At 32.3% G+C, this 115,343-nt stretch carries 110 protein-coding genes and 1 tRNA gene (2 of these 111 cut by a window edge); 58 read left to right on the top strand and 53 right to left on the bottom strand.

Annotated elements, in window-relative coordinates:
* From AC1EU5_RS14210 to AC1EU5_RS14155, 12 genes are all read right to left on the bottom strand, one after another.
* Positions 1 to 838 carry the 5' portion of a glycosyltransferase family 2 protein gene (locus tag AC1EU5_RS14210; protein WP_480193073.1) on the bottom strand. Its footprint begins 158 nt before the window's first position, so only the first 838 of its 996 coding nucleotides appear in the window; its start codon is at positions 836 to 838; its stop codon lies off the left edge, out of view.
* Positions 839 to 910: 72 nt separating this feature from the next.
* Complete coding sequence (locus AC1EU5_RS14205) at positions 911 to 2,071, bottom strand: T9SS type A sorting domain-containing protein (RefSeq protein WP_480193072.1); 1,161 nt, start codon at positions 2,069 to 2,071, stop codon at positions 911 to 913.
* Between the two features lie 155 nt (positions 2,072 to 2,226).
* Positions 2,227 to 3,039, bottom strand: a complete 813-nt coding sequence (locus AC1EU5_RS14200) for an enoyl-ACP reductase FabI (RefSeq protein WP_480193071.1) — start codon at positions 3,037 to 3,039, stop codon at positions 2,227 to 2,229.
* 9 nt (positions 3,040 to 3,048) lie between these two features.
* Entirely contained in the window at positions 3,049 to 3,567 is a 519-nt protein-coding gene (locus AC1EU5_RS14195) for a hypothetical protein (RefSeq protein ID WP_480193070.1), read from the bottom strand.
* A gap of 6 nt (positions 3,568 to 3,573) precedes the next feature.
* Positions 3,574 to 5,226, bottom strand: coding sequence for a DNA repair protein RecN (gene recN / locus AC1EU5_RS14190; protein WP_480193069.1), 1,653 nt, complete (start codon positions 5,224 to 5,226; stop codon positions 3,574 to 3,576).
* Between the two features lie 75 nt (positions 5,227 to 5,301).
* Entirely contained in the window at positions 5,302 to 6,213 is a 912-nt protein-coding gene (gene porD, locus AC1EU5_RS14185) for a type IX secretion system protein PorD (RefSeq protein WP_480193068.1), read from the bottom strand.
* Complete coding sequence (coaBC, locus tag AC1EU5_RS14180; protein ID WP_480193067.1) at positions 6,185 to 7,396, bottom strand: bifunctional phosphopantothenoylcysteine decarboxylase/phosphopantothenate--cysteine ligase CoaBC; 1,212 nt, start codon at positions 7,394 to 7,396, stop codon at positions 6,185 to 6,187. Before coaBC ends, porD begins: the two co-directional genes overlap by 29 nt.
* Positions 7,397 to 7,732, bottom strand: a complete 336-nt coding sequence (locus tag AC1EU5_RS14175) for a DNA-directed RNA polymerase subunit omega (protein WP_480193066.1) — start codon at positions 7,730 to 7,732, stop codon at positions 7,397 to 7,399.
* Positions 7,722 to 8,570: an outer membrane protein assembly factor BamD gene (locus AC1EU5_RS14170; RefSeq protein WP_480193065.1), complete on the bottom strand. Its 849-nt coding sequence runs from the start codon at positions 8,568 to 8,570 to the stop codon at positions 7,722 to 7,724. The genes AC1EU5_RS14175 and AC1EU5_RS14170 overlap by 11 nt, the downstream gene beginning before the upstream one ends.
* 113 nt (positions 8,571 to 8,683) lie before the next feature.
* Positions 8,684 to 9,202: a ferritin gene (locus AC1EU5_RS14165; protein ID WP_480193064.1), complete on the bottom strand. Its 519-nt coding sequence runs from the start codon at positions 9,200 to 9,202 to the stop codon at positions 8,684 to 8,686.
* Between the two features lie 17 nt (positions 9,203 to 9,219).
* Entirely contained in the window at positions 9,220 to 10,095 is an 876-nt protein-coding gene (gene dapA, locus AC1EU5_RS14160; protein WP_480193063.1) for a 4-hydroxy-tetrahydrodipicolinate synthase, read from the bottom strand.
* On the bottom strand, positions 10,095 to 10,622 hold the full coding sequence (locus AC1EU5_RS14155) for a DUF6913 domain-containing protein (protein WP_480193062.1): 528 nt from the start codon (positions 10,620 to 10,622) through the stop codon (positions 10,095 to 10,097). The genes dapA and AC1EU5_RS14155 overlap by 1 nt, the downstream gene beginning before the upstream one ends.
* 151 nt (positions 10,623 to 10,773) lie before the next feature.
* On the opposite strand from AC1EU5_RS14155, the gene AC1EU5_RS14150 reads away from it, so the two are divergent.
* Together AC1EU5_RS14150 and AC1EU5_RS14145 are read left to right on the top strand one after the other, a co-directional pair.
* On the top strand, positions 10,774 to 11,238 hold the full coding sequence (locus AC1EU5_RS14150) for a GNAT family N-acetyltransferase (protein WP_480193061.1): 465 nt from the start codon (positions 10,774 to 10,776) through the stop codon (positions 11,236 to 11,238).
* Positions 11,239 to 11,781 (top strand): GNAT family N-acetyltransferase, encoded by a 543-nt coding sequence (locus tag AC1EU5_RS14145; RefSeq protein WP_480193060.1) that lies wholly within the window; start codon positions 11,239 to 11,241, stop codon positions 11,779 to 11,781. It abuts the gene before it with no gap.
* Here AC1EU5_RS14145 and prfA read toward each other — a convergent pair.
* Positions 11,776 to 12,852 carry a peptide chain release factor 1 gene (gene prfA / locus AC1EU5_RS14140; RefSeq protein WP_480193059.1) on the bottom strand — a complete coding sequence of 359 codons (1,077 nt, stop codon included), beginning with the start codon at positions 12,850 to 12,852 and terminating at the stop codon, positions 11,776 to 11,778. The genes AC1EU5_RS14145 and prfA overlap by 6 nt on opposite strands.
* Before the next feature lie 643 nt (positions 12,853 to 13,495).
* On the opposite strand from prfA, the gene azu reads away from it, so the two are divergent.
* On the top strand, positions 13,496 to 14,011 hold the full coding sequence (gene azu, locus AC1EU5_RS14135; RefSeq protein ID WP_480193058.1) for an azurin: 516 nt from the start codon (positions 13,496 to 13,498) through the stop codon (positions 14,009 to 14,011).
* A gap of 46 nt (positions 14,012 to 14,057) precedes the next feature.
* Here azu and AC1EU5_RS14130 read toward each other — a convergent pair whose 3' ends face one another.
* Genes AC1EU5_RS14130 through AC1EU5_RS14120 form a run of 3 tightly spaced genes read right to left on the bottom strand, consistent with a single transcriptional unit; the run spans position 14,058 to position 15,518 of the window.
* Entirely contained in the window at positions 14,058 to 14,555 is a 498-nt protein-coding gene (locus AC1EU5_RS14130; protein WP_480193057.1) for a hypothetical protein, read from the bottom strand.
* Positions 14,552 to 14,944 carry a DUF6768 family protein gene (locus tag AC1EU5_RS14125; RefSeq protein ID WP_480193056.1) on the bottom strand — a complete coding sequence of 131 codons (393 nt, stop codon included), beginning with the start codon at positions 14,942 to 14,944 and terminating at the stop codon, positions 14,552 to 14,554. Before AC1EU5_RS14125 ends, AC1EU5_RS14130 begins: the two co-directional genes overlap by 4 nt.
* Entirely contained in the window at positions 14,931 to 15,518 is a 588-nt protein-coding gene (locus AC1EU5_RS14120) for an RNA polymerase sigma factor (RefSeq protein WP_480193055.1), read from the bottom strand. The genes AC1EU5_RS14125 and AC1EU5_RS14120 overlap by 14 nt, the downstream gene beginning before the upstream one ends.
* A gap of 114 nt (positions 15,519 to 15,632) precedes the next feature.
* On the opposite strand from AC1EU5_RS14120, the gene rlmD reads away from it, so the two are divergent.
* From rlmD to larC, 12 genes are all read left to right on the top strand, one after another.
* Positions 15,633 to 17,042 carry a 23S rRNA (uracil(1939)-C(5))-methyltransferase RlmD gene (gene rlmD / locus AC1EU5_RS14115; protein WP_480193054.1) on the top strand — a complete coding sequence of 470 codons (1,410 nt, stop codon included), beginning with the start codon at positions 15,633 to 15,635 and terminating at the stop codon, positions 17,040 to 17,042.
* 40 nt (positions 17,043 to 17,082) lie between these two features.
* Complete coding sequence (locus AC1EU5_RS14110; protein WP_480193053.1) at positions 17,083 to 17,442, top strand: four helix bundle protein; 360 nt, start codon at positions 17,083 to 17,085, stop codon at positions 17,440 to 17,442.
* Positions 17,442 to 17,954, top strand: a complete 513-nt coding sequence (locus tag AC1EU5_RS14105; RefSeq protein ID WP_480193052.1) for a DUF6452 family protein — start codon at positions 17,442 to 17,444, stop codon at positions 17,952 to 17,954. Before AC1EU5_RS14110 ends, AC1EU5_RS14105 begins: the two co-directional genes overlap by 1 nt.
* Complete coding sequence (locus AC1EU5_RS14100; protein ID WP_480193051.1) at positions 17,926 to 18,621, top strand: DUF6048 family protein; 696 nt, start codon at positions 17,926 to 17,928, stop codon at positions 18,619 to 18,621. The genes AC1EU5_RS14105 and AC1EU5_RS14100 overlap by 29 nt, the downstream gene beginning before the upstream one ends.
* Positions 18,622 to 18,665: 44 nt before the next feature.
* Positions 18,666 to 19,616, top strand: a complete 951-nt coding sequence (locus AC1EU5_RS14095; RefSeq protein ID WP_480193050.1) for an isopenicillin N synthase family dioxygenase — start codon at positions 18,666 to 18,668, stop codon at positions 19,614 to 19,616.
* Complete coding sequence (locus AC1EU5_RS14090; protein WP_480193049.1) at positions 19,617 to 19,943, top strand: translation initiation factor; 327 nt, start codon at positions 19,617 to 19,619, stop codon at positions 19,941 to 19,943.
* A gap of 3 nt (positions 19,944 to 19,946) precedes the next feature.
* A complete protein-coding gene (locus tag AC1EU5_RS14085) occupies positions 19,947 to 20,819 on the top strand; it encodes a nucleoside phosphorylase (RefSeq protein WP_480193048.1) in 873 nt (290 codons plus the stop codon).
* 1 nt (position 20,820) lies between these two features.
* Complete coding sequence (locus AC1EU5_RS14080; RefSeq protein ID WP_480193047.1) at positions 20,821 to 21,687, top strand: substrate-binding domain-containing protein; 867 nt, start codon at positions 20,821 to 20,823, stop codon at positions 21,685 to 21,687.
* 21 nt (positions 21,688 to 21,708) lie between these two features.
* Positions 21,709 to 21,861, top strand: a complete 153-nt coding sequence (locus AC1EU5_RS14075; RefSeq protein ID WP_480193046.1) for a hypothetical protein — start codon at positions 21,709 to 21,711, stop codon at positions 21,859 to 21,861.
* Between the two features lie 129 nt (positions 21,862 to 21,990).
* Positions 21,991 to 22,791 (top strand): ATP-dependent sacrificial sulfur transferase LarE, encoded by an 801-nt coding sequence (larE, locus tag AC1EU5_RS14070; protein ID WP_480193045.1) that lies wholly within the window; start codon positions 21,991 to 21,993, stop codon positions 22,789 to 22,791.
* Positions 22,784 to 23,440: a nickel pincer cofactor biosynthesis protein LarB gene (gene larB / locus AC1EU5_RS14065; protein ID WP_480193044.1), complete on the top strand. Its 657-nt coding sequence runs from the start codon at positions 22,784 to 22,786 to the stop codon at positions 23,438 to 23,440. The genes larE and larB overlap by 8 nt, the downstream gene beginning before the upstream one ends.
* A complete protein-coding gene (larC, locus tag AC1EU5_RS14060; protein ID WP_480193043.1) occupies positions 23,437 to 24,672 on the top strand; it encodes a nickel pincer cofactor biosynthesis protein LarC in 1,236 nt (411 codons plus the stop codon). Before larB ends, larC begins: the two co-directional genes overlap by 4 nt.
* 219 nt (positions 24,673 to 24,891) lie before the next feature.
* Here larC and AC1EU5_RS14055 read toward each other — a convergent pair whose 3' ends face one another.
* Positions 24,892 to 25,557 carry a uracil-DNA glycosylase gene (locus tag AC1EU5_RS14055; RefSeq protein ID WP_480193042.1) on the bottom strand — a complete coding sequence of 222 codons (666 nt, stop codon included), beginning with the start codon at positions 25,555 to 25,557 and terminating at the stop codon, positions 24,892 to 24,894.
* Between the two features lie 48 nt (positions 25,558 to 25,605).
* Here AC1EU5_RS14055 and AC1EU5_RS14050 point away from each other — a divergent pair, with 48 nt between their 5' ends.
* From AC1EU5_RS14050 to AC1EU5_RS14040, 3 genes are all read left to right on the top strand, one after another.
* Positions 25,606 to 27,807: an endonuclease MutS2 gene (locus tag AC1EU5_RS14050; protein WP_480193041.1), complete on the top strand. Its 2,202-nt coding sequence runs from the start codon at positions 25,606 to 25,608 to the stop codon at positions 27,805 to 27,807.
* 153 nt (positions 27,808 to 27,960) lie between these two features.
* Positions 27,961 to 28,923: an OmpA family protein gene (locus tag AC1EU5_RS14045; RefSeq protein ID WP_480193040.1), complete on the top strand. Its 963-nt coding sequence runs from the start codon at positions 27,961 to 27,963 to the stop codon at positions 28,921 to 28,923.
* A gap of 5 nt (positions 28,924 to 28,928) precedes the next feature.
* Positions 28,929 to 29,441, top strand: coding sequence for a hypothetical protein (locus tag AC1EU5_RS14040; protein ID WP_480193039.1), 513 nt, complete (start codon positions 28,929 to 28,931; stop codon positions 29,439 to 29,441).
* A 12-nt stretch (positions 29,442 to 29,453) separates the two neighbouring features.
* On the opposite strand, the gene AC1EU5_RS14035 is transcribed toward AC1EU5_RS14040, so the two are convergent.
* Genes AC1EU5_RS14035 through AC1EU5_RS14010 form a run of 6 tightly spaced genes read right to left on the bottom strand, consistent with a single transcriptional unit; the run spans position 29,454 to position 35,412 of the window.
* Positions 29,454 to 29,681 (bottom strand): hypothetical protein, encoded by a 228-nt coding sequence (locus AC1EU5_RS14035; RefSeq protein WP_480193089.1) that lies wholly within the window; start codon positions 29,679 to 29,681, stop codon positions 29,454 to 29,456.
* 31 nt (positions 29,682 to 29,712) lie between these two features.
* Positions 29,713 to 30,975: a glycosyltransferase family 4 protein gene (locus tag AC1EU5_RS14030; protein ID WP_480193038.1), complete on the bottom strand. Its 1,263-nt coding sequence runs from the start codon at positions 30,973 to 30,975 to the stop codon at positions 29,713 to 29,715.
* 6 nt (positions 30,976 to 30,981) lie between these two features.
* The gene (locus tag AC1EU5_RS14025; RefSeq protein ID WP_480193037.1) at positions 30,982 to 32,193 is read right to left on the bottom strand and encodes a glycosyltransferase family 4 protein; all 1,212 of its coding nucleotides are present in this window, start codon (positions 32,191 to 32,193) and stop codon (positions 30,982 to 30,984) included.
* Positions 32,193 to 32,714, bottom strand: a complete 522-nt coding sequence (locus tag AC1EU5_RS14020) for a class I SAM-dependent methyltransferase (protein WP_480193036.1) — start codon at positions 32,712 to 32,714, stop codon at positions 32,193 to 32,195. Before AC1EU5_RS14020 ends, AC1EU5_RS14025 begins: the two co-directional genes overlap by 1 nt.
* Entirely contained in the window at positions 32,704 to 35,136 is a 2,433-nt protein-coding gene (locus AC1EU5_RS14015) for a YfhO family protein (RefSeq protein WP_480193035.1), read from the bottom strand. The genes AC1EU5_RS14020 and AC1EU5_RS14015 overlap by 11 nt, the downstream gene beginning before the upstream one ends.
* 3 nt (positions 35,137 to 35,139) lie before the next feature.
* Positions 35,140 to 35,412, bottom strand: a complete 273-nt coding sequence (locus AC1EU5_RS14010; RefSeq protein WP_480193034.1) for a DUF4834 family protein — start codon at positions 35,410 to 35,412, stop codon at positions 35,140 to 35,142.
* 93 nt (positions 35,413 to 35,505) lie between these two features.
* Here AC1EU5_RS14010 and AC1EU5_RS14005 point away from each other — a divergent pair, with 93 nt between their 5' ends.
* From AC1EU5_RS14005 to AC1EU5_RS13995, 3 genes are read left to right on the top strand one after another with little or no spacing between them, the layout of a single operon-like run.
* Positions 35,506 to 36,684 carry a transporter gene (locus AC1EU5_RS14005; RefSeq protein WP_480193033.1) on the top strand — a complete coding sequence of 393 codons (1,179 nt, stop codon included), beginning with the start codon at positions 35,506 to 35,508 and terminating at the stop codon, positions 36,682 to 36,684.
* Positions 36,681 to 37,799, top strand: a complete 1,119-nt coding sequence (locus AC1EU5_RS14000; protein ID WP_480193032.1) for a GTP cyclohydrolase — start codon at positions 36,681 to 36,683, stop codon at positions 37,797 to 37,799. The genes AC1EU5_RS14005 and AC1EU5_RS14000 overlap by 4 nt, the downstream gene beginning before the upstream one ends.
* Positions 37,799 to 38,512, top strand: coding sequence for a 16S rRNA (uracil(1498)-N(3))-methyltransferase (locus AC1EU5_RS13995; protein WP_480193031.1), 714 nt, complete (start codon positions 37,799 to 37,801; stop codon positions 38,510 to 38,512). The genes AC1EU5_RS14000 and AC1EU5_RS13995 overlap by 1 nt, the downstream gene beginning before the upstream one ends.
* 50 nt (positions 38,513 to 38,562) lie before the next feature.
* On the opposite strand, the gene AC1EU5_RS13990 is transcribed toward AC1EU5_RS13995, so the two are convergent.
* Positions 38,563 to 39,228 (bottom strand): YceI family protein, encoded by a 666-nt coding sequence (locus AC1EU5_RS13990; RefSeq protein ID WP_480193030.1) that lies wholly within the window; start codon positions 39,226 to 39,228, stop codon positions 38,563 to 38,565.
* Positions 39,229 to 39,392: 164 nt separating this feature from the next.
* Here AC1EU5_RS13990 and AC1EU5_RS13985 point away from each other — a divergent pair, with 164 nt between their 5' ends.
* Genes AC1EU5_RS13985 through AC1EU5_RS13975 form a run of 3 tightly spaced genes read left to right on the top strand, consistent with a single transcriptional unit; the run spans position 39,393 to position 41,981 of the window.
* Positions 39,393 to 40,025 carry a DUF4159 domain-containing protein gene (locus AC1EU5_RS13985; RefSeq protein ID WP_480193029.1) on the top strand — a complete coding sequence of 211 codons (633 nt, stop codon included), beginning with the start codon at positions 39,393 to 39,395 and terminating at the stop codon, positions 40,023 to 40,025.
* On the top strand, positions 40,009 to 40,938 hold the full coding sequence (locus AC1EU5_RS13980) for a bile acid:sodium symporter family protein (RefSeq protein ID WP_480193028.1): 930 nt from the start codon (positions 40,009 to 40,011) through the stop codon (positions 40,936 to 40,938). The genes AC1EU5_RS13985 and AC1EU5_RS13980 overlap by 17 nt, the downstream gene beginning before the upstream one ends.
* On the top strand, positions 40,938 to 41,981 hold the full coding sequence (locus tag AC1EU5_RS13975) for a lysophospholipid acyltransferase family protein (RefSeq protein WP_480193027.1): 1,044 nt from the start codon (positions 40,938 to 40,940) through the stop codon (positions 41,979 to 41,981). The genes AC1EU5_RS13980 and AC1EU5_RS13975 overlap by 1 nt, the downstream gene beginning before the upstream one ends.
* On the opposite strand, the gene AC1EU5_RS13970 is transcribed toward AC1EU5_RS13975, so the two are convergent.
* Genes AC1EU5_RS13970 through AC1EU5_RS13960 form a run of 3 tightly spaced genes read right to left on the bottom strand, consistent with a single transcriptional unit; the run spans position 41,930 to position 46,284 of the window.
* Positions 41,930 to 44,899, bottom strand: a complete 2,970-nt coding sequence (locus tag AC1EU5_RS13970; RefSeq protein ID WP_480193026.1) for a serine hydrolase domain-containing protein — start codon at positions 44,897 to 44,899, stop codon at positions 41,930 to 41,932. The two genes, AC1EU5_RS13975 and AC1EU5_RS13970, sit on opposite strands and share 52 nt — an antisense overlap.
* A 32-nt stretch (positions 44,900 to 44,931) precedes the next feature.
* A complete protein-coding gene (locus AC1EU5_RS13965) occupies positions 44,932 to 45,417 on the bottom strand; it encodes an ABC transporter ATPase (RefSeq protein WP_480193025.1) in 486 nt (161 codons plus the stop codon).
* Positions 45,418 to 45,453: 36 nt separating this feature from the next.
* On the bottom strand, positions 45,454 to 46,284 hold the full coding sequence (locus tag AC1EU5_RS13960; protein ID WP_480193024.1) for an exonuclease domain-containing protein: 831 nt from the start codon (positions 46,282 to 46,284) through the stop codon (positions 45,454 to 45,456).
* A gap of 221 nt (positions 46,285 to 46,505) precedes the next feature.
* Here AC1EU5_RS13960 and AC1EU5_RS13955 point away from each other — a divergent pair, with 221 nt between their 5' ends.
* Positions 46,506 to 47,069: a Crp/Fnr family transcriptional regulator gene (locus AC1EU5_RS13955; protein WP_480193023.1), complete on the top strand. Its 564-nt coding sequence runs from the start codon at positions 46,506 to 46,508 to the stop codon at positions 47,067 to 47,069.
* A 313-nt stretch (positions 47,070 to 47,382) separates the two neighbouring features.
* Complete coding sequence (locus tag AC1EU5_RS13950; RefSeq protein WP_480193022.1) at positions 47,383 to 48,297, top strand: DUF3179 domain-containing (seleno)protein; 915 nt, start codon at positions 47,383 to 47,385, stop codon at positions 48,295 to 48,297.
* 184 nt (positions 48,298 to 48,481) lie between these two features.
* On the opposite strand, the gene AC1EU5_RS13945 is transcribed toward AC1EU5_RS13950, so the two are convergent.
* The 5 genes from AC1EU5_RS13945 to AC1EU5_RS13925 form a co-directional block, all read right to left on the bottom strand.
* Positions 48,482 to 49,471, bottom strand: coding sequence for a hypothetical protein (locus AC1EU5_RS13945; RefSeq protein WP_480193021.1), 990 nt, complete (start codon positions 49,469 to 49,471; stop codon positions 48,482 to 48,484).
* A 66-nt stretch (positions 49,472 to 49,537) separates the two neighbouring features.
* The gene (locus AC1EU5_RS13940; protein WP_480193020.1) at positions 49,538 to 51,703 is read right to left on the bottom strand and encodes a DUF5916 domain-containing protein; all 2,166 of its coding nucleotides are present in this window, start codon (positions 51,701 to 51,703) and stop codon (positions 49,538 to 49,540) included.
* Positions 51,704 to 51,708: 5 nt separating this feature from the next.
* Positions 51,709 to 53,337 (bottom strand): nuclear transport factor 2 family protein, encoded by a 1,629-nt coding sequence (locus AC1EU5_RS13935; protein ID WP_480193019.1) that lies wholly within the window; start codon positions 53,335 to 53,337, stop codon positions 51,709 to 51,711.
* Between the two features lie 103 nt (positions 53,338 to 53,440).
* Complete coding sequence (locus AC1EU5_RS13930; protein WP_480193018.1) at positions 53,441 to 54,412, bottom strand: AraC family transcriptional regulator; 972 nt, start codon at positions 54,410 to 54,412, stop codon at positions 53,441 to 53,443.
* 157 nt (positions 54,413 to 54,569) lie between these two features.
* Entirely contained in the window at positions 54,570 to 55,880 is a 1,311-nt protein-coding gene (locus AC1EU5_RS13925) for a dihydrolipoamide acetyltransferase family protein (RefSeq protein WP_480193017.1), read from the bottom strand.
* A 291-nt stretch (positions 55,881 to 56,171) separates the two neighbouring features.
* Between AC1EU5_RS13925 and AC1EU5_RS13920 the strand changes: the two genes are divergently transcribed.
* The 4 genes from AC1EU5_RS13920 to AC1EU5_RS13905 all read left to right on the top strand — a co-directional run bounded on the left by AC1EU5_RS13920 (position 56,172) and on the right by AC1EU5_RS13905 (position 63,805).
* Positions 56,172 to 58,778, top strand: coding sequence for a zinc-dependent metalloprotease (locus AC1EU5_RS13920; RefSeq protein ID WP_480193016.1), 2,607 nt, complete (start codon positions 56,172 to 56,174; stop codon positions 58,776 to 58,778).
* 102 nt (positions 58,779 to 58,880) lie between these two features.
* Positions 58,881 to 62,168, top strand: coding sequence for an amidohydrolase family protein (locus tag AC1EU5_RS13915; protein ID WP_480193015.1), 3,288 nt, complete (start codon positions 58,881 to 58,883; stop codon positions 62,166 to 62,168).
* A gap of 75 nt (positions 62,169 to 62,243) precedes the next feature.
* Positions 62,244 to 63,263, top strand: a complete 1,020-nt coding sequence (locus tag AC1EU5_RS13910) for a hypothetical protein (RefSeq protein ID WP_480193014.1) — start codon at positions 62,244 to 62,246, stop codon at positions 63,261 to 63,263.
* The gene (locus tag AC1EU5_RS13905; RefSeq protein WP_480193013.1) at positions 63,263 to 63,805 is read left to right on the top strand and encodes a DUF5655 domain-containing protein; all 543 of its coding nucleotides are present in this window, start codon (positions 63,263 to 63,265) and stop codon (positions 63,803 to 63,805) included. Before AC1EU5_RS13910 ends, AC1EU5_RS13905 begins: the two co-directional genes overlap by 1 nt.
* Here the strand turns inward: AC1EU5_RS13905 and AC1EU5_RS13900 are convergent.
* The 3 genes from AC1EU5_RS13900 to AC1EU5_RS13890 form a co-directional block, all read right to left on the bottom strand.
* Entirely contained in the window at positions 63,797 to 65,026 is a 1,230-nt protein-coding gene (locus tag AC1EU5_RS13900; protein ID WP_480193012.1) for an RNA polymerase sigma factor, read from the bottom strand. The genes AC1EU5_RS13905 and AC1EU5_RS13900 overlap by 9 nt on opposite strands.
* Positions 65,016 to 65,372: a YciI family protein gene (locus AC1EU5_RS13895; RefSeq protein ID WP_480193011.1), complete on the bottom strand. Its 357-nt coding sequence runs from the start codon at positions 65,370 to 65,372 to the stop codon at positions 65,016 to 65,018. The genes AC1EU5_RS13900 and AC1EU5_RS13895 overlap by 11 nt, the downstream gene beginning before the upstream one ends.
* 63 nt (positions 65,373 to 65,435) lie before the next feature.
* The gene (locus tag AC1EU5_RS13890) at positions 65,436 to 66,017 is read right to left on the bottom strand and encodes a hypothetical protein (RefSeq protein WP_480193010.1); all 582 of its coding nucleotides are present in this window, start codon (positions 66,015 to 66,017) and stop codon (positions 65,436 to 65,438) included.
* Positions 66,018 to 66,064: 47 nt separating this feature from the next.
* On the opposite strand from AC1EU5_RS13890, the gene AC1EU5_RS13885 reads away from it, so the two are divergent.
* The 6 genes from AC1EU5_RS13885 (at position 66,065) to AC1EU5_RS13860 (ending at position 72,307) form a co-directional block, all read left to right on the top strand.
* A complete protein-coding gene (locus tag AC1EU5_RS13885) occupies positions 66,065 to 66,652 on the top strand; it encodes a YdeI/OmpD-associated family protein (protein ID WP_480193009.1) in 588 nt (195 codons plus the stop codon).
* A gap of 110 nt (positions 66,653 to 66,762) precedes the next feature.
* Positions 66,763 to 68,253, top strand: coding sequence for a S10 family peptidase (locus AC1EU5_RS13880; RefSeq protein WP_480193008.1), 1,491 nt, complete (start codon positions 66,763 to 66,765; stop codon positions 68,251 to 68,253).
* Between the two features lie 9 nt (positions 68,254 to 68,262).
* Positions 68,263 to 69,162: a hypothetical protein gene (locus AC1EU5_RS13875; protein ID WP_480193007.1), complete on the top strand. Its 900-nt coding sequence runs from the start codon at positions 68,263 to 68,265 to the stop codon at positions 69,160 to 69,162.
* Between the two features lie 73 nt (positions 69,163 to 69,235).
* Positions 69,236 to 69,784: a peptidylprolyl isomerase gene (locus AC1EU5_RS13870; protein WP_480193006.1), complete on the top strand. Its 549-nt coding sequence runs from the start codon at positions 69,236 to 69,238 to the stop codon at positions 69,782 to 69,784.
* 197 nt (positions 69,785 to 69,981) lie between these two features.
* Positions 69,982 to 71,571, top strand: a complete 1,590-nt coding sequence (locus AC1EU5_RS13865) for an amidase (protein ID WP_480193005.1) — start codon at positions 69,982 to 69,984, stop codon at positions 71,569 to 71,571.
* Positions 71,572 to 71,590: 19 nt separating this feature from the next.
* Entirely contained in the window at positions 71,591 to 72,307 is a 717-nt protein-coding gene (locus AC1EU5_RS13860) for a DUF4197 domain-containing protein (protein ID WP_480193004.1), read from the top strand.
* A gap of 51 nt (positions 72,308 to 72,358) precedes the next feature.
* Here the strand turns inward: AC1EU5_RS13860 and odhB are convergent, their stop codons facing one another.
* On the bottom strand, positions 72,359 to 73,570 hold the full coding sequence (gene odhB, locus AC1EU5_RS13855; RefSeq protein ID WP_480193003.1) for a 2-oxoglutarate dehydrogenase complex dihydrolipoyllysine-residue succinyltransferase: 1,212 nt from the start codon (positions 73,568 to 73,570) through the stop codon (positions 72,359 to 72,361).
* A 68-nt stretch (positions 73,571 to 73,638) separates the two neighbouring features.
* On the bottom strand, positions 73,639 to 76,368 hold the full coding sequence (locus AC1EU5_RS13850; protein WP_480193002.1) for a 2-oxoglutarate dehydrogenase E1 component: 2,730 nt from the start codon (positions 76,366 to 76,368) through the stop codon (positions 73,639 to 73,641).
* 252 nt (positions 76,369 to 76,620) lie between these two features.
* Between AC1EU5_RS13850 and AC1EU5_RS13845 the strand changes: the two genes are divergently transcribed.
* Together AC1EU5_RS13845 and AC1EU5_RS13840 are read left to right on the top strand one after the other, a co-directional pair.
* The gene (locus AC1EU5_RS13845; RefSeq protein ID WP_480193001.1) at positions 76,621 to 76,905 is read left to right on the top strand and encodes a GIY-YIG nuclease family protein; all 285 of its coding nucleotides are present in this window, start codon (positions 76,621 to 76,623) and stop codon (positions 76,903 to 76,905) included.
* A gap of 6 nt (positions 76,906 to 76,911) precedes the next feature.
* Positions 76,912 to 76,985 (top strand) — tRNA-Asn (locus AC1EU5_RS13840).
* Between the two features lie 288 nt (positions 76,986 to 77,273).
* On the opposite strand, the gene AC1EU5_RS13835 is transcribed toward AC1EU5_RS13840, so the two are convergent.
* From AC1EU5_RS13835 to AC1EU5_RS13825, 3 genes are read right to left on the bottom strand one after another with little or no spacing between them, the layout of a single operon-like run.
* Positions 77,274 to 77,816, bottom strand: coding sequence for an RloB family protein (locus AC1EU5_RS13835; RefSeq protein ID WP_480193000.1), 543 nt, complete (start codon positions 77,814 to 77,816; stop codon positions 77,274 to 77,276).
* A gap of 29 nt (positions 77,817 to 77,845) precedes the next feature.
* A complete protein-coding gene (locus tag AC1EU5_RS13830; protein ID WP_480192999.1) occupies positions 77,846 to 78,547 on the bottom strand; it encodes a LytR/AlgR family response regulator transcription factor in 702 nt (233 codons plus the stop codon).
* A 4-nt stretch (positions 78,548 to 78,551) separates the two neighbouring features.
* Complete coding sequence (locus tag AC1EU5_RS13825) at positions 78,552 to 79,538, bottom strand: sensor histidine kinase (RefSeq protein ID WP_480192998.1); 987 nt, start codon at positions 79,536 to 79,538, stop codon at positions 78,552 to 78,554.
* A 252-nt stretch (positions 79,539 to 79,790) separates the two neighbouring features.
* Between AC1EU5_RS13825 and AC1EU5_RS13820 the strand changes: the two genes are divergently transcribed.
* The 13 genes from AC1EU5_RS13820 (at position 79,791) to AC1EU5_RS13760 (ending at position 92,590) form a co-directional block, all read left to right on the top strand.
* A complete protein-coding gene (locus AC1EU5_RS13820; protein ID WP_480192997.1) occupies positions 79,791 to 80,804 on the top strand; it encodes an SMP-30/gluconolactonase/LRE family protein in 1,014 nt (337 codons plus the stop codon).
* Positions 80,797 to 81,192, top strand: a complete 396-nt coding sequence (locus AC1EU5_RS13815) for a DoxX family protein (protein WP_480192996.1) — start codon at positions 80,797 to 80,799, stop codon at positions 81,190 to 81,192. Before AC1EU5_RS13820 ends, AC1EU5_RS13815 begins: the two co-directional genes overlap by 8 nt.
* Positions 81,193 to 81,197: 5 nt before the next feature.
* On the top strand, positions 81,198 to 82,592 hold the full coding sequence (locus AC1EU5_RS13810; protein WP_480192995.1) for a TolB family protein: 1,395 nt from the start codon (positions 81,198 to 81,200) through the stop codon (positions 82,590 to 82,592).
* 29 nt (positions 82,593 to 82,621) lie between these two features.
* Positions 82,622 to 83,137: a hypothetical protein gene (locus tag AC1EU5_RS13805; protein WP_480192994.1), complete on the top strand. Its 516-nt coding sequence runs from the start codon at positions 82,622 to 82,624 to the stop codon at positions 83,135 to 83,137.
* Between the two features lie 59 nt (positions 83,138 to 83,196).
* Positions 83,197 to 83,994, top strand: coding sequence for a nucleotidyltransferase family protein (locus tag AC1EU5_RS13800; protein WP_480192993.1), 798 nt, complete (start codon positions 83,197 to 83,199; stop codon positions 83,992 to 83,994).
* Between the two features lie 143 nt (positions 83,995 to 84,137).
* Positions 84,138 to 84,842, top strand: coding sequence for a hypothetical protein (locus AC1EU5_RS13795; protein WP_480192992.1), 705 nt, complete (start codon positions 84,138 to 84,140; stop codon positions 84,840 to 84,842).
* Between the two features lie 12 nt (positions 84,843 to 84,854).
* Positions 84,855 to 86,831 carry an amidohydrolase family protein gene (locus AC1EU5_RS13790; protein ID WP_480192991.1) on the top strand — a complete coding sequence of 659 codons (1,977 nt, stop codon included), beginning with the start codon at positions 84,855 to 84,857 and terminating at the stop codon, positions 86,829 to 86,831.
* Positions 86,832 to 87,028: 197 nt separating this feature from the next.
* A complete protein-coding gene (locus tag AC1EU5_RS13785; RefSeq protein ID WP_480192990.1) occupies positions 87,029 to 87,445 on the top strand; it encodes an SRPBCC family protein in 417 nt (138 codons plus the stop codon).
* A gap of 41 nt (positions 87,446 to 87,486) precedes the next feature.
* The gene (locus tag AC1EU5_RS13780) at positions 87,487 to 87,918 is read left to right on the top strand and encodes an SRPBCC family protein (RefSeq protein WP_480192989.1); all 432 of its coding nucleotides are present in this window, start codon (positions 87,487 to 87,489) and stop codon (positions 87,916 to 87,918) included.
* A gap of 133 nt (positions 87,919 to 88,051) precedes the next feature.
* The gene (locus AC1EU5_RS13775) at positions 88,052 to 88,777 is read left to right on the top strand and encodes a tetratricopeptide repeat protein (RefSeq protein WP_480192988.1); all 726 of its coding nucleotides are present in this window, start codon (positions 88,052 to 88,054) and stop codon (positions 88,775 to 88,777) included.
* 9 nt (positions 88,778 to 88,786) lie between these two features.
* Positions 88,787 to 90,883, top strand: coding sequence for a TonB-dependent receptor (locus AC1EU5_RS13770; RefSeq protein WP_480192987.1), 2,097 nt, complete (start codon positions 88,787 to 88,789; stop codon positions 90,881 to 90,883).
* Positions 90,880 to 91,902 (top strand): sensor histidine kinase, encoded by a 1,023-nt coding sequence (locus AC1EU5_RS13765; protein ID WP_480192986.1) that lies wholly within the window; start codon positions 90,880 to 90,882, stop codon positions 91,900 to 91,902. The genes AC1EU5_RS13770 and AC1EU5_RS13765 overlap by 4 nt, the downstream gene beginning before the upstream one ends.
* Entirely contained in the window at positions 91,892 to 92,590 is a 699-nt protein-coding gene (locus tag AC1EU5_RS13760; RefSeq protein ID WP_480192985.1) for a LytR/AlgR family response regulator transcription factor, read from the top strand. The genes AC1EU5_RS13765 and AC1EU5_RS13760 overlap by 11 nt, the downstream gene beginning before the upstream one ends.
* A gap of 10 nt (positions 92,591 to 92,600) precedes the next feature.
* On the opposite strand, the gene AC1EU5_RS13755 is transcribed toward AC1EU5_RS13760, so the two are convergent.
* Positions 92,601 to 93,137 carry a hypothetical protein gene (locus AC1EU5_RS13755; RefSeq protein WP_480192984.1) on the bottom strand — a complete coding sequence of 179 codons (537 nt, stop codon included), beginning with the start codon at positions 93,135 to 93,137 and terminating at the stop codon, positions 92,601 to 92,603.
* Between the two features lie 172 nt (positions 93,138 to 93,309).
* Between AC1EU5_RS13755 and AC1EU5_RS13750 the strand changes: the two genes are divergently transcribed.
* The 5 genes from AC1EU5_RS13750 to AC1EU5_RS13730 all read left to right on the top strand — a co-directional run bounded on the left by AC1EU5_RS13750 (position 93,310) and on the right by AC1EU5_RS13730 (position 98,556).
* Positions 93,310 to 94,404 carry a helix-turn-helix domain-containing protein gene (locus tag AC1EU5_RS13750; RefSeq protein WP_480192983.1) on the top strand — a complete coding sequence of 365 codons (1,095 nt, stop codon included), beginning with the start codon at positions 93,310 to 93,312 and terminating at the stop codon, positions 94,402 to 94,404.
* Positions 94,405 to 94,491: 87 nt separating this feature from the next.
* Positions 94,492 to 95,055, top strand: a complete 564-nt coding sequence (locus AC1EU5_RS13745; protein WP_480192982.1) for a hypothetical protein — start codon at positions 94,492 to 94,494, stop codon at positions 95,053 to 95,055.
* A 171-nt stretch (positions 95,056 to 95,226) separates the two neighbouring features.
* Positions 95,227 to 96,669, top strand: a complete 1,443-nt coding sequence (locus tag AC1EU5_RS13740) for an ankyrin repeat domain-containing protein (protein WP_480192981.1) — start codon at positions 95,227 to 95,229, stop codon at positions 96,667 to 96,669.
* Between the two features lie 35 nt (positions 96,670 to 96,704).
* Positions 96,705 to 97,829, top strand: a complete 1,125-nt coding sequence (locus AC1EU5_RS13735) for a glycoside hydrolase family 26 protein (RefSeq protein ID WP_480192980.1) — start codon at positions 96,705 to 96,707, stop codon at positions 97,827 to 97,829.
* Positions 97,830 to 98,175: 346 nt separating this feature from the next.
* A complete protein-coding gene (locus tag AC1EU5_RS13730; RefSeq protein ID WP_480192979.1) occupies positions 98,176 to 98,556 on the top strand; it encodes a nuclear transport factor 2-like protein in 381 nt (126 codons plus the stop codon).
* A gap of 132 nt (positions 98,557 to 98,688) precedes the next feature.
* Here AC1EU5_RS13730 and AC1EU5_RS13725 read toward each other — a convergent pair whose 3' ends face one another.
* From AC1EU5_RS13725 to AC1EU5_RS13695, 7 genes are all read right to left on the bottom strand, one after another.
* Positions 98,689 to 100,875 carry a DUF5916 domain-containing protein gene (locus tag AC1EU5_RS13725; RefSeq protein ID WP_480192978.1) on the bottom strand — a complete coding sequence of 729 codons (2,187 nt, stop codon included), beginning with the start codon at positions 100,873 to 100,875 and terminating at the stop codon, positions 98,689 to 98,691.
* 227 nt (positions 100,876 to 101,102) lie between these two features.
* Positions 101,103 to 101,525, bottom strand: coding sequence for a lipocalin family protein (locus AC1EU5_RS13720; protein WP_480192977.1), 423 nt, complete (start codon positions 101,523 to 101,525; stop codon positions 101,103 to 101,105).
* A 134-nt stretch (positions 101,526 to 101,659) separates the two neighbouring features.
* Entirely contained in the window at positions 101,660 to 102,049 is a 390-nt protein-coding gene (locus AC1EU5_RS13715) for a hypothetical protein (protein WP_480192976.1), read from the bottom strand.
* A complete protein-coding gene (locus tag AC1EU5_RS13710; protein ID WP_480192975.1) occupies positions 102,033 to 102,740 on the bottom strand; it encodes a hypothetical protein in 708 nt (235 codons plus the stop codon). The genes AC1EU5_RS13715 and AC1EU5_RS13710 overlap by 17 nt, the downstream gene beginning before the upstream one ends.
* A 69-nt stretch (positions 102,741 to 102,809) precedes the next feature.
* Positions 102,810 to 104,219, bottom strand: coding sequence for a RagB/SusD family nutrient uptake outer membrane protein (locus tag AC1EU5_RS13705; RefSeq protein ID WP_480192974.1), 1,410 nt, complete (start codon positions 104,217 to 104,219; stop codon positions 102,810 to 102,812).
* 24 nt (positions 104,220 to 104,243) lie between these two features.
* Positions 104,244 to 107,240, bottom strand: coding sequence for a SusC/RagA family TonB-linked outer membrane protein (locus AC1EU5_RS13700; RefSeq protein WP_480192973.1), 2,997 nt, complete (start codon positions 107,238 to 107,240; stop codon positions 104,244 to 104,246).
* A 237-nt stretch (positions 107,241 to 107,477) separates the two neighbouring features.
* Positions 107,478 to 108,800, bottom strand: coding sequence for a helix-turn-helix domain-containing protein (locus tag AC1EU5_RS13695; RefSeq protein WP_480192972.1), 1,323 nt, complete (start codon positions 108,798 to 108,800; stop codon positions 107,478 to 107,480).
* A 661-nt stretch (positions 108,801 to 109,461) separates the two neighbouring features.
* Between AC1EU5_RS13695 and AC1EU5_RS13690 the strand changes: the two genes are divergently transcribed.
* Both AC1EU5_RS13690 and AC1EU5_RS13685 read left to right on the top strand, forming a co-directional pair.
* Entirely contained in the window at positions 109,462 to 110,238 is a 777-nt protein-coding gene (locus AC1EU5_RS13690; RefSeq protein WP_480192971.1) for a sensor histidine kinase, read from the top strand.
* A complete protein-coding gene (locus AC1EU5_RS13685) occupies positions 110,228 to 110,938 on the top strand; it encodes a LytR/AlgR family response regulator transcription factor (RefSeq protein WP_480192970.1) in 711 nt (236 codons plus the stop codon). The genes AC1EU5_RS13690 and AC1EU5_RS13685 overlap by 11 nt, the downstream gene beginning before the upstream one ends.
* Positions 110,939 to 110,987: 49 nt before the next feature.
* Here AC1EU5_RS13685 and AC1EU5_RS13680 read toward each other — a convergent pair whose 3' ends face one another.
* The 5 genes from AC1EU5_RS13680 to AC1EU5_RS13660 all read right to left on the bottom strand — a co-directional run.
* A complete protein-coding gene (locus tag AC1EU5_RS13680) occupies positions 110,988 to 111,557 on the bottom strand; it encodes a hypothetical protein (RefSeq protein ID WP_480192969.1) in 570 nt (189 codons plus the stop codon).
* 341 nt (positions 111,558 to 111,898) lie between these two features.
* Positions 111,899 to 112,474 carry a hypothetical protein gene (locus tag AC1EU5_RS13675; protein WP_480192968.1) on the bottom strand — a complete coding sequence of 192 codons (576 nt, stop codon included), beginning with the start codon at positions 112,472 to 112,474 and terminating at the stop codon, positions 111,899 to 111,901.
* Between the two features lie 86 nt (positions 112,475 to 112,560).
* The gene (locus tag AC1EU5_RS13670; protein WP_480192967.1) at positions 112,561 to 113,013 is read right to left on the bottom strand and encodes a hypothetical protein; all 453 of its coding nucleotides are present in this window, start codon (positions 113,011 to 113,013) and stop codon (positions 112,561 to 112,563) included.
* A gap of 116 nt (positions 113,014 to 113,129) precedes the next feature.
* On the bottom strand, positions 113,130 to 113,858 hold the full coding sequence (locus AC1EU5_RS13665; protein WP_480192966.1) for a hypothetical protein: 729 nt from the start codon (positions 113,856 to 113,858) through the stop codon (positions 113,130 to 113,132).
* A 316-nt stretch (positions 113,859 to 114,174) separates the two neighbouring features.
* A protein-coding gene (locus tag AC1EU5_RS13660) for a site-specific integrase (protein WP_480192965.1) crosses the window boundary here: on the bottom strand, positions 114,175 to 115,343 show its 3' portion. It continues 49 nt past the right edge of the window; 1,169 of the gene's 1,218 nt are visible here — the last part of the coding sequence; its start codon lies off the right edge, out of view — the gene reads right to left on this strand; the stop codon is at positions 114,175 to 114,177.

The following is a 115,343-nucleotide window of genomic DNA, read 5'->3' as shown; positions in this document are numbered from 1 at the left end:
TATCTAAAAAAATGAGTATAAAATAAAACCCATAGAGAATTAATAACCATTTAGAATCTAAGACAAAGGTTAAAGCTGATAACAGAAAAACTAAGATAAATAAGCTAGGAAACCAATAGGTCATTTTTGCAGTATTAGGGTGTTGTTTATTTAAAATGGGGCGTGTAGCACCAAAATTAAAGGTCTGCATAAAGAAACTTCGTAATGTGTTTCTGCGTTTGTGATATACATATGCATTTTCAATAAACTGTGATTCAAATCCGTTTTCCCAAAGCCTAAACGTTAAGTCAATGTCTTCACCAAAACGTTGAGCTCCAAATCCATCAGTTTTTTCAAATGCCTTCTTTGATAGCCCCATATTAAAGCTACGAGGTTGAAATTTTTCTAAATTTTTATTTCCTCTAATACCTCCTGTAGTTAACACCGAAGTCATTGAGTAATTAATAGCTTTTTGTAGAATAGTAAAAGATGTGTGCGCAGCATCTGCTCCACCAAACGCATCTGTAAACTTTCCTTGTAAAGCTTTATCTACTTCAATAAGATAACTGTCAGGTAATAGCACATCAGAATCTAAAATGATAAAGTAATTACCCGAGGCTCGTTGCATTCCATAATTTCTACTCTGTCCTGGACCACTATTTGTTTTAAAAAAGTATTTTATATCCAAAGAACCTGAATAAGAATCAAGCACTTTTTTAGAAGTAATTTCAGAACCATCCTCTACAATAATGATTTCAAAACTATTCTGAAAAGTTTGTTTAGCTAAACTACCTAGTAACTCCTCAACCTCTTGAGGGCGATTAAAAACAGGAACAATAATGGAGAAATTAAAATTCAAGACGCGTGTAAAAACCTTTCAAAAATAAAAAAAGCCCTCTTAATGAGAGCTTTTCATATTTTTTAAAATACTTTATTCTTTAATTACTTTAAACATACCCACTCCATCGCCCACGTAGGCGCGTATAAAATATGCTCCTGTAGCGAAGCCTGACAAATCTAACTCTGTCTCTAGTTTAGATGGTGCCATTAATCTTAACTGTTGGCCAAACTGATTGTAAACAGCCAAAAACCTAATCTCTTCTTTTGCTTTTACTTGTAGGTTTTGCCCTCTTCTTAATGGGTTAGGGTAATATTCAAATCCTTTTTCTAACAATTCATCTATAGATAAAGGGTCTGAAGTAATATTTAATGTAAATGCACCTTCAGGCAAATCAGCTGTTGCATTAGCATTCCCTACATTTAAATAATAGGTTTCTCCAATTGACGAAGTAAAAGTAACAGCTTCTGCATTACCCACAGTTCCATTATTAGCTCCCTGAACACAAGTAAAAGCTCCACATGAACCAGTGTAAACACCTATTTGAGCATCCCATCCAGTAGGAAAAACATTAATTGTTAGATTCGTTCCATCACCAGTAAATGTGTACCAAACTCCATCATTCATTCCACTTACACATCCTGCAACATCTATAAACCCAGCATTATTAGTTGCAGAGGTTGCATCTTCAGACGAAGAAAAAGGGAAGTTATTGACTTCAGTAGCATCATCACAAGCATCATTATCTGGCGCTGCTGGTTGCGAACCTACACAAACATCAAATGTTGTATCATGTGAACCTGTACTACTGGTGAACACTCGAATATAGTAAGTATTACCAATAACTAAACTTGTTAGGGTATTTTCATTAAAATCGCTACAAAAGATAACGTCAGTAGTTATTAACCCAGTACAATCACCCGAATCATCTCCAGCATTAAAAACTGAAAAATATAAATCAGTCTCTGAGCCTGAAATATTTAGTAATTCTATTTTATGCGATGTATTAGTAGCAACAAACTTAAACCAAACATCGTCTGTTGCATTTGTTGAAGATCCTGGACAAACATTCACATTGCTAGAAGCAGTGGCTCCTGCCACAGTGCCTTGTGAAACATTTGAACATAAAAAGTTATTATTTACAGTTAATTCTGTAGCGCCTGTACAATCATCATTAGCTGGCTGTGCTAATACAATTTGACTACAAAATAAAAAAGTAAATAATAAAAATACGTTAGTAGCTTTTTCCCTCATTCGCTATATTTTTAAATTATCCAGTTTATTTAAAGGGGTTTTAAACCCAAAAATAACTATACCTAATAAAATAAACGTTTATTTTACTAAAAAATTTTACACGAATTTAACTATTTAAATAAGTGGAAGACTATAGTATAAACCGAGTTATCCTATTACTTATCAACAAAATAATCCATTACTGACTGGCTGACTCCCATGTTTGAGAAACCGCCATCATGAAATAAGTTCTGTAAAGTTACCTTCTTAGTTAGGTCTGAAAATAAAGAAATTGTGTAATCTGCACAATCCTGAGCAGATGCATTACCTAGAGGAGACATTTTCTCAGCATATGAAATAAATCCATCAAACCCCTTTACTCCCTGCCCTGCAGTAGTAGGAGTAGGTGATTGTGATATTGTATTTACTCTTACTTTTTTATCTGTACCAAAGAAATAGCCAAAACTTCGTGCAATAGATTCTAAATACGCTTTGTTATCAGCCATATCATTGTAATCTGGAAAAACTCGTTGTGCTGCCATATAAGTTAAAGCCACTATTGACCCCCATTCATTCATTGCATCCTGGTGGTATAATACGTGCATTACTTTATGAAAAGAAACAGCAGAAACATCCCAACCTTTAGTGGTAAAATCATAATTCTGGTCTGTATAATGTTTACCCTTTCGTACATTAACTGACATGCCTATTGAATGCAATACAAAATCTAATTTGCCACCCAAAATCTCAATTGATTTCTCTACAAGATTGTTCAAATCATCCAAATTTGTGGCATCAGCTGGTACTATTTCAGAATTAGTTTTTTCAGCCAATTCTTTTATGGCACCCATTCGCATAGCAATAGGCGCATTGGTCAATACAAATTTAGCACCTTCTTCATGCGCTCTTTCAGCTGTTTTCCATGCAATTGAATTTTCATCTAGCGCCCCAAAAATGATTCCCTTTTTTCCTTTAAGTAAGTTGTGCATATACTAGTTTTAGTTAGTTAATATTTTAATACGTTGCAAAATTGTCATTTTATTTTTAACCCTATTAATAGAGGCATATAATCCTTCTAATGCTTTATTACTCAGCGTTTCTTTAACCGCTAATTTGTAGTGTTTATAGGCTTGCATTATATCTCCTGCTCGCTCAAAAGCCTGCCCCATAGTATTATAAATTGTTGATTTATCAGCTACCTTGTTGTCTATAACTTTATTACCAAATTTAATCATTTCATTATAATCATTCATATCTAGTAATAAATAAGCATAGTTTGCATAACCAGCATGATAGTCAGGAGCATATTTAATAGCTAACTCTAAATGTCTCTTAGCTTTCTTATAATCAGAAAATTTTATCTGATACATCCAACCTAAATGATTATGAGCTCTACCGTAGTCAGGAAATTCACTCAACAATTCTAATAAAAGCTCTTTAGCTTCAACAATTTTATTTTCATCTATGAGCTTATCAGCTTCATAAAAAAGGTTTTCTGCCTTGTTTTCTGTCTCCATAGTTAATTAATTCAATAATTCTTTAGCATGCGTAATTGCAGATTGTACCTTTTCTTTACCACTCAGCATTTCAGCCAGCTCCTCAACGCGGTCATTAGCATTTAAAAGTTTCATATTTGTTGTTGTGATTCCATTTTTTTCTTCTTTATAAACCTTAAAGTGACTATGACCCTTTGCTGCTATTTGAGGCAAATGTGTTATAGAAATTACTTGCATGTAATTACTCATGTCTAACATAATTGCCGCCATTTTATTAGACACCTCACCGGAAACACCAGTATCTATTTCATCAAAAATAATAGTTGGTAAATTTAAATATTGCGATAACAGAGATTTCACGGATAACATTATTCTTGATAATTCACCTCCAGAGGCTGTTTTTTTAACTGATTTAAAGGAACTACCTTTATTAGTAGATAATAAAAATTGCAATTCATCTTTACCATTTTTAAAATATGTATCCTGTGCGTTGATCTCAATTTTGAATCGGGTATCAGACATTGCTAGATCTTCCAATAATTTTTCTAGCGACTTTTTTAGCTTTGGAATAGCATCTATCCTATTATTATGAATTGTAACTGCAAACGCATCAAGTTTAACTTGTATAGCTTCAATCTCTCTCTTTTTAGCTACAATTATTTCAGATGCATTCTCTACTGTTTCTATTTTTTGAGAAAGTGATTCTTGTATCTGAATTAGTTCTTCAATAGACGTCACCTGATGTTTTTTCTTGAGATCATAAATAAGCTGTAGTCGGTTATTTAAACGTTCAATTTCACTTGGATTGTAAACTACTTCTTCACTTGTATTTTCAATGGCATCAGCTATATCATTGAACTCTATTTCTAAGCTCTCTATTCTTGAAGCAAGTTCTTGATAGTCTTTACTATAAGATGCTAGTTTATTTAGATTCTGCCTGATAGAATGTAAACCAGATTTTAAACCAAGTTGCTCTTCATTTGCTTTATTGACTATTTCTAAAAGTAATTGCTTAATAACTTCACTATTGTTAAGTTTATCAAGTGCCTCCTCTAAAGCTACTGCTTCTCCTACCCTTAGTTCTGATGAATTCAGCTCTTTCAAAAGAAAAAGGTCATAATCATATTGCTGTTTAGCAGCTTCACCTGCTTTTCTTATCTCCTCTAATGCCCTTCTAAGCCTTTTAAATTCAGATAATTTATCTTCATAAGATTTAAGCAAATTCTCATTCTTTGCTAGGGCATCAAGAATTTTGAACTGAAAGTCTGTATCTGTAAGTTGTAGCGTTTGATGCTGCGAATGAACATCAACTAATTTTTCTCCTAACTGCTGCAGCACATCAAGAAGCACAGGTGTATCATTAATAAATGCTCTTGACTTACCCGATGGTAAAATCTCTCTTCTTAAAATAGAAGGTTCTTCAAAATCCAAATCATTTTCTTCAAAAAAATGATTCAAATCGTACTTCTTTAATGAAAAATCTCCTTCAACTATACATTTAGTAGTTTCATCTTTTAAGGATGATAAGTCTGCTCGTTTCCCTAAAATAAGAGATAAAGCCCCAAGAAGTATTGATTTACCCGCACCCGTTTCTCCTGTAATAACACTAAAACCCTCATTGAAATGAATTTCAAGCTTATCTATTAATGCAAAATTCTTAACTGAAAGTCGTTGAAGCATTTTAAAGTTCTATAATTAAAAAATGAGTGCAAAACACTCATCAAACTTAAAATAAATTGTGCTAAATTTTAAGTGTTATATTTTAATTTTTTCCCACTTATAACTGTATGCAGGGTAAATACGCTGTAGCACTTCTTTTAAGTTTCCTGAATTTATTCTAGGACCTCCCGAAAAAATATCTACCAACTCATCAGACTTAGTATCCATAAAAACACGCAATAAATAAGAATTTGCCCTTCTATTGAACATATTTTGCATTTTCAGTACAGCATCTGCAATAACTTGTTTCGATTCTTTCTTATTATCAGACATCACGTCTAACCCATTAAGGTGATATTCGTACATAGCTTCCCTATAGTCTTTATACAATGGTGCTAGTAAATTCTCATTAAGTTGATAACGTGTTGTATTTCCATCATTACGATTCCATCCTGCAAAGCCCCCTTGTTGGGCTATATTAACAACTTTTTCAGCCTCTTCATAATACTCTTGCCCGCCATTTAGTGCAAAAGTATCTGCATCAATCCCCAGAATAGTATAAGCATAAAACGTTAGGATGGACATCAAATTAGAATCAAATGCATTTTGATTATAGATCAATGGTTGAAACTCATTATAAGTAAAGCTTAAGTTATCATCTTGATAATTAAAAATAGGTGTTTGGTAGGTAGAATTAAATACGGGACGTGTAACTTGTACCTGAAGACTTCCTCTAAACTCATTAGATGATGGTTGTTCTGAAATAAGCAAGGTAATAGCACATTGAATTTTTTCCTGATTCTTATAATTCCTATTTGTCCATTTGGTATTATTAAAATATTCACTAATACCTCTTTGAAGTGTATTATAAACCTGCGTATTTGAATTTTGAATTTGATCTGCATTTACTATAACAGTGCATTCTAACTCTTGAGCAATTAGGTTTGCTGAAAAAAGAAAAACTAATATGCAGAAAAACTTACGCATGTATTCTTTGTAATATTTCATTAAAAATATCTGCTGCCACTTCTTTTTTAGTTTTTACGGGATAAGCATTCTCTTGTTCGTTACGATCAATGATTGTAACCTTATTGGTCTGCTTTTTAAATCCGGCATCTTTATCTTGTAACGAATTTAATATAATTAAGTCTAAATTCTTCTTTCTTAATTTCTCTTTCGCATTTGCCAATTCGTTATTAGTCTCTAATGCAAACCCAACTAAAAATTGATCTTTCTTGTCTTTACCCATAGAGGCTAAAATATCTTGCGTTTTTACAAGATCAATAGACATGGCATTACTTTTCTTTTTTAGTTTCTTATCAGCTATAGAAGCAGGTTTGTAATCTGCTACGGCCGCGGAAGCTATAACTATATTAACTTCTTTGTAGTACTTATGAGCAGCATCATACATACTTTGAGCACTTACCACATCTATCCTTTTAATTAAACTATGAGCTACCTTTTCATGAGATGGGCCAGATACTAAAATAACTTCAGCGCCGAGATTAGCTGCACATTTGGCCAGTTCAAATCCCATTTTACCAGAAGAATGATTACCAATAAATCTAACGGGGTCAATAGCTTCATATGTAGGACCTGCAGTTATCAATACTTTTTTTCCATTTAATGGAAGGCTAGATAGCATTTCCTGCTCAATAAAGGTCACAATATTATCTGGTTCCGCCATTCTGCCCTCTCCTACTAACCCACTAGCAAGTTCACCACTTTCAGCAGGAATCATAACATTACCAAAACTTTGTAGTTTATCTAATGTTTCTTTTGTAGATGGATGTTTATACATATCTAAATCCATCGCTGGAGCAAAATACACCTTACTTTTAGCTGATAGGTACGTAGCCAGCAAAAGATTGTCGCAAGTACCATGCGCCATTTTTGACAAAGTATTTGCCGTAGCAGGTGCGATCACCATAAGGTCAGCCCAAAGACCTAGTTCAACATGATTATTCCATAATTCATTCTCTTCTTCTTTATCATAAAAAGTAGAATGAACGGGATTCTTAGAAAGTGTTGAAAGTGTAAGTGGCGTTACAAAATCTTTAGAAGCAGGAGTCATAATTACTTGAACATTCGCTCCTGACTTTATAAAAAGTCTTACCAAATGTGCTGTTTTATAAGCAGCAATTCCTGCTGTAACGCCCAGCAGCACGTTCTTACCACTTAAAACAGACATTTATTCCTGATTATCTGTATCTTCTGTTGGGTTTCTGAAGTAAATCTTATCTTCTAACCACTCTTGAACTGCAATGGCTGTAGGCTTAGGTAGCTTTTCATAAAAACGAGAAACTTCAATTTGCTCCTTATTTTCAAAAACCTCCTCTAAACTATCATTATGAGTAGCAAACTCTTCTAACTTATCAATAAGCTCATGCTTAAGATCATCGTTAATTTGAGTGGCTCTTTTAGCCATAATAGCAATTGACTCATAAATATTCTCTGTTGGAGCTTCAATCTTTTCCTTATCATAAGTAACCGTAGTTACTGCAGCTTCTGTGTTCTTATAATCCATTATTGCTTGTATTAATATTTTTAAAATTTTCTAACTGTTTCTTTGTTCGTTCTATTTCCTTACTTAAACTATTTTGCATCTTGTCAAGCTCAGCTATTTTATTAGATTCAGGATAATTTTTCTTAAACTTATTATAAACTACTATGGCATCTTGTAGCCGTTTTTCCTTTTTATAGAGTACGCTGTTGATGGCTAAATCATTTGATGCTTTAAACTTATAATACAACGCATCCTCTTTTAAGTCAGAGCCGAAATTATCCTGCAAAAAATTCTCAAATGCCATAATAGCAGCATTGTAATCTTCTATGTGATAGTATTGCTTGGCGATCTCAAATTCTTTCTTCTCTAAACGATAGCTTAATTCATTAAAATACTTATTTGCTTCCTCTATTCTTGAACTACTTGGATACTTATCTATGAAACTTTGAAATGCTTCTATAGCTTTTCTAGTATCCTGCTGGTCTCTACTATATTTAGGTGCTGCCAAATAATGACTATGTGCTGCTAAATAAGTAGCTTCCTCAATTCTTGAACTTTTAGGATAATTAGCAATAAACCGATTAAAATAATAGGATGCTAAGTCATAATTACCCGTTTTATAATTTGCCTGAGCAACCATAAATTGGATACGCTGCATCTGAGGTTTGCGTTCGTAACGCGGAATCACCTTCTCAAATAATGTTATTGCTTTATTGTACTTACCTTCCTCAAATAATTTAGTGGCAAACTTGTACTGATCTTCAGCTTTTCCCTTATTTAAAACCTTCTGATATTCACCACAAGATGAAAGCGAAGCAGTTACTAATAAAGCAACAAAAATTTTCTCAATTTTAAGCATTTTGCAAAATTACTTATTTCTAATGGATTTACGAAACTATTTTTCTATAGTTCGTGACAAAAATAATGGTGTTTTATTACCCTACTAAGAGATCAGTGCTAAAAGTTTGTTAATTACACTTCAGGACTAGCAGCAGAAGAAACCACAGTAAGCTGCTTTACATCACTATCAAAGAGATATAAACCACCTTTATCATCACCAATAAGATTAATCTTATCTAAGATATTTCTTGCTAATGCCTCCTCTTCTATTTGTTCTGCCACATACCATTGTAGAAAATTATGTGTGGCATAATCTTTTTCTTCTAAAGTAATATGCACTAAGTCATTTATACTTTGAGATACCATTACTTCATGATCAAATAAATCTTGAAACATTTCTTTAAAAGATCCAAAGGAAACCGGGGGTGCTTTCAATGTAGAAATTTTAGCATGTCCTCCTCGTTCATTAATAAACTTTACTAGTTTTAACATATGCATACGCTCTTCATCAGAATGGGCATACATAAACTGAGCAACACCTTCAAAACCTTGAACTTCTGCCCATGAGGCCATTGCTAAATATACTTGAGAAGATTCTGCCTCTATAGTGATTTGATCATTTAATGCTTTTTCTACTGTTTTACTAAGCATGAGTGCTGTTTTTGATTTTAATATAATTGTGTAAAATTACGAATTTTTTCCCGTAGAGATGATGTAGCTTCTACTAAAGGAAGGCGCACATAATTTTGGCAAATACCTAGTTCTTGCAAAAGCGTCTTTATTCCAGCTGGATTATTTTCTTCAAAGATAAGGTTAATAATATCCATTAAACCAAAATGCAATGCGTAGGATTCTTTTGCCTTTCCCTGCAGTCCTAAACGCACCATTTCAGAAAACTCTTTTGGGTATCCTTGCCCAATTACAGAGATCACTCCTGCACCGCCAGCCAGAACCATACCTAAAGCCAAGTCATCATCACCTGATATTACCAAAAATTCATCAGGCTTATTTTTTAATATTTCTAAATACTGATGCACATTGTTACCAGCCTCTTTTACCGCAACGATATTATTGAAATCAGAAGCTAAACGAATCGTAGTTTGTGGCTCCATATTCTTTGCAGTTCTACCAGGCACATTATACATGATGATAGGTTTATCGGTAGCTTCCGCAATGGCCTTGTAATGTTGATAAAAGCCTTCTTGAGTGGGCTTATTGTAATAAGGTGCTACTGACAAAATAGCGTCAATTGAAGATAAATCTGTTTGATTAATTTCTTCTATAACAGCTTGCGTATTATTACCTCCAATACCTAAAACTACAGGAAGCCTCCCATTATTCACTTCAACTACCTTCTTTGTTACTTCTACTTTTTCCTCTTTTGTAAGTGTTGTAGATTCTCCTGTTGTACCCAGTACAACTAAATATTCAATGCCATTATCAATTTGAAAATTAACCAACTTTTCTAATGCAGAAAAATCAATTTCTCGTTGATCATTAAATGGAGTTGCCAAAGCAACACCAGTACCCATAAATGCTTCCATTAAACTAAGTTCATTATTTGAAGATACTTACCTAGCTCTTCATTAAAAATATCAATTTTATTCGGCTCTACAGCGACTGTGAAATCATACAAATCAGTAAATGTTTCATTCGCAAAACTCACTTTAAGTTTAGCATTAGAACGTACTGTAACCAGATTGGCATATACGCTATCATGATTGCAGTAATTGATAAGTATGTCATAATCAGAATCAACAAAATCACGTAAATTAGGAGCCTTTATCTTACCATACATTCCAAAATCTTTTTCTGAAAAAGTATTGTAGTGCTGAGATACAAATTCATCTTTTAGATTTTCAAAAATGATAATTTCAAACATTTTATGAGGTAGATTTAATTTCTGACTCAAACTTCTTGAAATATCATAGCTACCAAACAAACGTGAATCTGCTAAAACACCAATAGAACCAACCTTATTCGGTACTTTTTTAGCACTTTTCTTCAGCTTCTTAAATTCTTTGTCAAAGTAACGCTGCGCAGTATTTTTCTTTAGTCCAGTAAAATTCATGTATGATTTACAATTGAGGTTAAAATTAACTAAAATGGATGGATTCGATCCTTAAGAATTCAAAAAATAAACGAAATATAGAACTAGGTTAGTATTTAAACAGGAGTATAAATTTTGTTTTAACTTAAGTTTATAAATTAGCTAAACTTTTATGAAGACAGAAATTAGAAAAGCTATATTATCAGATGTTCCTGTTTTAGAGGATTTCTTACAGCGGTTAATTGCTGTTGAACGACCAATGGATATATCTTTAGAGCAAGAGGAACATATTAAATACTACGACATATCAGAATTTATTAAATCTGAAGATGCAGAGCTATTTGTTGCTGCGGTAAATGGTGAAGTTGTAGGTTCAGGCTATGGCCTGATTAAACAAAATAAATCACATTTTTCTCATAAACATCATGGCTATGTTGGCTTCATGTTTGTAAAAGAAGAATACAGAGGGAAAGGAATAAGTAAATTAATTCTAGATGCTATTTTTAATTGGTTTAAATCTAGAGGTATTAAAGAAACGCGTTTGCAAGTTTATCAGGAAAATCCAAGTGCAATCAAAGCTTATGAAAAAGCAGGATTTAAAAAAAATCTTATTGAAATGTTGCATTATTTAGATTGAATGAAAAATTATATCATTAAAACCGAGAGACTTGGTCTCAGAAATTGGAAAGATAGTGACCTTGAACCATTTGCAGCAATGTGTGCTGATGAACATGTAATGGAGTTCTTTCCGAATACATTATCAAAGGAACAAACCAAAGAGTTAATAGCAAGGATGCAAAATCATTTTAAAAAATATGGTTATTGCTATTTTGCTGTTGACAGATTAGATACACAAGAGTTTATTGGTTTTATAGGATTGCTAAATCAAACTTACGAAAGTCATTTTACACCTTGTGTAGATATAGGCTGGCGGCTTTCTTTAGAATCATGGGGAAATGGTTTTGCCACAGAAGGTGCTGAAGCATGTTTAGATTTTGCTTTCAATGAATTAAACTTAGATGAAGTTTTTTCTGTAGCACCTATACTTAATAAAAAATCTCAAAACGTTATGAAAAAAATTGGCATGCAGTATCATTCAGAATTTATACATCCTAAAATTGATAAAAACAATCCTTTAAGTAAATGTACTGTATATAAAATTTTAAAAGAAGAGTTATAAAACTTCTCCTGATTCTTTTAATTTTTCAGCATTTTCAGCGAGCTTCAATTCTTCTATGATTTTATGAATATCACCATTCATAACATTTCCTAAATCATATAAGGTAAGGCCTATTCTATGCTCAGTAACTCGTCCTTGCGGATAGTTATAAGTTCTAATTTTAGCAGACCTATCGCCACTGGAAACCATACTTTTTCTTCTGGCAGCATCTTCTGCTTGCTTTTTAGCTAGTTCAGCTTCATATAAACGAGAACGCAATACCTTGATTGCTTTTTCTAAGTTCTTATGTTGAGATTTTTCATCCTGACATTTAGCCTCAATACCTGTTGGAATATGTTTTAATTGAATAGCAGAATATGTAGTGTTTACACTTTGCCCTCCTGGCCCTGTAGAAGTCGTTCTGATGATCTTCACGTCTTTCATGTCCAATTCAACATCAAACTCTTCTGCCTCAGGCAATACCATGACTGTTGCCGCAGATGTATGTACACGTCCTTGAGTTTCTGTTTGTGGCACACGTTGTACCCGATGTACACCAGCTTCAAACTTTAAATCACCATACACGTCCTCACCAGAGACACTAAATATTATTTCTTTAAATCCACCAGAAGTTCCATCATTTAGGTCAACCACTTCGGTCTTCCACCCTTTATCAGAGCAGAATTTGGTATACATTCTATAGAGATCACCTGCAAAAATACTTGCCTCGTCGCCACCAGTTCCTGCACGTATTTCCATCATCACATTTTTAGCATCTTCAGGATCCTTAGGTATCAACATATACTTAATATCTTCCTCAAGCTTTGGTATTTTTTCATTAGCCTCATCAAGCTCAAGTTGTGCCATCTCAACCATCTCTGCATCAGAACCATCATCAATGATTTCTTTCGCTTCATTGATATTGTTAAGCAAAGTCTCATAAACACTTCCTTTATCAACCAGCGCTTTTAAATCTTTATATTCTTTATTTAGTTTCACATACCGCTTTTGGTCTGAAATCACATCTGGTTGAATGATCAGATCAGATACCTCATCAAAACGTTGTTTCACTATGCGCAGTCTTTCTAACATAAGTACTTTTTAAGGTTTGCAAATTTAATCATTTTTTAATCTTACTTCATATTATGATCTTCAAACTGATATATCATATGAAAATATAAGAATATCAATAATTTTGTTAGCACACTAACTTAAAAGCATCTAATCATGAAAAAAATATTAGTACTTATAGTATTTTTCGCGCTTACTTTTTTAAGTTGTGGTGAAAAAAGAAATAGTATATAAAAGATACGGAAGTAACTGCTGAAAAAATTGCCTTAGGTCAAAAATTATTTTCAGAAAGAACATGCTCGAATTGTCACGCCATATTAACGGATAGTAATTGGGCCGTCAATAACTGCAATATTGCAATCTTTTAATGATCAAAATAAAAACATTTATTGATTTCTTAAAGGGTTAAGAAAGCCATGCAATTGGTATAAAAGATTCTAGCTACTTGGCAGTAATGAATGCCAATGTTCAAGAGTTTATTAAAAATCTTAAGAGAGAAGAACTTGAAGCTATTGTGGCATATATGGCAAGTACAAGTGAATAATGATTGATAGTTCTTATTGAAAGTCAATTTTATCAAAAATGATTATTTAACATTGAATTATGATTTCTATAATCATAACAATTTGTATATTTGTTTAAACTTTAACACAAAAATTTAAACATGAAGAAAATAATCTTATTTGCTACTGTCATCTCATTAATATTTGTTAGCTGCGGTGATAAGAAAAAAGAAGAAACAAAGCAGGTAGAAACTACTACAGAAGAGGTAAAAAAACCTGAAGTTAAAAAAGAAGAACCTGCAAATAATGATGTAGTCATTGAAGGTGATGATAATATGCGTTTTAGCAAAAAACGAATCATTGTGAATGGTGGACAAAAAGTAAAAATTACTTTAAAGCATGTTGGTAAAATGACTAAGGATTTAATGGGACATAATTTAGTAATTCTTAAAAAAGGAACTAATTTAAATGAATTTGGGCAAAAAGCCAATGCAGCAAAGGATACTGATTATATTCCAGTTGAGATGAAAGACGCCATTATTGCTCATACCAAAATGATCGGTGGCGGAGAAGAAACTATAATTGAGTTTGATGCTCCTGAAGCTGGTGAATATGACTTCTTATGCTCATTCCCTGCACATTACGCTATTATGAAAGGAAAATTTGTAGTTCAATAACCCTTTCAAATATAAACTAAGAAGCATCCTAAAAAGGATGCTTTTTTTATCTAATTTTCTTTCTAGGTTTAAGGACTCTTCTTAAGAATCTGACCCAAATACTCCATTGCGTTTTTTTCTTTTTTGTTAAAAAATGATTTTCAACTCTATCAAAGGCATCTTCTATATAAGCATCATGTAAACATCTTATAGCGAATGGCCAAGTAAAAATTGCTTGCCCCTTTATAGTCATTCTAATACTGTGTTTTAATTCCGTTTTATCTTTTTCGAGCTCTTTAATCTCAAATTCATGAGTACCATAAAATCCTTTAGGTTTTGAAAACTTAAATTGAATAAATTTTCCATGCGCATATTCTTGAACTGAATAACGTATGATACCATGTCCTCCTTTTGAACCTACTTGTAATCCTTTATCCAGTTTCATAGCTGGCCATTTATCTGTCGCCAACATTTGATCATCTTTTGTTGCAAGCGTCTCAAATAATTTGGAAATTTTATTTACAGGTTGATTAATAACTCTAGTATGCACATTTATGACCTTCATTTCTGTTCTGATATTTTTCCCGTTAAGGCTGCAATTTGCAATTCAATCCTCTTCAACTCACGCAAAACATCATTTTTATGCATTAATTGCCAAACATATACCTTTATCATGCTTATGAACAGTGCACTAAAAAGTCCTCCAGTGGCCCATAAAATAAGTTCTTGTGTTACTTCAGTTTTAAAGAATTCTACTATACAGTAAATAAATAATACCAAGAAAGCAATAGTAATTACATTCATAATGACCAAGAGCCAACCATTTTTTCCTTTAAAAACTCCTCCTATTTTATTAAAAACATTTAGTTCATCTAATTCATCATAGAACTTAGCTTCTTCTTTTGTTAATGTTTCCTTAATAATCTGATCTATTTCTTCGTTATGATTTTTCATCTTTATATTTTTTTAAAATTGATTTTAATTTTTCTCTGGCATAAAAAAGCCTTGACTTGACGGTACCTTTAGGTATGTTCAATATGTCACCTATTTCTGAAACCGAGTATTCTTCAACATAAAATAAACGTAAAATTGCCTGTTGATTCTCAGGTAACTCTTTAATCGCACTTATAACAATCTCAGAATTATGAGAATTAGTACTAGCACTATCATTAGTAACAATTTTATCAGTTTCATAAGCTTGTTTTGTTTTTAAGTTTTGGTAGTACATTCTTAACTTTTCATCTGTTCTTGATGCTTTTCTTAAAGCATCAATAGCTTTTCTATTTACAATACTTAAAGCCCAACTACCAAAACTATTAGGGTCATTTAATGCATGTATTTTTCTGAAAATGGTAGTCCAACTATCTTGAGCTATATCTTTTGAAAGATCAATGTCGTTAGTATACCAATAAGCTTGTTTACAAAGTTTTTGATGCCAACGTTTTACTAATAATGAATAAGCTTTTTTATCTCCGCTTCTGCATCGTAGCACTAACAATCCGTCAAAAATTTTTTCGGTTGATCTCATCTTTCCAATACTAGACGAACATATTTTAAACTGGTTCAATTCTGTCTTAAAATTAACGAAACATTATTAGCTATAATGACCTTTTATATATTATGCTATTAGTATTTTTGCTGCATGGCTAGAAAAAATAGAAAACAATTTTTTGAGCAATTAGAGGTTATAGATGCCGGTGCTAAAGGCAAAACGGTTGCAAAAGCTCCTGATGGAAAAATCATTTTTTTATCAAATGCTGTGCCTGGTGATTTAGTAGACGTACAAACCTTCAAAAAGAGAAAAGCATACTATGAAGGAAAAGCTATGGCCTTTCATACCCTTTCTGATAAAAGAGTACAACCTGAATGTAAGCATTTTGGTGTTTGTGGTGGATGTAAATGGCAGCATATGGGTTATGCACATCAGCTATTTTACAAACAAAAGGAAGTCACAAATAATCTAACCCGAATTGGGCATATTGACCTACCAGAGGTAACACCTATTTTAGGTTCAGAAAAACAATATTTCTATCGTAATAAAATGGAATTTTCATTTAGCGATAGTCGCTGGCTCACTCAAGAAGAAATAGCTTCTAATAAAGACCTAGGAGATAAAAATGCATTAGGCTTTCATATTCCGGGTATGTGGGATAAAATTCTTGATATTGAAAAATGTCACTTACAAGCCGATCCTAGTAATGCTATTCGATTGGCTATTAAAAATTTTGCAATTAAAAACGAGTTGGAGTTCTTTAGCACGAGAAACCAAACTGGTTTTTTGCGTACATTAATGATACGCACTTCAACCACTGGTGAACTTATGGTCTTGATTCAATTCTTTAAAGAAGATTTAGAGAAGCGCGGAAAGCTATTAGATTTTTTAAAAGTTGAATTTCCTAACATTACCTCTTTGCTTTATGTCATTAATCCAAAAGGAAATGACACCATTTATGACCAAGAAGTTATCTGTTATCATGGTAGAGATCACATTTTTGAAGAGATGGAAGGTTTGCAATTTAAAATCAATGCTAAATCATTCTACCAGACGAATTCTGAGCAGGCCTATGAGTTGTACAAAATAACACGTGATTTTGCTTCTCTTATGGGAAACGAAATAGTGTATGACCTTTATACCGGAACGGGAACCATTGCTCAATTTGTGGCTAAAAAAGCTAAAAAAGTAATTGGTATAGAATCAGTTCCAGATGCTATTAAAGCGGCCAAGGAAAATGCCAAGCGCAACAAGATTGATAACACCGAATTTTATGTGGGTGATATGGCCAAAGTATTTGATGAAGAATTTATTGTAAAACATGGGAAACCAGATGTTGTAATTACGGATCCACCGCGTGACGGAATGCATAAAAAGGTAGTGGAGCAACTATTGAATTTGGCGTCACCTAAAATTGTATATGTAAGTTGCAATTCAGCTACACAAGCTAGAGATTTGGCCATTTTAGATGCAAAATATAAAGTGGTTAAAAGTCAAGCAGTAGATATGTTTCCTCAAACGCATCATGTAGAAAACGTTGTTTTGTTAGAATTGCGTTAAGTTGTTTATCTGTTTTTTGTTAAATCGTTGAATTGTAAACATGTATATTTTTTCTTTTGAAAAGCTAACTGTCTGGAAAGATTCAATAAATATAGTAAAGGAAGTCTATAACATTACCAAAAAGTTTCCAGAAAGTGAAAAATTTGGATTGACAAGTCAAATAAAAAGAGCTACTATTTCAATATCTTCAAATTTAGCAGAGGGATTAACTAGAGATACAGTCAAAGATAAAAAACGATTTATTACAATTGCTTATGGATCCACCATGGAAGTTATAAATCAGTTAATCATTTCTAAAGAATTAGGGTATATATCTGAAGAAAGCTATATTGCAATCCGAAGTGAGTTAGAGAAAATTTCAAATAAATTAAATGCTCTAAAAAAATCATTAAAAGATTAATGCGATTTAACGATTCAACAAATAAACGATTCACCTTTATTTTAGTAATTTTCGCCATCATTGCTGTTATTGCAGGGTGTGAGCGCGATGATATCTGTATAGATCCTACTACCCCTAAATTTACCATTCGCTTTTTCGATTTTGAAGATCAATCTGAGTTCAAAAATGTTCAGAACATTCAGGTTGAAATAATAGGAATTGAAGGTGAGTATACCGATGATAATCAAACGATAACAGGATCAACGGACTCAATAGCACTTCCAGTTAAAGTTACTGAAATGATGACTCAGTATATTTTAACTTCTAATAGTACAGATGATACTTTAACAAGCATTGATACTGTTACTATAAATTATGATGTTCAAGAGGTTTTTGTTGGACGTTCATGCGGGTTTAAAGCCAATTTTAATAATGTTAATTATCAAACTACTTCAAACTGGATTCAATCTTTAGAAGTAGTTACTGATACTATTGCCAACGAAAATGCAGCACACCTTAAAATCTTCTTTTAACATATTTTTTGTTCTTATTTCAGGATTTCTTTTTGCCCAGCAAACAGAGCAAGATAGTATTGTGTATAAAGAAAGTTACGGGTTACGTGTTGGTATAGATCTTTATAACCCAACCACCACAATTATTAATGATGATAGAAAAGGATTAGAATTGGTTGCTGATTATAGATTATCTAAAAATCTATATATAGCTACTGAATTAGGTTTTACAGAAAAAAATCGTGATGAAGACTTTTTTAGTTTCACCACAAAAGGACAATACATAAAAGCTGGTGTAGATTATAACGTTTATGAAAACTGGTTGGGTATGGAGAACCTTATTTATTTTGGAATCCGGTATGGATTTAGCACATTTGAACAAACATTAAATAGCGGAATTATTAATAGTGATCCTTTTGTAACTGATCAGTCTCTAGAAGCACCTGTAACTTTTGATGGATTGAATGCACATTGGGGGGAGCTAGTGGTTGGTATGAAAGCTGAACTTTTTAATAATTTGTATTTAGGTGTAAGTTTTAGTGGTAAACGAATGATCACGACTAAAGAACCTGAGAATTTCAAAAACTTGTTTGTACCTGGGTTTAATCGTGTTTTTCTAAACGATACCGGATTCGGACTAAACTATACGTTATCCTATTTGATACCACTTTACAAGAAGACTAAATAAGATTTTTTCCGTAAATTTATCTTTGCTAACTTAATGAAACAATCATGAAAAATATACCTAGTGTTGATTTGTCCGACTTTTTATCAGATGACCCACAACATAAACAAAAATTTGTGAATGAAATTGGAAAGGCTTATGAAGATATAGGTTTTGTAGCTTTAAAGGGACATTTTTTAAGTGATGATCTAGTTGATAATCTGTATGGGGAAATTAAAAAATTCTTTGCACTACCTGTTGAAACAAAACGCAAGTATGAAATTGAAGGCATTGGTGGTCAACGAGGTTATGTATCTTTTGGTAAAGAGAGTGCTAAAGGTAAAAAAGAAGGTGATCTAAAAGAATTTTGGCATTTTGGACAATACGTAGAAAACAATCCAAAACTTGAGGCTGAGTACCCTGCAAATGTTACTGTAAATGAATTACCTGAATTTAATGATGTGGGAAAAGAAACCTATAAAATGCTTGAAAAAACAGGTGTGTATGTATTACGTGCTTTGGCCTTATTCTTAGGATTAGATGAGTACTATTTTGACAATTACATCAAAAATGGAAACTCCATTCTTCGTCCTATCCACTACCCTCCTATTACTGAAGAACCTAAAAACGCAGTACGTGCGGCTGCGCATGGTGATATAAACCTTATTACTTTATTAATGGGAGCACATGGTAAAGGTCTACAGGTACAGAACCATAAGGGTGAATGGCTGGATGCTATTGCTGAACCTGAAGAATTAGTAATTAATGTAGGAGATATGTTGTCACGGCATTCTAATAATCAATTAAAATCTACTATTCATAGAGTAGTGAATCCACCAAAGGAATTGTGGGGAACTTCGCGCTATTCCATTCCATTTTTTATGCATCCTATTAGTGAAATGCCATTGAACTGCCTTGAAAACTGTATTGATGATGAGCATCCTAAACTATATGATGATATTACTGCAGGTGACTTTCTAAATGAGCGCCTGGTAGAGCTCGGTTTAATTAAGAAGTAAATGGATTTACAAGATCAGTTAAAAAATCTTTTTCCGGATCACATTCCTGAAAAAGAAGATAAGCCTATTCAAAAATCAGACATCTGGATGCAGGATGACCCTATTATTTGCAAATATGAGAAACGGAAAGGTAAACCTATTACTATTTTAGAAGGGTACACCGGAGCAGATGCTGATTTCAAAAAATTAGCTAAAGAACTAAAAACCAAATTAAGTGTAGGTGGTTCTTTTAAGGATGATAAGATTATAATTCAAGGAGATTATCGTGATAAGATCATGCAAATTTTAAAAGAAAAAGGGTTTAATGTTAAACGTGTAGGAGGTTAAATTATGAATAGAATAGCTGAATCTGAATTGATCTTAAATCCTGATGGGAGTATTTATCATCTTAACCTAAAACCCGAGCATATTGCAGATACCATAATTACCGTTGGTGATCAAAATAGGGTATCTCTAGTTTCCAAACACTTTGATAATATAGAGTTTTCAATACAAAAGCGAGAATTTAAAACAGAAACCGGCACGTATAAAGGTAAACGTTTTACTGTTATTTCAACGGGTATTGGTCCAGACAATATAGATATTGTTTTTAATGAGTTAGATGCTTTGGTAAATATTGATCTCAAAAACCGAAAAGTAAAAGAAAGATTAACTTCTCTTGATATTATTAGAATTGGTACCTCTGGGTCTATACAGGAGGATATTCCTATAGATAGTTTTGTCATCTCAAAATTTGGCTTGGGTTTAGATGGCATGATTCATTCTTATGATTGTGAGCATATCTTGCAAAAAGAGGTAGAAGAAGCTTTTATAGCTCATACAAAATGGAATTCCAGAAAAGCCAGACCCTATGTGGTAATGGATAGTAATTTATTAGAAAATAAGTTAAAAAGTAATCAAACGTTTTTAGGGTTTACAGCTACTGCGGTTGGCTTTTATGGCCCTCAAGGAAGAGTTTTACGAATTCCTATCAAAAATAAAGATCTAAATACAAGAATGGATTCCTTCAATTTTCATGGCACTCGTATTACAAATTTTGAAATGGAAACCGCAGCAATGTATGCCATGGGTAAATTATTAGGGCATCATGTGTTATCTATGAATGCTATTATCGCCAACAGAGCTAATGGTACTTTTAGCAATCAGCCTAAAGAAACCATAGAAAAATTGATTGTATATACGCTTGATAAATTAGTTGCATAAATTGAAAACGATTAAAATAGGAGGTGTTCCTGAACACTTTAATTTACCATGGCATTTAGCCATTGAACAAGGCAAATTTTCAAAAAAAGGTATTGATCTACAATGGCAGGAATTCTCTGGTGGCACCGGTGCTATGTGTAAGGCTTTACGTGAAGGTAGTATTGATATGGCTATTTTACTTACTGAAGGCATCATAAAAGATATTATCAATGGTAATCCCAGTAAAATAATAAAGGTATATGTTGAATCGCCATTATTATGGGGCATTCATGTAGGCTCACAATCTAAATTTCAGAAAGTAGAAGATCTTAAAGATGCAACAATCGCTATTAGCCGTTATGGTTCTGGCTCACAATTGATGGCCATTGTAAATGCCTATAATCAAGGTTTTGACATTGATAAGTTAAAGTATGAAGTGGTTAAAAACCTAGATGGTGGTGTAGAAGCACTTACCAACGGTACTTCAGACTATTTTATGTGGGAACATTTTACTACCAAACCTTTGGTTGATAAAGGTATTTTTAGAAGGATTGACAACGTAAGAACACCTTGGTCCTGTTTTGTAATTGCCGTGAGAGATGAAGTTTTAGAGAATGATGTAGAATCAATTAAGACAATTATAAAAGTTATTAATAAGCAATTAAAGAAGTTTGAAAACCCACTTGAAATTAAAGGTCTAGATTTAATGTTTGCAAAGCGCTATGAGCAGCAATTAGAAGATATTAGAGATTGGTTAAAGATTACCAAATGGAACCGAAAAAAAGGCGTCAAAAAAAAATTAATTAATAGCATTCAAAATAAATTGGTACAATTTAACGTTATTGAAAGCGAAGTAGACGCAAAATTGCTGTTGGAAAAGATGGAGTAACTATCAAAAAACTAACAGTTTATGAAAAGATGGATATCATTTTTAATTTTTGCACTTGCTTTTGCATTGTTAATTTCATGCAAATCAACACATAGTTGTGTAGATTTATATGAACAATACCAATTAAACCCAACCATAACCGAAGCTACTTTTTACCAAACCGAAGTAGCTTAATTATTATCAACAAGCCAACCAAAAAACCGTTTTATTTTTAAATAGGACGGTTTTTTTATATTGCTTACTTTTGCAGGTAACAGACGAAAAAACTTCCTAAAAAGTATTATATATTGTAATTAACGACATATGAGCGCCAAATTAACCTTACTTAAAAATTGGTTTAGAGAACATGATTCAACAATTACTGCTTTTTCTGGTGGAGTAGACTCTTCTGTAGTTCTATATGTATCAAAACTAGTGCTTAAGGAAAAGGCTATTGGGCTAATTTCTAATTCTGAAAGTCTTAAATCAAAAGATTTTAAAATCGCTACATCATTCTGCAAAAAACATAATATTGTATTAGAAGTTATTAGAACCAATGAATTAAATGATCCCAATTATAATTTAAATCCTAGTAACAGATGCTTTTTTTGCAAAAATCATTTGTATGAAAGTATGGCAAAATTGATAAAACAGAAATATCCAAAACATACAATTATCAATGGTACTAATTTTGATGACTTAGGTGATTATAGACCGGGGTTAGAGGCCGCTAAAATTTATCAAATTAGGTCTCCATTGGCTGAGCTTAGAATCAACAAAAAAGAAATCATAGAATTAGCTAATTTAATGAGTTTAGAAACGGCTAATAAGCCTCCAAGCCCATGTTTAAGTTCTAGAATACCTTATGGAATTGGTGTAACTAAAGAGCGTCTTAAAAAAATTGAAAATGCTGAAAATTTTTTGAATAATTTTGGTTTCCACCAAGTCCGTGTTAGATATCTTAAAAATGTGGCTTCAATTGAGGTCCCAAAGGGTAGAATTGGGGAATTAGAAAAACATTTTGCAGAAATATCTAAGGGCATGTTGATATTCGGATTTAGCGATGTAACAATTGATTATGAAGGACTTGTATCTGGAAAACTAAATCGTGTACTACATGACTAAGCATTTTAATATTGACCACTTAAGAAAACAACGCTTAGGGTTTGAAGAAGTAGTCTTTGGTGCTTCAAAGAGCATTTCTTTACTGAAAGAACTACTAGTTGAATATGAAAAAAGAGAAGAAAATGCCTTGATAACCAAGCTTCAAAATGAAAAAGCAGACATTCTACTAGATATATTTAAGGATGCTTTTTATGATAAAGATTCACAGATTTTCATGCTTAAACATATTAATTCGAACTTCAATCAATTTAAAGTTGGCGTCATATCCGCTGGTAGTTCTGATATTTCTGTAGCCAAAGAAGCCTATTATACACTTTCATATTTTGGCGTAGGTTCTAAAATTGTACATGATATTGGAGTGGCCGGTCTTCATCGTTTACTCGATAGAATTGATGAATTAAAAGAATATCAAGTTTTAATTGTAGTAGCAGGTTTTGAAGGTGCCCTACCGACAGTAATTGGTGGATTGTTACCTCAACCAATAATTGCAGTTCCCACATCAGTAGGTTACGGAAGTGCAAAGAATGGTGAAACAGCATTACACGCCATGCTAAGTAGTTGTGCAAATGGTATTTCTGTAATGAATATTGATAACGGTTATGGCGCAGCTATGAGTGCATATAGAATTTTAAATTTCAGAAATCTGTGAACACAATTTATATTGAGGCTTTCTCTGGACTATCAGGAAATATGTTTTTAAGTGCGTTTTGTGAATTACTCAATGACTATAATGTACTTCTTAACTTACCAGAACAACTCCACTTAACTGACGCAAAAGTTTCTATTAAAAAGGTTGATAAAAATGGTATTAGTTGTAACTATATTGAAATAATAGATATAAACGAAAAAAGGGATACTGACAATAATAAAGATAATACACTCAAGCATAAAAAACATCATCATCCACATACTCATGGCGGCTACAATAATCATCGACATTTAAAAGACATTCAAAAAATTATTGAAAACGCCCACATAAGCAAAAAGGCAAAAAAAATAGCAAATGAAATTTTTTTGATAATTGGTAAAGCTGAGTCTAAAATACATAATTTACCTTTAGATACGATTCATTTTCATGAAATCAGTGGCGTAGACTCTATATTAGATATTGTAGGGTGTGCTATTTTGATCGATAAATTAAATATTAATAAAGTCATATCTACATCTATTTGTACTGGTTATGGTATGGTAAAAACTCAACATGGTATGCTACCTATTCCTGCTCCCGCTACAGCAGAAATATTAGAAAATATACCTATTTATCGAGGTGAAGAACAAGGAGAAAAAGTTACACCAACTGGAGCTGCTATTTTAAAATATCTTAATCCAGAATTTATTGACTCAACAGTTTATAGGGTCAAAAAGGTTGCTTATGGTCCTGGAAAAATGGATTTTAAGTATCCAAATGTTTTAAGAATCTCTTTGTTGGAAAATGAACGGTTAGAGAAATCTAAGGCATACATTCAAATAGAAACTTCTATTGATGATATGTCCCCTGAATATTTAGCTCTAGACTTTCAAGAAGGATTGCTCAAAGCTGGGGCTATAGACTTTAGTATTTCAAATGAAATAATGAAAAAAGGTAGATTAGGTTTCGTGCTCAAAGTTATATTAAAGAAAAATGCTCTTAATGAAGTGTCATCTTATTTATTCGATAATACTAGCACTATAGGTCTGAGATTTTTTAAGGTTGAAAGAATTGAACTACCCAGAGAATCAATTAAAAAGAATACTAACTTTGGAAACGTAATTATTAAGGAGTCAAAAACTCCAACAGGTTTTAAAAAAACAAAACCAGAATTTGACGATCTAAAAGAACTTAGTAAAAAATCAAATCAATCTCCATACCAACTAAAAAACAAACTTCGATTTAAAAAATAATTTATTATGAAAAAAATAGCAATTACTTCTGTGTTCATTTCAGTAATCAACATTGCGAATGCTCATCCAACAAGGAATACTCATTCTCATGATTTTATGTCCTATGAATTTAGTTGGGTATTAATTCTTGGTTTCGTATCAACTCTTATCGTTTGGTATTTAACAAAAAAAATATCTAAGGGCAAAAAAGGTAATTAGCACAGTGAAATAAGAATTTGTTTACCACTGAATTTTTTCCACTCCCTTACTTTCTAAAAAAGTATTGGTCTTTGAAAAATGTTGATTACCAAACCATAAGCCTCTATTAGCACTTAAAGGTGAGGGATGCCCCGAAGTCAACACATGATGTTTGGCTGCATCTATTCTTGAACCTTTTCGTTTAGCATAACCACCCCACAACAAGAAAACTACATCTTGTTTTTGCTCAGAGATTTTAGTAATAACGACGTCCGTAAACTCTTCCCATCCTTTATTTTGGTGCGAGCCTGCTTGATGTGCCCTAACGGTTAAGGTAGCATTTAGTAATAAGACACCTTGTTTAGCCCACCGTTCTAAATTTCCACTTGATGGAACAGGTATACTCAGATCTGTTTTTAATTCTTTAAAGATATTAATCAATGATGGCGGATGTAGTATACCGTCATTTACTGAAAAACAAAGTCCATGAGCTTGCCTCACTCCATGATATGGGTCTTGGCCTATAATCACCACTTTTAATTCATCAAAAGAGCAAAAATCAAAAGCAGCAAAAATTTGACTTCCTTTAGGATAACAAGTATAATTTTTATATTCGTTTTTCACAAAATAAACAAGCCTCTCAAAATAGGGTTTTCTAAATTCATCTTCTAAAATAACTTTCCAACTTTCGGCAATTTGTACATTCATAGTCTTGGTAAAATAGTTACTTTGCAGTGCGTTTGTAAAAGTACAATTTTGAGCAGCAAAATCACACAAAAAACATTAAACGACCTTGAGTTCATTACTGTTATCAATAGCATAAGTGAATACTGCATTTCTGATTTAGGTAAAAAAGCCGTTCTACAAATAAAACCTATTTCAGCTAAACTTAAATTATTTGAGCAACTACATCTGGTAAATGAATATTTAAGCTCATTTGAAAATGAAAACAAAATACCAAATCATCATTTTGAAGAAATTACCAAGGAAATCCATTTATTAGGTATAGAAAATAGTTTTTTAGAAGCTGTAGGTTTTTTAAAAATAGCAGCTATTTCTGAAACTGCTAATATTCAACTAAAGTTCTTTAAAAAATTTCAAGAATACTACCCTACACTCTTTAGGATGTCCTATGAAGTAGAGTTCACCAAAGAATTGATTGAAAATATCCGAAAAGTGATCAATACGTTTGGAGAAGTAGATAATAAAGCCTCAGAAACGTTAAAAGGTATTCGAAATGATATGAATATGGTAAGGGCTAAGATTAGTACAAGTTTTTCAAGTGCTTTAAATAAATATGCCGGTTCCGGTTATCTGGATGATATTCGTGAGTCTGTTATAGAAAATCAAAGAGTGCTAGCTGTGCAAGCTATGCACAGACGTAAGGTAAAAGGTTCCATTTTAGGAACTTCTAAAACTGGTAGTATCATCTTCATTGTACCCGAATCTACAAATAAACTGAACAGGGAGTTGCAAGAACTGTTGCATGAAGAACAGGAAGAAATTGTTAAAGTACTCAAAAAACTTACTAACGATATACGTCCATTTATTGACTTGTTAAATGTATATCAGGAATTTTTAACTCATTTAGATCTAGTAGCTTCAAAAGCCAAATATGCTCATACTATTGGTGGAATTCTACCTAGTATTTCAAAAACTAAAAAAATACTTTTAAAAGATGCATTCCATCCTATTTTATTGGAGAGCAATCGTAAGCAAGGATTAGAAACAGTTCCGCAAACATTAGAATTAAATGATCAGCAACAGATTATAGTTATTTCGGGGCCTAATGCGGGTGGTAAAAGTATTACCTTAAAAACTATTGGATTACTACAAGTTATGATTCAAAGTGGTATTTTGATTCCGGTTCATGAGCGTAGCGAGGTCTATTTTTTTGATACAATACTCTCTGATATTGGAGATAACCAATCAATTGAAAATCAGCTAAGTACTTATAGTTACAGATTAAAAAACATGCGTAATTTCTTACGTAAATGTAATGCCAATACTTTGTTTTTAATTGATGAATTTGGCACCGGTAGTGATCCTGAATTGGGGGGTGCTTTAGCAGAAATCTTTTTAGAAGAATTTTATAAAAAAGGAGCATATGGTATCATCACAACACACTATGCTAATTTAAAAGTTCTAGCCAATGAGCTAGAAAATGTATCCAATGCCAATATGCAGTTTGATGCAAAAACCTTAGAACCCACTTTTAAACTATATATTGGTCAAGCTGGGAGTTCATTTACATTTGAAGTAGCTCAAAAAAATGGAATACCTTTTAGTTTGATCAATCGAGCCAAGAAAAAAGTAGAACGAGAAAAGATTAGACTTGATAAAACCATTTCTAAACTTCAGCAAGAGCGGAATAAACTTCAAAAAACTTCTCAGGCATTAGAAAAAGCCCAAGATGAGGCTGAAGAACATAAAGAGAGTCTTTCTGATAAAGAAAGAAAAATTCAGGTGAAGCTAGAAAGTTTTCAGGAACTTTATGACAATAACCAAAGAATACTTTCTATTGGACGAAAGTTCAATGAACTGATCAATAAGTATTTTCAAACAAATAATAAAAAACAGTTTTTAGCTGATTTAATGAAATGGGTAACGATTGAAAAATCTAAACGCAATAAAGATAAAAAGCCTAAAACTAAAGTTGAAAAGAAAAAAGAAAAAATAGCAATTCAACAAAAAGAGAAAAAATTAGAGACCGTTAAAAAAGAAGTACTCGAAAAAGTCAAAAAGGTACGAAAAGAAAAAGTTGCTGAAGCCAAAAAAGTGGCAAAACAAAAAGCAAATTATATTTATAAGCCTAACGATAGAGTGCGACTTATAGATAGTAACTCTGTGGGTACTATAGAAAAAATAGAAAAGAATAAAGCCATTATTAACTATGGTCTTTTTACCACTACTACTTCAATAGATAAGCTAGAGCTTGTTACTGCCGCCAAAAAATAAAATTCAGGAATTTAACTATTAGAATTGTTTTAATGATGAACTCAATAAATAAACTTTGTTGAAAATTCTATCTATTTAATAAACAGATAGATACGCGTTGTGAAAAAATCTTTTAGTACATTTGAAGACCCAATTAACTAAACTTACTTTAAAATGACCAAGATCTGGTCTGCATTTCTTGCATTTTTAGTGTGGTCTACTTTTGCCATTCTTATACATGAATTTTTGAATAATCACCTAATGGGTGATTGTGCAATTCCGCATGTGTTTTCTGAATCAACAACCTTAAATTCTAACGCCAAAGATTTGGCTGCAGAAGGTAAAACTACCAAAGTAAAAAGCTTGTTTTCTAATCAAAATTCTAATAACTCTCTTAGCCTTAGCCCTGATAAATTTACCATCTCAGCTTATGGAAAACCTATTTTTACTTTCAATAAAGGCTTTAGTATAAGTACTAATGATGGAAGCATTAAAATACCAAAGGAATTAAATGGTTTTAAAGACTCTATATATAGTTATCTCAATAGCCATCAAGATAAAGAGCTGGTCATAACTGCTAAATACTTAGCATCTGAAGTAGATATAAAGAAAGGCATTCATCTTGGAAATGCCAGAATAGAACATTTAAAAAATAGTTTATCACAGACAGGAATTAATCCTGATAAGATAATATCTGCATCTGTTGAAGCAATATATTCATATGATGATAAAGGTACCTATAATGATGGGATTACCATACAATTTAGAGATATAAGTACAAAACGCATAGCTAAAGTTGAAGAGGGTATAGCCAATAAAACTATGTATTCAAACTTTGCAGTTCGTGAATTTCTACCGGATAGGACATTGCAAGCTTATACTTTAGAATTAATTATTTATTTAAAAAAATACACTAATAAGAAGATTTATTTGGAAGGGCATACTGACAACGTTGGCGAAAACAATTACCAGTTTGGTCTTGACAGGGCCAACCTTGTAAAAGATTATCTTATCTTGCAAGGCCTTCCAAGTGCCATTATCTTAGTTTCTTCAAAGGGAGAAACTGAGCCTATTGCCTCAAATAGAACAGAAAGTGGTAGAGCTAAAAACAGACGCGTAGAAATAACAATAAAATAACAAATATGTTATCAGTATCTATATTTACAAATCAAAATACATGGCATCTTATTGAGCTTTTTTTATGGATGCTGGGTGCTTTTTTAATAGGTTGGTTTTTTTGGCGTAAGTGGTATCAGGATAAATACAAAAAGGAGATCTACAAGTGGAAATCAAAATATGATGAGATGGAACATGAACTGAATACCACTATAAAAGCTAAAAAAGTGGCAGCTCCGGGAGTTTCTGTGCTCTCAGATTCTAACTTTGTTGATGGTGTAGCAAAAATAGATGACTCCATAAAAGATGACCTTACCATAATAGAAGGCATTGGACCCAAAATAAAAACGTTATTAAACAATGATGGTATTTGGAGTTTTTTACAATTAGCTGAGGCCACAAAAGATAGATTAAAAAACATTCTTGATAAAGCAGGTCCAAGATATAGGGTTCATAAGCCAGCATCATGGCCTAGACAAGCAAAATTAGCCTACGAAAATAAATGGGATGAACTGAAGGAACTTCAAGATCAATTATAACGAAAATAAATCTTAAACTTCATAGCGTTCCATTTCTCGATCATAAAAAGCGGATGCCTCTGTAATTAAATTATTCATTTCAGAAGTCAAGTCTTCTTCTTTCTCACCACTAACATCATCAAGCCATTCAACTTCATCATTCTCTAAATTGATAATAACTTGTGGGAATTCTGTATGAATAATAAAAATATCATCAGGAAAATCTGTATTATCACCTAATAAAAACTTGGGTAGCTTCATCTTTTTATTTTCTATCATTTTCTTAATACAATTAATTTTTTAACAATTGTGCTAATTTAGCCGTTAATTCTTTTCTATGATATTGTCCAACATTTTTTGAATCTACTTTTAAACTGTCAAATTTATAATTCTTATATAAATCTAAAATTACTTCTTTCAATCCTTTTTTATCATTAAAGTCAATTACATAACCTGAATTTGTTTTTTCAATAATATCAGACAAATCGCCATCAACAGGTGCAAGGGCAAGAATAGGCCTTTTAGCTTGTAGATATTCAAATATCTTTCCGGTAATAATTCCCTTAGCACTAGGTACGTTATTTACAGGTAATAGTAAGACCTGCGCTGATTTTTGATATTGTAATACCTCTTGATGAGGAAGATAGTCTATAAATTTTGCATAAGATTTAAGCCCACATGCATCAATAGAAGTAGTTATATCATCTGCAAGTCTTCCTACAAATTTAAGTTGTAAATCATTAGCAAACTGATCATTTTGAGCACATAATTCTTTCAGTACTTCCCATAAAATTACATGATTTCTATCAGCATTCATCAAGCCAATATGCACTAATGAAAATTTTTGATCTAAAGTAATTTCTTCATCGCTCATTATAGTATCAAATCCATTCGTAAGAACTTTTACTTGACTATTATATGCAGCATAATTCTCTTTCATCGTTTTTCCAACAACAGTTACTATATCTGCTTTCTTAAGCACCTCTTTTTCCAGATCATTATGTCTCTTTTTTGATTTTTCAGATAATGGTAAATGATGAAAATAGTCTATATCTGTCCATGGGTCTCTAAAATCTGCCAACCACTTTATATTTAGCTTTTCTTTTAATCCTAAACCTATTAAATGCATGCTATGTGGTGGCCCAGTAGTTATAATAGCATCTACAGGATGGGTCTTTAAATATGAATTTAAAAAAGATACAGAAGGTTTTATCCAAAACTTTCTAGCATCTGGTATAAAGTAATTAGCCCTAATATATTGTGGAATTTTACCAAAAAAAGAGGGTTTTGGATCTAAAAACCCTGCACTAGTTTTTTTCTTTTTTGAGCTAAACAAGGAAAATAACTGATTAGGTTCTTTAATTGGATTTTTAATTACCTCTAATCCTTCAGGAATATCTTTCTCTAGTGAATCATCAAGAATAGCATATTGAGCATCTTGAACCGTATAAACTATGGGTTCTATATCAAAATCTCTAAGATATTTTACAAATTTCAGCCAACGTTGTACTCCTGATCCTCCGGCCGGTGGCCAATAATATGTTATGATTAACACCTTCAATTAGCTATATAATTGAATTAACTTTACACTCTCTTCTTCCCAATTTTCTTCTTTGTTCATAACGGCATCAAGAGCATTTTCACACTTTACTTGTAAAGCTTCAAAATTGTCATGAGCATATATCACTTTTTCAGCAAAATCAACAGGGTCATTAGCCTTAAATACCAAGCCTGCATCATACTTCTCTACAATACGCTTTAATGGTTTACATGAACTCACTAACAATAAGCTTTTACTCATCATAATTTGAAATAGCTTATGCGGGATGGTATTATCAGTATGCTCATTAGATTTATGCGGAATGATATTAATATTAGATGTCCGCATAATACTTGCTACTTCATCAAATGGTCTATAACCAACAAACTCAACAATATCTTCAACTTTATTTTCTTTTGCCAAACTTTTTAAATATTGTTCTACGTCAACACTACCCTTGCCTACTAAAAATAGCTTTACATTTTTAATTTGGTTTTTAATTTTTGACATCGCTTCAATAGCAGTGTCTATACCTCTATGAGGGCCAAAACCACCTACGTAAGTAATAGAAAAGATGGTATCATCTATAACTGATTGCAATACTTCTCTTTTAAAATTAGAAGCAAATGTTTTCTTTTCATGATTTGATATAACGATCAATTTATAAGGCTGAATACCAAAATTACGTATTAGCTTTTGCTTCATCTCATTGACAACGCAGATTATCTTATCATATTTTTGACAATAGTATCTTTCCTTTTTTGACCAGTTTTTTGGATTCATAAAAACACGATTCTTCAAACGAATAAATGTGCTTTTTCTCCATTCAAACCAAGTTCTCAATGCTTCAGGATAATTTTCATGTAAGTCAAGAATAAGTTGTTTTTTAACTTTTGATTTAAATTGATATCCAGTACCTGCCAATGGAAGATCATGTACATGCAGATAGTCAATCTCATATTTCCCAAAAACTTCTTTTAAGCCACTTCGAAAAAAGGGATTTATATTAATTACACTAGAAATAATGTCACAAATACCTTTCTTGGTAAAACTATAGTGATTCCCAATGCGATACACTTCTACATCATTGATAGTCTCATGCTTTGGTTTACCTTTAACCTTTGGGCAAACTACAAGCACTTTCTTACCATTCTCAGTTAAGACTTCAGCTTCCTTTCGAACACGAATGTCATTTGGGTATAAACCATCAAATAGCATACAGATGTAGCCCATCACTTTACTTTTTCTGCATAAACTGCATAATACCTTGGGGTAAACCTTCTCAAAATAGGGCGAAATCCAATTTGATTTATTGGGCTAGTCCATTTCTCTGTAGTCTTGATCTCCCAACCCGTTTTTTCTAATAACCAATCAAATTGCCAGTCTTCAAATTCATGATAATGCCTATCCCACATATCAGTTTTACTTCTATAAGCCTTTGCAAACCACAAATTTAAAGGAATAGTAGCTACCAATTTAGTTGCTTTTATCTCTTTAAGGACATTAAAAGGTGCCAATAAATGTTCAAAAATCTCAAAAGCGGTAACAATTTCAGCGTCATACTGATGTACGATATGGGGTTTAATATCTAGGTCTTCTCCTTTAGTATTATAAACAGTATAACCATGCTCTTCCATTATCTTACTAAACGGATTTCGAACTCCCAAATCTAAAATGCTTGTAGGTTCTGGAATAACTTTCTTTAAAAAATTAAGAGTATGTTCGTATCTCTTTTCGGGAAGTTTATTGTACATTTTTTTCTTTCCTTTTATCTAGAAAAAACCATCCTAAAGGCACGATCAACAGCAAGGCATAGGAAATAAGCGTTATAGTATTCCCTTTTTGTATAACGGTAGGTTCAAACTTGAAGACAATTTTATGTCTACCCTTAGGTACTACCATAGCTCTTAACACATAATTTACTCTGAAATGAGGTGTTAACTTACCATCAACATAGGCATTCCAACCATTTTTATAATACATGTCAGAAAAGACTGCCAGTTGATCAGAATTTGCTTCTGATTCATATATCAATTCATTTGCCTTGTATTTTATTAAATCAATCGTTGCTGTAGAATCTTTTTGAAAATTAAAATCGGTCAAACTTTTCTTGAAATCTTCATGAATAACGGCTTTATCTTTGGTTTTTAAACTATCTAAAGCTTTTATCTCTGCATCAGCAGAATTTACATATTCAATTTCGCTAACAAACCAAGCATTGCCATTAGCTTCATCATTTAGTTGCACACGCCCATTTCCTTGCTCATCAGGAAACATAATGTATTTAGTATTGAGCATGTTCAATACCTCAAAATTATTTTTGGTTATTTGATATTCAAATAACTCTTCGTAGCGTCTAGGTTTGGCAGCATGATAGCCTCCAATAGAGTTGTGAAAATAGGAAGTACTACCGTCATTCAATGGATTAACCATAAAATTAGCCACACGATAATAGCTTGTATCCTTATTAATTTCTATATCTGCTGTAGAAGCTTTGAATGGAACATCTTGCTGCCTCTTAGCAACAAAATTATCTGAATTCAAGTAACGTCTATCAACTCCAACCAGATCAAATAAGATTAATATGGTAAAAACACCCAAAACAATGTTTTTATTTACTTTATCCTTCAAATAAAGCAAAAGCACACCTCCAGACAACAAAACTAGTATTAAAGAACGGATACTGTCCCTAAGGAAAATAGATTTTCTATCAGCTATTAAAACTTCAGAAATTCCAGGAAGTTGCTGCTCTAAACCACTATCTCTAAAACTTTCAAAATCAAACAAGCTTGTACCCATTAAAGTGAATAACAACATAACACCACCAACCCCATAAAGTGAAAATTTCAAAAACTTTAACTTCTCATCTTTATCTTTATTTTCCTCTAAAAACTTATGAAGTGCTAAGATCCCTAGAACAGGAATTGCTAGTTGAGCTATTACTTGAATAGAAGTAACTGCTCTAAACTTATTATACAAGGGAATATAATCTATAAAGAAATCTGTCAAAATGGAGAAGTTATGCCCCCAACTCAATAGAATTGAAAAAATAACTGTACCCAATAGCCATTTTTTCAATGTTCCTGTTATATAAAAAAGTCCTAAAACAAACAAAAAGATAATGACAGCACCAATATAAAAAGGTGCTTCGACTATTGGTTGTTTTCCCCAATACATAGGTGCATTTTCTGTAAAATCTTTAGCTCCCGTTCTACCAATTTTACTTTTTAAAAAATCATATAAATCAGAATCTTTACCAATATTTTCTGTATTACCACCTCCTGTAAATCCTGGAATTAATAAATTGAATGTCTCAAAAATACCATAACTGTATTGCGTAATATAATCTCTTGATAATCCTGAAGTGACATTTTCTTTGGGGTCACCGTCTGGTTTAATTGTTAATTCACTCTTACTACGAGTACTTTCATTTGCATACTCTTTAGTGGCCAGTAAACTCGTAGAATTAACTCCAACACCTAACAATACAGCCAAAAATAACATACCAACTTTTTTGAAGAAGCTTGGTAGTTCTTTTTCCTTGATAGCATCCGAGAGATAAAAAACACCCAAAATTAACACCATGAACATCAAATAATACGTCATCTGAGGGTGATTGGCATTTACCTCAAAAGCCATACCTAAAGCAGTTAATAAAAACCCTGTGAGATAATTCTTTCTAAAAACAGAAATGATTCCAGCTAAAATTACCGGCATAAAGGCTACAGCATGTGCCTTTGCATTATGACCAGGCACAAAAATACTAATGAGGTATGTAGAAAAACCAAAGGCTAGTGCTCCTATAATGGCTAGTCGCCAATCTACTTTTAATACCATCATTAATATGAAAAAACCAAGAAAATATAGAAAAAGATAATCTGCAGGTCTTGGTAAAAATCGTAATAAATTGTCTATTTTCTTTATGTAGTTATGAGGATAATAAGTACTGACTTGGTAGGCTGGCATACCTCCAAAAACCCTGTTTGTCCAATAAGGTTCTTCTCCAAACTTTTCTCTATGCTCTACTATTTCCTTTGAAACACCTTTAAACTGGGTAATATCACTTTGTTGTAATTGTTTACCTTCTAAAACTGGTGAGAAATATGCCAATGAAACAATTACAAAAGTTACAATAGCAATTATGTAAGGTAGAATTTTCTTAAAAATATCTGTCATTTGTTATTCAATCTCTTCGTAGTCAACATATTCACCTACTGAATTGTCTGCTTTCTGTTGTTGAGTAGGCTGTTTATCAATAATGGTTTCACCAACTTTAGTTTTTTGTTGGTTATTTTGATATTGTTGTTGTTGTCTAAATTTTCGCTCTACCTTTCCTGCAAAACTCTTCATTAAATATGGAAAAGCTAATCGTAATACGAATTTCAATCCATAATAGATCAGCAAAATAATGAGAAGTGTTCTTAAGAGTCCCACAAAATCAGCGTGTTGCATAAATTGAAAATATTAACCCAAAAGTAACAATTTGCAGGCAACAAAAACGTTTCATATAAATAAAATCTTTAATTTGTATATTCGACACCGTTTATGAAGAATTTTTTTGCGCTGCTGCTGGTAATAACAATTTATCAGATCTCCTACGCCCAATATACCGAAGTTATTAATTCCAGACGCCCCGGTTTTTCTGATAGCCCTTATAGCGTTGGAACAGATGTCCTTCAATTTGAACATGGACTTTTTTACAATAATATTAGCGATAAAAATGCGGATATCAATTCCTTTGGAACTGATTTAATGGTGCGTTATGGAAAATTCTTTGAACGTTTAGAAATAAACTTAAATGCAACTTTTCAGCAGGATGATATTGATGTAAAAGATCCGCTTGAAGAAGATATTTCTAGATTTGGTTTTGGTAGATTAACAATTGGTGCTAAATACCTTGTATATATGCCAAAATACAAGGATAAGTCAAAAGAGATTAGAAGTTGGAAAGCAAAACAACGCTATGACTGGAAAAGACTTATCCCTGCCGTAGCAGTTTATGCTGGTGCTAACATTCCTATTTCAAAAACATATATTAGAGGTAACGTAAATCCTGTTAGTGGCAACTCTCCAGGATTAATTGATGATAAGTTCAGCCCAAGGTTAGCTATTTATACGCAAAATGACTTTACAGATAAGTTTATCTTCCTTATGAATCTGGTAATGGATAAAATTGGGGATAGCAGGCTTAAGGAAAATTCGTACATTTTAACAGGCACTTACTCAGTAACTGACAGATTTTCAGCCTTTGTAGAGCATCAAGGTATCTTTAAAGGAGAAGATATACCTAATGATTTTCAATTTGGTTTAGGCGGTGCATATTTACTAGATAAAACAAAACAGGTTGATATAGCTGTTAGAAGAATTAGTGACAGAGATGGTTCTGCATTTTTTGTAGGTGGAGGGTTTACCTGGAGAATAGACAAGCATCAAGATAAGTTCAAACTTATAGGTTCTGATGGTAAGGCTATTGAGAAGACCAAAAAGGAAGGTAATTTCTTTAGTAGATTATTTAAGAAAAAGTCAAAACAAAGAAAGGTTAAAGGCGTAAAGGCTAAAAAACGTAAGATTAAAAAGCTAGAACCTAAAAAGAAGACTAAAGCACAAAAGCGCAGGGAAAAAGAGGCATTGAAGAAAATGAAAAAAGAACGCAAAGAAGAAAAGAAAAAGGCAAAGAATAGTAAACGTAATTATGAACCGCCAAAAGACGATTCAAACTCATGATCACCGTTAAGGAAGTTACGTCAAAAAAAGACTTAAAAGCTTTTGTGAAATTTCCATTTAAACTTTTTAAAAACAATCCATATTGGGTTCCACCTCTTATTTCAGAAGAGCTAACGACTTTTAATAAAGACAAAAATCCTGCTTTTCATACCGCTGATGCAAAATTTTTTGTGGCAGTAAGGAACAATGAAATAGTAGGTAGAGTAGCGGCAATAATGAATCATACTGAAATTAACCAACAAGGCATAAAAAAAATGCGTTTTGGTTGGTTTGATTTTATAGATGATAAAAATATAAGTGAAGTGTTGCTTAAAAAGGTTGAAGAAATAGGTATTAAAAACAATCTTAACTATATGGAAGGACCAGTGGGGTTTTCTAATTTAGATAAGGTTGGCGTATTAACAGAAGGATATGATCAATTAAGCTCTATGATTACTTGGTACAATCATCCTTATTATATCGACCATTTTGAGCATCATGGCTTTGTTAAAGAAAAAGAATATATAGAAGCCCAATTTTCTTTTAAAGATGTACACCCAGAGAATTTCAAACGCTTAAGACCAATTATTGAAAGGAGATATAAGCTGAAATTATTGAACTTTAACTCTACAAAAGAGATTATGCCTTATGTAGATGATATGTTTGATCTTTTTAATTCTGCCTATGCCAAATTAGCCTCTTTTGTGCCAATATCTGAAGCACAAAAAAAATACTTTAAAGAAAAATATATCAGTTTTATAAACCCTGAGTATATTTCTTTCGTTACTGATGATAATGAAAAGTTAGTTGGATTCGCCATAGTAATGCCATCTTTTTCTAGAGCATTGCAAAAAGCAAATGGTAAATTGTTTCCTTTCGGATTTTATCACTTATTACAAGCACGAAAACATAGCAAAGAAGTATTGTTTTACCTTATTGGGATATTGCCAGAATATCAAAATAAAGGTGTACATGCCTTGATTTTTGATCATTATTACGATGTATTTACTAAGAACGGTATTCAAAGTTGTGTTCGAACGCCTGAACTTGAAGAAAATACTGCTATACATCAAATTTGGAAGCACTTCAATTCTAAGATTAATAAACGGAGAAGAACTTATCGTAAAGAATTATAATGCAACTTTTTTATAGTTCAGAACTTTCTATAACAGATCAGAATTTTACCTTCAATAAAGAGGAAAGCAGGCATATTGTTCGTGTTTTGAGAAAAAAAACTGGAGATATACTATATATCACAAATGGCAAAGGGTTGCTATACACATCAGAAATTATTGAAGCTAATGACAAAAAGTGTGCTGTAAACATCTTAAGATTTGCGAAACAACCAAAGCCATGGAATTATCACTTACATATTGCCATAGCACCTACAAAAAATAATGACCGCTTTGAGTGGTTTTTAGAAAAGAGTACAGAAATAGGTGTTGATGAAATCACTCCAATTATTTGTGATAGATCAGAACGTAAAGTTATTAAAAGGCATAGAATGCAAAAGATTGTAGAAACTGCAGCTAAACAATCTTTAAAATACTACTTTCCAAAACTAAATCAGTTAACTTCTTTTAAAAATTTTATTCAGAATGATAATTCTTCAGAAAGATTCGTAGCACATTGTGAAGATATGCCTAAGGAACTATTAATTCATCAAAATCTAAAAGACAGAAACATTACTATCTTAATAGGCCCTGAAGGTGATTTTTCACCTGAAGAAATTAAAGCAACAGCTGAAAAATCTTTTAAACCAATTAGTTTAGGAGAAAGTAGGCTTAGGACAGAAACTGCTGGAATTGTCGCCACTCATACAGTTTCAGTTAAAAACTATGTAAATTAAAAAAACCACCCATTAGGTGGCTTTTTTAATTTACCCCTTGCTTCAAACAATTATATAGAAGCGTCTTCTTTCTTAGCTTTTACAGTAAATGTAAACTCTATATTATCATTAATTATTTTATCTTTTAATGTTTCTGTTAGCTTACCAGAACTATACATTACACCCCACTCAGTTCTGTCTATATTAAAAGGCTCACTTGTAAAAGAAACCTCATCACCATTGACTAAAACAGTAGCAGGAAACTCAATATTCTTTTTAATACCTTTAATGGTAAGGTTACCTTTTACCACAGTCTTACCATCTTTATCTTCTACCCCAGTTATAGCAAATACAGAAAATGGATGTTTTTCTACATCAAAGAAATCCTCATTTTTTAAGTGATTTACTAGCTTCGTATTATACTCTTCATTCTCAATATCACTATTCTTAATTGAATTCATGTCTAAGATAAAATTACCTCCGGTAAGTTTATCACCTTCTAAAGCCACATACCCTTCAGAAATACTTACCGTACCATCATGTGATTCTGCTGGTTTAAAGCCTTTCCAAGTAACAGTACTTGCATCAGCATCGGCTACATATCTTACAGCTTCAGCTGCTATTTGAGAAACTTCTTCTGCTTTCTTTGCCTCAGTTTCATTCTTTGCTTTTTTACATGACACTACGGCTAAACTTAGAAAAAAGATAGCAGCAACTTTAATTACATTATTTTTCATTTTTTAATAGTATTTAATTTATTCTAAAAATTATAAGCGGCAAATTTAAAAACAAAAACTCAACAAAATCTAAAGTTACTATTCAAAGGTCAATTAAATAATTGTTAATTATTTACCTTCATAGAATAATTTTATATTTGATTTTCATAAGTTTTACCTCAAATATGTACAGATATTTAGTCTTATTACTATTTACATTTTCAATACATGCACAAGAAGTAGCTGTACTGAAATATGGCGGAGGCGGTGATTGGTACGCAAATCCAACTGCACTAAAAAATCTGATTACTTTTTGCAATACCAATATAAACACATCAATAAATACCAATTTTGAAACAGTAGAAGCGGGAAGTGTAGATATTTTCAATTACCCAATTATATTTATGACTGGTCACGGTAATGTTTTCTTTTCTGAAAATGATGTGGAGAATTTACGGAATTACCTTATTTCAGGAGGGTTTTTACATATTTCTGATAATTATGGAATTGATGAATACTTAAGACGTGAGATGAAAAAAGTGTTTCCCGATCTCGAATTTCATGAAATACCTTATAACCACCCCATTTATCATCAATCATTTGATTTTGAATCGTTACCTAAAATACATGAGCATGATGGTAAAGCTCCGCAGGGATTTGGAATTTTCTATGAAGGTAAATTGGTTTGTTTTTATGATTATGAAAGTGATTTGAGTGATGGTTGGGAAGATCAAGAAGTTCATAACAATCCACAAGAGTTAAGGGAAAAAGCATTGAAAATGGGTTCAAATATTATAGAATATGTTTTTAAAAACTGATCCTAGTCAGGTTTTAGACAACATAAAAATAAACTTCAACAATGAAGAGTTATGGGCTGTAAACATTATTCTGGCACTCATTATGTTTGGTGTTGCTTTGGGAATTACGGTTGATGATTTTAAACGCCTTTTCAAAAGCCCTAAAATTGTTATTACTGGTATTATATCCCAATTTTTACTATTCCCTTTAATTACTTATATCTTGGTAAATGTTATAAATCCGTATCCAAGTATAGCATTGGGTATGATTATGGTAGCAGCATGTCCTGGTGGAAATATTTCAAACTTTGCCACTTATCTTGCAGGTGGTAATGCAGCTCTTTCAGTTAGTTTAACTGCCTTTGCCACATTAGCAGCTATTATTATGACTCCATTAAATCTGGCATTCTGGGGGAATTTATATGAACCAACAGCACATATTTTGCGGGAAGTAAGTTTGGAACCCTTAGTACTGATTCGCCTGGTAAGTTTAATACTAGGAATCCCGTTGATTTTAGGAATGCTGCTCAGAAGATATAAACCGAATATAGCTATGAATTTATCGAAGGTATTAAAACCTCTTTCTATTTTTATCTTATTGGTATTCATAGGCGGAGCCTTTTATGAGAACCGATATATTTTTGTTGATCATATTCATTATGTGCTTTTTGTGGTGTTGGCATTGAATGTTTCTGGATATGTTTCTGGTTTTTACTTCTCTAAACTAATGGGCTTGTCGTATGAAAATCAAAAGACCTTATCTATTGAAACAGGTATTCAAAATTCGGGTTTAGGTTTATTACTTTGCTTTGCCTTTTTTGAAGGTCTTGGTGGAATGGCTTTGTGTTTAGCTTTTTGGAGCGTGTGGGATATTGCTTCTGGTTTAGGGCTCGCCTATTATTGGTCTAGAAAATCACCTCAAGCTATTGCCTAATGTTACAACAACTCTGGTACCAAATCATTAAAGTATATACCACTGTTAGCTTGAATTTCTATTTCAAGAGGATAAAATCAGTAGGTAAGGAAAATATTCCAAAAAAAGGTGCTTTACTCTTTGTAGCCAATCATAAAAATGCTCTGATTGATCCTATTTTAATAGCAACCTCCACCACAAGAAATCTTTACTTTCTTACGCGTGCCAGTGCTTTTAAATTAAAATTGGTTAGGTGGCTACTTTCAACGATCAACATGTTACCTATTTATCGTTTACGTGATGGAAAAGCAACACTGGCAAAAAATGAAGAAGTTTTTAAGAAGTGTTATAGTATACTTAATAAGCAAAAATCCCTTTTAATTTTTCCAGAAGGTACACATGATATACGAAGATGGGTTCGCCCTTTAAGTAAAGGGTTTACCCGAATTACATTTGGTGCTTTAGAGCAAAATTCTGAGTTAAATTTAACCATAATCCCGGTTGGGTTAAATTACAGTAGAGCTGAAGAATTTGGGGAGTCAGTTTCTATATACTATGGCAAACCCATTGAAGTAAATCCTTTTTATGATGCTGAGAATCTTCAACTATCATCACAAAAACTGAAAGAAGTAGTAAGTTCAAAAATGAAAACCTTAACCACGCATATTGAAGATATTGAGAATTATGATAACATTATTGAACAACTTGGAACTGTAGATTATTTGAATCCAGAAGAAGTTAACTTACAACTAAAAAATCAAAGTAACCAGCAAATTTCTACTTCAAAACCGGAAGAAAGAAAATCAAATATCTTATGGAAGTTGCTGTACAATTTAGTAAAAATAAATAGCTTTTTTTCCTATATAATTTGGAAAACCATCCAGCCTAAAATTCAAGAAGTTGAGTTTGATTCAACTACAAGATTTGCTATAGGAATTAGTGCATTTCCATTATTTTATTTATTGCAGACAACACTAATAATTTACTTTTTTGGAAGCGCTGTTGGGCTAACTTATTTATTTATAAGTGTATTATCTGTTTTTTTATTAGCCAAAACTAAATGATCATCAATGATAGCTTCCTGAATAAGGCGTTGTACTTCTGTTCTTATGTTTTGCTTTACCAGTTTTGTGTTTGCTGAGTTTGGATATACTCTATTAGATAAGAAAACATATACTAACTCTGTTTCAGGATCAGCCCATGTATATGTACCCGTATAGCCACTATGACCGAAACTAGCTGGAGATACACAACCACAAGTTGCTTTCACATCAGGATCTAACTGTGGTTTATCAAAACCCAAACCTCGTCGAACGCCTTCATCCTCAAAATGGCGCGTATTGAATTTTTTCACAGTTTCCTCATTAAAGTACTGCTTTCCACCATAAGTACCTCCTTGCAAATACATTTGCATCATCTTGGCAATATCATTTGCGTTACCAAAAAGTCCAGCATTGCCATTCACACCTCCTAACATGGCCGCCCCCTGGTCATGTACATAACCATGCAGTAGCTGCCTACGGTAGTAAACATCTACTTCTGTAGGAACTATTTTGTTTTTAGAAAATTTTTCAAGTGGCTTATAGGTCAAGCTTGTGGCTCCAAGTGGATGATAAAAATGAATATCATTAAAGACATTCAAAGGTTTTTTATATTCTTTTTCAAGGTAATCCTTAAACAGATAAAAGATCAGTCCACTATATTTATAACCTTCTTTTTCGCGTAAGGGTGACTCTGCAATCATTTTATATATTGAATCTTGGAAACTGGTTTTTAAAAATACATTTCTTGCAATCTGAATACCATACTCTTTGGTACGACGTACATTGTAAAAATCTTTTGAAGGCTTCTTTGTAATTGAATCAAAAGTGTATAAGTAATAAGGAATCCAAGCTTTCAATCTGCCATTGTGAGCCAAAGCCTGTTTAACAGAAATGCTATCTTTATCTGTATCTTTTAAAACAGGCATAATAGTGCCCAGATTTGTACTTAAATCAAATTTATCATCCTCATATGCCTTCATAATAGAAGGTACACCGCCCAGAATTTTAGTTAAAGAGGCAAGATCGTATAGATCTGTCTTCTTCACAGGCTTTTCATGTGCCGCTGTGTGATATCCAAAACTTTTATAATACACTACATCTCCATTTTTGGCAACCAGTACCTGCATACCAGGAGCCATACGTTCTTTAAGTATCTCTTGTGCAATAGAATCAACGCGTAATAATTTTTCACTACTCATACCTACATTCTCTGGAATATTATAACCTAAGCGGTCTAGGTTTTCAGACACCAAACAATGACCTGCTTTAAAGTTTTCATTGATAGAAACGGGCAAATTCCCTTTTGCTTGACGTGCACCAAAAATGATCTGAGCAGAAATGTCTTGAGCCAATTTACTGTTCTGATAGGAAACCAATACAGCATCAATATTAGTAAAGGACTTCACATCTTGTAAACTATATGGACTTGCAAATACTTCAAGAATGACCTTCTTTTTTCTTGCAATTTCCTGCAACCACACTAACTCTTTATTCTTAAACTTAAAACCTTTCCAGGGGTTCTTATTTGACTTATGATAGCCAACGATTACCAAAGAATAAGGTTTCAACTTATTGATAATAACATCTAATGTTTTACCCGTAATAACATCAACATTGGCATAATCTTTTAATCTATTGACAAAAGTTTCATTTTCAGCATCACCTAATTTTACATAGGCAATAGTATTCTTAACTAAATCTTTAATAGGAAGCAGGTCGTCTGTATTCTTTACAAGTGTCAATGAGTTTTCAACCAACTTGTGATGAAGTGCTTCGTTATGAGATGTATTTAAATCACTCGACAAGCTATCTATAACAATTGGTGTATATTGATGTAAACCTGACCAGAATTTTGCCTTTAAAATCCGCTTAACTGAATGATTTAATCTGGCCATAGTAATCACAGAATCTTTCACAGCTTTTTGAAGCCTTGCATAAGAGGCTGGAATATCTTGCGGAATTAATAACATATCATTTCCGGCTTTAATAGCTGCTAAATTTATTTCAGCTGACGACGAAAAATCTGTTGCGCCTTTCATAGCTAAGCCATCAGTAAACGTCAATCCCTGAAAACCCATTTCTTCTTGTAGTAATTCCGTAACAGTGCTATACGAAAGCGAAGTGGGCAAACTTGCATTCATCTCAACACTTGGTACGCTTAGATGCGCTGTCATAACACTTGCTAAACCAGCATCGAATAACTTTTTGTACGGATATAACTCAATAGAATCTAGGCGTTCTTTGGTAAATGGAATGGATGGCAAGGTATGATGAGAGTCAACATCTGTATCACCATGACCCGGAAAATGTTTTCCTGAAGCCAAAACTTGTTGGCTTTGCATTCCCTTTGTGAAAGCAATTGCTTTTTCAGTTACATTTTCTCTGTCTTCACCAAAAGAACGGTTACCTATTATAGGGTTTTTAGGATTGATATTGATGTCTAAAACCGGAGCAAAATTGATATGGATGCCTAATCTTTTACAATGTTCACCTAATTGTTTGCCAAATTCCTCAATTAGTGTATTATCTTCTATAGCACCAAGGGTCATATTCCATGGGAATCTATAGGCATTTTTCAAGCGCATATCCAAGCCCCACTCACCATCAAAGCCTATCAGTAATGGTGTTTTTGAAATTTCCTGATATCTATTCGTTAATTTGGCTTGCTTTTCAGGTGTTCCTTGCATAAAAATAAGACCCCCAATATGATATTTATCGATGTAATTTTCAATTTCAGCCTGATGTTTCAAATCTTTATTTGAATATGCCTGAATCATGAAAAGTTGGCCTATTTTTTCATCAACTGACATTGCACTTAAAATGCTATCTACCCAAACTTCTTGTTGTTTTCTATCTTTTGCCAATAAAGGATCCACATACTGAGCAACAGCATAATGCGTAAAAAAAAGTAATAGGGTTGAAACAAGTATCTTTTTCATATTAATATAAGATCATTACACTCATTAAGTGTTTAATTTAAAAGCCTTGCATGCCAGCTGTGCTGAGCTTCTATTTCCCACTTAGTTTCTAACTCACCTTTGGTAGCAATCATATTATTAAAAACTAATGTATTTGCTCTTATCTTATCTTGCTTTGCAAACGCTTTAAATTGCTGCATAGAAACTGTATTGATATTCACACCATCTTTAAAACTAACATTCATTTTATTCATCAAGTCAACACCTAATTCTTTTTCTAGGTTTTGAATTGTGTGAACCGAAGCATCAATAGAACAACCTGAAACATCATTAAAGCTTTCATCAACAGCCAACACGATAAATTGATTATACTTTATCTGAAAAGAAGCTTTTAAATCATCTCCATGGCGTTTCCAATTGGAAACAAAGACTTTTAGCTTCTCAGAAATACTTTTAATTTCTCTTTCTTTAAGTTCTCTATTTGATTGATATACCCAAACTCTAGAACTACTCGGTAAGTCTTTAAAATCAACAAACATAAGCTAACAAATCCTTATTATAAAGTTACTTAATTTCTATTTATGGGCATTGAATTTATCCTGAAGTGCTTTTAATTTTTCATCTTCCGTCATTGAATTATCAGGCTTTAACATGCGCTCTTTAATTTCTTTTAATACCTTCTTGGTATAGTGTGGAAAATCAGCATTTTGAATCCACGAAAAATAGCCCTTATCCTTTTCCAATACCTCTTCCACTTTCTTATTTCTGTATTTACCAAAGGTAAAAATCTCTTCATCTTTTTCATTATACATAATGAATCCAGCAAAGTCAGCTCGCTTCTTATGAGAAGAGTACGTATTTAAAAATTGAATATCATTTTCAAGGTCATCATATTTATCTAACTGTGCTTTTAATATTTCGTAGGTAGCATTGGTATCAGCTTCTGCTGAATGCGCATTTTCCAGGTCTTTATCACAATAAAACTTATACGCGGCACCCAAAGTGCGTTGTTCTTTTTTATGATAGATTACCTGAACATCTACAGCTACCCTATCTTTCATATCAAAATCTATGCCTGCTCTTAGCATCTCTTCTGCCAAAAGCGGGATATCAAACCTATTAGAATTAAACCCTGCCAAATCACAACCCGCTATCATTTCGCTCACTTTAGCTGCTAATTCTTTAAAAGTAGGTTCTGTAACAACTTGTTCATTGGTAATGCCATGAATAGCAGAAACTTCTTTTGGAATTTCAATTTCAGGATTTACCAACCAGGTATTACTTTCTTTATTACCATTTGGGTGCACTTTTAAGATGGAAATTTCTACAATTCTGTCTTTAGCAATATTCACCCCGGTAGTTTCAAGGTCAAAAAAAACAATAGGTTTTTTGAGGTTTAGCTCCATAAAAAAATTATATGTCTCAAAGATACAATTTGAAGAAAACTATTGAAGCTATTTAACATTTAGTTTAGTGGAACTTTTTAACGGATTTTGAACAAGTACTAATAATATAGTTACTCATTAATTTAGTTTGCTTCTTAATTTATTTTCATCGAACTTCGCTTATCAGTCGCTAAACGGAATTAAAACTCCGCCAAGCTAAACGTTATGTACAATAATTAAAGATGGAAAAATTTCTCTTACAAGTCGAAACTTTCACTAATCTCAGCAAGCAAGAATCACTTGAATTGATTAAGTTGACTAAGATAAAGTCATATCGCAAAGGGGAAACCATATTAAGAGTAAGTCAATCCAACAAAAATTTATATTTTATTAATGAGGGGTATTTGAAAATATCATTCTTCAACGAAGGTAAAGAGTTTGTTATGAAGTTTTTCTGTCCACATGAATTTTGTGCTGTACTAGACACTCTTAACTCAGACCAAACATCTGACTATGCAATAATTGCATTGACTGATGTAAATTTAATAGAAATTGACTTCATAGGACTAAATCAACTAGCAACCCAACTTCATTCTATAGAAAAATTGATTTCGAATATTTCCTCTATGGCAACAAAAAAAATGATGAGTCGAATAAAAGAATTACTAGAAACAGAGGCCAAAGAAAGGTATATGAATTTCTTAAAACACAATAGAACATTAATGAATATCGTGAGTTTGAAAGATTTGTCTGCCTACCTTGGCATTTCACAAGTATCTCTTAGTCGAATTAGAGCTAGCATCTAGCTTATTTAACATATGTAAAAGGAATTGATTTAAATCAACTGTAGTTTTACCATAAATTTAACGACATGATTGAAATAACACTGTTTTATATATTAGCCATTTTGGCAATAGTAATAGGCATAGCTATTGTTCCAATAACATTCTTAGCGAAAACTCCAATCAAAGTGTTTTACTATCACTATTTAGCTCGTAAGCCAATAAACTGGGCGATACTTATTTCGCTAATTACCTGGACATTATTATATCTGAACAGCAAGGGGGATTTCCTATTTGGACAATAGCACCTATCGTATTGGTAATTATTGCCTTGTTTTTGGTTTACAAACTGCATCCTGAAAGTGCATTTAAAGCTATTGATTATCCTGAATTTTCAAATGACATCTCGAGTTTACCCATTGATGATGACAAAGAAATTGCGGTTATTGAATTTGAAGGAATTACCAAATGTTATCCACTAGACTTTGTCATTCATCATCATATAGTCAATGATAAATTTGATTCAAAAATCATATCCCTAACCTATTGTGCCATGTGCAGAAGTGTCATTCCATTTGATGTGACAGAAATAGGACCATTGTCAGTTTCGGCATTGAAAAATGGCAATATGGTCGTTGCAGACCGAAAGACAAAAACATTCTTTCAGCAATCCACTTTTAAGTCTCTCATTGGAAAACTGCATCCTAAAGAATTAATCATGATTCCTTTTCAAGTCCTATCATGGACAGACGTTAAACAATCAATTTCCTCTCCCCATGTTGTAAATGTAACTAAAAATGATTTTAGAGAATTTGAATTACCTATTCCTGGGGTTTGGAAAAAGATTGTTTCTTCGGAAACTGTTCCTGGTGTTTCAACCAAAGGTCATGACAAAACTTTTCCTGCGCGAACAAGAGTAATTGGAATAACAGATAGGTCTATAAAGGAAAAAGCAGTATATCTGAGAAAAGAAGTTCTTGAAAAAAAGCTTGTAATTAACGAAGAACATGACTTTTTCCTTTTTGGGAATACGACTGTAAAAGCATTTAGAAACACATTAAATAATTCGAAACTCAATATATTGGTTGAAGAAAACGAAATCATAGATTTAAATAGTGCAACCCACTGGGACATAAGAGGAAAATACATTTCAGGTACATTAAATAAAAACCTTGTCCCCATAACTATCTCTGACGAATACTGGTTCTCTTGGATAAAGTTCAATAAAGATTCCAAATTGATAAGGATTTAGCTAGGAAAAAAGCACATAACAAAATAAGTAATAGCTCCTTTCTGCTATCCAAAAAGTCATTGTATTTTAGTATCTTTCGAGTAAACAGACACTATGGTGAGTTATACGCTACTCCTCATACATAGAATGATAAGCGAAACCATAAAAAAGACCCTAAAAAGGACCTTTTTTTATATGAGCGTTATTAAATGGTTCCTCTAATTTTTAGTTTTACATAATCATACAACTCATTGGAGTCATGTCCTTTATTTTTTGCCCGTTTAATAAAATTAGCCGTTACATTATGAATTCTGGCTTTTTTAAGTGTGTTTGCATTCGGTTTGTTAATCTTAGTGGCTAACAATGATTCTATATAATCAGGGCTAATATTATGTATTGCAAATTTCTTAAGCATATCAGCATCTAAATTACCATACCCCGCTTTTGAAAGTTCATCAATATAATTTATGGTAATATTATGAATAGCAAACTTCTTTACCATATTGGCATCCATGTTTCCATAACCGGCCTTAGCTAGTTGGTCAATATAATGTAAAGACACCCCATGAATGGCCCATTTGATCATCATATCTACATCAAGATCACTATAGTTGGTTTTTCTCACTTCGGAAATATAGTCCAGATCAACATTGTGTATTCCTAGTTTTCCTAATTGACGTATGGTAGGTTGATAGCCCATTTGCTGAATGCCATTTACATACGACCTGGTAATATCTCCTAAAAACAGTTTGAAAAAATAATAGTCTTTATCACCATCAATGCTAGATAATACTTTTCCTTTTAAAAAACTTTCAAAATCAGCTTTTCGGGTAAAGGTAAATTTACCTGTTTCTTCATCAGCTGGAAATTTACCTTGAAACTTCATAAGGCCCGCTTCCCTATCTAATTCAAAACCTTCATTGGTTCTTTTTAATTCACTTTCATCTACCGAAAAATTGATATGAAATGAGCCTTGGTTTCTACCTCCAGAGTTCATTAGCCCTAAATAAATTGTATTTCCCTCTTTAGTAGCCGTCCAAAACCCCTTATCTAATTTGGGGGAATTCGAAAAATTATTGAATGAGATGTTTGTTACTCGTGTTTCTTTTTTGTCTTTTCTCTTTTGGGCGCAAGAAGTGGTACTTATAAAAATAGCCAATACGCATATGAGAATTAGTTTACATGATACTTTCATTGTGTATAGAATTAAATTGGTTCTATACAGGTAAACTCAGGTAATTTAAAAACGTTACAAAGCATTTTAAAAGTCAAGTCGATAATTCATTTTAAAAGCAATACCCCAATTCTTACGACGAATATTTTTGTCAAAATTATCTGTTATTACTAAATACACATAACTCAAAGGTTTGTATTCCCATTGTAACCTGCTATTAATATTAAAATTATCTCTTTGCGTATTGTATTGTATATAAGTTGTCCAATTTAATCGATTATTAAAAAAAACTTCACCTGTAAAACGTGTAAGGTGAAAGGTTTCTTCTCCTAATTCATTTAAATCTAATTTATTTATTTCATATGAAAGATCAATATTAGCATACGGTAATAATCTATATGATGCCGTCAGAAATCCAGCAGAGCGTTTACCATTATAAAATTGACCATGATGCAAATAGGTTCTAAAAACAAACTTTTTATTACTTACTGAGTTATACCCTACTCTACCTCTAAAATAACGGTATTGGCCAGGCAGCAGTACATTTTCATTGCCTAAAGGATCAAAGGCATATTTTAAATCTACATAATCATGATAAAAATTGACATAAACTGCAGACAGGTCTTTAAAGAATAATGCTGTATTGTAAAAGGAAGAAACTTGTGTTACATTTCCATTTTCATCAAAATAGGTGTTATTTCTTCCAAAAAAATAGCGGTATTCATTTAATTTCTTAGACTTGGGTAAAAATTTTGTCAAGAATAAATACCCTGAAGCTTCAGTATAACCTTCACGAATTACTTCATCGCTTAAAGCATCATAGTTAAACAGACGGGGTGCAAAACCTACATCGGTAATATAATTTTTACCTAAACTCTTAAGAGATAAATTCCATTCCATTCCACGTTTATTATACCAAATTCCCACATTATAAAAATTGTTATCACCTGAAAGATCATCATTAAAGCTTTTTGCAAAATTGACTAAACCTGTCCAACGATTGTTAGTTGACTTGTAATTTAGATTCATACCGACAACACGATTATAATCATCAAGAAACTCAAATTTATCAGTCTGTTGGCGATTGATTAAAAACGCTGTTGTTGTAAAACTTTTGGACAACTGTTGTTCAGCAACCAACGCTGTGAAATTTTGAGAATTTACATCATCATCGATTTCAGTTTGGGTATTTAAAAACCCTATTCTAGTTTTAGGTGTTAGATTTCCTGATAGTTTTAATCCAAATTGGATGTCACTATTAGCACCAACGCGTCTTGAATAGAAAGGGTTCACATCATCAGTTCCTAAATTAGAAAAGAGATCGGCATTCTCTAAGAAGAAATTTCGTCGTTCCGGAAAAAAGACTGAAAAGCGCGTTAAATTTGTTACTTGTTGGTCTACATCAATTTGTGAAAAATCAGGGTTAACAGTAGCATCAAGCTTCACTGATGAAGTAAGGTTATATTGTATATCTAAGCTAGGTTTAAATGTTACCTTGTCTTTATCATCTTCTACATCGTTTTGATAATTAGATGTAATTGATGGTGTTATTGCAAATCTAGAAGTTGATCTGTCCGGTAAATTTTCTACTGAAAAAGGTTCCGTAAATCGTAAATCGAAAAGGCGATAGTTTCTTTTTACATTTTTAAATATGGTCCATGCATTTTTTTTGATATCTCTTACATAAAACTGAATTCCAAAAACCGCATTTTCAGGGTTAAAATTAAGAGCTTTTAATGGAATTGCCATTTCATAAATTTTATTATTTTCTTGTGTAGTTACTTTAGCTTCCCAGATGGTATTCCAACTTGTAGAAAAGTCAAACCCACTATCAATGCGTTCTACCAATCCATCAATTAAAACACCGTACGCATTTGCCGAAAAATAATAAGCATTCTGTTGTTGATTTTGTGCGTCTAAAATCATTACAAATCCATCACTCAATCCAATGGGCACATCTCGTTTTAGAGAACTGACTTGGTTTCTGGGTGTACTATCTTTATATACCGCACTTACATATAGATGCGTTCCGTTATGAAATAGTTTTACTGAAGTTTGATTCGCTGCCAATCCTTCGTCAGTAGGTAAATAATTATAAAAATTAGTGTATTCAGGAAGTTGTTGCCAAACGGATTCACTCAATGCTCCATCAATTTCAATATCAGTATTAATATATTTAATTATAGGTTTATGTTGCGAATACAGTAACAGGCCATTGAACAATAGCACAATTAATATAAGTTTGATTTTCATCTATTCTATTTGCTAGATTCAATCAATTCAATGATTTTTAGAGATACTGGTTTTGATGATTGGTAATTTTGCCCGGTTACTAAACGTCCATCAGTCTCTACTGTAAATTTTCCTCTTTCTGAAAATATAAATTCTCCTCCTCGCTCCTTAATTGTTTTTTTAATCAGAAAAGGAAACGTTTTAAAATAGGGCTTGTTGGGATTTTCATAGTCATCAGGGTAGCCGCTTACACGTTTACCTTCTACCAAATACTTACCATCACTAGTTTTTAGATTTACAATTCCTGCAGTACCATGACAAACTGATGAAATAATACCATTATGTTTCTCATAAACATCCATTGCTATTTTTTGAATCTCTTGGTTTTCAGGTACTCCAAACATAGCAGCCCCACCACCTATATATTGTACCGCTTTATATTTGGAAGCATCAATTTCTGAAGGTGATTTTGTGTTTTTCAACATATTCATAAAATGAGTATTGTATAAATACTTTTTACTCATCTCGTCAGAAGTATTGATATATGACAAAGGAACAGCACCGCCTTTAGGGCTTACAAAATCTACTGTATAACCTGCATTTTTAAAGACATCATACGCATTTACAATTTCTGAAAAACTATTTCCGGTATTCAGGTTGGTGTTTCCGTAAAAATGAGCATTTGACACAATAAACAAAACCGATTTCTTCTCCGGATCATCTACGCGAGTTGCTGTTTTACTAATAATTTTCCATTCATCCTCGAGCTTTTTCAATAAAAACAAATCGATATATACCCATTTTCGATCTGGACCTGCAATTTCTACTTTTGCCATTGCAATATCTTTAAATAGTTCAATGTCTAAAATTCTTCCCTGCCTTCCATTGAATTTTCCAACTTCCCCGTTTTTGAAAAAATTGGCATATTCTTCCGGAGTGTATCTTTTAAAATTACCTTCTCTATTTGTAAGGTAAAGCGTTGCATCATTGGTAAAAGCATTTTTAACCTTGTCTAAAGTATTATATGAGCTTCCATCAATATAATCCAGAAGTGTTTTTTCTATTGCAAAATTTACTTCAGAACCATATGCATCGAATGAGCTACTCCACACTGTGTGAAAGCTTTCTGTTACTTTCGACTTTAATTTTCCGTTAGCATCTCGACTTATAAAAAAAGAACCTCCCCAAAGTTGATTTGGGTATTTTAATATTTGTTCAGTCATTTCACCTAATGATGGAATGGTTTCCTTTAGTTTTTTTATTGCTTCTTCTTTAGGAAACCATTCAAAATAATAGCCTTTAACACCTTGTTTTATTTCCCCATCAACATATTTGGCAGTATACATTAGTCTTGTGTCTGCTGAATTTTTAAAATCATATTTATAAGAAAATAATCCGCTAAGACTAGGCTTTGTAATCTTAAATCCAAAGGTATTTGTAAGACTATCTATAACTTCATTAAAACTTTGTCTTTCTGTATGAAATGTTGCAATAGTCACCCAACCAATTGGTGATTTTTTCATTAAAATTTCACCTTTATCATTAAGAACAGTTAATCTAACTACTGATTTATTAGGTTGTTGTTGATTAGAAGATTGCCCCAATAACGTATTAGAAGTAAGTATTATAAAAAATAACACAAGCACTTTTTTCATTTTTAAATATTTTAAAGTTTATTCAAACTTCTAAAAATGAAATTACGGCAAGGTTGTAAGCTATAATTTAGGTGTCCAACATTATAATTTCAGACGCTAAAGGCTATAAAAACTGCTTTTGAAATTCAGCTGGGGTTTGCTCAACTACTTTTTTAAATGTAGCATAGAAGTTTGATTTAGAAGAGAATCCTGACTCAAAACCAATAGCTTCTAAAGTAAGATTTTGTTTTTCTTGTAATAATCTCTTTGCCTCTTCAATACGATAATCATTTACATAGGCATTGAAACTTTTTCCAATATTATCGTTCACTAATTGTGACAATTTATGTGGTGAAATATGAATTTTGTTGGCAACACTATGAAGCTTTACATTTGAATTCTTATAAAGTTCTTCCTTCAACATTAAATCATTTAATTGTTTTAATAAAAAACTTGCTTCACTTTCATCAATCTTCTTGGTACCATATTTCTCAGGAATGTCTTGAAAAATAGTTTCTCTATTGTTCTTGGAAAGAAAGAATATTACCAAACCATAAAAGACCACCGAAAATGTAATTGTCCCAACCAAATACAAAAAGAATAGCCCTATTAAATAAGCTACAAAAATTAAAACATTTGCACTAAAAACTGCAATTAACCATATTTCTGCTGTGGTACATTTTTCATTTTTATTGTACAGTTTTTTGAAAATACTCTTCAAAGTAAATCCAGAAACTAACAAATATATTCCCCAAACTACATAAATAAAATATGCAAAAAAGTTATTCCAGAAATGACTATAATATTTGTAAGGTTTTATGATTCCAACTGTAACAATAAATAGAACAAGAATAGCAAAATGTATTTTCCATGATTTGGGTATTGACTTTCTATTTTCAATTGATGATTTTAGGTAATAAAAAAGCGCAAACCCTATTAAAAAACATGCTGATAGACCTATTTGTAAAATCAATAAATTTAGCTCCTCTTTAGGCGTAAAAATGGCATAAACAGATTTTCCAATGCGTATAGTCAATAATAAAACCAGTAATCCGAATAAAAGATTCTGAACACGCTTTCTTTTACTGAAAAACAAAAAATAAAGTGCTACTAAAAATCCATTGAAAACTCCTAAAGAGCAAATAAAAAAAAGTATGGGGCTATTAAAATTCAATTTTGATCAAATTAAACCCTAAAGTAATAAAAAAGCTTGGTAAAATTTCTAATCCGAATCTCTTAAAAAAGTAAATTTTTTAAAAATCTTGGTTAATATCCCATGCCTCAAGGGTTTCTTTAAGTGACTTAATAAACATACCTCCCAAGGCACCATTTACCACTCTATGATCATAAGAATGTGAAACAAACATCTTATGACGTATACCAATAAAATCCCCTTCAGGTGTTTCAATAACGGCAGGCATTTTTCGAATCGCACCTAAAGCCAAGATGGCCACTTGAGGTTGATTAATAATTGGCGTTCCCATAATAGAACCAAAACTACCAACATTGGTTACAGTATAAGTACCGTCTTGAATTTCGTCAGGTTTTAATTGATTCTCTCTTGCTCTATTTGCCAGGTCATTGACTTGTTTAGTCATACCAACCAAATTCAACTGATCTGCATTTTTAATAACAGGTACAATTAAGTTTCCATCAGGTAAAGCAGCAGCCATACCTAAATTGATATTCTTCTTTTTGATTATACTATCTCCTTGAACAGAAATATTAATTAATGGAAACTTCTTAATAGTGGCAGCAATAGCCTGCATGAAAATAGGAGTAAAAGTTAACTTCTCGCTTTCTCTTTTTAAGAATGCATCTTTTACTTTATTTCTCCATTTTACAATATTGGTAACATCTATTTCTATAAATGACTGCACATGCGCTGAAGTCTGAACAGAATCTACCATATGCTTTGCAACCAACTTGCCCATCCTTGTCATTTCTATAATCTCATCTTCACCACTTACAGCAATTGGTGCAGCTTTTGGCTCTGAAACCTTCTTAACTTTTGGAGTTTCTACTTTTTCTATAGATTGAGCGGTACCATTTGATCTGTTTTCTACATATAATAAAATATCATTCTTTGTAACTCTTCCTTCTTTTCCAGTACCTTGTAGGGATTCCAATTCATCAACGCTAACACCTTCTGCTTTGGCAATATTCTTAACTAATGGTGAATAAAACTTTCCGGATGGTGAGCTTTTAATTTCAGTAATTGCTGCAGCAACAGGCGCAACGGATATTTGCTCTCTCTCCTCTACTACATTTGAGACAATTTTTTCTTCTACAGCAGGCGCTACATTAGCAGAAACATTCTCTGCATCAGTTTCAATGATAGCTAAGGTCTGACCAACTTGTACTACATCATCTACATTAAACAATTTCTCTAATAATACTCCTTCTACCTCAGATGGCACTTCAGAATCTACTTTATCAGTAGCAATTTCAACAATGGCTTCATCTAACTCAATGGTGTCGCCTACTTCTTTTAGCCATGAGGTGATGGTTGCTTCTGCAACACTTTCTCCCATCTTAGGAAGTTTAAGTTCAAATTTTGCCATAATTATCCTTTCAATTTAAGAAATGCAAAGTTACAAAAAATGAGCATTCAAAAAACCACATTTTGTTTTGTTTTAATTGATTTCAAATTATTGATTTTGTAAAAATAAAATGATTTTTATGAGAAAAATAAAAAATACTGTAACAAAAAAAATCTAAAATTATCAATACAATAAATATGTATACTTATTTTATTAACATTTTTTAACAGTAATTTCATCCTTTTTGGTACTCTTTTTAAGTATCTTAGCCCCTCAAATTACTACAAACTAACATTAATTCATTTTAGCATTATGAAAATTCTAAATGTCAAAGTTGTCAAATTACTTGGTTTGGCACTTTTAACAATTGCCTTTCTGGTTCCTCAACCTATAGAAGCGCAAAGAAAAAAGAAGAAAAAGAAAGGTAAAGTTGAGGCACCTCCTCCTCCAAAGAAAGACAAGAAGAAAAGTATAAAAGACCTTACAAAATCCAGTAAAGAGATTGATGGGTTATTCAAAATTTATCAGGATACCATTACAGGCTCATTGCAAATGGTAATTTCTGAAGATCAACTCGGTAAAGAATTTATCTACTTCACTCAAATTGCTGATGCTCCGGGAGATATGGGCTTTGCAGGTAGAGGTATTTATAGAGGGTCAAAAGTATTTAAAGTAAAAAAACACTTTAATAAAATAGAGTTCATAACACAAAACACCTCTTATTACTACGATAAAGACAAAGCAATTTCTAAAGCTAGTGATGCTAACATTAGTAACGGTAATATGGCCAGCTTAAAAATTGAAACTCATGACAAGGATAAGGGTTTGTATTTAATTAAAGCTGATCCTTTATTTTTAAAAGAAACACTATCTCAAATTAAACCGCCTCGTTTTCCCGGTCAAAAACCTACCGCGTTCACCTTAGGTAATCTGGATAAAAATAAAACCAAAGTTGGCGCTATTAAAAACTACCCTGAGAATACAGACTTAGTGGTTGAATATGTGTATTCAAAACCCTCTGTATTAAACGGTGGTTCAAGAGCTGTTGTAGATGGAAGAAATGTAAGCGTAAAGGTAAATCACAGCTTAATAGCAATGCCGGAAAATGATTACAAACCCAGGTTTGATGACCCTAGAGTTGGGTATTTTATGACGCAGGTAAATGATCAATCATCTACAAGCGCCACTCCATATCGTGATTTAGTGCACCGTTGGAATCTTGTAAAAAAAGATCCTAGCGCAGCTATGTCTGAACCAGTTGAGCCCATTGTTTGGTGGATGGAAAATACAACACCTAGAGAAATAAGGCCAATTATTAAAAGGGCTGGTGAGCAATGGAACAAAGCTTTTGAAAAAGCAGGTTTTAGAAACGCAGTTGTAATCAAAGAACAACCTGATGATGCCGATTGGGACGCAGGTGATATTCGTTACAATGTATTGCGATGGACCTCTTCTCCTAATATTATGTTTGGTGGCTATGGTCCTAGTTTTGTAAACCCTAGAACAGGGCAAATTTTAGGAGCTGATATCATGCTAGAACATATAGTTTTGGGTAATTCTCTAAGAGGTGAAAAATTATTTGAAAAAGCTGCATTGCCAAATTTCTATGATGAAATGTCTGAACATATAGATGAGAATAATCATGGAAAATTTTGCGCTGCGAGTCAAATGGCACATCTAGATAATATGTTTGCTAATATTGCAGGCACTGCTTTTGAAGATGGAGAAATGGAAAAAAGTAAAATGCTAAATGAGTTTTTACACTTTTTGATCTTACATGAAATGGGGCATACCCTAGGCTTAAACCACAATATGAAGTCTAGCCAATTACATTCCATTGAAGATGTTAATAATGAAGCCATTACTTCTAACGTAGGTTTGACAGGTTCAGTGATGGATTATCCGGCAATTAATTATAATTTAGACAGAGATAATCAGGGTCAATACTGGATAACTACTCCCGGACCTTATGATGTTTGGGCTATTCAGTTTGCATATCAGCCTATGACTGATGTCGAATTGAAAGCTTTATTAGACAAATCTTCTCAGCCTGAATTAACATTTGGAAACGACGCGGATGACATGCGCGCGCCTGGAAAGGCTATTGACCCAAGAGTAAATGTTGGTGATATGACTAATGATGCAGTTCAATATGCTATCAATAGAATTAAATTGGCTAATGAAGTAGGTAAAGAAGTTTTAGCCAAGTACAAAGAGAAATCAAAAGGTAAGTCATTTCAGGAACTGCGTAATTCTTACTTTATATTAACTGGTCAACAAGCGGGATCTGCAAATACTATTTCTAGATATATTGGTGGTGTCTATGTTGATCGTTCTATGAATGGTCAAAATGGAGGGACTCAACCTTATACTCCTGTAGAAAGAGAAAAACAAAAAAAGGCTATGAAAGCCTTAAATGATTATGTTTTTGCTTCAAATTCTTTTACAGTGCCAAATGAAATATATAATTATGCAGCTGGCCAAAGAAGAGGATTTAACTTCTTTAGAAATCCTGAGGATCCAAAAATTCATGGAAGGGTTTTAGGCATTCAAAGAAATGTGCTAAGACACTTACTACATCCAAATACATTACAGAGAATTTCGGATTCTGAATTATACGGTAATAAATATCCTTTATCAGAAATGATGAATGACCTGAACAATGCTATCTTTAGAGCTGATAGATATAGCAATGTCAATTCTTTTAGACAAAATCTGCAATTAGAGTACACCAATATGTTGATTAATGGATTGACAGGAAAACAGAAAAATTCATACTCACACTCGGCTAGATCAATGATGCTATATAATCTAAAAAACATTAGAAATATGGCAACACCAACAGGAAATGTGGCAACAAGAGCACATAGACAGCATTTACGCACTTTGATAGATAATGCATTAAAAGAAATCAAATAATTTTAGTTTTATTTTCTGTTTTTAAAGAGCCATAATATATCTAATTGTGGCTCTTTTTTCATAAATAACTATCTTAGTACATCAACTAAACAACTAATTCAAATGAATCATTTTAAAAGTATTTTTCTTCTCGGAATATTGAGTTTATTCAGCCTAAATGCACAAGAAAAAAAAGATAAAAAATGGGATGTCTCTAACCCTGAAGGGGATTTCAATTTCAAAGAAGTACAACTTACCACAGACGAAGGCACATGGATGAACTTGGATGTGAGTCCTAATGGAAAGGAAATTGTCTTTGACCTATTAGGTGATATTTATAAAATACCTATTACCGGGGGAAAAGCGAAATTATTAAGAGAAGGAATACCCTTTGAAGTTCAACCTCGGTTCAGTCCTGATGGCTCTAAGATTCTGTTTACTAGTGATGCTGGTGGTGGTGATAACATTTGGGCGATGAATGCAGATGGTTCGGATCCTAAGCAAATTACCAAAGAAAAGTTTCGATTACTAAACAATGGAACCTGGTCAGCCGACGGTAATTATATTATTGCCCGTAAACATTTCACTTCTCAACGTTCCTTAGGTGCAGGCGAAATGTGGATGTATCATATTACTGGAGGTTCAGGTACACAGATCACCAAACGTAAAAATGATCAACAAGATGTTAATGAACCAAATGCATCTTTAGATGGTAAGTATCTATATTATAGTGAAGATGTATATCCTGGTGGATTTTTTCAATATAATAAAGATCCCAATAAACAGATTTATGTTATAAAGCGTTATAATTTTGAAAATGGTGAAATAGAAACTATTACTGGTGGGCCAGGTGGTGCGGCACGCCCGCAGGTTTCAAGGGATGGGAAAAAATTAGCGTTTGTAAAGCGTGTTCGAACAAAATCAGTTTTGTTTATTCATGACTTGGAGACGGGCGAGGAATGGCCTATCTATGATAATCTTAATAAAGACCAACAAGAGGCTTGGGCCATTTTCGGCGTATATCCTGGCTTTAGTTGGATGCCCAATAATGAAGAACTTGTATTTTGGGCCGGCGGAAAGATTCATAAAGTAAACATCAACACTCTCAACATCGAAAATATTCCTTTTGAAGCTGATACAAAAATTAAAATTGCCGAAACAGTAAAATTTGACTATCCCGTTTTTGAAGAGAATTTTACTGCAAAAGTTATTCGTGGAGCTGTAACGTCTCCTGACGAAAAATCAATTGTTTTTAATGCACTAGGCTATTTATGGACGAAAAAACTTCCAAATGGAAAACCAAAGCGTTTAACAAAAGGAGCTGATTTTGAATCTGAGCCTAGCTTTTCGCCGGATGGAAAGCACATTGTATATGTTACCTGGAATGATGAAAATTTAGGAGCAGTTTATAAGATTTCTGCTAAAGGGGGTACTGCTGTAAAACTAACTTCCAAAAGAGGAATTTATAGAAATCCTTCTTTTAGCAATAACAGCTCTAAAATTGCATATGTAAAGCAAAATGGCAATGGCGATCAAGGAAGAACCTTTGCAAAGAATAGTGGTATTTATATAATGAATGCTGATGGGGCAAATGCTAAACGATTGACAAAAGCAGGAGATTACCCTTCATTTAGCAAAGATGATTCACGAATATTGTACCAAACTGGGGGCTATCTATTTGGTAGTTTAACTAAAGAATTAAAAAGTGTTGACCTCAACGGAAAAGATGAGAAAACACATGTAAAATCAAAATATGCAAACAGATTAGTCCCAAGTCCTGATAATAAATGGATTGCCTTTAGTCATTTACATAAAGCTTATGTAGCACCGTTATTATTAACAGGAAAAACGATAGATCTTGACAATAAAACGAAAGCCATACCAGTGTCTCAAATTTCCAAAGATGCCGGTATTAATTTACATTGGTCCAAAAACAGTAAAAAAATCTATTGGACATTAGGTGAAAAATACTTTTCAAACAAAGTTGCTGAACGTTTTACTTTTTTAAAAGGCTCACCTGATAGTATCCCTCCTGTTACTGAAAAAGGAATCAAGATTGGTTTGGTCTCAAAAAGTGATAAACCTAAAGGACATATTGTTTTTACCAACGCCCGGATTATTACCATGGAAGGCGATCAAGTAATTGAAAATGGCAGTATTGTTGTTAATGCAAACAAGATCGAAGCACTCGGAAAAACTGATGAAGTAACTATCCCGAGTGATGCTAAAATTTATGATATGTCAGGTAAAACAATAATGCCTGGTATTGTAGATGCACATGCTCATGTTGGTGGATTTAGATATGGATTATCAACCCAAAAGCACTGGCAATTTTATGCCAATTTAGCCTACGGAGTAACTACAGCTCACGATCCGTCAGCCAATTCAGAATCTATTTTTGCCATGTCTGAACTCATAAAAAATGGAACGATGGTAGGACCTCGACTCTACTCTACCGGTGTTATTTTATATGGTGCTGATGGTGATTTTAAAGCCGTAGTCAATAGTTTGGATGATGCCCGTTCAGCAATTAGAAGAACAAAGGCTTTTGGAGCCAATTCGGTTAAAAGCTACAACCAACCTAGAAGAAATCAACGCCAACAAGTGTTACAGGCAGCACGCGAAGAAGGTATTTTTGTCGTTCCTGAAGGAGGTTCTACCTTTTACCATAATATGAATATGATTATAGATGGGCATACAGGTATTGAACATAACATACCCATTGCTCCGGTTTATAAAGATGTAATTGCTTTATGGAGTAACAGTAATACTGGTTATACACCTACATTGGTAGTAAACTATGCAGGAATGAGTGGAGAATATTATTGGTATCAGAAAGATAATATCTGGGAAAATGAAAAATTACTGAAATATACACCCAGACGCGTAGTAGATGCCAGAGCTCGCCACAGAACGATGATACCTATGGAGGAATATGAAAATGGTCATATTTTAACCTCTAAAACCTGTAAAGCATTAACTGATGCAGGTGTAAAAGTAAATCTAGGAGCGCACGGTCAATTACAAGGGCTCGGAGCTCATTGGGAATTATGGATGCTACAGCAAGGTGACATGACCAATCTGGAAGCTTTGAGGGCTGCCACCTTAAACGGAGCTGAATATATAGGTTTGGGAAATGAGATAGGCTCGTTAAAAGTAGGTAAGCTTGCTGACTTGATTGTACTGGATAAAAATCCCTTAGAGGATATTCTAAATACCGATAGCGTTCACTACACGATGGTCAATGGTAGACTCTATGATACTGAAACTATGAATGAAATAGGAAATACAGAAAAAAGTAGAACTAAATTTTATTGGGAAAACAACAAATACAACCAGTCATTTCAGTGGCATGAAGACGCACAAAGTTTTACCTTACCTGCATGCGGTTGCGAACTAGGACATAAGTAACTATTAATTGAGAAATACAGTAACATTCTTGATGATTTTAAGACTTATAAAGTAGAATATTAATGCGAAAATTTTATGAATAAAACCACCTTTTTTAATAGTCCTTTTATAGTTTTTGGAACTCCTTTGATACTTATTGCTGGTTGTATTCTTTTAGTACAAACTTCAGCTTTTGAAGCAAATCAAAATACTTTATCTTTTGCCATTACGTTGGACTTACTGTTGTCTGTGCCTTTTGTTTACTATATACTTATTAGAAAAAAGAAGATTCCAAAAACTACAGTTGTTCCTGTATTTATCCTTGGAATTGTTGTTGCTTCTTTTATTATCCCAAAAGAAAACCAGCACCTGTTGCAATTAACAAAAACCTGGGTATTACCTTTAGTTGAACTTGGAGTTTTAGCGTATGTAGGATTTAAGGTTTATAAAACCATTCAACTCTTTAAACAAGAAAAGCGGTATTCAACTGATTTTTTTATGGTTGCTAAAAAGGTTTGTAATGAAATGGCTCCTGCGAAAATAGCTACACTTTTGGCAACTGAACTGGCTGTGATTTACTATGGTTTTTTTAATTGGAAAAAGAACCATTTAAATGAAAATGAGTTTTCTTATCATAAAAATACTGGTAGTTTAACAATTTTGATTGCGGTAATAATGATAATTCTTATTGAAACCATTGTTATACATGCTTTATTAATGAAATGGAATATAGTAGTAGCTTGGATAGTTACTGGATTAAGCATCTACACTTTATTGCAAATCTTTGCCTTACTAAAATCAATTCCTAAAAGGCCTATATTTATAGAAGGTGAGAAACTGCATCTTAGGTACGGTATTCTTAGTGAAACCACTATTGAAATAAGTGAAATTGAATCCATTGAAGTCTCTACAAAAGAAGTTGAAAAGGATAAAAACATGCGAAAGTTATCTCCTTTAGGAGATATAGAAGGCCATAACATCATTTTACATCTTAAAAAAGAAAATATTCTTCATGGGTTTTATGGAATGAACAAAACATATACCTCCATAGCTTTTTATGTTGATGAAAAAGATGTTTTTACAGACAAATTAAATTCGCTTCTAAATTTAAAATAATGGATAAAGCCTTGCAAACAATGATTAATAATATGCCTGAAAAAACAGGTAAGTCGTTGGACGATTGGATCAAAATTCTAAAAACAAAAAATTTTGACAAGCACGGAGAAGCAGTTAAATTTTTAAAAACCGAACACGGTGTCACTCATGGATTTGCCAACACCATTGTGACTCTATCTAAGCAAAATAAGGACGCTCCTGATGATTTGGTAACCAATCAATATAAAGGTAAAGAAGCATTGATTCCTATCTATGAAAAGTTAGTTGAAGAAATTCTAAAATTTGGTGATGATGTTACCAAAACGCCAAAAAAAGGAAGTGTCAGTTTAATTAGGAAGCATCAGTTTGCCTTAATAAAGCCTGCAACTAAAACACGTATTGACCTTGGGCTAAAATTAAAAGGGAAACCTTCTGAAGGAAGATTGGGTGATTCAGGTCCATTTGGCACCATGTGTACACATCGAGTTCAATTAACCTCTGTAGATGAAGTTGATAGCGAAGTGTTGGATTGGATCAAAGAAGCTTATAATAAATCAGTTTAGCCCATCTAATTTATCTTGTATTAACTCCTTTCTAAATGACTGCTTGGCAGTTCTAAGGCTTTTTTTGTACCAATACTCAGACAGGTTTTGGTCTTTATCTGAAAGATATTCAGCCATACTCACAGAATAGTATAGATAAGAATCTTCTAACTGATCTTTAATTGCATCTAAAGCTTTTTTGCCTTGGTCATAATCTCCAAGTTCAAATAAGCAGATAGCCCTATTTAATCTAACGATAGGGGTGTCGTTTATCAATAGTAAGGTGTTGTAAAGTTTTAATATCTCTTGCCAATTCGTTTTTTGAAAAGTGGGCGCTGTTGTATGTAAAGAAGCAATTAAAGCTTCTAAATAATACCTGTTTAATTCCTTTGGTTTTATAAGATATTTAAAACCTAATGTTATTAAATCTTTATCCCATTTTGTACGGTCTTGTTTCCGTAAAGAAATAAAACCTACTTCATCATTAATTCTCGAATCAAATCGCGATATATGAAGATAACAGAGCGCCAACAAATGTTTTGTGGTTTCTCTCTCGGAAAATTTATCCAATAAATGCGCTAATCTAACCGCTTCATAACAAATATCTTTATTAATTGCTTGATTTGAAGATTTTGCAGTTGAATCATAGCCCTCATTAAACATAAAATAAATAATCTGCTCAAGATATTCAGCATCCTTAGGTAGTATCTGTTTACTTTTAGATGACGTAAAATAATTTTTAGGCAGGTTCTTTAACTTTTGCTTTACCCGTTGTCCTATTCTATAGACATTATCTTCTTTTAGTTGCAAACTATTCGCTATTTCAGTTACTCCAAAACCACAAATTGCTTTTAATGTAAAAATAAGTTTTGCTCTTGGTTTTACATCAAACTTACCACAGGCTAAAAGCAATTGTAACTGATCATCCTTAGAACTTTTAATATCTAATTGCAATGCATCAGCTGCATAATTTAAATCATCATTATGAACCAGTTTAGATGCTTTTCTAAGCTCATTGATGACATTATTTCTGGTTACAATAAACAACCAATCTTTGGGCCTATCAGGGTAATTATTAAACTTCCAGGATTTTAACGCTTTATAAAACGTTTCTTGCAGTGCATCCTCGATAATATCAACATGTTTAGCTCCAAATTTTACAACCAAAGAAGAAAACACCTCTTGATAGAAGTTTCTAAAGAGGTGTTCTGTTAAGTTATATAGAGAAGTATTATTCTTCAAATTGTGAGTAATCTACTACAGGTCTAATTTCTGTTTTGCCGCCCCATAAATGACAAGGACATTCTTTAGCAATATCAATAATTTCTTCTATACTATTTGCTTGCAGTAGATAAAAACCACCCACAATTTCTTTAGCCTCCATGTAAGGGCCATCTTTTACAACAGAGTTATTACCTACAATAAACTTACCCTCTGGTTCTAGGCCTTCACCACCTAATAACATTCCTTTTTCTGTTAATTTTTCAGACCAAACAATATGCGCTTCTATTAGTTTTTGCATTTCTTCAGGAGAATATCCTTTTTCCTTTTCTAATTCATCGTGGAGCAATAAAATAAATTTTTTCATTGTTTAAAGTTTTTAATGATTTATCTAATGACAAATCAACTATTGATTTTTGGACAAAAATTTCTATTCTCTTAATTTTCCATTAAAAACACTCACTTTTGAATTAAAAGGATTACCCGAAGCCCTTCGCATTAAAACTACTTGGCCAGTATGCCAAATGGCATCAGCAATAGGACCATTAATATTGTTCCAAAAAGGGTATTCTGAAGTACCTCTTTCACTCTTAAAAACAAGCTTAAAATCAGATAAATCTTTTTCATTTCTTAGCAAATCAGCTGCTTTTTTAAGGTTGAGCAATGTTTTTTTACGTTTTTCATCAAAAGTTAAATCTTCCTTTATAGCAGCAGTTCTATCATTTATTGTTTTCATAGCAGCATTAACCACAACATTAGATAAGCCATATATATGATCAATCGTTTCTTTACATGCCCTTCCACTCTCGCTGGGTTTATAATCCAAATCCTCAGTTCGCAGTCCTTCTGTTGCCCAATAGTATCTAAAGCCTAGCCCATCAATCATTCTAGCGGCCACACCACCTGCAGAATAACTTTCTGGACATTCTGGTATTTGATCATAAGGGAGTTGCTCCTGTGCAGGCATAAATAAAGATGAAATTATAAAAATTGAAGTGATAAAAATTTTCATTGAAAGATAATTTTGACACACTAAATATAAGTCAAAACTGTAACTTTATGAGCTCAATTCTTTACTTTATGAAAGAAATACCTGAACTATATTTTGAGAGGGACATTGATTGGTATGACTGGCTATTGTCTAATCATGATAAATCCGCAGGTATCTATCTTATTTTTTATAAGCTAGAAATGAAAATTCCAACAATGCGCTGGGAGGAAGCTGTAAGAGTGGCATTATGTTTTGGATGGATAGACTCTACTGTAAAAAGCTTAGGAAATGGTAAACGACGGCAATATTTCTGTCCAAGAAAACCAAAAAGTCCTTGGAGTGCTGTAAACAAAAAACATGTTGAAGAACTTATTACAGCAAATCTAATTCATGAATCTGGCTTTAATATCATTGAAAGAGCAAAAAAAGATGGTTCTTGGACAGCTATGGATGCTGTGGAAAAAGGCATTATACCAGATGATTTAAAAAAGTCATTTGATCAAAACCCTGGAGCCTATGAAAATTATAAAAATTTTGCCAGAGGATACAGAAAAAGTTATTTATCATGGCTTCATCAAGCAAAACGAGAAGAAACTAGGCAAAAAAGAATCGCACAAATTATTGATTTTTGCGCCAAAAACATAAAATCAAGATAATTCTTTATACAAAAAAGCAGCTGTTAAAATCTAATATCACCCTATAAAAAATATGTATATTTGTGTGATTCGCTTAAACCCCTACGAGCAATCAATTTAAAATATAGCCGATGAGAAAATTAGTAAATGCATTAGCTTTTTTCTTTTGCATCCTTACTTTGTACGCTCAAGAAAGAGTAATTGAGCCAGACACTTCTGTTGTTACAAAAAACGCAGTAACCATTAAAGGAAAAGTAGTTCCATACATTGCTACTGCTGGAACACAACCCGTATGGGATAAGGATGGAAAAGCAATTGCTTCACTTTTTTATACCTATTACAAGCGATCTGATATTAAAAATGACGCAAATCGTCCACTTATCATTTCATTTAATGGTGGGCCTGGATCTGCATCAGTCTGGATGCATGTAGCTTATACCGGACCAAGAATTTTAAAAATTGATGATGAAGGCTATCCTGTGCAGCCCTATGGTGTCAAGGAAAATCCATATTCAATTATAGATGTAGCCGATATTGTATATGTAAATCCTGTAAATACAGGGTATTCTAGGATGATTGCAGATGAAAAAGGAAAATACCCTGATAAAAAGCAATTCTTTGGTATTAATGCAGATATCAAGTATTTAGCAGAATGGATTACCACTTTTGTTTCTCGTAACAACAGATGGCAATCACCAAAATATATTATTGGTGAAAGCTATGGTGGAACCCGTGTGATGGGGCTTGCGGGTGAGCTACAAAATAACCAATGGATGTATTTAAATGGTGTTATCTTAGTTTCTCCTGCCGATTATAAGGTGTTTGAATCAGATGTACCTATTTCTACTGGTATTGATTTCCCATATATGACTGCTGCTGCCTGGTATCATAAAATGCTACCTTCGGAATTACAAAGTAAAGATCTTCTGGAAGTACTACCTGCATCTGAAGAATTTGCCGTAAATGAGTTAGTGCCTGCGTTAGCAAAAGGTGGATTTATAGGTGAAACTGAAAAAAATACAATTGCTAAAAAGATGGCTTACTATTCAGGCTTGACTGAAGATGCAATTTTAAAACGTAATTTAGATGTAACACCTAGATTCTTCTGGAAAGAATTGTTGCGTAACAAAACAGGGCAAACCCTTGGAAGGTTAGATTCTCGTTACTTAGGTATTGATAAGATGGAAACAGGTGATAATCCAGACTACAGTGCAGAATTAACCTCTTGGTTACATTCATTTACACCAGCTATCAACTATTATATTAGAGAAGTATTAAACTACAAAACCGATTTAAAATACAACATGTTTGGACCTGTCCGCCCATGGGATAGAACAAATAATAATGTACGTGAGCGTCTTCGTCAAGCTATGGCACAAAATCCTTATTTAAATGTGCTAACGCAATCAGGCTATTATGATGGTGCTACCACTTATTTTGGTGCTAAGTATTCTATGTGGCAAGTTGATCCTAGTGGTAAAATGAAAGACCGTTTTGGTTTTAAAGGCTATAGAAGTGGTCATATGATGTATCTTCGTAAAGAAGATTTAGAAAAAGCGAATGATGATCTTAGGGCATTTATTAAAAGAACTTTTAACCAAGGTAAAGCGGCAAAATATTAGAATGTTTCTATGCAAAAGAGATTAGTGTTTATTGTTTTTTTTACTATCAGTTTTCTATCTGCACAAAAGGCCTCAGAAGTTTATTTATTTGATTTTATTGAAATAGACTCAACCACAAATAGGTATGAGTTAAAAAACCCAATAAATCTTTCTGACAATCCTGGTTTTTATGATAACCAACCTTCATTTTTAAATGACGGGCGTGGTGTTTTATTTTCATCAACAAGAAATGAGCAAACTGACATAGTACTTTATGACATTGAAAAGAACGAAAAAAAATGGTTAACTGATACTGAATACAGTGAGTATTCCCCATTGCAAACCCCAAATAAAAAATTCTTTTCAGCTGTTCGATTAGAACAAGATGGCACACAACTATTGTGGTACTATTCATTGCGAAGGAAAAATCCAAAAGTACTCATAGAGAATTTAAAAGTTGGTTATCATGTATGGTTTAACGACCAGATTGTGGTATCATTTGTTTTAGGAGAACCATCAACACTTGAGGTATCAAACTTAAAATTTAAGATTAAATACCCCATTGATAAAAATATAGGTAGATCACTGCAAAATATTCCTAATTCTGAGCTGATTAGTTTTATTAGTCTTGAACACGAAGAACCAGAGATTTATGCCATTAATCCCATAAATAGCGAAAAGAAATACATAGTTGACGCGCTACCAGGGTCACAAGATTTGGTTTGGACGCCAGATGGTAGGATAATTATGGCAAAAGGTGATAGTTTATATATGATTTCACCTAAAGAAAGTAAAGAATGGAAGAAAATTGCATCTATCAAAGAATTTGATCTAGATGGTATCACTCGTCTCGCCATAAGCCCCTTGGGAAATAAAATAGCATTAGTAGTAAATGAAAAGCCCATTGAAACATCAAGTTCAGAAAACTAGTAGTTTATTAATTATTAGCCTAATATTTCTTACTTCATGTAGTCCAAAGCTGTTTAAAGAAAAGTGGACGACTATGGTGTCACCCCAGACCTTTGAAGCAAGATTTGAAACCACAAAAGGTAATTTTGATATAAAAGTAAATAAGGCGTGGTCTCCTAAAGCAGTGGATAGATTATATCAACTTATCTCCACAGGTTTTTATACCGATATTGCTTTATTCAGAGTCGTTCCGAAATTTGTAGTTCAATTTGGAATTCATAATGACTCTACACTTAATAACTCTTGGAAAAAATATAAGGTTATTGATGAACCGGTTATAGAAAAGAATTTAGAAGGATATATTGCCTATGCCAGAGATGGAAAAGATACTAGGACAACTCAAATTTTCATTAATTTAAAAAGTAACTCTCCTAGACTAGATACCATCAACTATAATAATGTTAAAGGATTTCCTGTAATTGGTAAGGTTACTAATGGCATGAACGTGATTAAGTCTTTCTATGATGAATACAAAGAAAAACCTTCACACAGGCAGGATTCTATAGAAAAATATGGTAATGCTTATTTGAAAAAGAATTTCCCTAAATTAGACTACATTAAAAGAGCCTATATTTTAAAATAAAAACATTCCGCAGGAAAAAGTCTCATTGAGCTTATAGGTACCTACGGAATGGGAATTAAATGCACTAAGTAAACGTAGTACTTTTTAAAAAAGTATAATTTTTTTAAAAATAATATCCACATTATGTGGATATCCTTTTAAATAGAAATCTTGTATTAAAAAGTTTGTAATTTAGTACAGCACTATAAACACTTCAAATGAGATTTTTCATAACTCTATACATCAAACTGCTTCTGTTTTTCGTCATTCTATCATGCAATTCTTCATCAAATAATGTGGGTGAAGTAAATAATTTTGAAGGCTTTTCTTTTGAAGAGATTACTATTGAAAAAATTCAAGAAGCTTATAATAATGGTGATTATACTATTACTGAACTTACTGAACATTTTTTAAATTATATTGATGAGATTGATACTAATGGCCCTACATTAAATTCAATCATTCAAGTAAATCCTGATGCTATTTCTATTGCAAAACAACTCGATCAAGAGTTAAAAGAAGGTAAGTCTCGGGGGTCACTACATGGTATTCCAATAATATTAAAGGATAATATTGATACGCATGACAATATGTTTACCACTGCTGGTTCAAGAGCATTAGCCGATTCTAAGCCTTTAAAAGATAGCTATGTAGCAAAAAAACTGAAGGAGGCGGGCGCTATTATTATCGCAAAGGCTAACTTGAGCGAATGGGCTAATTTTAGGGGAGAACTTTCCTCGAGTGGATGGAGCGGCATTAACGGGCAAACTAAAAATCCTTATGTGCTTGATAGAAATCCTTGTGGTTCAAGTAGCGGATCAGGTGCAGCGGTATCAGCAGGTTTATGCCTTGTAGCTATAGGTACAGAAACAAATGGTTCAATAGTATGCCCTTCTAATGCTAATGGTGTAGTTGGTATAAAACCTACTGTTGGTTTGATAAGTCGTTCCGGAATCATTCCAATTTCTTTTACACAGGATACGGCAGGTCCTATGGCCAGGTCGCTTACTGATGCAACACTATGCTTAAATTTTTTGACTGGTATTGATTCTACAGATACCAAAACATTGGCAAGTACTAATACTATTCAAAAAGACTATACCAAATTTCTGAAGGCGGATGGTTTAAAAGGTAAGCGCATAGGAGTCTATAAAAGGCCTCTTGGCAGAAACTTTAAAGTAGATACCTTATTTAATGAAGCTGTAGCTTTTATTGAAAGTCAAGGAGCAGAACTCATTGAAATTGATAAAATAGCCGAAAGTAATGTGGGTAATTTATCTTTTGAAATTATGCTTTATGAATATAAAGATGGCTTAAATAACTATTTTAAATCTTTAGGGAAAGATGCAAAAATCAAAAGCTTAGAAGAACTTATTGAATTTAACAAACAAGATTCTATAGAATTAAGTTTTTACAATCAGAAGTATTTAGAAATGGCTCAAGAAAAAGATGACCTTAATTCTGAAGATTATAGAACAAAGTTAGCGGCAATGCTTAAAGGTTCTAGGGAGTATGGCATTGATAAAGTCATGAACACGCACAATCTAGATGCAATTATTGCTCCTACGGGAGGACCGGCTTGGAAAACAGATCATTTGAATGGTGATTCTTTTGGACTTGGCAGCTCTTCGCCAGCAGCTAGAGCAGGATATCCAAATATTTCTGTACCTATGGGATTTGTGGGCGAATTACCGGTAGGAATATCGTTTTTTGGAAGAGCATGGAGCGAACCTATTCTTCTAGAAATTGCTTACGCCTATGAACAAGGCACCAAGCATAGAAAAGCACCCAAATTTCTAGAAAACTAATTTAACCAGTATAAAATCTATGAAACATATTAGAAATACCGCATTTGTAATAGTTCTATTTTTAAGCTCTTGTGCAGAATTACAGCAGGTGGTAAATCAATTACCTTCAGAAACTGTTACGAATACCGATATAGCAAATGGATTACGACAAGCGTTAGATTATGGTGTTTCAAAACAGGTCAATAAATTAACCTTAAAAGATGGTTTTTACAGGAATGAATTGGTCAAGATCTTGCTACCTGAAGAACTTAAAAAAGTTGATAAAACATTACGAAATATAGGCTTGGGAAACCTTGCCGATGAAGGCTTAAAAGTTTTGAATAGAGCTGCGGAAGATGCGGTAAGTGAGGCCACTCCTATTTTTGTGGCTGCTGTTAAGAATATCACTTTTATTGATGCAAAAAACATCCTGTTAGGAAATGACAAAGCAGCCACTAATTATTTAAAAACAAATACTTCAAAGGCGTTGTACTCTAAATTTCATCCTGTTATAAAAAGTTCTTTTGAAAAAGTGGGAGCTGATAAAATATGGGAAAATCTTATTAATAAATACAATAACCTACCCATTGTTTTTAATAAAGTTAACCCTGACTTAACAGATTATGTAACTATAGAAGCCTTAAATGGAGTCTATACTATGATAGCTGTTGAAGAAAAAGAGATTAGAACAAAAGTAGCTTCAAGAACGACCTCCTTACTTCAAAAAGTGTTCGCACTACAAGATGGTGTAAACTAAAAACCCACTACCAAATGGCAATGGGTTTTAGATTTTAGTTTTTTATTAAGATCACATTTCCAATGCCTTCTTAGGATTATTATCCATCAACAATTCTACCGGATTTTCTAAGGCCTCTTTTGCTGCTACCAAGAATCCTACTGACTCACGTCCATCAATGATTCTATGATCATAAGATAATGCTACAAACATTACGGGTTGAATCACAACTTGTCTGTCAACGGCCATGGGTCGTTCAACAATATTATGCATTCCTAGAATAGCACTTTGCGGTGGATTGATAATTGGCGTAGATAACATAGAGCCAAACACCCCACCATTGGTAATAGTAAATGTTCCTCCTGTCATTTCATCAACTGTAATTTCTCCTTCTCGTGCTCTAATAGCTAGTCGTTTTACTTCAGCTTCAACTCCTCTAAACGTTAGGTTTTCAGCATTACGAATTACCGGAACCATCAACCCTTTGGGACCAGATACGGCAATAGAAATATCTTGAAAATCATGAGATATTTTATAATCACCATCAATCATTGAATTTACATCAGGGTACAACTGTAATGCTCTTACCACAGCCTTTGTAAAGAAGCTCATAAAACCTAAGCTCACGCCATGTCTGGCTTTAAAATCTTCTTTATACTCTTTGCGCAAATCAAAAATGGGTTGCATATTCACCTCATTAAATGTGGTGAGCATAGCCGTTTCATTCTTAACTGAAACTAGTCTTTCCGCTACCTTTCTGCGTAACATTGAAAGCTTTTTACGCTCTGAACCGCGCGATCCTCCCGAAGTAGGAGCTCCCATACTTGGTGTTGCTTTGATGGCATCTTCTTTGGTAATTCTGCCATCCCTTCCAGTACCATTCACTTGAGATGTTTCCATCCCTTTTTCAGCTAGCACTTTTTTAGCCGCTGGTGAAGCAGTACCACTAGCATAAGTAGTTTTATTTTCAGCAGGTTTCGCTTCTTCCTTTTCTGGAGCTTCTTGTTTTTCTTCTTTAGCAGGGGTTGAAGTTCCTTCAGGTTTTACAGCACTTGTATCAATATGACATACCACAGCACCTACAGCCACAGCATCACCTTCTTCTGCTTTCAGGGTGATAATACCACTTTCCTCTGCCGGCAGTTCTAGTGTAGCTTTATCTGAATCTACTTCAGCTATAGCCTGATCTTTTTCTACATAATCACCATCTTCCACAAGCCATTGTGCTATTTCTACTTCTGTAATGGATTCCCCCGGAGAAGGAACTTTCATTTCTAAAACCATATTTTCTTATTTTCAATGATCAAAATCCAAAAATGAACTACCACTTGGATTTTGAGGTTTTGTTATTGTTAATCAAATACTTTATCAATTACTTTTTGATGTCTTGATTTAAATCGTGCGCTCGAACCTGCTGCAGGTACCGAATAAAAATTTCTTGATGCGACTTCTAATGTTACTAAGTTAAATCGTTGCAACATATAACTCCATGCACCCATATTCTGAGGCTCTTCCTGTGCCCATACATATCGTTTTGCATTCTTATACTTATTAATTACATCTTGTAATTTTTCTTCATGTAAAGGGAATAACTGTTCAATGCGAACCAACGCAACATCTTCCCTGCTTAGCTTTTCTCTTTCGGCCAACAAATCATAATAAAACTTACCAGTACAAAACACCAGTTTCTTCACTTTTTTAGCTTCAATAGTATCATCAATCACCTCTTGAAATTCTCCTTTGGAGAACTCTTGAAGTTTTGAAACTGCCTTTGGATGGCGCAATAAACTCTTTGGTGTAAAAACGATTAATGGCTTTCTAAACTTTCGTTTCATCTGCCTTCTTAGTAAGTGAAAGAAATTAGCTGGCGTAGAACAATCCGCAACAGTCATATTATCTGTAGCACACAATTGCAAATAACGCTCTATGCGCGCTGATGAATGTTCTGGGCCTTGCCCTTCATAACCATGAGGCAGTAATACTACAATACCGTTTTGCATTTTCCACTTGTCCTCTGCTGAAGAGATATATTGATCAAACATGATCTGAGCTCCATTAGAGAAGTCGCCAAACTGCGCTTCCCAAATAGTCAAAGTATCAGGATTTGCCATGGCATATCCATAATCAAACCCCAGCACGCCATATTCTGACAAAAGGGAGTTATAAATAAACATCTCACCCTTATTCTTGGGATTGGTATTTAATAGATTGATCCGTTCCTCAGAAATTTCATCACGTAAAATTGCATGTCTGTGACTAAAAGTACCACGTTCAACATCCTGACCAGATATTCTAATATTATATCCTTCCTCTAAAAGGCTACCATAGGCCATTGTTTCTCCAAGACCCCAGTCAATTGCATCAGTTTCTATCATTTTAGCTCTACCTGCTAAAATACGTTCTGCTTTACGCAAAAACTTAACCTTTTCAGGTACAGTTGAAATAACATTGGCAATGCCTTTTAAAGCCGATTCTTTATAAGTAGTATTAATTTTTTGAAGCATTGAATCTACAGAAACACGTTCAAAATCTTGCCAACGCTCTTCCATAAAAAGTGCTATACTTGATGAAGTATCTTGTTTAGACTTTTCATACTCAACCTCCAGCATCCCTTTAAAGTCAGCAATTACCTTTTTCTTATAATCCTCGTCAATAACACCTTCATTGATCAATCGTTCAGCATAGATATCTCTTGGGTTTTGATGCTTTGCAATTACCTTATAGAGTTTGGGTTGTGTAAATCTTGGTTCATCACCTTCGTTATGACCATATTTTCTATAGCCTAACAAATCTATGAACACATCACGTTTAAAACGCATTCTGAATTCTAATGCCATTTCAGTGGCATGCACAACCGCTTCTGCATCATCTGCATTAACGTGCAAGACAGGTGACAATGTTACCTTTCCTACATCCGTACAATAGGTACTTGATCTAGCATCTAGATAATTGGTAGTAAATCCTATTTGGTTATTTACCACTATATGAACCGTTCCTCCTGTTTTATAGCCATTAAGCTTTGCCATTTGAATGACTTCGTAAACCACTCCTTGCCCAGCAATGGCAGCATCACCATGCACTAAAATTGGTAGTATTTTAGAAGAGTCTCCACCATAATCATTATCAATCTTTGCTCTTGTTATACCTTCAACAATAGCATCTACCGTTTCTAAATGTGATGGATTTGGGCACAAGTTCATCTTAATTTGCTTACCATTTTGATAGGTCTTATCAAGTGTAAGCCCCAAATGGTATTTTACATCACCATCTATTGTATCATCTTCAAAATCCTTCCCTTCAAATTCACTAAACAACTCACGAGCGGGTTTTCTAAAAACATTGATTAACGTACTTAACCTCCCGCGATGTGCCATTCCTAATACACACTCCTTTAAACCAAACTTATTTGTAGCTTGATAGAGCATATTACTTATTGCAGGAATTAAAGCCTCGCCACCTTCTAGTGAAAAACGCTTCTGCCCTACATATTTAGTTTGCAAAAACTGCTCAAAAGTAACCGCGTGATTTAACTTTGAAAGAATATACTTCTTCTTGTCAGCATCAAATTGAGGATGATTATCATTTCTATTCAACTGATCTTGCCACCATTTAATCTCCTCGGGTTTTCTAATATACATATATTCAACACCTATGGCATCGCAATAAATAGCTTCAAGATGTTTGATAATTTCACTCAGACTTTTGCTCCCAATTCCTAATACTTCTCCTGCGTCAAATACCGTACTTAAATCATCCGTAGAAAGTCCAAAATTTTCAATATCAAGAGTAGGTATATACTTTCTACGCTCACGTACCGGATTGGTTTTGGTGAACAAGTGGCCTCTTGTTCTATATCCATTGATTAACTCCACTACCTGAAACTCTTTTTGAACATGCTCAGGTACTTCTATTGAAGTGACGGTAGATTCCCCATCTAATGAATAATTTGTATTAGCCAGGTCATAGCCTTGAAAAAAGCTACGCCAACTTGGTTCAACTGAATCCGGATTTATAAGGTACTTATCATATAAATCTGCAATAAATCCAGAATGAGCAGCATTTAAAAAGGAAAACCTATCCATATACGTTTGTTGATCGGTTGTAAAATGATTAACAAAAGTACAATTTTTTGCAAGAAAAAAGGTCTGAAATAAAAGCCAAAAAGGCGCTATTAAAATAATTCAAAAAAAACTTTTTTGTGCTTGCAGAAAGTATAAAAACGATTATATTTGCACACGCAAATTTAAAATTTCAGTATTTTAAATTCCTCCTTAGCTCATCCCGATAGTTATCGGGAGGTTAGAGCAAAGAAGAAAGCAAGTTCTTTAATAGCAATGGAATATTGTGTTTATATAATTTATTCTAAAGAGTTGAATAAATTATATGTGGGTGAAACTTCTGATTTTAATAAAAGATTAGAAGAACATAATACATGTTTTTATGTTAATTCATTTACGTCAAAGACGCAAGATTGGATGTTGTTTTTTAAAATTGATTGTGATTCTAAAAACCAAGCAATTAAAATTGAAAAACATATTAAGAATATGAAAAGTACTTCGTATTACCGAAACCTTAAAAAATATCCAGAAGTTGTACAAAAATTAAAGGAAAAATATTAAGCATATTCCTCCTTAGCTCAGTTGGTTAGAGCATCTGACTGTTAATCAGAGGGTCCTTGGTTCGAGCCCAAGAGGGGGAGCAGCATAAATAAAGGCTTTGAGAGTTTTTTGACTTTCGAAGCTTTTTTCATTTGCACGCAATTTGCACGCAGAAGTCATCTTCATAAATTTTGAATCCATTTATTGCAAGTTAGTATATATCAAAAACTTAATCAATATTTTGGGTTATTTTCTTCTGGAAGTTTTACTTACAAGAATTTTTAAAAAGCAAAGTATTTCACCGTAAAAAAAGATGGAATATGGTTAATGCAACAAAATATACGTAATGCTGCCTATGTTTTTATGTCAAAAGCAACATATAAAACTAGTTAGTAAGACAAATACTTATTTAATTCTTCCACTAAACCAAAGATATAAGTAATAGGGTTTTGTAGATTGGGAGCTATGCCGTCATGAATTTGAACCAATTTTTTCGCTCTATCAATAGCTTCTTCTTGACTTGCATCATTATCCTTCAATAAAGTATCATATAAATCTAAAGCAAACTTTCTCTTCTTACCCTCTTTTTCATAATTAATACCGAAAATAACACTCAACTGAGTATAATAATACTTCCGATGATTCCTTTGATCATTAAATTGATAATGCAAATAAATCCATAATTCAAACGCATCATTAGAATACGCACATTTTATCCCTTCATTTTTACATACCTCAATAGCATTATTAAAATCTTCTTTTTGGCCATTTATCTCAGGCATGAAATCCATATCGAAAACACACCAAACTTCATCATAATTACTATCCTTAGCTAAATTTATCGTACATTCAACTAAAGTGGTTTTTGAACAACCTATTTCAATAGTTGACAAAATTAAATTCATTACAAAACCAACTATTTTATTATCCAATCGATACTATTTTACTTCACATTTTTTCATTACCTCTTTATATTAAGTTTTTTAAAAAATGCTTCTTTGTAAGTGTTTCCTATTGAAAGTTGTTTATTTACAATTTCAACGTAATTACTGCCAAAGGCAGTAACTTTTGAAAGCGGAATAATATAGGACTTGTGGATACGTATAAATTTATTCTCTAGTAATTCTTCTTCCAGGTCAATTAACTTGTGATAGACAACTAAATAATTTTCTTTTAAATGGATTTTTACATAATTACCCAAACCTTCAATGTAAAATATTTCGTCATAAAATACTTTAACATTTTTTCCGTCAACCCTAAAGTATTGATAAGCTCTTTCCTTTTCAACTTTATTGTTTGAATCATTTTTAGTTTTAATATTGACCTTATTCACTGCCATTAAAAATCTTTCAAAAGAAAAGGGTTTAAGCAGATAATCAATAACATTAAGTTCATAGGCTTCTAGAGCAAACTCTCTATATGCTGTTGTAAGAATTGTCTTTGGCGGGTTGGACAAAGTTTTTAAAAAACTCAACCCAGATATTTTCGGCATCTCTATATCTAAAAAAAGAATGTCTATGGAATGTTCTTGAAGTACTTTTAAAGCTTCTATAGCATTATCACAAATACCAAATAATTCTAGGTTAGGAGTTTCTCCAATAAAGCCTTTAATTATATTTTGAGCAATTGGTTCATCATCTACTATTAAACATTTGAGGGCCATTCCACTAAAATTTTATTGTTAATTCTACGATAAAAATATCATCAGATTTAGAAATTTCTAACTTTTTCCTATCGCCATAAATTAAGTCTAAACGACGAGAAACATTCTTTAGCCCCAAACCTCCATTCTCATTACTATTTTCCTCTTGAGTTTCTAAAAAACTATTCTTAATAACAAAACCTAGAGATTTAATATTTGCGTTTAATGTTATATCTATAAACCCTTTTTCAACTTCATTTTTTAAGCCATGTTTAAAGGCATTTTCAACGAAAGGAATTAATATTAATGGTGGAATTTCAATGCCATTATTTTCAATATTAACTTCAAAATTTATTTTTACTCGCCTTTCATACCGCTCTTTCTCCAGAGTAATAATATTTTGGATCAAAGTCAATTCTTTAACCAAAGCTATTTTATCTGTATTTGATTCATAAAGTGTATAATTTAGAATATCCGATAGTTTAAGAATAAGGTTGGGTGTTTTTTCAGATTTTTCTAATGCTAAACCGTATATACTATTTAAGGTATTAAAAAGAAAATGTGGGTTCGTTTGAGATTTTAGAAATTTTAATTCAGCCTCAGTTTTTTCTTGTTTCAGCGTTTCAGTTTCTTTTCTTTGTTTAAACCAGTCTATAAATAACTTGAAACCAGTAGTAAATGCTACTGGAGAAACTATTATTAAAATAGACTGAAGCAGTTTTGGAACATCAAAAGGATTTAAACGTACACGTTCAGTTACCCATTCTGGGAAGAATTTTGGATACCCCCAATATAGTACAAAGTATCTATGTGAAATGCCGACAATCACTAATAATAAGAGAAGTGAAAAAAAATAGGCGAAGAATTTACTCTTATATAAATATTTAGGAATGAGTATAAACCAATTAAAATATACAGCTATTATTCTTGATGGCAAGAATAACAACTCAAATATAACAGCATCAAGAAATGATTGCCTATATCCCCATTCTGATATAGCAAAGGAGGCCATGATAATTATCCAAAACAGAATATGATATAAAACGTTTCTTACCTTCAACTTTCTTTGTACTAATCTACAAACCTACTATTTTAAGCATCTTCTTTAAAGTTTTTATTTAAAATGTTTAATGATTGATGTAAACTTCATCTTTAAGCTACACATAACAAATGTGATGTTATACATAAGGTTCGCAATACTTAGTATAAAAAATAAATGGCCTCTTTTAACAAGACTTAAATTAGAAAACAAAAATTTTACTTTATGAAACGAATATTACTTTTTTGCATATCTATATTGAGTCTCAATTTTTCAATATCCTTAGATGCTCAAAATTTATCTAAAAATTTAAATAACAGCAATTTAGCCTATGCAATACCTGAAAAAGATTTGCTCCCTGAAAGCATTGCATATGACTCAAAGCTTGGAGATTTTTATGTTGGAAGTACCAGAAAAGGAAAAATAGTCAAAATCGCTAGCAATGGTTCCATTACAGATTTTATTAAATCAAAACAATCAGGCTTGTGGATGGTGATTGGTTTGAAAATAGATTCTCAAAGAAGAATATTATGGGCATGCAGTTCCGGTGGGGATAATCTTCAGGCCTATGAATTAAAGGATGAAGTTGAAGGAAGGCCGGCTGGAATTTTTAAATTCGATTTAGATACGGGAAAATTAATTAAAAAATACATTCTTGATACTCCATCAGAAATACATTTCTTCAATGATATAGTTCTAAAAAAGAATGGCGATGTCTTCATAACGCATATGTTCAAAGAGCATTCGATTTATAAAATCACTACAAAAAGAGATAAGCTAGAGCAAGCATTTTCATCACCAATAATCAAATATCCGAATGGACTTACTCTATCTAAAGATGAATCAAAATTGTATATAGCTCATTCTGAAGGTATTGCGATTATAGATATATCTAACGGTGAAATAGCTCCCTTAACCATTCCCGAAGGTTTAAAAATTGCCAGAAGAGAAAGTATTGATGGTTTGTACTTGCTAAACAACTCATTAATCGGTATACAGCCAGATATTAAAACGATCCAGCAATTTTATTTGAATCGCGATGGAACTTCAATAATAAAATCCAAATTACTAGAAGTCAATCACCCTATGATGAATAATCCAACAACTGGAGAAATTGTAGGTAATGTCTTGTATTATATAGCGAACGCTCAATTTGGAAGCTTTGACAAAAACGGAAACTTATTTCCAATGGAAAAACTATATGAACCTATCATTTTAAAGACTAAAATAAATGAATAAGATACCTTTGATTAATTTGACATGGCTTTTACGGTATTGGCTCGGAATAATGCTTATTTATCACAGTCATTGGCTCTTTTTTGATTCAAATGCGGTAATTCAATTTACCGAGTTTATAGCTAGTAAAGGCTTCCCTATTCCAAAAATTCTTGCATATGTAGCCAAATCAATTGAATTTTTTGGAGGAATACTATTGCTTTTAGGCTTATTTACAAGAACGGTTTCATTCTTAATTATCCTAGTACTTGGTGTGGCTGCCTTTTATATACATAAAGGGTTATTTTGGAGCGAAGGTGAATTGGCATTCAATTATTTATTGATAGCAGTAATCCTTTTTTTTAATCCCAATATTCCTTTCAAATTATTTGATAAAAATAACCCAAAATAAAAGTAATGAAACCAATATTTAGTAAAAAAATAAAACCGTTGTGCTTAGTTATAGGTTTTATAATAATTGGATTCTATGGGCATGCACAGAAAGATGAATCAGAATCAGATAAATATGTAACTCTTTTTAACTACTTAACAAACAAAGGTGGTGTATGGAAAGCTTTTAATCCAAATTTTAAAGTTGGGGATACTGTTGGATTTAAAGATTTTATTTTAAAATTTTCGAAAAAAGATCGTTTTAGTATAGAAGGAAATATCTATGGCATTAGTTCGAAAAAAGACACTATTCACTTTTGGTCTTTTTCAGAATTCTATTCACCATATAAGAAAAAGGCCATTATAATTCAACGATCATCTAATGGGAGCATCTATGCTCTAGGAGAATCTACCATTGTGAACAAGGATGAACGCGTTGCAAAAATGGAATTTTTCTATCCCAACGGAGCTTCACAAAAGCAAAAAGACATTCATTTACTTTTCGGCGAAGATAAAATGCGATCCACCGCTTACATAAATGATGAAAACAACGAACAAAAGATGTTGACTACATTGGTTTGGGAGCGTAAATATGAGAAAATATACGATTACAAATACGCTATAGTTATTCCAAATTCTAACAGATTACTTTTTGTGTCAGACAGAGATGGAGATGATGAAATTTATAGTATGGATACAGATGGTAATAATGTAAAACAACTAACGAATAATGAATCTAAAGATTTTCTGCCAGATGTATCACCAGATGGAAAAGAAATAATGTTTACATCTCAGAGAGATAGAAGAGATGAACTTTATAAAATGAATATTGATGGTTCAAATCAAGTACAAATAACTAATAATAATAGATTGGGTAATGAAGCAGATTGGTCACCTGATGGTAAAAAAATTGTGTATTTAAATCAACCAAAAGAGCATACACCTCCATGTATGTTTATAATAAATCCCGACGGAACGGGAAGGACTAAAGTAACTAAAAGTGTTGGCTTAGTTGAAAGTTTTCCTAACTGGTCTAAAACGGGTAAATACATTTCTTATACACAAGGTAATAATGGTGGACGCAATCCTGATTCTTATGTTTATGAGGTTGCGACCGGAAAGGTATTTGCAGCTGCTGAAGGTGAATTTAATGAGTTTGGAACACATTGGTTAGATAGTGATGAAAACTTACTTTTTTCATCAAATAGGTCCGGTAACTACCATATTTATATGGTTAATATTAAAACAAAAAAATTGGAGCAGTTAACCGATGGTGATTCTCATGAGTCTTCGCCAAAAACAGGTTTTAAACCTAACTCAATTTTATTCATTTCAGATAGATCTGGATCAAGCAGGATTTACTCTATGGATTTGAAAACTAAAGAAGTAACTCTTATTGAAGCGAATTGGAACAACCTATGAATTTTAATAAGTAAGTAATAAAAGATACTATGAACAGAAGTAAATTTTTAAAAACTGGAATAGTTACCGCTAGCGCAATAGTTGTAGCGCCAACATTGTTATTTAGCAAAAACACTATTATAAATCAAGATCAACCCCAATTAGACAAAGAACTTGTAGCTAAGTTTGTGAGTGCTGGTCATAGTAAAATAGATGTTGTAAAAGAACTTTTAGATGAGCATCCAACTTTACTGAATGCTGCTCACGATTGGAGAGGGGGAGATTTTGAAACAGCACTTGGTGCAGCAACTCATGTTGGTTATAAGAAATTGGCTCAATATTTAATTGATAAAGGCGCTCAAATCAATTTATTTACCGCAGCTATGTTTGGAAGGATGGATATTATTAAGCCTATGTTAGAGTATTTTCCAAAAAGTTTACATGCCAAAGGTCCTCATGGCTATACATTACTTCATCATGCAATTGCAGGTGGCACAGAAGCAGAACCTGTAGCCGAATATTTAAAATCATTAGGAGCTAAAGAGACAAAGATTGCTTTGTATTAGTTAGTTGTTGGTATTCATTGTAAGCGAGAGAAAATTAAGCGATATAAATTTGAAAAACTTTGAACACTAATATCTTACCTCATCACCAGCGCGCAATCAATAACCTTGTGAAAGAATATCAGAACGATAAACGGTTTGAGGCTTTAATCATCGGCGGGTCAGTTGCCAAAGGATGCGCCAGGCCGGATTCAGATATCGATTTTATGATGGTTGCCACAGATGAAGAATTTAAAAACCGACAAAAAGTAGGAGACTTTTTTATCAACCGAACGGACTTGACAGATTATTCTGGTGGCTTTGTGGATGGAAAAGTCATCGACATGCATTACTTGAGACAAGTCGTTGACAGAGGAAATGAACCCACCCGTTCGGCATTTGATCGGGCGATCATAGCTTTTTCAAAAGTAGATGACCTGGCTAGCATTATCAATTCTATCCAACAATACCCAGAAACCGAACGGGACCAAAAAATACGAAAATTCTATTCGATGACCTTTATTCAAAATTGGCTAATGGGTGAAGCAGAGCGACATGGTAACATTTACACGAAAAGCCGCGCCGCATCGCAGCTTGTGTTGTTTGCCGGGAGGTTGATTCTCACATACAATCGTGTATTTTTTCCATATCACAAGTGGTTTTACGAATACTTGTCAAGATGCAATGACAAACCCAAGAACCTGATCAAAGAAATGAATCAGGTTTTAAACCGGCCTACTGTAGAAAATGCTAGTCGGCTGTTCGAAAACGTCCAAGGATTTAGGGACTGGGATGTAACTGATATTGAAGCTTTTCATTGGTTTATGGAAGATATAGAATGGTCCTGGAGAAATAATAAAGCACCCCTTGAGGACTGGTAGTATGTAAGAAAAAAAGAATTCGAATTAGAAGGAAACAAAAAGAATGAATAACGAAATGTTATCAGAATAAAAGCATGAGTTCAAAAAATAAAATACGATGGCTAATTTTCTCATTAATCAGTCTAGTTCTTATAAACCTATCGATGTTATTATTTCTAGCCGATATAAAAAATGAAAACTCAAAGTTTGAGATAATTGATGTTGAAAGAATTAATATTAAAGAACCAGACGGAACTATAAAAATGGTTATTTCAAACCAGAAACAATTCCCCCAAGAAATTAGTATGGATGGATGGACAAAAAAACATAAACGTAAAACACCAGGTATTTTGTTTTATAACGCCGAAGGTGTAGAAAGTGGCGGGCTTATTTACAATAGTGAAGTAAATGATAATGGAGATGTTACTGCTAGTCACCATTTATCATTTGATCGTTACAAACAAGACCAAACCATAGCACTTAGCTATAAAGATAGTAATGGTAAATATACTTCTGGACTATCAATTGTTGACAGACCTAGTGAGTCCTTAGCATCTATTGAAACACGCTATGAATTAGCCTCGGAAGAAGAAAAAGATAGCATAAGGGCAAATGCTGTTCGTGGTATCTCTAGAATATGGCTGGGAACCACAAACGAAAAACCAAATACAAGAGGAGCATATTTAATTATGAATTCGGAAAAAGGATCTAACATTTTAATGTTAACCATAGATGAGGAAGAAGGCTCTATCAAATTTTTAGATAAAAAACAGATGGTAAGATTGTCTATTGGACTAAACTCTATGAGTCAACCTGAAATTAAGTTTTATGATGAAAATGGACTTGTTACCAAAAGTATTATCAATTAAAATTTAATCTCTATGTTTAAAAATCCTTTAATATTTATCTCTATTCTAATACACTTTTGCAATGTTTCTCTTTCGCAAGAAAAAATAGCAATTGTGGATGTCAACATTATTCCTATGACATCAGAAATTGTTTTAGAAAATCAAACCATTTTAATTTCAGAAGGTATAATTAATGTTATTGGTAATATCAAAGAAGTACAAATTCCAAAAAACTATAAAGTTATAAATGGAAAAGGAAAGTATATTCTACCAGGACTTATAAATATGTACACTCATGTTAACGAAAGTAATTTATTACTCTATTTAGCTAATGGACAAACTACAGTTAGAGATATTCCTAGTCATATAAATGTACTTGGTTTGCGTGAACAAATTAAGAATAAGGAAATTATAGGTCCTCGAATTTTAAGTTATGGCTTACGAGCTACTGGGGCACCAGCACCATATCATAGCCAACAACCTATTTTCACGGCTGAACAAGGCAAAGAACAAGTCCGAGAAGCAAAGCGTTTAGGTTATGATGGAATGTATATATATGCAACTTGTTCGCCAGAAACATATGAAGCAATTTTAGATGAAGCTGAAAAAATAAAACTACCTATAAGCGGTCATTTTCCAATATTTATTAATGAAGATAAAGTCTTACAAAGTAAACAACCAGAATATACCAATCTAACTGGTCTAACTAGAGGAGGTAAATTACTGGTAGATAGAAGTAAACTGATAAATGAGTTAAAGAAAAACAACAAAGCCATAACGCCATCACTCGCTGTACATAGAAACTGGTCTTTATCTCACAAAAAAGATAGTATATACAACTCATCTAATATGGAATATATTCCGCCAAAATTAAGAGTTAATTGGAAGCCTGATATAAAAAATAATATAGAAAAATCGACTTACCCTTATGAGAATGTTGCAAGTTTTATTAAAAAGTTGAGTGATAATAATATTCAATTGTTTATAGGTAGTGATGGTGGATACCCATTAGTTGTCCCAGGTTTTGCTTACCTAGATGAAATGGAACTATTTGTAAAAGCAGGAATAACAAACTATAAAACATTAAAATATGCTACGGTTGATGCTGCAAAATTTTTAAATCTAGACAATGTTGGGACTATTGAAGTTGGAAAAAATGCTGAACTAATTCTGTGCGATTCTAACCCTTTAAATGAAATCAATACCATAGGTAATATAAAGGCTGTTATGTCCAATAATAAATGGTTAGATGAAAAATTTCTTAATGATGAACTATCAAAATTAAAAGAAAACAATAGAAAAAGGACAAATCGATTTAACAATTGGGAAGACTATTTAAAGGTTAATGATAAAACGGAAGAATTTAACTACTCTTTTTTTACTGATGATGTTGAAGTTGGAGAACAAAAATTATTAATAGATTCATTAGAAAACAGAACTATCATTATTAGATCCGTAATGATTGCTGATTCCCCAGACTATAGAGAAACATACAGTTATCATCGCATCAAAAGTAGAAGAATAGATTCATTGTCAATAATTAATAAAGGTGGTGAAGGTATATCAAATATAGCACTTTATAGGAAACAAGATTCAGTATACATCTCTGGATACAGTCCTTTTCACGGAAATTTCAATTATACAAAATTCTCACCGCCTAAGACGCAACTTTGGAGCCCATTCATTTCAAGGTATTTTGAATTGGATAACATTGTAAACTATCACCTTGCTCAATCTTTAAATGAAAGACTAAAGCCTAATGAAGCAACAATATTTAAAGCAATTCAAATAGAATTAAATTCTGAAGAATATGGTGAAAACTATATTGTTGACGAACCTCAGGTGACACTCTTTAAAACAAGTGAACGAGAATTTCAAATAATTTACCCTGGGTTTTCTGGATTTTCTAATAGAACAAGTCTACCATTCAATGTTAGTGTTAAAATAAATAGTGAAAAAATAATCGATAAAATTTCATACGATAATCATACGATAATTAAAAAAGGATAAATATAAAATGAGTCGATGAAACATTTGAGTAACAATTACAAACACACAGAACCCAGTATAGGTTTTGATATCACTTAAAATGAGATAGCTAGAGTGTTTCGTAGTAAGCAGTATCAATACACCTGCCTGTATTATATTTAATGAACTATAACAGACATTCTAAAAAAATTAAAACGAAACTTAAAAAAGCAAATTATATGGCAGATTCAAAACATGAAATTTCAATCAACTCAAACCCTGAAAAAGTATTTAAGGCTATTTCAACAGAAAGTGGTTTAGAAAGTTGGTGGACATCAGACGTTCAAAAAAATCACAATACTTATGTGTTTGGATTTAACAATCATACTTTTCTTTTAACTATGAAAATAATTAAAGAAATTCCGAATGAGTATGTTGAATGGGTTTGTATTGATGGGCTTGAAGAATGGATAAACACCAGATTAATTTTTAAAATTTTAGAAAATGATGAAAAGATATCTTTAGTAAAGTTCACTCACACAGATTGGAAACAAACCGATGGTTGGTTTGCAAAATGCAATACCGATTGGGGGCATTTAATGTATTATCTAAAGGACTACATAGAAGGACGAAATAATGTTGCATTTATGAAGTAATGACCAATAAATATTTTACAATTAAAATTATTCTTTAAAACATGGTAGATGTTCAGACGCAAATTGTTATAAATAAACCTATTAACGAAGTTGCAAGTTATGCTTCTAACCCTGATAATGCACCTGAATGGTACGTAAATATAAAATCTGTTGAGTGGAAAACCCATAGGCCTTTAGGTGTAGGGACGCAAATAGCATTTAAGGCCAAGTTTCTTGGAAGGGAGTTATCATATATCTATGAAGTTATTGAATTGAGTAAAACCATCATGATCATGAAAACTTTAGATGGTCCTTTTCCAATGGAAACTACCTACAGCTGGATGAAAGTTTCGGACCAGCAAACTGAAATGACATTACGAAATGTAGGAAAGCCAACTGGTTTTTCAATATTATTTGCTCCTTTTATGAGAATAGCAGTGCATAGAGCCAACAATAAAGATTTAAAGAAATTAAAGTTGCTATTAGAAGCCTAAATTAATAATTAAAAAGGGATCATTTAGTTTCGATCAATATTGAACTACCATTTAGCGACTTACATATACCATTAAGCTATTAAGTTTTTAATAATGCCTCATTATTATTCTTTTTGAGCTTATATATTAAATCATGAAAAACTTTGCATTATTATTTATCTTATTACTATCTCTAAATTTTGGATACTCTCAAAACGATATTGAGAAAGAAATTATTGAGGCTTATGGAAAATCAATTGAAACTAAAACCGATAAATTTATTCCTATAATTAATACTTTAGAGAAAAGGTTTATAAAAACTAAAGACCCGATTTATGACTATTGGATTGCCTTTGCAATGTATCGGCAATCTATTTTGGTTATGAACAATGGTGATAATCGACAAGCATTAAAGATTTTACAAAAAGGAATCGATCGATTAAAAAAATCGACCTACCGAAGTTCTGAAATTTTAGCATTGCAAGGATCTATGCTAAGTTTTTCAATTAAATTTCAAACAGATATAGCAGCTATTTTAAGTGCCGAAGCCGATGCTCTATACGACAAGGCAATACAGAAAAACCCGAATAACTTACGCGCATATTTAGGCATTGGTAGAAGTGATTACTATACACCCGTTCAATATGGAGGTGGTTTTAAAGTAGAGTCATATTTAAAACAAGCCTTAAGCAAACCAGATAAAAGTTATAATCATACATTAGCTCCTACTACTGGTCGAAATCAAGTTTACTATTTTTTGGCCAGTTACTATGATCGCGAAAATCGTACCGATGAGGCCAAATTATTCTGTACAAAAGGACTAAAGCTATTTCCGGATGATTTGCAACTAAATAAATTGAAAAAAGATCTGGGCCTATAACGAATTGTTATGAAACCACTAAGTTTTCTTTTCTTCTTTTATATTTCTATCAATTGTTTTTCTCAAATTACTATTAGTGGTGCTGTCAATAATGAAAAAGGTAAGGCAATTTCATTTGCAAACGTTTATTTAAAACCCACATTTGAGGGTTCAACAACTGATGAATTTGGCAAATTCTCATTTGTAACTAACGCTAAAGGTCAATTGACTTTGGTGATTAGTATTGTTGGATATCAAACTATAGAAAAGTTAATTGATGTTAAAACCGAAGATCTTAATTTCAATTTTGTTTTAAGAAGTGGTAATAGTTTATCTGAAGTAGTTATTTCTGCTGGAACTTTCGAAGCAAGTGATAGGAAACGCGCTAGTATTTTAAAGCCCTTAGATATTGTTACAAACCCGGGCGCTAGTGGAGACGTTTATGGTGCTTTACAAACCTTACCCGGAGTCACACCTATAGGTAATGAAACAGGCTTGTTCGTTAGAGGTGGAGAAGCAAGAGAAACAAGAACAATTATAGATGGAGTTTTGGTAGCAAGGCCTTTTTTTAGTGAGGTCCCGGATATTCCTGCTAGAGGACGTTTCGATCCATTTCTATTTAAAGGTACCCTGTTCAGTACAGGTGGTTATTCTGCCGAATATGGACAAGCCTTGTCTTCAGTACTCATATTAAACACCAATGACTTTCCAAGCAATGACAACTATAGTTTGGGTTTAAATATGGCTGGAATTAATGGTACTTATGTAAAAACGTGGAAAGATAAAACTGCTTTCCTAGGAAGTATTGGTCACACAAACTTGTCTACTCTATTTTCTGTTGTACCACAAAACAGAAATTGGATTACAGCTCCAAATGGAATCTCAGGTTCTTTTGGATTTAGAAAAAAGACTGAAAATTTAGGCATTTTTAAATCTTACTTACAATATCGACAAGGAAATATCACATTAGGTTTTCAGTCATTTGACACAAATTCAGAGAACATTTTTGAAAATAAGAATAAAAACTTATTCTGGAATAGTTCTTATAGTGGATACATATTTGAAGATTGGAAATTATTCGCTTTGGGCTCAATAAGCTATGATAATAACAAAGATATTTTTAATGATGATTTAGAAGTTGAAGATGATTTACTACTTCAAGGGCGAATAACTCTGAACAAAAAATTAGGTCAATTTAAATTACGAGTTGGAAATGAATGGCAGTATAGTAAAAATGAGTATAAGGAGTCACAATTTCGAACATTATTAAATAACAATTTTTTAGCAATGTATGCAGAATCTGATATTAATTTCGGTAAAAATGTTGGGCTAAGGTTTGGTTTAAGAGCTGAATACGCAAACATTCTGAACAAATATAATATTGTCCCAAGGGTTTCTTTTGGATATAAAGTTGGTGGTAATTCGAATGTTTCTTTAGCGTACGGGCAATTTTACCAGACCCCCAGTAACGTCTACTTGAGAAGAAATAGCAATCTCAATTATGAGAATTCCACTCACGTTATTGCCAATTATCAGTGGAAACCTAAGCAACAATTATTAAGAATTGAAGCGTATTACAAAAAATACAAGAATTTAATAAAAGAGGAACCCAATTTACTTCTTAATAATGAGGGTAATGGATTCTCACGGGGAATAGATGTATTTTGGAAAGATGAAAAAACCATATCAAATTTAAGTTATTGGATATCATATTCCCTGTTAGATTCAAAGCGATATTATCAAGATTTTCCGATTAAAACAACCCCATCTTTCGTGTCTTTACATACTTTAAATTTAGTTGCAAATTATAAGATAACAAAACTTTTAAGGCTGGGAGTGGCTTATGCTTTTTCAAGCGGAAGGCCCTATTACAATCCAAACAATGATGTATTCTTAGGAGATAAAACTATAGATTATCATAATTTAAATTTTAATGCAAGTTATCTAACTACAATATTTAAGAATTTTACCGTAATTTATTTTTCCTTAAAAAACCCGTTTCAATTTAATCAAGTCTTCGGGTATCGTTATTCTGAAGATGGTACTCAGCGGAGTTCAATTATTCCTACAACAAACTGGAGCTTATTTGCTGGAGTATCTATATCAATTAAAAAAAATAAAAAATGATTTATAAAGAATTCTTAAGACATTCCATTTTTTGGATTTTATTCCTGATACTATGGAGTGCTCATGACTTAGTATATCATCCATATTTCTTATCAAACTTAATGACAAATTTTTACACCTTTATTCCTTATACGATTCTTGTTTATTTCAATTTATACGTTCTAGTACCAAAATATCTTTTAAGAAAACAATTAGCTCTTTTCATTATTTTTTGTGGAATTAGTGTTTCTATAACTACTATAATTTCTTCATATAGCCTTCACTTCTATTTTTCTGAACTATATATTAATCAACCTACTGCTGAATTCTTCCTTGGCTCCCAAGGAAAAATAACCATATTAACCGAAATTTTAGTGTTAGTTGGTTTCTCGATGACCTTGCATTTACTTCGAGAATGGTATACAAAAGAAGCATACACCAAAGAGATTGAACAAAAACAATTAGAAATAGAGCTTCAATTACTTAAAAACCAAATAAATCCTCATTTTTTGTTCAATACTCTTAATAGTATTTACATAATGCTTGGTAGGAACTTAAAAGACGGAAAAGAAATGCTACTACAATTTTCAAATATTTTAAGTCATCAACTGTATGAGGCAAGAAAAGAAATGATACCAATTAGTAAAGAAATTGAAAGTTTAAATGACTATATAAATATTGAGAAAGTGAGGCATAATGACATTCTTACCCTTTCCGTAAACATTACTAACAATAACAATGATATAGAAATTCCACCAATGCTTCTATTACCTTTGGTTGAAAATGCTTTTAAGCATGGACAAAATAGTAAAGGCTATATTATTGATGTTTTATTGAACGTCGATAAAGAAAATAAACTAAACTTTAATGTTAGCAACAATTATGACATAAAAGCGACTACGCAAAATTCTAATGGAATTGGATTAGAAAATATTAAACGGAGACTAGAATTAATCTATCCCAAAAAACATCATTTAAATATAAATAGAGAAAATGGTGTTTATAAGGTAACCTTAAAATTAGATTTAAATGAAAATTGAATGCATTGTTGTTGATGATGAGCTTTTAGCTAGAGAAGGTATTGAAGAATTTATTGAAAAAACACCATTTCTTAACAATTTAAGATCTTTTAGTAATGCTTCCGATGCTCTTATGTATTTAAAAAATCATTCTGTGGATATTCTTTTTGTGGATATCGAAATGCCTGAAAAAACGGGGATTGAATTAGTTAAGAAAATCACTAATCCACCACTAATAATTTTCACTACAGCTTATCGAGAATATGCTTTAGACGGATTTGAATTAAATGCAGTTGATTATTTATTAAAGCCTATTTCATACAAGCGCTTTTTAAAGGCTGTAGATAAGGTATTAGCTTTAAACACAAACACTTCTAAAGGCAAAAATCACATTTTTGTTAAATGTGATGGAATAATAAATAAAATAGTTCTTGACGATATTTTATTTATCGAAACTTCGAAGGATTATATTTTAATACATACAGTACATAAAAAATATCTGGTTTTAGTTTCTTTGCGATATATTGAAACTGAGTTACCAAAAACTAAATTTATGCGCGTTCATCGTTTTTATTTAGTTAGTTTACAATATGTTGATAAGATAGAAGGGAACTTAATACATATTAAGAAGCATAAGATTAAAATAAGCAGACGTCTTAAAAGTGAAGTTTACCAGCGTATTATTGGCAATCGATTGATTGAAAGATAGGATAAATTATTTATTCTTCAATAGTTGATCTATGAACATTAAACGGAGAAAACGGAGCTTCAACCCATTTACCCTCAGTTAAGAAATGTAATTCCCATTTAAATGAATTGTCACCAATAATTGTCCAAGTATCTTTCCCCGTTACCACTTTTCCTTGAAGGTCATATAATGTCCAATTTCTGGTAAAGCTTTTATCATCCTTTATCTCAATAGTGCCATGAATTATAAATCCGGGCTTGTTATGGCTTGATAATTCAATTTCTTTCTTCGCAATATTATAACCAATTGTTTCCTCAGTATAAGGCAATAATTGTAAACCATTAAACCCTTGAATAACAGTGCGCTTAATAAATTTACCACCTAAAATTGGTTTTACAGTATGAACAGAGTACATAATTGGTTTACCACCTGGGCCTTGAGCCATTGCCGTCCAAGTACCTAGGAAATAGTCTAGTGGTGCGATATGAGAATCTAACTTTGAATCACTTTGTCCAAATGTAACTTGTGCAAACAATATGATAATTAAGGATAATGATTTTCTGTTCATGAAGCTTTAATTTAAAAACTTAAACTTATTAATTAACAGAATAGGTTAAGTACCATCCTTTAGGATGTGTCAAATTATAAAACCACTTGCGATTATTATTTAACATTAATTAAATTTTAAATTGATAATTGTATTTGATTATTCTTTATAAATTACTTCATAAAATAAACACATGGAATTAGATTTTTGGCATGTAATATTTCTATTCACCTTCTTACAGGCCGTTGTCTTATTTGTTTCATTTTTTACTCAAAGAAAAGGAAGCTTTACAAATAAAATTTTTGGAGTTTTACTTTTAGTTATTTCATTAATATTAGCTGAGTCTCTTATTAGACATACCGGATATTATCAAAAACTTCCTCATTTTTTAGGACTTTCATTTGTCTTGTACTATTTAATAGGTCCTCTTTATTTTTTATATTTTTTTATAACCATATCAAAGTCTAAGTGGAATTGGAAATACTTACTATTATTTCTTCCTTTTATAATAGTAATTATAGTTAGATCTAAATTTTATCTCAATTCAGGAGAAAATAAAATTCGCTTATTCCAAATGATATTTATTGAAGGTAAAATGGGAATTTCGAGACTCGGTTTAATCATTGAAGTATTGTTTAATATTTGTTGTATAGTACTCACAATTATTTTTATCAAGAAAAGACAGGTAAAGACAAAATCTACTATTAATTATACTTGGGTGAAAATGCTTAGTTATGGCTTTGTTGCATTCTGGATTATCTATTTAGTTAGTACATTAATGATGAGTTACAAAGGGGTATATTCTATAATATTTGGTTACATTCAGAATATTGGTCTTGCCGCAATAATTTTTATTATATCGTATTATTTAATTAATAAATCTGAAGCTTTTAATTTTTATAATTTAAATAAAAGAAAATATAATAAATCTATACTTGAACCTGAAGAGAAACTAAAGTATGCAAAAGAGATACTAATGTATTTGAAAGAGAAAAAACCTTTTTTTGATAATGAGTTTAATCTAAGTAATTTTTCTCATAAGATAGGTATTTCTAGCAATAAAATTTCTCAGACTTTAAATGAGGAATTAAAAGTTAGTTTTCATGATTTAATTAATGAAATGAGGGTTGGAGAAATGAAGAAAAGATTGATAGATCCACAATATTTAAATCTGACGATTCAAGCAATAGCCTTTGATGTTGGTTTTAGAAGTAAAACATCCATGATTAGAAATTTTAAAAAGTTTACAAATATGACTCCCTCTGAGTTTAAAAAGAAATTTAACTAATACTTATATTCGGTTCTTTCCAATAGGATGGTACTTACTCCAAAAAATGGTAGTTTATTTTTAGTGCTTAATCTTAAAAGCACAATTATGAATCGATTAATATGTACCACTTTCTTAGTACTGATTGCTTTTCAAAACCCAATCAATGCCCAGAATGAACATTCTGAAAAACTAAAGCCAATAGCATTTCAGATTGGTAAATGGCTGGCCGCAGATATTCAAAAGTCAAAAGATGGTAGAAAATTGCAATTTGGATATGAACTGCAATGGTTTGACCATAAAAGAACGATTGCAAAAATGACAATCACAGGTATATTTGATGATGGTGAAGTTCGTACTTTTTGGGAGGGTTTTAAAAGTTGGAATGCAGAAGAGAACAGAATTGTCTATTCTGGTTTTAGTAAAGATGGTAGAATGGCACAAGGACATATTGAAATTGAAAGCAGCGAAGTTTTAAAAACTATTTATAGTGGCAATGGTCCAGGTGGGCAAAAAGTATTTATTGAAGATACTGCAACTATAAAAGATAATAATCATTACACAACCGTTACGAGAATACGTATGGATGGTCAAACTGAGTGGCAAACCGTTAATACCGATCGCTGGGTAAAAGTTGATAAACAAAAGTTTGATGATAGTTTGGAATTTTAACTTACCTGTTAAAGACGAGTCTAAATGCATTAAATAACTACCTATACACATACCCGCTACTTTAGTTCACATAAAATAAAATTAAGTATTTAGTTTAATGTTTAATTTTATTTTATGCGAGCTTCATCAATTTAATATTGCTCATACTTTTAAGTCTACAAAAAAAATCTTATGAATAATAGAAGAAACTTTGTTAAAAAGATAGTTGTTGGCGGCACAGCTATAGCTATTAGCCCAATCATTTTAGCTAATTGTAAAAATAAAATAAATGGCTCTCTAGTAGAAAATGAAGAATTTCTACAGGCTTGTTCTAGTGGTGATATTTCTAAAGTAAAAGAACTTTTATCTAAGGATAAGTTCTTGCTATCTAGCAGTGATGAAATAGGCAGAACTGGATTTGTGTTAGCTCTACTGGGCGGTCATAAAAATATTGGTGAGTATTTGAAACAAAATGGCTACAAACCAGATCTTCATGAAGCTATTTTGAGTTTAGACTGGGATAAATATGATAAATTAATTGGAGAAGAATCAGAATCAACAGTAAACGAGATTAATAAACACCATCCAATGGGTGGAAACGCCATGTGGGCGGCCGCTGCAGGTGGTGCAGGAAAGGACATGTGGCGAATTTATGCCAAATGTGGAAATCCTAATTACAACATAAAAAATAAAACTGGAACAACAGCAATACAAAAAGCATTAAGATATCCTAATCTCGCGATTGCTGAATTAACTGCGGCAGCGCTTTTATCTAATAATACTAATCCAAACCCAGAATTAAATTCAGATTTACCTCCTTTACACATTGCTGCAGAACGTGGAAGTTACGAAATGGTTGAAATGCTGATTCGTTTGGGAGCAGAAATTGATAAAAAAGATAGTAATGGGCAAACCGCGTTGGCATTAGCAGAAAAAGAAGGGTATAAGCAAATTTATGATTTAATAAATAAAAATGAAAAAATTCCTAGGACTATTCATTCTTCAAGATTAGCATATAACAGAGATGGTAAGGGATATTTGGTTCCTGAAGATTTTAATAATATACCTTTATTTCTAAGACGAAGGTTTGTTGGTAAAGCACACGGGGATTTCAATTATATAAAAAAACATTTAGAATCCAACCCGTTGTTAGTGCATAGTGTTGCAACGACTAGTGAAATCTGCGTAGAAGCTTGTGCTCACATCGGAAATAAGAAAATCGTTGAATATTTAATCGAAAACGGGGCACCCTATTCGTTACCCACAGCTGTTATGCTAAATGATTTTACTACGGTAAAAAAACTGCTTGATGAAGACCCTAATAGGATAAACGAACGAGGTGCTCATGATTTTGGGCTTTTATGGTATCCAATTATAGGTCAATGTGGTATAGATATGACACAATTGCTTATTGAGAGAGGTGCCAATGTTGAAGAACAACATTTTCTTGGAACGACGGCTTTACATTGGGCCTGCTTAAGAGATCAGGAAAAGCAAGTAGAAATTCTCGTAGAATATGGTGCTGACGTTAATAGACTTGGAAGAAAATTTTCTAATAAAGGAGAAACGCCGCTTCAATCTAGTGAAAACAAAAAAATTATACAATACTTAAAAAGTAAAGGAGCAAAAGCATAAACTTTTTATAGTTATACCCTAAACAATATTAAAATATGTTCAATTCAAATAACATCGTTAAACGACGAGATATTCTAATAATACTTATATCATTCGGTATTACTTCATGTGCAAGTTTAAAAGAAGATAAATCTGAAAAACAAAATCTAATTATTGATGAAATGGTCTCTTTGATAAAACCCAAAGTTGACAGTCAGTTTGTTTATGAGTACGATAGAACAAAATTTGTTCCTCCAGATGGAACAACATTATTAATTCAAGGGCAAACTAAAGAAGGTATCAATGAGTATCGCGATTATTTTCAATACAAGGAATATCCTGGAGCTTGGTCAGCGTATTGGGCCGTAACCCAGTTTACAGGTGTTACAGAAGATTTTACGAACATTACGGGTAGTACTCAAAATCATCAATTTTTAGTGGACCGTTATGATGGCATGGCGTTGCATAGTGCAATGTGGATGGTGGGCAGATGGGATGTTGCAAAAAAAACATACAATGGTTTGTATGATAACGTAATAAAAAAATATTGTGACTGGGTAAAAACGGTAGAGAGGCCTGTTTACCTTAGAATTGGTTATGAGTTCGATGGGCCTCATAATATCTTAGAACCAACAGATTATGTCAAGGCCTACAAATATATTGTAGACATAATGAGGGAAGAAGGTGTGACTAATGTGGCTTACATTTGGCATTCCTATGCATCTAAACCCTATAAAAATTATCCTGTTACAGATTGGTATCCAGGAGATGACTATGTTGATTGGGTAGCCATTTCTGTCTTTTTTCAACCTTATGAAGATATTTTTAATCATAGAGAAACTAACGATGTTTTAAATTTTGCTAAAAACCATAAAAAACCAGTAATGATTGCAGAAGCAAATCCTGTTTTAGGAATTTCAAAAAAGGATACAAAAGTATGGGATGAGTGGTTTGTAGATTTCTTCTCATTTTGTTATAACAAGAATATCAAAGCAATTGCTTTTATAAATGAAGATTGGCAAAGATTAACAATCGATGGCATTGAAGATTGGAAGGACGCCCGTTTATACAATAATGATTTAATAGTAAAGGCATGGTTAAAGGAAACCAGTAGGAATCGTTATTTAAAACAGTCACCAAAACTATTTGAGCAATTAGGATATCAATTAGATAAAAAGTAATTATTTTAATACTTACCGAGAATTTATGATATAATTAATTGGCGGTGCTTCTAGAACAGGTACTATTAGTACAAAAAAGGTGCCTTATTTGTCTTTAGATTGGTTCATTATGGGATTTACAGACGGAGTGCCAGAATTTGGAATATATGATAAACAAATGTCGGATGAGATAGCTAAAAGGTTATGGAATTTTTTAAAAGCTATATAATTGAAAATATGATTTAAACATAGTAAACAAATTAAAAACTCATGTGAAGAAGAATATCGATTAGATTATTCTGATACTTCAAATAATTTCATGAACGTAATTGAGTATGTCCATAAATATATGTCAACATAAAATATTATGAAAGCTAATAACCATAAAATCGGAACATTATACTTAAAGCATTTCTCAGATAAAAATTGGGAAGGAGCTATAGAATTATTAGCAACTAATTTTCATTTTAAGGGATCATTAGATGAATTCTTTTCCGCAGAGGATGCAATTAATACATTCAAAAAAATGGAATCAATTTTGTTGGGGATTGATATAAAATCATCTGCATCTACTGACAATGAGGCAATGTTTATTTATCTATTTAAGTGTAAGCCGCCTATAGGTAATATACCAACAGCAGAATACATGACTTTTAAAAATGGTAAAATATTATCAAGTAGAATTTTCTATGACCCAAGGCCTTTTGCCGCGATAATGGAGCTATCTGAAGTTAAACGCACTATTTAAATTCAAGCTATCATATTTTTTAAATCAAACCTTAAATAGAGCAGTTCACTGGATAAACATTACATGAATTTGTTTTATTTTCAAATAATGATTTGCGAAACGTTTTTTGCAATTTTCAAAATATACATTGAATCAAAACCAGTACGTTAATTTAACTACTAATCCCCTATTTTTAATTTGCAAATTTTCAGGATAGTAATTATCCGAATAGACTATAAAAAGATCTGACATAGGTGCATAACGCCACTGAAACCTACTATTGATATTTATATTATCATTCTGTGTATTGTACTGTACAAATGTTGTCCAAAACATTTTATTAGAAAATGAAATCTCTGACGTAAGTCCGGCTAAATGAAAGTCCTCACTCTCTAAACTCTCAGGAAGATTTATGTCGTTATACCGATAATTTAAGCTAAAATTACCCCATGGTTGAATTCTATAATTTGCTTCGGCTTCGAAAAAAGTCCTTTTACCATCATAGAATTCTCCATGTGTTGCACCAATTCTACCATAGAATTTCTTTCTAGGGTTAAACCTATACCAAAATCCATATCTGCTGTAGGTATAGTCAGCTTTTGGAAAAGGAATGCTTCCAACTATAAATGAATCAAAGGGTAAATTATCTTTATCCTGAGTTACTTTGACCTCCATAGCACTCTGATTTTTAAAATTCACAAAATAGAATAGCCCAGCAAAAGATGCGTTTAAAGAACCATCTGTATTCAATATAGCTGTAGTTGAGACCCTTGGGCCATGAAGATTTATAATAGACGATTCCTTTTTAGGAAAAAAATCATAGACCAATAGATAATTAAGTCGATAATAACCTTTTCTCACAATCGAATTATTCCCTGCATCAAAATTTTCTAATCTTGGCACAAAACCAACATCCGCTAAGTAGTTTTCCCCAACCCTATGCCCAGATATTCGTGTGAAAACATTTTTAGTCTGATATCTTAAAGTACCCGCGAAATACATTTCTTCATCTAAATCACCGGGGTTGAAAGATTTATGTACTCCTGCATTCGCACTCCATTTGCCCTTTTTATCTACAAAGTTATATTCTAGGGCAAATACCCGGTTATAGTTATTCTCTTGTGGGTTCTCTTTAGACGAAGTTGTTTGCCGATTTACGAACATAGCATCTAACGTTGAACGACTTCCAATTCTGTGCGATAGAGATGAAACAAAGTAGTTTTGAGGGTTTATCCCATCTTGCTTTCCTGTTTGAATATCCATTACTCCTACTCTGAGTTTTTCATTAATATTTCCTGATAGCCTAGCTCCAAAATTAATAGGCACATTCAATCCTATGCGTCTTGAAAAAAACGGATTTATAGAACTAAGACCAAAGGAGTTGAATAAATCGCTGTTTTCTAGAAAAAAACCTCTTCTTTCCGGAAAAAATAAAGGAAATCTTGTCAAATTTATTTGCTGTTGATCAACATCAACAGTAGAAAAATCTGGATTAATTGTTAAATCAAGATTAAGTGCTGGTCCAAGGGCAATTTTGGCCTCTCCTCCGGCATCAAACTCATATTCAGCCTTTTGGTTGTTTTCAAAATCTTTATTTATCGAGCCCAAAACATATGGCTGAACATTGAATTTGCCCTTTTTTACTTTGGGTGGATTTTCTAACCATAGCATTTCACCTGTATAACCTAAATTGATTGTGTTAAAATTTACAGGTACCCTATTCCATGACGTAAAATAGTTGTTCTTCATATCATTACGGACAAAGTTTAACCCCCAAATAGAATTTTTCGAATCATATCGAAGTGTTCTAAACGGTATGGCCATTTCAACATACCATACCTTGTCACCATATGTAATTTCTGAAAACCACTTATTATCCCAATTCTCATTTATGAAAGATTCATTTCCACTAACACTAATCAATCCTTCAAATTGAGCACCCCCAGCATTTACCCCGAAAAAGAAACCATTTGTTTTTTGATTAAATGGATCAAGCACTAGAGCGATACCGTCACTTCCAAAATGTTCATCATCTTTATCTCTCTTAAGAGTTTGGATAATATGATCGTTAGACATATCAAAGCACTTTATACCGACATAAAGGAAGTTTTCGTCAAACGTCAAATATACTTCCGTTTGTAATTGTGCAGGACCTTCATCTTTTGGCCATTGATTTAAAAAATCTGTTGCTTTATTTGACTTCTTCCAAGCAGTTTCATCTAAAATGCCATCTATCTTAATCTTTTCTGACGTTTTATTAATACTTATTCTTTTTTGCGCAATTGCTTGGTAAGGAAGTAGTAACAGTATTAATAACAATAAATAGCTTGATCTTATCATAAAATAAAAGTTTATATAGATTTATTAAATATCAACATAACCCTTGTAGCTTATGATATTTTTATACAAATCGCAATAAACTTTATGTGATCTCTATTTACAATTATGTCTATAAGTATAAGAGTAGAGACTAACTATTCAATGCAATCTAAACTATAGTTCGCTTAATAAAAAAAGAAGTGACTTAAGTAACTAGCCCTAAGCATAATTGAAGCAAAAGAAATTTGTTATTTTTCAAATGTTAAAGTAAACTTAATATTATCAGCATCCGTATATGAGGCAACCTGTTTCGTAGATGTATTTTCAATTCTCTGCCAAGTCAGTTGTGCTTCGGTACCAGCATCTGTAATAATGCTTGTATTAGTACTTACCCAATTAAAGCTTTCTTTTCTACTGAAGGTAAGGCCAACTACCTCGAAGGTATAATTTTCTTTACCGGTACCATTTTCTCTAAACTCCAATGTGCCTTGAACATTATTTGCAGTTTCTTCTCCTAAACTAGGGTGGTTCGCTTGTACCTGTGTGACCATCCAAACACCAATTAGTTGGTTCTGTTGTTCAGAACTATTTGAGTTTGTATCTTCTGAACAAGAAAGTATACAATAGGCTAAAAAAGTTATCAAAATAGGATTGCTCATTCGAATTTCCATAAGTCTAATTTTTATTACGAATTATTATGGTTAATAAATCTGGTTATATTCCTTTTTTTGTTTAAGCGAGTTATTATTTTTATATGAGAGCAAGAATTTCAGCCTTTTAAATCAAATCCTTATAATTAAGTTTTTTATTTACTAAGATTATATTTATCAACAGTTGGTAGCCCCCAAATATTATTAGCAACTCGGTAAATTGTCTTGAAATCTCCAAACTCACTGCAAATTGGATCAATTTGTCCAAATCCATAATTACAAACACCTATTTTAGTACCGTCTTTGTCATAAATTCTCGGCCCAGCATCATATGCATTAAACTCCGCACTATATAACAACTCTCCATTATAATTGCACTCAGTTATACTTCCATTCTTATACGTCCTATATAGTTTACTTAAAGTATCTTGATTTTCAAAACTATCATTTCCACAACTAGACAGGGAAAGAAAAAAAACAATAGTTAAAAAAATGAATGTAAGTCTTGTGTTCCTTCTAATATTAGAACTATAATATGGAATCATAATACTTAAAGATTTCGACCACATCCGCTTCAGTTTTATATGAAAGTTTATTTTTTTTAACATAAGAATTCAACTCTTTTATCAGGTTCTTGTCTTTAAAAAAAGATATTACTTCTTTCTTTTTTAATTTAAAGTCAACCCATTGGTTTTCGCTTTTTAAATAGTATTCACTTTGTTTGATATATTTGTTTGGTTCTACTTCTCCGTTTAGAACATTAAGATTACCCGAAACTAATCGAACATTGAATTTCTTTAACAATTCTATTTTTTTCCCAATAAATAATTCTTCAAAAACTTGATTCTCAAAATTATCAATTGAGTAATATCTATATATACTTTCTTTTATTTTTACAAAATCTATGAAATTAGGGGTTAGAGTAAATAATGAGTCTTCAGAAATTTTTACCTGAAACACATCATTTTTTATATTATAATTAAGCCCTAGTATTTTAAATTTCTTACCAGCTTTTGACATCAGACTAGCCTCAACCCATTCAGTAAAAAGGTATTCATCACCGATTGTTATTGGAATAGGTTCTCTTGCAGTCACAAAAGTTATATCTCCACTGCCATCTATACCTCCATCAACAAAAATCTTGACATCTTCGTCTCCTGTTCCTGTTGATTGAGCTTGTAATTCGTGAACGAAAAGGAGTAACATTAAAAGGAATAAAAAGATTTTTTCTCTCATTAGAATTTTTCTTAATTGCTTTATTTTTAAAAAAAGAGGATCATTGTAAAAATGACCCTCCATCAATTATTAATAACCTGGGTTTTGTGTTATATTAGGATTTAAATCTGTCTCGGTAGTTGGGATTGGTAAAATTGTTTTATTTGCACCAAAAGCTGATTCTGCTGTGTTTGCTTGACCCAGTCTTCTCAAAGCCATTTCATTTCGTAATAAATCCATTCTTCTTTGTCCTTCAAAACACAGTTCCTTTCTTTTTTCATTTAAAATCTGATCTAACGTTATAGATCCTAAATTTGATAAACCTGCTCTATTTCTCAACGCATTAATATCATTTAATGGAGTATCTCCAACTGTAGAACCAACTCTAAAATTTGCCTCTGCCCTAATGGTATACATTTCTGTTACCCTTAAAACTGGACCGTTATCAGAACCATTAATAGCTTCAGGGAATTTAGTGCTAAATGTAGATGTTCCACCTACTGCATCGGTTCCGGTTGTACTTAAACTACTGAAACGCAAGTCTCCTGGTTCAGAAGCATAGGCATCTAATAAATTTTGAGAGAAAGTAGCATCTCCTCTGCCAATAGGCGCTGGGGTAGAAAGACCAGAAAATCCTTCATTACTATTCTGACTATCTACTGTAGTATTTATGATTTGAAATATCTGCTCAGGTGAATCGTCTTGATTATAGAAACTATAATCACTAGCCAATTGATATTGTGAAGATTGAATAACTTGATTGGCGAAATCTGCAGCCTGTGCAAATTGCTCCCTATATAAATATAATCTTGCCAGTAAAGCTATAGCTGCGCCCTTACTAGCTCTACCTCTACTTGTTGTTTCTAATAAATCGGGAATTGCAGCTAGTAAATCTTGTTCTATGAATGCATGTACTTCATTTACCGTACTGCGCTCCAATTGAAAAGGTGCAACATCACCCTCAAAGAATTCAGTAACTAACGGAATCCCTAAATTAGAACCACCCGATACTTGAAAAGGTTGTGCAAATAAATTAACAAGATTAAAATTTGAAAGTGCTCTAATAAATTTAGCCTCAGCTATTATTCTTGACCTTTCAGAATCAGAAATATCAGAAATATCGGTAACAGGCAATTTATTGATTAGGAAGTTAGCCGAAGCAATGGGTCTAAAATGACTTCTCCAAAATCCTGAAATTGAAACGTTTCCGGCCAAAGTTACATAATCTCTAATAGCTTGAAAAGAAGGAAAAGATCCAACAAAGTCAATATTATCGCTCATCCATTCCTCAGTTAATTGAGGGTTGCCGTTAAATGCATCAACATCTCGCATTCTTGAATAAGCCCCAATAAGAACACCCTCGGCAAGAGCCGCATTAGATAAAACAACATCTGAGGTTAAACTATCCTCTGGAGCGATATCCAATTTATCTTCACATGACGTTGTTAATATTATTAACAAAGCCATTATTGAATAAATTATATTATTAAATTTTTTCATGTTTTTACAATTAATTTTGAATTATTAAAATGTGATTCTGGCACCAAATAAATAGGATTTAGACTGTGGCTCTACAAAGAAACTTTCACCCAACTGTAGCGGGTTTATATTGCTCGTTACTTCTGGATCTCTCTCTCCTAAATCTTTACTTTTAATGGTTGCTAAATTGGTTCCGGTTGCATAGATTCTTATCCCATCTATAAACTTAATTTTCTCCAAAAACCTTTTGGGTAAATTATAACCTAAAGTGATATTTTTTAACCTTAAATAAGACCCATCCTTTAATTGGTTAGTTGATCTCGTTCTAAATATTGGTCTAGTAGAACCATCTAATCTTGGAAAGTATGCCTGATCACCTGGTTGTTGCCAATAATCCAATAAACGTGTGCTCATTCCAAAACCAATAAAAGCATCGGTGAAGCGAATACCACTTATGTATATATCATTACCGTAAGAATAATTCATAAATATATTGAGGTCAAAATCTTTGTATTTGAAGGTGTTCGTGATACCACCATAAAAATCTGGTTGTGCATCACCAACAATTTTTCTATCTGCATCTGTAGGGGAATTAGTAACATCACCGTCTGCATCTAGCCACTCTGCTTCACCAGTTTGAGGGTTTACACCTACATAACGAACCAGATAAAAACTATTAGCCGATTCACCAACGACGGCTCTTTGTACAGTTGATCCCGAAATAAATTGCCTTCCTTGATTATCTGTATTAGCTCCTGGCAATGATAAAACCTTACTTTCAACAGTAGATAAATTAATTTTAGTAGTCCATTCAAAATTTTCGCTTTTAAAATTTGTGGTCGTTAAATCAAACTCGAAACCTTTGTTTTCGATTTCACCAGCATTCCTTGCCAGCGTAGGATTTAAAAGAACTGGCCCAATACCAGTTTGTCTCGGCAAGGGTACATTAATTAACAAATTATCGGTTTGCTTTTCATAATAATTTACATTGAATTGAATTCTATTGTTTAAAAAAGCAGATTTGAACCCAATGTCTAAAGTGGCTGTTTCTTCCCATCGTAAATCATTATTTTGAGCTGAAGTAGGAATCAAACCTGAAATACCATTATAATTATTACCTAGAAATAAACCCAAAGAAGGAAAATCCGTAGTTGTACTGACCCGGTCATTACCAGTTATACCATAACTGGCTCTTAAGCTTAAGTAGTCAAAGAACCCGTTCTCCATAAACGCTTCATCGGAAATAATCCATCCTCCAGCCACAGCCCAGAAATTACCAAACTTATTTTCGGTACCAAAACGACTAGAGCCATCTCTTCTGAATGACCCTTCCAATAAATATTTACCCTGATAGTCATAATTCACTCTAGAAAATATTTGACCATACAATCTGTTTTGGGTTCTACCGCTAAACGTTAATGGAAATGTGGAAGCACTCGTAATATTTAACAATTGATCGGATAGAAAGCCTGTACCCTGTACTCTGGTCACATGTGTTCTTGTTTCTTCATAAGATGTTCCTGCAAAAAATCCTAGATTATGATCTCCAAACACTTTATTATAATTTAGTGTTGCTGTAATCAAGTTTCTATTAATAAAAACTACTCGATTGTCCGCAAACCCTCCAGGAGAATTTACTTCTAAACTTCTTTGTGTTTCTTCAATTTGTGTACGGTCGACACCATAATCTATTTTAGCTTTTAATCCTTCAAACAAATTAACTTCAGCAAAAGCATTGCCCGTTATTTTTGTAGTATTTAAGTTGTGCCTATCTAGAGCTTCAATTGCCAACACGTTGGCAATAAATCCAGTATTTACAAAATTTCCATCATCATCAAAGGGCAACACATCCGGTGTCTGTAAAAACCCAACGGTTATTGGTGAAAAGGTACTATTTTGAGTACTGATTCTATCATTTTTAGAAACAGAAACTGCAACATTCATTCCAGCTCTTAACCAATTGTTTGCATTTGTAGTTAAATTAACCCTTGCTCCTGTTTTTTCTAGGTTATTACCTATTATAAATCCTTCAGTATCTGAATGATTTACTCCAAAATAGAATGTAGAGGTCTCTGACCCTCCAGAAATACCTATATCCTGAGTTGTTGAAACTCCTTTTCTTACCACGTTATTTAGCCAATCAAAACCTTCATTCCCAGCTCCAAAGTCTGCAGGAGTAGTATTCCCTCCATTAGCATTCTCAAAGGCTGAATTGAATGAAGCAAATTCCTCTAAATTCATCATATCTTCGAGATATGTAGCTTCATTTATTGAAGTACTAAACCCTAATGTAACTTTAGTTTTTTGGCCTAGCTTACCCTTTTTTGTAGTGATTAGTATTACACCATTAGAGCCTCTCGTTCCATATAATGAAGTAGCTGCGGCATCTTTTAGTACTGTAAAAGTGGCAATGTCTTCAGTATTTAAATAGGAAAGGGGGTTTAATCCCGTGTTTCCACCATTATTAAGTGATTGATTTTGATCATCAATTGGAACACCATCAACTACAATTAGTGGATTAGCGCCTCCCGTTAATGAATTAACACCTCTTACTCTAATAACTGATGCCGAACCTAAAACCCCAGAAGAACCAACAATTTGCACACCAGAAGCTTGTCCTTGTAATAGGTCTTGTGGTGATAGGGCTTGTATATCTTCAATGGCATCTTCTTTTACAATAGCTACATTTTGAATAATTTTACGTTCTGACTGTTGTCCATAGCCAACTACGACAACCTCGTCTAATACATTATCCGCTACAAGCACAACATTTATGACATTGGCTGTACCAACAGTTCGCTCTTGAGAAGCCATACCAACAAAGCTAAAAACGAGTACATCCCCTTGCTTAGCATTTATTGAATACTTACCATCAAAATCTGTTTCGGTACCTGAAGTGGTTCCTTTAATAACAATACTAACACCCGGAAGTGGTCCAGTATCATCCGTTACAGTACCAGTAATAGTTCTTTCTTGCGCGTGTAATAGTAAACTACCAAACAAGACAAAAAAGAAACATAAATTGTAAATCTTACATTTCATAAATTAGTTATTTGAGTTAATAAATTGTCAAAAGAAAAGCTGAACAAAAAAGCTTTAGAAAAAATTAATTCAAATAATCGTCCCTATGAAAACAAAGTTTAGTGGAATTTTTGCTTTTTTATTAAGGAAAATAGCTCTAAGGCTCTTGTTGTCCAGCATTCTTTTACACAAAAGAACCTAAAGAAGTAATAGGGGTGGTATAACTAGATAGTGGTTTACTTAAATTCCGATAATTGCTTACTTATTACTTTTGCTTTTTTCACGATATTTAAGTGGAGTAGTACCTGTTATTTTTTTGAATGTTTTATGGAATGTCGCTTTATTGTTAAAACCTGAATTATACAAAATATCAATAATGGGTTCATCATATTTTTTGGTTAATTGATCAATTGCATAGTTCACTCTATAAGTGTTAATAAATTCGTAAAAGTTGCTGTTTAAGTTTTCATTAATTACCTGAGACAGATGATGCCTCGATATATTCATTTCTTCTGATAAATTATCTAATGTTAAATTGCTGTCTAAATACGGTTTTTCCATTTGAAATTTTTCGAGTAATTTATTTTTCAAGTCTTCAGAAAGTTTTTTAGATAAACCTGTATTGCTATATTTTATGGCTTTTACAGCTTTCAAAAACGATTCACCATGAAATATCTGGGGCTGTATATATCCCATAAAAGCAACCATTAATAATAGTAAAACCATTGAAATTATTACTAAAATCTCAGTCCAAAAGCTATATGCAAAGTAATACTGAAGCGCGTTTTTAATTGTTATGGAAACGATATAAAACGCATATAAAGTTATTACCTTTTTAAACCATCTAACAATATTAACTTTATAAAGGGAACTGTACTGCTTTAATAAGCCGAATGAGAGTATCCCATATATTATCAAGTGCAAAATTTTAAATATTGGGTGAGTGAAAAGGAGGTAAGTTGGATAGCTAAGTTTAGCAGTTTCAAAAAGGACTACTACAACCGTCATAATCAAAAAAGGCACTAAGTGCTTAAGGTAGCCTTTAGAAAACTTAAAAGATGTAAATACACTTTTAGAATAAAAGAAGAAAAGTGGGCCAATCAAATAAATTAGTGGATGATGATAATTATAATTTAAATATTTAAAATAGAAATTGTATCCGCTAAAAGTTAAAGAATATGATAGCACTAATAGACCAAAAACAATTAACATACCACCGAGATAACCATTCCTTTCTTTTAACGTTGATCTTTTCGTAATTAGGAAGATTCCTAATACAAAAATCTGCATTGCCAGTATGAATAAAAGTGATGACCATAAATTAAATCTTGGTTCATATTTTTCTTTTAGCTTATTAAACCGCTGGTCATTGGAAAAATCAAATAATAACTTATGTTCCAAAAATGAATATGGAAGGCCATTTTCAAGAGCTTTTTCTAAATAATTAAATGCTTTGTCTTTATTCTTAAGGTTATATTCCGAGACAGACAAACAGAAATATAAAAACATCTTTGGTGAGAAGTCATATTTTTCGGCTTTGGCCAAATCTATTTGTGCTTCACTAAAATTTGCTAATTGCAAGTTACATAGCCCCTTATAATACCAGAATAATGGATTACTAGAATTTCTTTGTAAAACATCTTCATCTACTGGTAAAACAGTATTACAATTTTCTTCTCTGTACGCCTCATAGATAGCATCTACTTCTCGATCAGCGCAAGAAGTTAAAAGAAAAAAAATGGCTAATACCAGAAAAACAAAATACCTATCCAACAAAAAACTGTTTGTATATCACTTTTTCGAAAGTAATTAGATATCCTTTACCTTATCAAAATTTTATTCGCATGTCAAAGACATTTATGCAAAAGCTTATAAAACTATTCTTAATCATTATTTTAACATAATTTTTAGGTTAATTAAAATAATAATTAAAATATACCATAAAATCTGAGCTATTAAAAAGTATTTTTACTGTATGCATCAAAAAATAAATCTAAAACATCATCTCTTATTTTGGCTTCTATATTTACTGGCATCTTCGGTTTCGGAAGGAGGGTATGGTGTTTCATTATATCAAGTTTTAGTATTTGAGCTTATGGCCTTACCACTTAAAATATTATTGGTTTATTTTAATTGGTTCTTCTTAATACCTAAATTTTTTAAACATAGAAATGCTTCTAAATACTTTTTCAGTATTTTTTTGACATTGTTAATGTTAACTTTTACTTTTAGATATTACTCAATGAAAGTAGCGTTTCCAATTGCATTTCCAGAATTTATGTATATGCAGAAAGAGTATTTTCAACCATTTACATTAGTTCAAATTTTATTGGTATTTACAATTTTGATTGGATTTACATCATTTTGGCAACTCTATCTTGATTGGTTGGATAAACAAAGAACGACTAACCTACTGAAACTTGAAAAAAAAGAAACAGAATTGAAGTACTTAAAGTCTCAGGTAAACCCTCATTTTTTATTTAATACTTTGAATACTATCTATAGTCTATCTCTCGAAAAATCAACAAAAGTTCCAAGGTTACTTCTTAAGTTGTCTGAGTTTCTAAGTTTTTCCCTGTACGAAACCAATAATGAAACAATTCCAATTCATAAAGAAATAGATTTAATTAAGAATTTTATAGAATTACAGCAAGATCGATTTTTAAATAGAGTTACTGTAAATTCGTCTATGAAAATTGAAAATGATCTTTTAGAAATACCTCCTATGTTATTAATTACTTTTGTTGAAAATGCCTTTAAGCATAGCCTTAAGAATGAAACTGGCATTGCTGAAATTGAAATTTTATTAAAGACTACTGACAGTTCTTTGATTTTCGATATAAAAAACACAAAAGCTGATACAGCTAATTTGAGTGAAGCAGCTCAAGGGATTGGGCTTAAAAATATAAGAAGACGGTTAGACTTAATTTATAACGATAACTATGACCTAAATATAGTTGATACAAAGAGAAATTATATAGTTTCTCTTAAGTTAAATTGCACTACTAATGAAAATTAATTGTTTGATTATAGACGACGAACAGCCAGCACGTAACGTTATTAAAAGGTATCTAGATGACTTAGATTTTTTGCATTTAGTTGGTGAATGTCAAAATGCCATGGATGCACTACCTATTTTAAAAAACGAGGTGATTGACCTTATTTTTTTGGATATTGAAATGCCAAAATTATCGGGTTTAGATTTTTTAAGAAGTTTGAACAATCAGCCCAGGGTAATTATCACTACTGCCTATAGAGAGTTCGCTTTAGATGGTTTTGAACTCAATGTAATTGACTATTTACTCAAACCAATTTCTTTTGAGCGTTTTGTAGCCGGCATTAACAAAGTGAAAGATAGTTTAACTGATTATAAAGTTGGAGAACAACGGTATACATATTTCAAGTCTGGTAAAAAGAACGTTCAAGTGTTTTTTGAAGATATTTTATTCATTGAAGGATTAGGAAATTATGTCAAGATTCATACATCGGAAAAAATTGTAACCACATATGATCAGTTAACCGATATTATTGTAAGACTCCCAAAAAATCGCTTTATAAGAATTCATCGTTCTTATATTGTGGCTATTAATAAAATAAATGCTTTCGGAAATGATTATTTGGAAATAAACTCAAATCAGCTTTCTATTGGGAATACCTATCGTGAATTATTTTTAACGAAAATGAATGATTTAAAAACAAAGCCCAATAATTTCAAGTGATTTTGAACCTATTGGGTGTATTAAAGTAAACCAAACTTTAATTATACTATTAAGATTTCTTTTTCCAAATTTCAACAATCTTGTCTTTAGGTTTATTAAATGGGTCAACATATTTTCCATCAATAAAAACCTCAAATATCCCTTCGAATGTATTGCCGTTTATAATTTTCCATTTTTGCCTATATGGCATTGTAAAACCACCTTTACCAGCTTTTCTTTTTAGGAATGGCATATATTGGTCTTCAGCATAACTGATAGAAAGGTCTCTAAATATTGAGTTATTTTTAATTGTCATGGTTCCATGACCACGTAATAGACTACCGGGAGAAGTAAACGATGTATTAACAATAAATTTTTCTTGAACACCATCCCAAATAATTAAACTAAAATTTTCTTGATTTAACTTTCCATTAACTTCATTCTCATTTTTGACGGTAACATAAGTTTTATTTGGCCCCCAATCAAAAGTCATATAGGCGATACCATGACTAAAATTATGCTCCCATGTACCAATTAAAATGCCAAATAGTTCGTGTGGATTAGCAGGAATTTTCTCTTGTGAATAACTATGAAAAAATGAAGAAAATAAAACGATTAGTATTAGTATATGTCTTTTCATATTACATAATTATATAATTGACAATTTAAATAATGAAAAACCTTTTTAAGTATAATTTATTTCGGCTATCTATTTTTTTATTTAAACAAATACTTGTGGGTTTTAAAATAAAAATTCTCTGTTGCAAACTATTCTTTGGTCTCCACTAAAAATTTCGATTGGAATCTTACTAGAATTCATTTTTATTTTAATATTGAAAGATAAGCTTATTCTGTTTTGAAAACCCGAGAAACTATGGTACATAACTCTATAATGCCTAACCGTTGTTCTATGGATTGTAACATAAAATTCGTTTAAAATTAACTTCTTATATACTATATCTCTTTTAGGCAGTTCAGGTATTATGGGTTCTGGTCTCTAATGGCTTTGGTATCACCACCGCTATTACCTGGTATCCATTTCTCGTTAATATAAGTTTCAGTTATCCAATTAATTGAATTATCAGAAGTGGGAACGAAAGTCTCTCTGTACAACCGAGTCCATCCATTAGCCTCGGGATGTGGAATAGTTTTATCACCTTTCTGATAATGAACCTTATACTCCCTTTGTACTTTATTGCTTTCCATAATTTTATACTCTCCTTCGAATAACATGCTGCCATCAATTTGAAATTCTAGCCATATTAATTTATTACTAGTAGGGTTATAGGTTATTATACCTTCTGAGAAAATAATTGTGTCATTTTTAGTATAGATTCCAGTTCTTGAATAAATCACCCTTTTATTTGTTCCCCATTTAAAATCAATAACTTTTAGGTCTTTTAACTTGGGCCTTTTTTGAATAAAAGCATCATCATAAGGTAATCTCCAAGTTCCAATATAGTAAGATAGCTCTTTAAGGGGGTTGGTTTGAGCTGAGATAAGATTAGATGCAGCCATTGAAATAACAAATAATAATAGTAAAATTTTAGTTTTCATTTGTGTCTTTTTTCAAGATTCTCTTTATAGAAAAAACTGAATGTGAATGGATATCTTCAGAATAAAACTATAAGCCGCTTTTTAATTTAAGGTTTTCTTTTCCATTTTTGTGATGGCTGCTTTATCCATTTGTTTGCCTTCACGTCATACTTTTCTGATTCTGTGCGTATTGTATTATTATCAAGAAATGTATGTACATCTCTATGCTTTTCTCTGGTTCCATTGTAATAAGTCAATTCAAACTTAGCTTCTCTAATATTCTTTTTTTTGAAGGATGATGAAGCCAAAGTATATCCCCAATGCCCTCGTTGGATGAAAACAACCTCACCAGTATATGGGTCTATAAATTCAAGAATTTTCCAAAAAACCATTTTTTCACCTTCTGCGTTAGTACCCGAAATTCTTCCTTCTAATGCTCCGAACTCATCTGTTTTAAACTCCATATTAAAGTGAGAGAAATCGTTTTTATTATTAGGGTCGAATTTTTCATTCTTATAAATCCATTTACCTCCTTTATCTGCTAATTTCTTAAAGAGCATTTTAGCATTGTTAACATTTACTGAGTCTATTTGAGAAGATAGATCAAAGCAGTATAAGCTAATGCTGCAGCAAATCAAAATTTTAATTATTCGCTTCATTTGTTAATATTAATATGTTAAGAGTTAGATTTTTTTTTCGGAGGCTTTAGCCTGTTTAACCAATTGTTTACCCAATGTTCATTCATATAACTTATATCTATAGGGTTACGGTTTTTTATTTTTTCAAACTTAACTTTGGCTTTTTCAAGTAAAGCGATGGCACCTAATATTTGGCTGAAGTCTCCATTACTATTTGATGCCATGCTTGTTCCCGCTAATACCATTAAAACCGGATTATTAGCATCTATTTTTATACCCGCATTGAGTTCATCATACTGTTTATTCGCGAATTTTTTTGCTTTCTCTTGATCGTTAAGCCTTTGAAAAGCATAACTTTTTAATGTAAAAATTAATGATTGCAAGGCGTGGAAATATGATTTAAAACATTGATCTGTTTCTTTAGTATAAATGGCATTTGCTGTGTCAAAAAAGTCCTGCGCCTGGTTTAGTTCTTTTAAACTTTCCGTAGCTTTATTTCTTTGATTTGATAGTTGTGTGGCTATATATGAAGCCCAAAAAGGCGCAACCCAATTCTTAGTGTTTTTTGCTATAACATTTTCTAGCAATTCTATCGCTTTTTCAGGCTCTTCATTAGAATCCCATTTCCAAAAAAGTTTTACAGCTTCTTCTGTTTCTGCAAGTTGATCTGCGTTTAAGGTATTGGAAGCTTTGCACTTGTTTTGTGAATAACTAACGGTGCCAAAAAAAATTGATAGAATCGAAAGGATGAAGAATAGCTTTTTCATTTTGAGTGCATATATTGATAGTGCAAGTACTACAACTTTCACAAATAGATACTCTTTTTTATTTCAACTCGTATATTTTTTATTTGAACATTATGTTGAAAATTATCAAGGGTTATAACGTTTAAAGAGTTTAAACAATTTTAGGTATCTGATTTCTTAATAATTCCGATAACTTAATAATCTAATAGCAGTATTTAATTAGAATATCAATTACATAATTTATTACATTCAAGGAATTATTCTTTTCTAAATAGTATAAAATTTATTAGAAGTTCATTATCTCATTTATGGCTCCATCTACTTCTTTTTTATGAAGTTAATTAATTTTTAAACGATCATTATACTGATCTAAAACATTGCTAGGTAATGATTTCAAATAAATCTGTGTAGTAGATAGACGTTCATGTCCCATCATGGCAGAAATTGCTTGTAACGGAATTTCATTTAGCATTGCTTGCGTTGCAAAGCTATGGCGAGAAACATAAGAAGTAAGTGTAGCATCGATATCACATATTTTTGCAATTTTTTTTAAACCTTTATTATATCTATGTCGTTCCCATTCGGCATCTAGATATTGATGCTCGGAGTATTCTCTTTTAATTATTGGAAAAATAAATTCCTTCCTGTTCTTATCTTTTAAATAAAAATTGAGAATTGTCATTAGTTGTTCGGATATTTTAATATCGTAATGTCTGTACGTCTTTGTTCTTTGATATTTTATTCTTCCTGCATTTATATTCTCAACTTTTAGAAAAGCCAAATCCATAAAAGAAATTCCATATATAAAATAAGAAGATAAAAAATAATTTCTATAATGAAACAAATTTGTGTTTTTCTTAAGCTCCAAGTTCAAAATACTCCTAAGTGATTTTAAGTCGATTGCTCTCTTCTTCGTGGGAGTTGTTCTAATTTTATAATTAGCAAATGGGTACCTTTCTCTATCGACTAATCCTGCTTTTATAGCTTTATTATAAATTGCCCGTATTGTTCTCATGTAAGAGGCTAAACCGTTAATTGCGTTTCCCCGAGCAAGAAAATCTCTTTCCAGTTTTAGTAAAAAATCATAATTAAGCTCATTAATCTTTAAGTCCTTGTTTTTGTTGTACCTTTTCAGCGTGCCCAATACTCCATAATAACTTCTGGCATTACCATATCTTTTTGCAATTTTTAAATCTTCTACTAAACTATAACCAAAATCAAAGAAGGACTCATATTTATTTCTTCGAACAATTTTATCTTTAATCTGAGTAATCGATAAAAAGTCTAGCTCACCCCTATCAAATAAGTTATTTATAATATCATTTGCTCTTACTTTTTCTTTTTGCAGTGAGTTATTTAACTTATTTACTGAAGTTACATCTTTAAAAGATTTCTTTATTTTTCCATTTTTTATATCCCAATTAATTTTAGGAATGGAATAACCTAATGAAATAGATGTTGTTTTTCTAAAGTGGCATAATCTTAGAATAATTGGATAGGTATTAT

The organism is Maritimimonas sp. 2405UD52-3 (assembly GCF_056591715.1).
Note: the sequence above shows the minus strand (reverse complement) of the source record. Positions and strands in the feature narration are given on the sequence as shown.

What these genes read in the sequence shown, in the direction of transcription:
- AC1EU5_RS14205 (WP_480193072.1), bottom strand. Translation starts at nt 2,071, where the DNA reads ATGAGGGAAAAAGCTACTAACGTATTTTTATTATTTACTTTTTTATTT.
- AC1EU5_RS14200 (WP_480193071.1), bottom strand. Translation starts at nt 3,039, where the DNA reads ATGCACAACTTACTTAAAGGAAAAAAGGGAATCATTTTTGGGGCGCTA.
- AC1EU5_RS14195 (WP_480193070.1), bottom strand. Translation starts at nt 3,567, where the DNA reads ATGGAGACAGAAAACAAGGCAGAAAACCTTTTTTATGAAGCTGATAAG.
- recN (WP_480193069.1), bottom strand. Translation starts at nt 5,226, where the DNA reads ATGCTTCAACGACTTTCAGTTAAGAATTTTGCATTAATAGATAAGCTT.
- porD (WP_480193068.1), bottom strand. Translation starts at nt 6,213, where the DNA reads ATGAAATATTACAAAGAATACATGCGTAAGTTTTTCTGCATATTAGTT.
- coaBC (WP_480193067.1), bottom strand. Translation starts at nt 7,396, where the DNA reads ATGTCTGTTTTAAGTGGTAAGAACGTGCTGCTGGGCGTTACAGCAGGA.
- AC1EU5_RS14175 (WP_480193066.1), bottom strand. Translation starts at nt 7,732, where the DNA reads ATGGATTATAAGAACACAGAAGCTGCAGTAACTACGGTTACTTATGAT.
- AC1EU5_RS14170 (WP_480193065.1), bottom strand. Translation starts at nt 8,570, where the DNA reads ATGCTTAAAATTGAGAAAATTTTTGTTGCTTTATTAGTAACTGCTTCG.
- AC1EU5_RS14165 (WP_480193064.1), bottom strand. Translation starts at nt 9,202, where the DNA reads ATGCTTAGTAAAACAGTAGAAAAAGCATTAAATGATCAAATCACTATA.
- dapA (WP_480193063.1), bottom strand. Translation starts at nt 10,095, where the DNA reads ATGGAAGCATTTATGGGTACTGGTGTTGCTTTGGCAACTCCATTTAAT.
- AC1EU5_RS14155 (WP_480193062.1), bottom strand. Translation starts at nt 10,622, where the DNA reads ATGAATTTTACTGGACTAAAGAAAAATACTGCGCAGCGTTACTTTGAC.
- AC1EU5_RS14150 (WP_480193061.1), top strand. Translation starts at nt 10,774, where the DNA reads ATGAAGACAGAAATTAGAAAAGCTATATTATCAGATGTTCCTGTTTTA.
- AC1EU5_RS14145 (WP_480193060.1), top strand. Translation starts at nt 11,239, where the DNA reads ATGAAAAATTATATCATTAAAACCGAGAGACTTGGTCTCAGAAATTGG.
- prfA (WP_480193059.1), bottom strand. Translation starts at nt 12,852, where the DNA reads ATGTTAGAAAGACTGCGCATAGTGAAACAACGTTTTGATGAGGTATCT.
- azu (WP_480193058.1), top strand. Translation starts at nt 13,496, where the DNA reads ATGAAGAAAATAATCTTATTTGCTACTGTCATCTCATTAATATTTGTT.
- AC1EU5_RS14130 (WP_480193057.1), bottom strand. Translation starts at nt 14,555, where the DNA reads ATGAAGGTCATAAATGTGCATACTAGAGTTATTAATCAACCTGTAAAT.
- AC1EU5_RS14125 (WP_480193056.1), bottom strand. Translation starts at nt 14,944, where the DNA reads ATGAAAAATCATAACGAAGAAATAGATCAGATTATTAAGGAAACATTA.
- AC1EU5_RS14120 (WP_480193055.1), bottom strand. Translation starts at nt 15,518, where the DNA reads ATGAGATCAACCGAAAAAATTTTTGACGGATTGTTAGTGCTACGATGC.
- rlmD (WP_480193054.1), top strand. Translation starts at nt 15,633, where the DNA reads ATGGCTAGAAAAAATAGAAAACAATTTTTTGAGCAATTAGAGGTTATA.
- AC1EU5_RS14110 (WP_480193053.1), top strand. Translation starts at nt 17,083, where the DNA reads ATGTATATTTTTTCTTTTGAAAAGCTAACTGTCTGGAAAGATTCAATA.
- AC1EU5_RS14105 (WP_480193052.1), top strand. Translation starts at nt 17,442, where the DNA reads ATGCGATTTAACGATTCAACAAATAAACGATTCACCTTTATTTTAGTA.
- AC1EU5_RS14100 (WP_480193051.1), top strand. Translation starts at nt 17,926, where the DNA reads ATGCAGCACACCTTAAAATCTTCTTTTAACATATTTTTTGTTCTTATT.
- AC1EU5_RS14095 (WP_480193050.1), top strand. Translation starts at nt 18,666, where the DNA reads ATGAAAAATATACCTAGTGTTGATTTGTCCGACTTTTTATCAGATGAC.
- AC1EU5_RS14090 (WP_480193049.1), top strand. Translation starts at nt 19,617, where the DNA reads ATGGATTTACAAGATCAGTTAAAAAATCTTTTTCCGGATCACATTCCT.
- AC1EU5_RS14085 (WP_480193048.1), top strand. Translation starts at nt 19,947, where the DNA reads ATGAATAGAATAGCTGAATCTGAATTGATCTTAAATCCTGATGGGAGT.
- AC1EU5_RS14075 (WP_480193046.1), top strand. Translation starts at nt 21,709, where the DNA reads ATGAAAAGATGGATATCATTTTTAATTTTTGCACTTGCTTTTGCATTG.
- larE (WP_480193045.1), top strand. Translation starts at nt 21,991, where the DNA reads ATGAGCGCCAAATTAACCTTACTTAAAAATTGGTTTAGAGAACATGAT.
- larB (WP_480193044.1), top strand. Translation starts at nt 22,784, where the DNA reads ATGACTAAGCATTTTAATATTGACCACTTAAGAAAACAACGCTTAGGG.
- AC1EU5_RS14055 (WP_480193042.1), bottom strand. Translation starts at nt 25,557, where the DNA reads ATGAATGTACAAATTGCCGAAAGTTGGAAAGTTATTTTAGAAGATGAA.
- AC1EU5_RS14045 (WP_480193040.1), top strand. Translation starts at nt 27,961, where the DNA reads ATGACCAAGATCTGGTCTGCATTTCTTGCATTTTTAGTGTGGTCTACT.
- AC1EU5_RS14040 (WP_480193039.1), top strand. Translation starts at nt 28,929, where the DNA reads ATGTTATCAGTATCTATATTTACAAATCAAAATACATGGCATCTTATT.
- AC1EU5_RS14035 (WP_480193089.1), bottom strand. Translation starts at nt 29,681, where the DNA reads ATGAAGCTACCCAAGTTTTTATTAGGTGATAATACAGATTTTCCTGAT.
- AC1EU5_RS14025 (WP_480193037.1), bottom strand. Translation starts at nt 32,193, where the DNA reads ATGGGCTACATCTGTATGCTATTTGATGGTTTATACCCAAATGACATT.
- AC1EU5_RS14020 (WP_480193036.1), bottom strand. Translation starts at nt 32,714, where the DNA reads ATGTACAATAAACTTCCCGAAAAGAGATACGAACATACTCTTAATTTT.
- AC1EU5_RS14015 (WP_480193035.1), bottom strand. Translation starts at nt 35,136, where the DNA reads ATGACAGATATTTTTAAGAAAATTCTACCTTACATAATTGCTATTGTA.
- AC1EU5_RS14010 (WP_480193034.1), bottom strand. Translation starts at nt 35,412, where the DNA reads ATGCAACACGCTGATTTTGTGGGACTCTTAAGAACACTTCTCATTATT.
- AC1EU5_RS14005 (WP_480193033.1), top strand. Translation starts at nt 35,506, where the DNA reads ATGAAGAATTTTTTTGCGCTGCTGCTGGTAATAACAATTTATCAGATC.
- AC1EU5_RS14000 (WP_480193032.1), top strand. Translation starts at nt 36,681, where the DNA reads ATGATCACCGTTAAGGAAGTTACGTCAAAAAAAGACTTAAAAGCTTTT.
- AC1EU5_RS13995 (WP_480193031.1), top strand. Translation starts at nt 37,799, where the DNA reads ATGCAACTTTTTTATAGTTCAGAACTTTCTATAACAGATCAGAATTTT.
- AC1EU5_RS13990 (WP_480193030.1), bottom strand. Translation starts at nt 39,228, where the DNA reads ATGAAAAATAATGTAATTAAAGTTGCTGCTATCTTTTTTCTAAGTTTA.
- AC1EU5_RS13985 (WP_480193029.1), top strand. Translation starts at nt 39,393, where the DNA reads ATGTACAGATATTTAGTCTTATTACTATTTACATTTTCAATACATGCA.
- AC1EU5_RS13980 (WP_480193028.1), top strand. Translation starts at nt 40,009, where the DNA reads ATGTTTTTAAAAACTGATCCTAGTCAGGTTTTAGACAACATAAAAATA.
- AC1EU5_RS13975 (WP_480193027.1), top strand. Translation starts at nt 40,938, where the DNA reads ATGTTACAACAACTCTGGTACCAAATCATTAAAGTATATACCACTGTT.
- AC1EU5_RS13970 (WP_480193026.1), bottom strand. Translation starts at nt 44,899, where the DNA reads ATGAAAAAGATACTTGTTTCAACCCTATTACTTTTTTTTACGCATTAT.
- AC1EU5_RS13965 (WP_480193025.1), bottom strand. Translation starts at nt 45,417, where the DNA reads ATGTTTGTTGATTTTAAAGACTTACCGAGTAGTTCTAGAGTTTGGGTA.
- AC1EU5_RS13960 (WP_480193024.1), bottom strand. Translation starts at nt 46,284, where the DNA reads ATGGAGCTAAACCTCAAAAAACCTATTGTTTTTTTTGACCTTGAAACT.
- AC1EU5_RS13955 (WP_480193023.1), top strand. Translation starts at nt 46,506, where the DNA reads ATGGAAAAATTTCTCTTACAAGTCGAAACTTTCACTAATCTCAGCAAG.
- AC1EU5_RS13945 (WP_480193021.1), bottom strand. Translation starts at nt 49,471, where the DNA reads ATGAAAGTATCATGTAAACTAATTCTCATATGCGTATTGGCTATTTTT.
- AC1EU5_RS13940 (WP_480193020.1), bottom strand. Translation starts at nt 51,703, where the DNA reads ATGAAAATCAAACTTATATTAATTGTGCTATTGTTCAATGGCCTGTTA.
- AC1EU5_RS13935 (WP_480193019.1), bottom strand. Translation starts at nt 53,337, where the DNA reads ATGAAAAAAGTGCTTGTGTTATTTTTTATAATACTTACTTCTAATACG.
- AC1EU5_RS13925 (WP_480193017.1), bottom strand. Translation starts at nt 55,880, where the DNA reads ATGGCAAAATTTGAACTTAAACTTCCTAAGATGGGAGAAAGTGTTGCA.
- AC1EU5_RS13920 (WP_480193016.1), top strand. Translation starts at nt 56,172, where the DNA reads ATGAAAATTCTAAATGTCAAAGTTGTCAAATTACTTGGTTTGGCACTT.
- AC1EU5_RS13915 (WP_480193015.1), top strand. Translation starts at nt 58,881, where the DNA reads ATGAATCATTTTAAAAGTATTTTTCTTCTCGGAATATTGAGTTTATTC.
- AC1EU5_RS13910 (WP_480193014.1), top strand. Translation starts at nt 62,244, where the DNA reads ATGAATAAAACCACCTTTTTTAATAGTCCTTTTATAGTTTTTGGAACT.
- AC1EU5_RS13905 (WP_480193013.1), top strand. Translation starts at nt 63,263, where the DNA reads ATGGATAAAGCCTTGCAAACAATGATTAATAATATGCCTGAAAAAACA.
- AC1EU5_RS13895 (WP_480193011.1), bottom strand. Translation starts at nt 65,372, where the DNA reads ATGAAAAAATTTATTTTATTGCTCCACGATGAATTAGAAAAGGAAAAA.
- AC1EU5_RS13890 (WP_480193010.1), bottom strand. Translation starts at nt 66,017, where the DNA reads ATGAAAATTTTTATCACTTCAATTTTTATAATTTCATCTTTATTTATG.
- AC1EU5_RS13885 (WP_480193009.1), top strand. Translation starts at nt 66,065, where the DNA reads ATGAGCTCAATTCTTTACTTTATGAAAGAAATACCTGAACTATATTTT.
- AC1EU5_RS13880 (WP_480193008.1), top strand. Translation starts at nt 66,763, where the DNA reads ATGAGAAAATTAGTAAATGCATTAGCTTTTTTCTTTTGCATCCTTACT.
- AC1EU5_RS13875 (WP_480193007.1), top strand. Translation starts at nt 68,263, where the DNA reads ATGCAAAAGAGATTAGTGTTTATTGTTTTTTTTACTATCAGTTTTCTA.
- AC1EU5_RS13870 (WP_480193006.1), top strand. Translation starts at nt 69,236, where the DNA reads ATGGTGTCACCCCAGACCTTTGAAGCAAGATTTGAAACCACAAAAGGT.
- AC1EU5_RS13865 (WP_480193005.1), top strand. Translation starts at nt 69,982, where the DNA reads ATGAGATTTTTCATAACTCTATACATCAAACTGCTTCTGTTTTTCGTC.
- AC1EU5_RS13860 (WP_480193004.1), top strand. Translation starts at nt 71,591, where the DNA reads ATGAAACATATTAGAAATACCGCATTTGTAATAGTTCTATTTTTAAGC.
- odhB (WP_480193003.1), bottom strand. Translation starts at nt 73,570, where the DNA reads ATGGTTTTAGAAATGAAAGTTCCTTCTCCGGGGGAATCCATTACAGAA.
- AC1EU5_RS13850 (WP_480193002.1), bottom strand. Translation starts at nt 76,368, where the DNA reads ATGGATAGGTTTTCCTTTTTAAATGCTGCTCATTCTGGATTTATTGCA.
- AC1EU5_RS13845 (WP_480193001.1), top strand. Translation starts at nt 76,621, where the DNA reads ATGGAATATTGTGTTTATATAATTTATTCTAAAGAGTTGAATAAATTA.
- AC1EU5_RS13830 (WP_480192999.1), bottom strand. Translation starts at nt 78,547, where the DNA reads ATGGCCCTCAAATGTTTAATAGTAGATGATGAACCAATTGCTCAAAAT.
- AC1EU5_RS13825 (WP_480192998.1), bottom strand. Translation starts at nt 79,538, where the DNA reads ATGGCCTCCTTTGCTATATCAGAATGGGGATATAGGCAATCATTTCTT.
- AC1EU5_RS13820 (WP_480192997.1), top strand. Translation starts at nt 79,791, where the DNA reads ATGAAACGAATATTACTTTTTTGCATATCTATATTGAGTCTCAATTTT.
- AC1EU5_RS13815 (WP_480192996.1), top strand. Translation starts at nt 80,797, where the DNA reads ATGAATAAGATACCTTTGATTAATTTGACATGGCTTTTACGGTATTGG.
- AC1EU5_RS13810 (WP_480192995.1), top strand. Translation starts at nt 81,198, where the DNA reads ATGAAACCAATATTTAGTAAAAAAATAAAACCGTTGTGCTTAGTTATA.
- AC1EU5_RS13805 (WP_480192994.1), top strand. Translation starts at nt 82,622, where the DNA reads ATGAACAGAAGTAAATTTTTAAAAACTGGAATAGTTACCGCTAGCGCA.
- AC1EU5_RS13795 (WP_480192992.1), top strand. Translation starts at nt 84,138, where the DNA reads ATGTTATTATTTCTAGCCGATATAAAAAATGAAAACTCAAAGTTTGAG.
- AC1EU5_RS13790 (WP_480192991.1), top strand. Translation starts at nt 84,855, where the DNA reads ATGTTTAAAAATCCTTTAATATTTATCTCTATTCTAATACACTTTTGC.
- AC1EU5_RS13785 (WP_480192990.1), top strand. Translation starts at nt 87,029, where the DNA reads ATGGCAGATTCAAAACATGAAATTTCAATCAACTCAAACCCTGAAAAA.
- AC1EU5_RS13780 (WP_480192989.1), top strand. Translation starts at nt 87,487, where the DNA reads ATGGTAGATGTTCAGACGCAAATTGTTATAAATAAACCTATTAACGAA.
- AC1EU5_RS13775 (WP_480192988.1), top strand. Translation starts at nt 88,052, where the DNA reads ATGAAAAACTTTGCATTATTATTTATCTTATTACTATCTCTAAATTTT.
- AC1EU5_RS13770 (WP_480192987.1), top strand. Translation starts at nt 88,787, where the DNA reads ATGAAACCACTAAGTTTTCTTTTCTTCTTTTATATTTCTATCAATTGT.
- AC1EU5_RS13765 (WP_480192986.1), top strand. Translation starts at nt 90,880, where the DNA reads ATGATTTATAAAGAATTCTTAAGACATTCCATTTTTTGGATTTTATTC.
- AC1EU5_RS13760 (WP_480192985.1), top strand. Translation starts at nt 91,892, where the DNA reads ATGAAAATTGAATGCATTGTTGTTGATGATGAGCTTTTAGCTAGAGAA.
- AC1EU5_RS13755 (WP_480192984.1), bottom strand. Translation starts at nt 93,137, where the DNA reads ATGAACAGAAAATCATTATCCTTAATTATCATATTGTTTGCACAAGTT.
- AC1EU5_RS13750 (WP_480192983.1), top strand. Translation starts at nt 93,310, where the DNA reads ATGGAATTAGATTTTTGGCATGTAATATTTCTATTCACCTTCTTACAG.
- AC1EU5_RS13745 (WP_480192982.1), top strand. Translation starts at nt 94,492, where the DNA reads ATGAATCGATTAATATGTACCACTTTCTTAGTACTGATTGCTTTTCAA.
- AC1EU5_RS13740 (WP_480192981.1), top strand. Translation starts at nt 95,227, where the DNA reads ATGAATAATAGAAGAAACTTTGTTAAAAAGATAGTTGTTGGCGGCACA.
- AC1EU5_RS13735 (WP_480192980.1), top strand. Translation starts at nt 96,705, where the DNA reads ATGTTCAATTCAAATAACATCGTTAAACGACGAGATATTCTAATAATA.
- AC1EU5_RS13730 (WP_480192979.1), top strand. Translation starts at nt 98,176, where the DNA reads ATGAAAGCTAATAACCATAAAATCGGAACATTATACTTAAAGCATTTC.
- AC1EU5_RS13725 (WP_480192978.1), bottom strand. Translation starts at nt 100,875, where the DNA reads ATGATAAGATCAAGCTATTTATTGTTATTAATACTGTTACTACTTCCT.
- AC1EU5_RS13720 (WP_480192977.1), bottom strand. Translation starts at nt 101,525, where the DNA reads ATGGAAATTCGAATGAGCAATCCTATTTTGATAACTTTTTTAGCCTAT.
- AC1EU5_RS13715 (WP_480192976.1), bottom strand. Translation starts at nt 102,049, where the DNA reads ATGATTCCATATTATAGTTCTAATATTAGAAGGAACACAAGACTTACA.
- AC1EU5_RS13710 (WP_480192975.1), bottom strand. Translation starts at nt 102,740, where the DNA reads ATGAGAGAAAAAATCTTTTTATTCCTTTTAATGTTACTCCTTTTCGTT.
- AC1EU5_RS13705 (WP_480192974.1), bottom strand. Translation starts at nt 104,219, where the DNA reads ATGAAAAAATTTAATAATATAATTTATTCAATAATGGCTTTGTTAATA.
- AC1EU5_RS13700 (WP_480192973.1), bottom strand. Translation starts at nt 107,240, where the DNA reads ATGAAATGTAAGATTTACAATTTATGTTTCTTTTTTGTCTTGTTTGGT.
- AC1EU5_RS13690 (WP_480192971.1), top strand. Translation starts at nt 109,462, where the DNA reads ATGAAAGTAGCGTTTCCAATTGCATTTCCAGAATTTATGTATATGCAG.
- AC1EU5_RS13685 (WP_480192970.1), top strand. Translation starts at nt 110,228, where the DNA reads ATGAAAATTAATTGTTTGATTATAGACGACGAACAGCCAGCACGTAAC.
- AC1EU5_RS13680 (WP_480192969.1), bottom strand. Translation starts at nt 111,557, where the DNA reads ATGAAAAGACATATACTAATACTAATCGTTTTATTTTCTTCATTTTTT.
- AC1EU5_RS13675 (WP_480192968.1), bottom strand. Translation starts at nt 112,474, where the DNA reads ATGAAAACTAAAATTTTACTATTATTATTTGTTATTTCAATGGCTGCA.
- AC1EU5_RS13670 (WP_480192967.1), bottom strand. Translation starts at nt 113,013, where the DNA reads ATGCTCTTTAAGAAATTAGCAGATAAAGGAGGTAAATGGATTTATAAG.
- AC1EU5_RS13665 (WP_480192966.1), bottom strand. Translation starts at nt 113,858, where the DNA reads ATGAAAAAGCTATTCTTCATCCTTTCGATTCTATCAATTTTTTTTGGC.